Genomic DNA, 114271 nt, shown 5'->3' with positions numbered 1-114271 from the left:
CCGACGACATCGGCGATGTCGTCCGGGCCGACCTCGTCCTTGACCATCGTGTCCTTGGCGGCCTCCTGCTCGGCCTCGTCGGCCTCCGCGAGCTCCCGCTCCAGGCCCGGGATCTCCCCGTACAGCAGCTTGGAGGCGGTGTCGAAGTCGCCGTCGCGCTGGGCGCGCTCGGCCTGTCCGCGCAGATCGTCGAGGCGCTCCTTCAGCTCGCCGACGCGGTTGAGGCTCTGCTTCTCCTTCTCCCAGCGGGCGGTGAGGCCGCGCAGCTCCTCCTCCTTGTCGGCGAGGTCGCGGCGGAGCTTCTCCAGACGCTGGACGGAAGCGGCATCGGTCTCGTTCTTCAGCGCCAGCTCCTCCATCCGCAGGCGGTCGACGGCGCGCTGCAGTTCGTCGATCTCGACGGGCGAGGAGTCGATCTCCATACGCAGCCGGGACGCCGACTCGTCGACCAGGTCGATGGCCTTGTCGGGGAGGAAGCGGGAGGTGATGTAGCGGTCGGACAGGGTCGCGGCGGCGACCAGCGCGGAGTCCGCGATCTGCACCTTGTGGTGCGCCTCGTAACGGCCCTTGAGGCCGCGGAGGATCGCGATGGTGTCCTCCACGGACGGCTCGGCGACCAGGACCTGCTGGAAGCGGCGCTCCAGGGCGGGGTCCTTCTCGATCCGCTCGCGGTACTCGTCGAGCGTCGTCGCACCCACCATCCGCAGCTCGCCGCGGGCCAGCATCGGCTTGAGCATGTTGCCCGCGTCCATGGCGGAGTCCCCACCGGCGCCCGCGCCCACGACGGTGTGGAGCTCGTCGATGAACGTGATGATCTGGCCGTCGCTCTCCTTGATCTCGGAGAGGACGGTCTTCAGGCGCTCCTCGAACTCCCCGCGGTACTTGGCGCCCGCGACCATGGCTCCCAGGTCGAGCGAGACGAGCCGCTTGTTCCGCAGGCTCTCCGGCACATCGCCCTTGACGATGCGCTGGGCGAGCCCCTCGACGACGGCGGTCTTGCCGACGCCGGGCTCGCCGATGAGCACGGGGTTGTTCTTCGTACGCCGCGACAGGACCTGCACGACGCGCCGGATCTCCTGGTCACGTCCGATGACGGGGTCGAGCTTGCCCTCGCGCGCGGCGGCCGTGAAGTCGGTGCCGAACTTCTCCAGGGCCTTGTACTGGCCCTCCGGGTCGGGTGTGGTCACCCGGCGCCCTCCCCTGCTCTTCTCGAATGCGTCCAGCAGCTTCTTCGCGCCGGCGCCCTGCCCGGTGAGGATCTCACCGGCGCGGCCGCCCTCGGCCGCGATACCGATCAGCAGATGCTCGGTCGAGAGGTAGTCGTCGCCGAGCTCCTTCGCGCGCTGGGCGGCGTCGGAGATGACGGCGAGCAGCTCACGGTTGGGCTGCGGCGGAGCGACGGTCGACCCGGTGACGCTGGGCAGCGACGCGAGCAGCCGCTCGGTCTCGCTGCGCACGGCGGCCTGGTCGGCCTCGACGGCGGCCAGCAGGTCGATGATGTTCTCGTTGTCCTCGCCCTGGAGCAGGGCGAGCAGCAGATGCCCAGGGGTCAGATCGGGGTGTCCGTCCTTCACGGCCCTGCTGGTGGCCGCATTGATGGCATCCCGGCTCTTGTTGGTCAGCTCGGCGTCCACGTGTGCTCTCTCCTCCTTGCGGTGACTGGCCTGTCCATAACTCTGACCAGATCAACGTCCACAAAGTTGAGTCTATTCCACTCAAGGCACAAATGTCGGTCCCACGCCACTTGGCCCAGGGCCGGAACCCGGAGGGGGAACAGGGCTCCCGGCCGAGTGAACCGGCCGGACCGCTCCTCCGCCACCGCACCGCATCGGGGCACGGGTCCGCGGATGCCTACCCTTTCCCCATGGCCGTAGACGTACGCAACCCCAGCCCCGAGTACCTCGCCTTCTGGCGCGAGTACCACGTGTGCACCCTGACCACCCACCGCCCCGACGGCAGCCCGCACGTGGTGCCGGTCGGCGTGACGTACGACCCCGAGGCCGGGCTCGCCCGCATCATCACCAACAAGAGCAGCAGAAAGGTCGCCAACGTCCTGGCCGCCGGTCCGGACGGGGCACGGGTGGCGGTCTGCCAGGTGGACCGGGGGCGCTGGGCGACGCTGGAGGGCCGCGCGACGGTCCGTACGGAGCAGGACGTGGTCGACGACGCGGTACTCCGCTACGCGGAACGCTACGGGCGCACGCCGGCACCCAATCCGAACCGGGTCGTCATCGAGATCGCCCTCGAACGGGCGCTGGGCCGGGGCGCACCGGTCCGCACGGCCTGACCACCGGGGGCCGTGAGCCCCGGCAGTTCCCCACCGTCCGCCCCCGGGCAGCACAGCGGCGCCACCGTGTTCAGGTCACGATGGCGCCGCTGTGTGGGGGAGTGTCCGAGCGACATGGAACGACGGGGGATCGCTCAGGCACTGCGGGGGGTGGCGGAGATGGTTTCTGGTTCGATCAGCTGGTGGTCACGCTGATCAAGATTGACGAAGATCATTCCGTACCGGATCGCACACCGGACAGGCTGCGGCGCCCCGCGGGGGCGACGGAGGCACCTGTAGGCGCGGACCTCGTCGTCGTCCTCGAGGACGACGACGACAGGCTCTCCGAGCAGGGTGACCATCAACGAATCGCCATGGCGGGGGAGTGCCGTGAGCAGATCGATGAAGTGCCACCCTGAGCGGTAGGCCGAGGCCATCTCCCGCCGGAAGACCCGGTCGTCCGGCGGGATGGTCACGCGCCCGCCAGATTCACCGGAGAGCTGCCCCAGCCGACATCGTCCTGGTGGAGGTCGACGGCGGCACCTGTCGGCGCACTGCCCCAGCCGACATCGGCTTGGCGGAGGTCGACGACAGCGCCTGCCTGCACACTGCCCCATCCGACGTCCGGGGGAGAGACATTCGCCACGAGCAGCAGCGCAGCAGCGCCAAACACAGTGACAAGCACTGAGCGAAGCATTCGCTTGTACATAGTCGGCTTCGTCCTCACTTGATGGTTTCCTCTCCCCCGCCCAACAAGACGATGGCTCATTCAGGCACGTCAATGCCACAGGAGCGATGCATCATGTTCCTGCATGTTCAGGACCCTGGGGGGTGGAGATTTGCCTACAAACAACACCGAACCGACACATACTCACGCGGTCACGGACCTGTGCACGGAGGGGGCACGGCTGTACGCCAGCGCACTGAGTGTCGGACGCATCGCTCGCGCCGAAATGGAACCCGCACCCTGCCTCATCGAGTTCGGGCTCCTGCTTCCCGACCCGGACGACGCCTCGTGGCTCCGCCCGGTTCCACCCTCGGCCGCCCTGGCGCAGCGGCTCCACCCGCTGGAACGTGAGATCCAGGACCGCAGACGGACGTCCGTGGAACTGACCGACGCCTTTGAACCGTTCATGGCCATCAGCGCCCAGAGTCCGGCACCCACGCATGCGATCACAGTGCTGGAAGGCATCGGCCGGATCAACGCGGCGCTCGACCTGGCCATCGCCGAGAGCCGGACCGAGGTACTGACCATCCAGCCCGGAGGCGGACGCAGCGAGGAAGTCCTCAGCGAAGCCCTGACCCGCAGCAAGCCTCTAATAGATTCCGGCATCAGCGTCCGCACCCTCTACCAGCACACGGTCAGGCACAGCCAACGCACTTTCGCCTACGTGGAACTGATGGCCGGCGCCAGAATGGAGATCCGTACGCTCGAAGAGCTCATCGAGCGTCTCATCATCTGCGACGACACCGTCGCCTTCATTCCGGCCCGGGACAACCCCCCCATCGCCCTCGAACTGCGGCACCCCGGGCTGGTCGCGTACCTGACGAAGGTGTTCGAGCAACTCTGGCGCCGGGCGGTTCCGCTGAACGAAGCGGCCCCGTACGACCCGGCACGCGACGGCATCACCGGCGTCCAGCGGGCCATAGCCACGCTGTTGGTCGAGGGGTACGTCGACGAGGCCATAGCCCGCCGTCTCGGTATGAATGTCCGTACCTGCCGTGCGCATGTCGCCAAGCTCTCCTCCACCCTCGGCAGCAACAGCCGCGCCCAACTCGGCTACCTGATAGCCCAGTCGGGGATACTGGACGAGGACAACTGACCACAACTCAAGCCGCCCTCTCCGGGTATGGAGGGCAACCATGGCCCCAATACGGGGGAGCGCACAACGGAGGCCCGCCACCCGTTCCCGGGTGGCGGGCCTCCGCCGTCGTCCACGCGCCGTAACCCACTTATTCCTTGGGCCTCTTCGGCCGCCAGACCACCAACGCGCTGGCGTGCTGCACATCCTGATACGGCACCAGATCACGCCGGTACGACGCATGCACCTGCGCCTCGCGCTGCTGCATCGCCGCCGCAGCGCCGTCCACCGCCGCGGAGAGTTCGGCGACGCGCTGCTGGAGCGCGGCCACCTGGTTCTCCAGTTCGATGATGCGCTTGATGCCCGCCAGGTTGATGCCCTCGTCCTGCGACAGTTGCTGCACCGTGCGCAGCAGCTCGATGTCGCGGGCCGAGTAACGCCTGCCGCGGCCGGCCGTGCGGTCGGGGGAGACCAGGCCGAGGCGGTCGTACTGGCGCAGTGTCTGCGGATGCAGGCCCGAGAGCTGAGCCGCGATCGAGATCACGTACACCGGGGAGTCATCGGTCAGTTCGTACGGATTACGTCGTCGGCCGTCCACCTCAAGCTCCCTTCGCCGCCTGGAACAGCTCCGCCCGCGGGTCCTCCCCCGCGGTCGCCTTCCGGTAGGCCTCCAGCGCGTCCTGGGCGTCGGGGGTGAGGTCCGTGGGGACCGCCACCTCGACGGTGACCAGGAGGTCGCCCCGGGTGCCGTCCTTGCGTACGGCACCCTTGCCGCGGGCGCGCATCGTGCGCCCGTTGGGGGTGCCGGCCGGAAGTTTCAGGGTGACGGGCGGTCCGCCGAGCGTCGGGACCTTCACCTCGCCGCCGAGCGCCGCCTCCGCGAAGGTGACGGGCACGGTGACCGTGAGGTTGTCGCCCTTGCGGCCGAAGACCGGGTGGGCGTCGACATGCACGACGACGTACAGGTCGCCGGCCGGTCCGCCGCGCTCGCCCGGTGCGCCCTTGCCGCGCAGCCGGATCCGCTGGCTGTCGGAGACGCCCGCCGGGATCCTGACCTGCATGGTGCGCGACGAACGCGCCCGCCCGCTGCCCTTGCACACATCGCACGGGTCCTGGGCGATGAGGCCCCGGCCCTTGCAGTCCACGCAGGGATCGGTGAGCGAGAATCCGCCGCCGCTGCCGCGCGACACCTGTCCGGTGCCGACACAGGTCGGGCAGACCCTCGGGGTGCCGTTCTTGTCGCCGGTGCCCGAGCACGCCTTGCAGGGCGCCTGGCTGGACATCCGCAGCGGGACCGTGGCCCCGTCGACCGCCTCGGTGAAGCTGAGCGTCACCTCGGACTCGATGTCCTGCCCGCGGCGCGGCTGCACGCGTGTCCCCGTACCGCCGCCCCGGTTGAACAGCCCGCCGAAGACATCGCCCAGACCGCCACCGCCGCCGAAGCCGCCGGGGCCGCCGGGACCTCCGCCCTGCGTGCCTCCGAAGAGGTCGCCCAGGTCGAAGTTGAAGTTGCCTCCCGCGCCTCCGGGACCGGCCCGGAAGCCGCCGTTGCCGAAGAGGGCGCGTGCCTCGTCGTACTCCTTGCGCTTCTTGGCGTCGCCGAGGATGTCATTGGCCTCGGAGATCTCCTTGAAGCGCTCCTCCGCCTTGTTGTCGCCCTTGTTCGCGTCCGGGTGGAACTCGCGGGCGAGCTTCCGGTACGACTTCTTGATCTCGGCTTCGGTGGCGTCCTTGGGGACGCCGAGGACCTTGTAGTAGTCCTTCTCGACGAAGTCCTTCGTGCTCATCGACGTCCCTCCTTCCGGACGATCGGCCGGGCGACCGGCCCGCAGGCCGGTCGCCGAACCGGGCGGTGGGCCCCGCGGTGGTCGGACGAAATGTCAGACCTCCTCGGTGCCACCGCTCTCCTCGTCGTCTGTCTTCTCCTCTTTGGCCGCCGCGGGGCTCGCGCCCGGCTGCGGCTCGGCCACTGCCACCCGCGCGGGGCGGATGGTGCGCTCGCCGATGCGATACCCCGGCTGCAGGATCGCCACGCAGGTCGTCTCGGTGACGTCCGGCGCGTACGAGTGCATCAGGGCTTCGTGGATCGTCGGGTCGAAGGGCTCGCCCTCCTTGCCGAACTGCTGCAGGCCCAGCTTGGCGACGACCGTCTCCAGCGATTCGGCCACCGACTTGAACCCGCCCACGAGCTCGCCGTGTTCCCTGGCGCGGCCGACGTCGTCGAGCACGGGCAGGAGCTCGCTCAGGAGACCCGCAACGGCGATCTCCTTGACCGTGACCCGGTCCCGCTCCACGCGGCGGCGGTAGTTCTGGTACTCGGCCTGGAGCCGCTGGAGGTCGCCGGTGCGCTCGGTGAGCGCGCTGCGTGCCTGGTCCAGTTGTGCCGTCAGACCGGCGGTCTGGTTCACGTCCCCGGCCGGGGCCTCCCCCTCCTCCGTGGAGGGGGCGGCAGCCTTCGGATCGGCGTCGTCAGGGGTGGCGCCGGAGGGAACGTCGGGCTTCTCCTCGAAGCCCGGAGTCTCCTCGGTCACGCCGCACCGCCCTTGGCGTCCTTCTCGTCGTCCACGATCTCGGCGTCGACGACGTCGTCATCGGCCCTGGCCTGCTCGGCGCCCGGCTGGCCGTCGGCCTGCGGGCCACCCTCGGCCTGCGCGTTGGCGTACATCGCCTGGCCCAGCTTCTGGGAGACGGCCGCGACCTTCTCGGTGGCGGTACGGATCTCGGCGGTGTCCTCGCCCTTGAGCTTCTCCTTCAGCTCGGTGAGCGCGGCCTCCACCTCCGTCTTCACGTCGCCGGGAACCTTGTCCTCGTTGTCCTTGAGGAACTTCTCCGTCTGGTAGACGAGCTGCTCGCCCTGGTTGCGGGACTCGGCGGCCTCGCGGCGGCGGTGGTCCTCCTCCGCGTACTGCTCGGCCTCCTCACGCATCCGGTTGACCTCGTCCTTCGGCAGCGAGGAGCCGCCGGTGACGGTCATCTTCTGCTCCTTGCCGGTGCCGAGGTCCTTGGCGGCGACGTGCATGATGCCGTTGGCGTCGATGTCGAACGCGACCTCGATCTGCGGGACACCACGCGGGGCCGGCGGCAGACCGGTCAGCTCGAACATGCCGAGCTTCTTGTTGTACGCCGCGATCTCGCGCTCGCCCTGGTAGACCTGGATCTGGACGGACGGCTGGTTGTCCTCGGCCGTCGTGAAGATCTCGGACCGCTTGGTCGGGATCGTCGTGTTGCGCTCGATGAGCTTCGTCATGATGCCGCCCTTGGTCTCGATACCGAGAGACAGCGGGGTGACATCGAGCAGCAGGACGTCCTTGACCTCGCCCTTGAGGACACCGGCCTGGAGCGAGGCGCCGATGGCGACGACCTCGTCCGGGTTCACGCCCTTGTTGGCCTCCTGGCCACCGGTGAGCTCCTTGACGAGCTCGGCGACGGCCGGCATACGGGTCGAGCCACCGACGAGAACGACGTGGTCGATCTCGGAGAGCTGGATGCCCGCGTCCTTGATGACGTTGTGGAACGGGTTCTTGCAGCGGTCCAGGAGGTCCGCGGTGAGCTGCTGGAACTGGGCGCGCGTGAGCTTCTCGTCCAGGTGCAGCGGGCCCTCGGCGGACGCCGTGATGTACGGCAGGTTGATCGTGGTCTCCGTCGAGGAGGACAGCTCGATCTTCGCCTTCTCCGCGGCTTCGCGGAGACGCTGGAGAGCCATCTTGTCCTTGGACAGGTCCACACCGTGACCGTTGGCGAACTGCTTCACCAGGTAGTCGACGACGCGCTGGTCCCAGTCGTCACCACCGAGGTGGTTGTCACCGTTGGTGGCCTTCACCTCGACGACGCCGTCGCCGATCTCCAGGAGGGACACGTCGAAGGTGCCGCCACCGAGGTCGAAGACGAGGATCGTCTGGTCGTCCTTGTCGAGCCCGTACGCCAGCGCGGCGGCGGTCGGCTCGTTGACGATACGCAGGACGTTCAGGCCCGCGATCTCGCCGGCCTCCTTCGTCGCCTGGCGCTCGGAGTCGTTGAAGTACGCGGGAACGGTGATCACCGCGTCGGTGACCTTCTCGCCCAGGTACGCCTCGGCGTCGCGCTTCAGCTTCTGCAGGATGAAGGCGCTCATCTGCTGCGGGTTGAAGCTCTTGCCGTCGAGGTCGATCTTCCAGTCGGTGCCCATGTGGCGCTTGACCGACCGGATGGTCCTGTCGACGTTGGTCACCGCCTGGCGCTTGGCGACCTCGCCCACCAGGACCTCGCCGTTCTTCGCGAAGGCGACGACGGACGGCGTGGTCCTGGCGCCTTCGGCGTTGGTGATGACGGTGGGCTCGCCGCCTTCGAGAACGCTGACGACGGAGTTAGTCGTGCCCAGGTCGATGCCGACCGCACGTGCCATTTCAATTCCTCCAACTGACTACTTGAGTGGATCTGACTCAAGGATGCATGACAGCCGCCCCAGAGTCAACAGAGCTGAGTCGAGTCGACTCAACTATCGTGCACACACCCCGCGCCACCTGCGCACCAACGGACGACACCCGACCGCCCGGCGGGCCACACACCCGGTCCATCATCGTCGCGTGGGATCGTTCTGTCACAAAATGGCGAGAGCCGCACAAAACTGGCACTCGACCCGTCCGAACCAGGCAGGTGTGAACGATGCGGATGCGCATGCGGATGCGGATGCAGACACACGCGTGGACCAGACCGAGGTCGCACATGACAGCCAAGCGCGCACTGGATCTCGTCCTCGGCTCGGCCCTGCTGACCCTGGCCGCCCCCCTGCTCGCCGCCGGAGCTCTCACCCTCGCCGCGCAACGCCCCCCGGGCTGCGTACTGACCCGCTCCACCCGGATCGGACTGGCCGGCCACCCCTTCATGCTGCGTTCCCTGGGCACCCGCCGGCTGCGCCTGGACGTACTGTCCCGGCTGCCCCACGTCCTGCGGGGAGATCTCTCGCTCGTCGGACCGGAACCGCTCACCCCTGACCACGAGAGGGCGGGCACCCTGAACGAGGCCGGTGCGCGACACTGGCGGCAGGAACTGAGACCCGGCCTCACAGGCCTGGCCCAGGTCCGCTCCCGCTCCGGAATGCCGTGGGACGAACCCGGCCTGCTCGACCAGCACTACGCCGAGCAGCACTGGCTGGGACTCGACCTGGCCATCCTCGCGGAAGCCGTACACGCCCCACTCCGCGCCACCCTCCGCGGGCTCATCCACCGCGGGAAGGCACCCCTGAGCGACACAGATCACCGGCTGCGCGGCTACAGCGCGGCGGAATAAGTGGATAGTGTCAGCACAGACTGATTAAGTTACTGCTTAGTAAGTGCTGGATCCCACCCTCGCAGGCCCGAGGAGCCCCCAAATGCAACTCGCCGCGATCATCGTGTCGCTGGTGCTGACTGTGGTCGGCGTTGCGCTCATCGCCCGAGCCGTCGCGCAGATCTACCGGTTCGTCAAGCTCGGACAGCCGGTCCCGGCAGGCAGCCGCACCGACAACCCGAAACAGCGCACGATCACCCTGGTCAAGGAGTTCCTCGGCCACACCCGGATGAACCGGTGGGGGATCGTCGGCTTCGCGCACTGGTTCGTCGCCATCGGCTTCCTGACACTGCCGCCGACGCTGCTCCAGGCATACGGGCAGCTCTTCAAGGCCGACTGGGTCCTGCCGATCATCGGCAACTGGCCGCCGTTCGAGATGTACACCGAGTTCATCGGTCTGATGACGACGGTCGGCATCCTCGTGCTGATCGCCATCCGGCTGCTGAACCTCCCCTCCCGGGCCGGCCGCAAGTCCCGGTTCGCGGGCTCCAAGGCGTGGCAGGCGTACTTCGTCGAGTACGTCATCCTCGGCATCGGTCTGGCGATCCTGACCCTGCGCGGCCTTGAGGGCGCGATCCACCACGTGGAGGGTTACGAAGCCTCGTACTTCATCTCGTACCCCCTGGTCCTCGCCTTCAAGGGCCTCGCGCTCGGCACGCTGCAGAACCTCATCTACTTCACCGCGATGGTCAAGATCGGCATCTCGCTGATCTGGATGATCACGGTCTCGCTGAACACCAACATGGGTGTCGCCTGGCACCGCTTCCTCGGCTTCCCGAACATCTGGTTCAAGCGGAACGCTGACGGTGCGGTCGCGCTCGGTGCGCTCCAGCCCATGACGTCCGGCGGCAAGGAGATCGACTTCGAGGACCCGGGCGAGGACGACGTCTTCGGTGTCTCCCAGGTCGAGCAGTTCTCCTGGAAGGGCATCCTCGACTTCTCCACGTGCACCGAGTGCGGTCGCTGCCAGTCGCAGTGCCCCGCCTGGAACACGGGCAAGCCGCTCTCCCCGAAGCTCCTGATCATGTCGCTGCGCGACCATGCGCACGCCAAGGCCCCGTACCTGCTCGCCGGTGGCGGCAAGGACATGGAGGGCAACGAGAAGGCGACCGAGGAGCAGCTGAAGGACGTACCGGCGGCCGCTCTCGCGGAGGCCGAGCGCCCGCTGATCGGCACCGTCGAGGAGAACGGCGTCATCGACCCGGACGTGCTCTGGTCCTGCACCACCTGCGGTGCGTGCGTGGAGCAGTGCCCGGTCGACATCGAGCACATCGACCACATCGTCGACATGCGCCGCTACCAGGTGATGATCGAGTCCGCGTTCCCGTCCGAGGCGGGCACGATGCTCAAGAACCTGGAGAAGAAGGGCAACCCCTGGGGGCTCGCCAAGAAGCAGCGCGTCGAGTGGACGAAGGAGGTCGACTTCGAGGTCCCGATCGTCGGCAAGGACGTCGAGGACCTGTCGGAGATCGACTACCTCTACTGGGTCGGCTGCGCGGGCGCTCTCGAGGACCGCGCCAAGAAGACCACCAAGGCCTTCGCCGAGCTGCTCCACATCGCGGGCGTGAAGTTCGCGATCATGGGCGGCGACGAGAAGTGCACCGGTGACTCGGCCCGCCGCCTCGGCAACGAGCCGCTGTTCCAGCAGCTCGGCCAGGAGAACGTCGCGATGCTGAACATGGCGTTCGGCGAGGACGACGACGAGCCGGAGACGAAGAAGCCGAAGTCGTCGAAGAAGATCGTCGCGACCTGCCCGCACTGCTTCAACACCATCGCGAACGAGTACCCGCAGCTCGGCGGCGAGTACGAGGTCATCCACCACACGCAGCTGCTCCAGCACCTCATCGACGAGGGCAAGCTGATCCCGGTGACGCCGGTCGAGGGCCTGATCACGTACCACGACCCCTGCTACCTGGGCCGTCACAACAAGATCTACACGCCTCCGCGCGAGATCATCGCGAAGGTGCCGGGTCTGCGGAACGAGGAGATGCACCGCCACAAGGAGCGCGGCTTCTGCTGCGGCGCCGGTGGTGCCCGGATGTGGATGGAGGAGCGGATCGGCAAGCGCATCAACAACGAGCGCGTCGACGAAGCCCTCTCCCTCAACCCGGACATCGTCTCCACCGCCTGCCCGTTCTGCCTCGTCATGCTGACCGACTCGGTCAACGGCAAGAAGAACGACGGCCAGGCCAAGGAGTCGATCCAGGTGGTCGACGTCTCCCAGCTGCTGCTGGACTCGGTGAAGACCCCGGCGGACCCGGCGGGCGAGCCGGAGACGGAGGACGCTCCGGAGCCCGAGCCGGTGAAGTAGCCGGTATCAGCGGTACAGAAGCGGTCGGACCTGCCTCGGGGGCAGGATCGGCCGCTTCTGCTGTTGGGCGGGCGCGAGGGACCACGTGCCGGCGGCCGCGAACCACGGAGCCGTACGCGACGGATGGTGTGCCCCGTGCGGAGAGGCAGCGCACCGACGAGGACGGCGACGACAGCGGCCGGCGCGCCCACGCTCCTGCTGACGGCGGCGGCCTGCGCAGGCTCTCCGCGGGCGTCCCCTCCCCCTCGTTCTCCTCCGCCAAGAACGGCGACACGCCCCCGACGCCCTCGCCGACGAGCATGGCTCGCACGCGCCGACCCGGGCCTGTTCCCCGTACAACAGGCCCGGGTTTCGCGCCCACCGGCCGGCCCCCCAGGGTCCCCCTAGGGGATGTCACAGCTCGGCCGCAAAGGGGGCCCGGTTCCCCGGCTCTCCCACCACACCCACGCGGACCAGGTACGTTCGATTACGTGGCTGGATTCAGGATCGGACGCGGCCGGGACAACCGCACCCCTCAACAAGGGCGACAACAACCGCAGCAGCAGCCGTACGGCACGCAGGCACCACCGCCGCCGTACGGACAGCAGCCATGGCCCCCGGCGGGAGGCAACGGCGCCCCGCACGGAGCCCGGCAACCCGGCGGCGGGCACCAGGGCTACAGCGGCGCACAGGGCGAACCCGAATACTTCGGCGACCCGTACCACCAGCCGCACCAGCCCCACCAGGGCGACCCGTACGCCAACAACCCGGGTCACACCCAGGCGTTCAGCATCAACGAGGATCCGTACGGCGACGGCAACACCTACCGCGCCGGCCAGGCACCCGCCCAGCCCGCAGGCCCCCGACTGCACTGGAAGCAGCTGCTGAGCGGCATCGTGCTGCGCCCCGGACCGACGTTCTGGCAGATGCGCGACTACCCCGTCTGGGGCCCGGCGCTCATCGTCACGTTCCTCTACGGCCTGCTGGCGCTCTTCGGCTTCGACCAGGCCCGCGACGACGCCATCCACGCGACGATCTCCACCGCCGTGCCGTACGTCCTGCTCACAGGCCTCGGCTTCGTCATCGGCGGTCTGGTCCTCGGCGCGGTCACCCACACCCTCGCCCGCCAGCTCGGCGGCGACGGCGCCTGGCAGCCGACCGTGGGCCTCTCCATGCTCATCATGTCGATCACGGACGCCCCACGACTGATCTTCGCGCTCTTCCTCAGCGGCGAGAACTCCCTGGTCCAGGTCCTCGGCTGGATGACGTGGCTGGCGTCGGCCGCACTGTTCACATCCATGGTGAGCAAGTCGCACGACCTGCCGTGGCCGAAGGCGCTGGGTGCGTCCGCGATCCAGCTCATCGCACTGCTGTCGATCATCAAGCTGGGCACGATCTGACGACCGCATCCCACGACCATGAAGAAACCCCCGGCGCAAGGCACCGGGGGTTCTTTGCTGTCACGGACGGGACGGGACCTGACTCAGGCCTCGAGGACCTGCCCGCTGCGCCGCACGACAGGCTTGTCCACGCTCCACGGAAAATTGATCCACCGATCGGTCTTCTTCCACACGTACTCACACTTGACGAGCGAGTGCGGCTTCTCGTAGATGACCGCGCTGCGCACCTCGGCAACGTGCCCGACACAGAAATCGCGCACCAGCTTCAGCGTCTTCCCGGTGTCCGCCACGTCATCGGCGATCAGGACCTTCTTGTCCGAGAAATCAATGGCGTTGGGAACGGGCGCCAGCATCACCGGCATTTCCAAAGTGGTGCCCACGCCGGTATAGAACTCGACATTCACCAGATGAATGTTCTTGCAGTCCAGTGCGTACGCCAGCCCGCCGGCGACAAAGACCCCGCCCCGCGCGATGCTCAGCACCACATCCGGCTCGTAGCCGTCGTCGGCCACAGCCTGCGCCAGCTCACGCACGGCATGACCGAATCCGTCGTACGTCAGATTCTCTCGTACGTCAGTCATGGTCCGGCATCACACCTGGGTCCGGTGGAAATTCATGAACGAACGCGAAGCCGTCGGCCCGCGCTGCCCCTGGTAGCGCGACCCGTACCGCTCGGAGCCGTACGGGAACTCCGACGGCGAACTCAGCCGGAACATGCACAGCTGGCCGATCTTCATGCCCGGCCACAGCTTTATCGGCAGCGTCGCAAGATTCGACAGCTCCAGCGTCACATGCCCGGAGAACCCGGGATCGATGAACCCGGCCGTCGAATGCGTCACAAGCCCGAGCCGCCCGAGCGAACTCTTGCCCTCCAGTCGCGACGCAAGATCGTCGGGCAGCGAAATGACCTCGTACGTCGAGGCAAGCACGAACTCGCCGGGGTGGAGGATGAACGCCTCATCCCCGTCCGGCTCGACCGTGCGCGTCAGATCCGCCTGCTCGACGGCTGGGTCAATATGCGGATAACGGTGGTTCTCGAACACCCGGAAGTAGCGGTCGAGCCGCACGTCGATGCTCGATGGCTGCACCATCGACGGGTCGTACGGATCAATGCGGACCCGCCCGGCGTCGATCTCGGCCCGGATGTCCTTATCTGAGAGAAGCACGCCCCGAGGATACGCAGAACGCGCGGGCCCGCCCCAACCGGACCGCCCCGCGCGTTCTGCGACGACCGTCCGCCGCCGCTCCTGCCCCCCGCTTCTACCGCCGCTCGAACTCCACCGGAACGGCCTGCCGCAACCGGGCACATCGCGGACAGCGGATAAGCCGCCCGGGCCCGATCCGACCGGCCCCGAGCTGCTGCATCGGGAACGAAGCGGTAGCGAAAATGTGCCCTTCGGCACAGCGGACGACGGTGCGCTCCATGGAGTCCATCAAGTCCCTTCCCCAACAAACCTTGGACGAGAAAGCCACATTAGGGGATGAACGGGACGCCACTCCAGGCGGCACTCCGACTATGTACGCTACGCCCCCAACTCCCGCCCGCAGCAACCGTATCCACCCTTGACGCACGGCACACAGGCCCCCGGTTCGTACACCGGGGGCCTGCCATGGGGTAGAGTGTGCGACGATGCAGCTGATCATTCAGTGCGCTTCGCGGGTGTAGTTTAATGGTAGAACATGAGCTTCCCAAGCTCAGAGCGCGAGTTCGATTCTCGTCACCCGCTCCATGCAAAAGCCCCAGGCCATCGGCCCGGGGCTTCTTTGTTGCCTGGACCAGTTCAAGCGTCCCGTGCCATATCCGTGCCAGATGCCTGGTCATCCAACGCTTCGCGCCGAGCCCGCACGAGCTGGTCGAGTCCGGCCGCCACCTCACGCTGCCGCTCCAGGTCGGAGTGCTGATAGATGAGCGCGGCGCGTTCGGTCGACTGCCCAGCGCGCACCATCGTGTCCTTCAGCGTCGCCCCGGAACGGGTCGTGAGGGTATGCCCGGTGTGACGAAGGTCGTAGAAGCGAAAGCCGTCAGAAAGGCCAGCCTTCGTACGCGCAGCACGCCACTTCCGCCCGAAGGTGGACCGGCGAAACGGCTTACCCTTCTCCCCCACGAACAGCAGTCCGTCCGGACCATTCTCGGCGTACCAGTCGAGATGCCGACGGAGGTCGGCCCGCAGAAAGGCCGGCAGAACCACAAGCCGCTTGCCCGCCTCGGACTTGGTCGGCCCCTCTGCCCGCTTGCCGGTGGTCAGCTCCGGGGCAGCCTGCCGGACCCGGACGGTCAGGTTGTCGAGGTCGACGTCCTTCCGACGCAGCTCGGCTTGTTCCTCCGGCCGGAGCGGTCCGTGGGCACCGAGGAAGACCATCAGCCGCCAGCGAGGCCCGAGGGCGTCGGCAAGCGCGTCGACCTGGTCGATGGTGGCGACAGGCCGTTCGGCCGCGGTCTCCTTTCCGGCACCTCGGATGCGGCACGGGTTCCGTCGGGTCAGCTCATCCTCGACAGCCGTCTCCAGGATCGCCTTGAGAAGCCGGTAGCTCTTGGCGACCGTGGTCTCGGCCCCGGTGGCGTCGAGTCGTTCCGAGCGCCAGGACCCGCGGGGCGCGGGGATCTGGTCGAGGTCCAGGCCCTCGAAGGCCGGCAGGATGTGCAGCCGCAGGAGCCGCCGATACAGGGGAGCTGCCGGGCGGAGTGCTGGAGCTGGACGAGTCCCCGGAGCAAGGGGTCAGCCGCGAGGTCTGGGAAGAGACCGGCATCCATGTCGAGGTAGACGAGCTCACAGGCGTCTACAAGAACACGGCCAGAGGCATCGTCGCCATGGTCTTCCGGTGCAAGCCCTCCGGGGGCACCGAGCGCACGTCAGCCGAATCAACCGCGGTCGACTGGCTCACCCCGGAGCAGATCACCGAGCGCATGTCCGAGGTCTACGCGATCCGCGTGCTCGATGCCCTGGACGAGGCCGGCCCCCACGTACGGAGCCACGACGGCCGCCGACTGGCCAAGACACCGTGACGACGACAGGGCCTCACCAGAGGATGAGCCGCGAGGAGGCCTTGCCCCTTGTGCAACGCCTCTTGACCGGTGACCTTGCCAGCGAGGCAGAGGGTAACGAGATCCTTGACGCCTTGGAGCGCGGACTCGCATGTCCTCACATCAGCGACTACATCTACTGGGACGCCGATCCCGATCTGAGCGCTGAGCCGATCGTCGATCGAGCGTTGGCCTACAAGCCGATCGCACTCTGACTCAAGCAGCGCGGTAAGAGTTTCTCTACTTCATCAAGGCGGCTCGCTCCGCTCGCCGCGCGCGCTATCGGCTCCAGCGCCGGGCCTGACGCTCCGCGCCTTCGGCGCCCGCTCTGGCCCGGCTCCGCCGGCGCGCGGCTGATCGAGCACACCAGATGCGAGACGGTAGCCCGCGGGGACCGGGCCGGATCGGCTCCACGACTTTTGCCGCGCCATCTGTGCCGGGTATCGGATCGAGCGAGCCTTGACGGGGCTGCCCAGCCCTAGGCTCAGCCTGCCCGGCCCGCTCCTTTGGCAGCCCTACGCCCTGCCTAGCGTTATGGCCGGTCAGAACGATGCCTCCGGCGGGGGCGCTCCGGCTCCGGGATGACGGGGCCAGTCGAGCGGGTGCAGGTTGGTTTGTGGTGGGGGTGGGGTGGGGTGCTGTGGCTGAGGCAGTCGGTACCGTGCAGCTCTCGAAGCGAACAACGACAAGGGGCAGCATGGGCGAGAATGCACCGCATCAAGACTTCCGGGTCGGCGACGTTCTACGAGTGAGCTGTCCGCCGGCCCAAGGTCGAGTGGCCGACGTGTCCCGCTTCCACGCTTCGGTCGAGTGGCCATGGGCCGAAATCGATCCACAGTCTGAGTTCAGGTGGAACGGCCAGAGGGCCTTCGCGATGTCGCCCGACTCCCCAGACTGGACCATGAGCCTGTTCAAAACCGACCCTGAGCCATGGAACCTGCACGTCGGTGACAGCTGCCTCGTAGGCATACCTGAGACGCTGGTGCGGATCATCGATATCGGCCGCTACGACCCTCCACAAGATGTGGGCTGGCTTCCCCGCCCTCACACGATGCTGGTCGTAGTGCCTGCCGACTACCCCGACGAGGCTCTTTCCGAGGACGACGGAGACACGATCGACCTCGACTCAGCGGCACCGGTGACGATCGAGCTGGTGTCTCGGAGCTGATCTGAACGTGCCCCTCACGTGCCCGATCACGCGGGATCTCACGGGGAACCACGGAGCAGACCACCCAGAAGACGCGACCGGCCCCTGACCATGTCTCCCGGTCAGGGGCCGTTCAACTGCGGTGGGTGTGGGATTTGAACCCACGGTGACATCGCTGCCACGACGGTTTTCAAGACCGCTACGCATGCGGCAAGCGCTGCGCGTTGACCTGCGCTCAAGCCCGCTTCGGGCTCCCGCAAGCGCACCTTGGCCCACACACGGCCCATGCCGAGAGCTCAGCTGGACTGAATACCGCTTTAGAGGCCGCGCACATGGGTGGGGCGGCGTCGCGTGCCGATGGGCGGCGCCTGGCGGCGTTGTCGTCGGTCGACGACTCCCCCACAGCTTTAAGTGCGTGGGAGATGCCCCCTCCGCGTCGCCTCCCTCCTCCGCCTTGCCGGGCTTGCCCCTCGCCCCGCTCCTTCCTCCACCCCACCTAGCCGCTCACCACCGCTCGAAGGCTGTGAAGGTATGGCCGCCGCCCCACCCGGCGACGATGATCCGCCCCTCGTGCTCGTAGAAGACGGACATGGGGTCGGGCACGTCGTCGCGGAAATGGCGTTCGTCGAGTTCCTCGCCGTTGTCGGCGTCGTACTCGAACAGGTTGCTGATGCGGCTGCTCTTGGTAGACCGCTCGCCCAGGACGGTGATCCGGTCGCCTCGCGCGGACAGCGCGGCGGCGAGTTCGTCCAGGGTCTCCTTCCACACTTCTTCGCCGGTCGTCAGGTCGAAGGCGACCAACCGGTGCTGCTGCCACTTCCTGTGCCGGAACTCCGCCAGCGCGTACATCCGCTCGCCGACGATCGCCGTCTGCGATGCCTTAGTCGCGGCGATCTTGCCGTAGTCGCCGTCGAACTCGATGGCAGGGCGCGGCCGTCCGTCCTTGCCGAAGGAGAAGTACGTGCCCGTGTCGAGGTTCGTGGACCGTCCGACGGTGAGCACCAGCGGGTCGGTCGATTCGATGGCTACCGTGGCGCTCAGGTTCAGGGGGCGGCGGGCGTCCATGGGGACATTCCAGTTCAGGGCGCCGCTTTCGCGGTCGAAGGCGGCCATCATCAGCTCGGCGCCGTCGGTGTTGCCGAAGCCCCAGTCATTGGTGTCCCGGCCGCCACATTCCAGGACGGCGAAGACCTGCTCCTTGCCGACGGAGACCTTGTGCGTGCCGCACTCGTCGGGCATGTCCGCCGTCCAGCGGGGCTTGCCGGTGCGCAGGTCGAGGGCGCGCAGGGAGGTGTGATCGTCCTTGGTCCGTGCCAGCCGCGCGTCGCGGTGGTCATGGGCGACAACGGCGATGTCGTCGCCCGCGTCCAGGAACTGGGAGCCCTGGCCAAATCGACCGGTCGCGACCTTGCGCTGGGCGGTCCACAGCTCCCGCCCATCCTTCACGTCGAGAGCGAGGACGGTCGCACAGCCCTTTCCCTGCGGGGCGGGTTCGCTCGTCTCGCCGCCCTCCTCCCCGTACGCAACGAGCAGGACCGACGCATCTGCGTGCCGCGCGCTCCCGCAGATCTGGGCGCGGCCGGGCGGCACGTACTCCCAGAGCTCCTTGCCATTCTGCCCGCCGGCGAGGCCGAACCCGGTCACCGCGTCGAACCGGCTGCGGACGGCGACGTCACCGACGACCCACGTACCGTTGGCATGGTCGTCGGTGGGTCGGTCCTTCGCGGCCGACCAGGCCCGCACCATGGCGTCGCCCGGCAGATAGCCGTTGTCAGACAGGAGCGAGGCCGTGATAGACCCGATCACCGCCAGAGCGACGACGGTCGTCGTCAGCGCCTTCGCGAGCGTTCTCCCCGACATCACGCGGCCCCCCTCGTGCTGTACATGTCCCCAACCCCCTTGCGGGCGGCTCCTCTTTGCTTCCAGCCGCCGTTCTTCGATCTTCGAACGATGGTCAGGGTAAGCCAGGGCTGCCCGGCTCAGAAGGGCAGGATCACAGCCTGCCCGAGTTGCCAGCGAGCGTACGGCCCCCTGATCATGCTCGACGCCGCGCACCTAGGCAGCGTCTCCAGCCGCAACGGGTTTCCCCACCTTCTGCCCGCAGCACGTAGCGCGCCGCCGGGCGCGGCCAGCCGGGGCGAAGACAGAGGCAGGCCGCGCCGCTGAGGCGGCGCGCGCCCGCGCCGTGCGCGGGCACTTGACGGGGTGGGGAAACTTCTATCGCTGTCCGCTCTCTGGCTGGACGACAAGGTGAGTGTGAGTACCTCACGGACCCGTGGAACCGCTGTACAGCAGCCCAGTACCGCAACCCCAGCAACCGCCCCCGTCCGCTAACGTCTCTCCGGGGCCTCGTAGCGGCCGGTATGGCCGTAGCTGACCGATCCGGCTAGAGCTACGGATCAGAAGGTGCCTGTGCCCCTGTCGTGCCCGCTTGGACGTGAACTGACGGGGAGCCACGGTGATTGACGGACAGCACGCATGAGAACGGCCCCCGACCGATTCACCTGGTCGGGGGCCGTTCAACTGCGGTGGGTGTGGGATTTGAACCCACGGTGACATCGCTGCCACGACGGTTTTCAAGATGGCTGAGGACTTGACTCAACTCGAGCGCTGATAGCTTCGGGAGCGTGATCGTGTACCAGCTTTGGCATGTTGGCCACCAGAACGAGGCCGGCAACAACGACTCGACCGTTCATGTCGACGAGTGCGGCGTCTTCATCGACGAGCAGGACGGCGACGACGTGAAACTGCTCGGCATCTACTCGACACGGGAGCGGGCAGAGGAGCGCATGAAGCGAGCCCAGCTGCTGCCGGGCTTCCGGGACGAGCCGGAGTGCTTCATCATCGACGGTTACGAACTCGATGAAGACGACTGGACCGAGGGCTTCGTACGGATCCCACCAGGCGAATAGCGGCAGCGACTACCGCGAGCAGTACAGCAGCAAAGTACAGCAACCCCACCAACCGCAGCCGACCGTCACCAGCCCCAGATGATCAACTGACCAAACGGGCAGACCCCAGCGACCGTCCTGCCTGTAGGTCGCATCGAGGGGCAGCTGACATCAACGACGGCGCGCAACGGCAGCATCGGACGGCCACCTGCAGCACCGAAGACGTCGGTGCGAGTAGGGGTGGCAGTTGTCCGGCCGAACTCCTAAAGCGGTGCTCGCGCCTCAGGCTGGCCCGTCTCTGGGCCGTCCAAGGGCACCCAGTAGCGGCCAAGGATGACCAATTACGGCCACTCTGCGGGACGCCAAAACCGTCCGGACCTGCAAAAACGCTGGCCATCGAAAGCGGCAGCAAAACCCAGGGCTAGAAGAAGCCGGGGCCAAGACAGCAATCGACTGGCCATTACGTCTCGCGGCCTCCACGATGGCCGCATGGACCGGTTGCAGGACAGCGCTTGGCAGTACGTGGCGGTGGTACTCCACGCCGAGGATCTTCCGATGGTCGCTGCGCACGCGCTCGTTGATGGCCATGACTCTCCCGCCCTGCGTGAGCTGGCTGGCCTGTCGCGCCGGAGCGATGCCGCTGAGGTCCGCGAGCTGTACGTCCAAGCTCTGGATGAGCTTGACGTGCACCTTCCTGACGAGGAGACGGCTGGCCGACGTCTCCTCGTGAGCCTCGCGTTCGGTCTGGCGCAAGGCGAGTTGAGCCCCAAAGGTGTGGCCGACCGGCTTTCGATGACGGTCGCAGCTCACACCCAGGAGGAGACGCAGTTTCTTTCCATCGCCGCCGACTACAGCGAATGGATCGGACCGGACGACCTCACGGGATGGGAACACGATCTACAAACCGCAGCCCACACTTTGGCATCCTCCACCGACCTTTCCCCAGCATCGTCGTACCAAGTTTGCGGCGTGACTGACTAACCCACCTGAGTCGCGCCCTCGTGCCAGACCCGTGCCAGTTAGAGCGGGCAACCACGGTCAATCAAGACGTGAAGCTGGCGGCCTGGGCGACCCCCGTGCGCGTATCATCGCAGGTCAGCGACATGCCGTGTCGCTGATGCTCGGTGATTCCCAAGCTCAGAGCGCGAGTTCGATTCTCGTCACCCGCTCCATGCAAAAGCCCCAGGCCAGCGGCCCGGGGCTTTCTTGTTGTCTAGACCGGTCTAAGCGTCGCGCACCACCTCGGCCAAACCAAGCCTGGATCCCTGCCGTCGTAAGCCGCGTCGCGCAACAGCAGATGGGCCGAGCCCTCGGAGACAGCTCGGGGGCTCACGCGTGTCCCGACTGTCCGGACGCCCCGCAGAGCCACCCCTGCGCAATTGTCCGTTTTTTGCGGTGTAGGAACTGCACGCTCCGGGCGACATCGCTCAACAGTCTTGCGAGCAGTGCTCAGACTGCGCGTAGAGGCGTCGGGCGAACGGTCCTAGGGCTGTTCCGTAACTGAAGGTGTCGTCGCTACTGACGTTCACCGCGACGACACTGCCGGCCTCGGCCGCGTCGAGGTCGACGACGTAGGGGCCCCCGCTCGACCCGACGCCCATGACGCAGGGGATCCGCAGCAGGGCACTACCGCGGTATTCGCGCGAATTGCCGCCTTCGCAGTGCAGGAGCCGGTTCGTGTACGGGTAGCCGAAGAAGTGGGTGCGGGTACCCGATTCAGCCATGAACAAGATGCGCTGGACGCCGGTCACCTCGGAAATACTCCGCCCGTCGTGGCCGGAGTTCATCTCCAGCATGGCGACGTCCAGGCCCTCGTCCTGCCACTCCTCGGCCATCCGCACCCGGCGCACCGTGAAGCCGCCGTAGGGGCTCTTGCCATCGCGGTAGCCAGGCACGAAGTAGAGCTGCTGGTCCCAACTCGCCGACCGGGAGGGCTTCCTGGCACCCGCCGTTCTGACACAGTGCGCGGCGGTTATCACCGTGTTCGTGCCGACCACAGTCGCCGTACAGGCACCCAAGCCGCCCCCTGCGCCCTGGGAGTACAGGCGGCCGACAGTACGGGCGATGAGACCGCCCTCCGCCCATTCAGGCTGCACGGGGTCGCCAATGGCGTCCCCGTGGGCCACGTTCGCGATGCCCGTGCCGGTCCAGTACGTCTCCACCCGACTGCGATCCTGTTTCGTGATCGCTGCGTCACGAACAACGATCTTCGGCTCGGCCGTCGACACACCAACACCCCTGTGGCTGTTGTGGCCGACCGTTCCCAGCGTGATCAGCACAGCCGCGACCGCACCAGCCCACGCGAGTCTGTTCCTCATGCCCATGCCCATGCCCAGCAGGTTCATCGGTCTGTCCGCACCAGCCACAACAACCCCACAGGTCAATCCCCCTGATCTTCGTGACCTGGCGGCTGACGGATCTTGCACCACCAGCCCGCCCCCAAGCAAGGAATTCACACGTTCACCCACCTTCGCCCCACCACGAGAAGACGGCGTCAATGAACAGCACGAGTACGGGTGTCCCAACTGTCCGACTGTCCGGTTAGGGCTGTAACCAGCAAGAACCGGCAGGGCAGTCGATGCTGGAGCTGTCCGGGGTGTCCGGTTACAGACGGCTGCAACACCCCGGGATGTTGCCGCCCGGTGGCGAAGCCACCCCTCGAAAACCGCGGGCGCCGAAGGCGCCTTTCCTCTCTCAAGAACGCGCACCACGTCGCACCACCTCCGCACCATCTGCAGCGGAGAACCACGGTCAGCAGCGGTAAACACCACCATGGCTCGGAGCGATGATCGGACGATATCCGTGCAGGCCAGAGCGCCCACAGCGGGACGTCTTCTCAGGATTCCCAAGTTCAGAGCGCGAGTTCGATTCTCGTCACCCGCTCCAGCAGGAAGCTCCCGGCCAGCGGCCCGGGGCTTCCTGCTGTCTAAAGGTCGTCCCGCAATGATGGCGGAACTACTAGCTCACCAGCGCCAGCGCTGACTGGTCTTCGCGGACCGCTGGGTCGGGGACGACAATCGCGGTCTCGGACTCGGTCGGGGCTTCCTTCTGGGCCTCTTCGACGATCGCCACGTCCTCGCTGGGGATCGCATCACTGGCCGAGGAGCCGCTGTTCTCCGCAGCGTCCACGCCGGTATCCACGATCTCGCCGATGGCGGTCTGAGACACGCCCTGTGGGCTGTCCACGACGACCGGCTCCGAGGCGACAATCACTTCGTCCGTAGCCGGGTCCGTGAGCGTTACGGCGACCACGCTCGGGGGACTACGTCGACGTGCAGTAACTCGACGTTCATCAAGTCGACGTGCAGTATTCCGTAACCCATAATCTGTAATTCTCGATTCGTTACCCATAGTCGGTTAATGGCTATGAGTAACGGACTCCGTAATAACCCGCATAAACGCGTACTCGAAAAAATTTCGCGGACTCGCACAACCATTCACTGGTGCCCCATGTCTGATCAGTGGAGTCAGCAGACTCCAGAGACTGACTGGATCGGGCGCCAGGGGCGTTTCAAAGTCCCGATGATCAGGTGAGTCTGCAGGTCATGGTGCTGCAGGGTGTCGAGGGTGACCCGTCACGGAAGCAACGAAACTCCGGTTGAACGGGGTGACCTTCCCAAGTCGCCCTGCTTCGCCGGAGTTTCGATGTGTCGTCAGTCTGCCACCGTCTGTCTGGTCAAGCCGCCCACCCTGGCGGGTGTCGCAGTGCTTCCGCTGGTGGAGCGGTTGCGGTTGCTGCCTGATCCCCGGCGCCGGCGCGGTGTGCGTCACCCGTTCGTGGCGGTGCTGCTGGTCGCTGCCTCGGCGGTGGTGGCAGGCGCCCGGTCGTACGCGGCGATCGGGCAGTGGTCCACCAGCGCCCCGCAGCACACGCTGGCCCGGTTGGGCGCCCGGACCGTAGGCGCGCTGGGCGTGCGCGTTCCGCCGAGCGCTGCCACGATCCGACGGGTCCTCGGCCGTGTCTGCCCGGGCGGCCTGGCCGACCTGACCGGCGCCGATCCCGCAGGCGCACAGTCGGTGGCCGTGGACGGCAAGGCCGCCCGCGGGTCGCGTCACGACCAGAGCCCGGCCGCCCATCTCCTGGCCGCGATGACCGACCAGGGGCGGACCGTCACCCAGCTGCGGGTGCCCGACAAGACCAACGAGATCACCTGCTTCGCCGCCCTGCTGGAGCCCTACGACCTGACCGGGGTCACCGTCACGGCCGATGCTCTGCACACCCAGCGCGCCCACGCGCGCTTCCTGGTCGAGGAGAAGAACGCGCACTACCTGCTGGTGGTCAAGGCCAACCAGCCCGGTCTGCACCGACAGGTGCGGTCACTGCCGTGGAAGGACGTCACCGCACGCCGCTACGACCGCGAGAGGGGCCACGGACGCAAGGAGACCCGCGTCACCAGGGTCCTCACGGTCACCGACCTCGGACTCGACTTCCCCCACGCCGTCCAGGCCGTGCGGATCCTGCGCCACCGCACCGACCTCAAGACCGGCGCGTGCACCCGCCAGACCGTCTACGCGATCACCGACCTGACCTCGCATCAAGCCTCGCCCCAACGCCTGGGCCAACTCGCCAGGTCGCAGTGGACCATCGAGAACCGGCTGCACTTCGTCCGCGACACCACCTTCCGCGAGGACGCCTCGAAGGTTCGGACCGGCCACGGGCCCGACAACATGGCGAGCCTGCGGAACTTGGCGATCAACACGCTCCGCGACGCCGGGCACAGCAACATCGCCGCCGGTCTCCGCCACGCTTCCTACGAACCGTTCACCCGCCCACTCGACCTCTTGGGCATCGCCTGACCGGCGCACTCACAAGATCAAGAGACTTTGCAGCGCCCCTGGATCGGGCGCCGCGGAAGCATGTAACAGAGCTGTCCCGTGCGCCCCTTTTTCAGACGTGGGGAAACACATGCGCATTCGTGCCTCTGTCGCCGCAGTGACAGGCGCCCTGGCCCTCTCCGCCCTCGCCGTCCCGGCGGCGCAGGCGGATGACAGCAACACCGTCTCCTCGTTCACGCAGAGCGTCGAGACCAACGCGGCGGTCAACCCGGCCGACGACGTCAGCGGAGACACCACGATCTCGAACGTGGTCGTAAACGGCGGCAAGGCCGTCGTCATGGGTGCGACCACGAAGAAGACCTTCACGGTCAGCTTCACCGCCACGGACGACTCGGGCATCGAGTGGGCGACCGCGGTGCTGTGGCACGGTTCGACCTTCGACAACCTCGACGGCGGCGTGGTGCCCAACGAGGACGAGGCCGTCTGCACCAAGGTCAACGACACGACCTCCACCTGCAAGCACACCTTCACTGTCGACGCCAACTACGACCTGCTGAACAAGATGGCCGGCGGCTGGAAGGTCTGGGCGATCGCTCAGGGCACGGACGCTGACTACGTCCAGAAGGACAACGCCAAGGGCTTCAGCCTGCAGCGCATGTCGAAGCTGACGGTCAACGCGTCCCCGGAGCCGGTGGTGAAGGGCAAGACCATCACGGTCACCGGCGCGCTGACCCGTGCCGACTGGGAGTCGAACAAGTACGTGGGCCTCAGCGGCCAGTCGGTGGTGCTGCAGTTCCGCAAGGCGGGCACCACCAACTACACCAACGTCAAGGGCATCAAGTCGACCACGGGCGGCGCGCTGAAGACCACGGTCACGGCGTCCACCGACGGCTATTACCGCTTCACCTACGTGGGTATCGCGTCCACCGCGACGGTCAGCGCCGCGGGTGACTACGTCGACGTGAAGTAAGTCGGCGTGAAGTAAGCCGGCGTGAGGTAAGCCGACGTGAGGTAGTCCATAGCCCCGTAGACGCGGGGCCCATAACGGATTAACGGATTTACGCGGGAAAGCGGCGGTCGACCCACCTCCACACGAGCTCCAGGGTGGCCGCCGCCACCACGGCGATACCCACCGCGACCCACGGCATCGTCACCCCGACCAGCTTCAACGCGAAGAAGTCCTGGAGCCAGGGCGCGGCGAGCACCAGCAGGAACGCCACGCCCATCGCGGCGACGAGGCAGATTCGCCACCAGGTGTACGGCCGGGCGATGATCACGAGCACTGCGCGTCCGGGGACTCCTCGGTTGGTGTCACGACCTCGGCCGTGACCGTCATCGACTCGGACACCTGGGCGGTTGCCGTCAGATAGATGGCATCCGTGCCAGCGTCGCTGTCCATGCCGAAGGTGGAGAGCAGGTACTCGGGCTCGGTGCCCGGCCCGGCAGCTCGACGCCAGCGGCCGCGCAGGCGCCAAAGGAAACATCGTGGTTCGGAGGCTCTCACTGCCGCCGTCAAGCTACCCGCGCGCTCCCTTCGGGCACTCGGATTGAGGAAGGACAGTGCGCCACTCGTCGAAAGGGCGGTCGCCGCGCGGGCGCCGGAGGCGCCTTACTTCTCTCAGGAACGCGCACCACGTCGCACCACCTCCGCACCATCTGCGGCGGAAAATCACGGTCAACAGCAGTCAACGCCACCGTGGCGCGAAGCGATCACTGGACGGTATCCGTGCAGGCCAGCGCGCCCACAGCGGGACGTCTTCTCAGGATTCCCAAGCTCAGAGCGCGAGTTCGATTCTCGTCACCCGCTCCATGAAAAAGCCCCAGGCCAGCGGCCGGGGGCTTCTTTGTTGTCTAGAACCTTTATGGACGCCGTGTCATAAGTGTCCTCACAGCGCGTCAGATTGAGACTCCAGTCGCCACTTCCCGCGACAGAGCAGCCGATAATCCCGAATGCCGAGACGCACGTCCTGGTGGCCTGCGCCACACACTTCAGGGTGCGGCCCGCTTGCGCTCAGGCTCGGCCGACGGCCGCCAAGCGGATCCGACCAGGACGCCGCCGACTCAACGGGTGGGTTCTGCTGGTGCAGGGGGCCAGGTCTGGATGTCGGTGCGGGCGATCCTCCCTCACCGCACGGGGAAGCCGAAGGAGTACCCCTGCTGCTTCAGCCAGGGCAGGACCTCGCGCAGAGCGGCCAAGGTCTGGGAGCGATCCCCTCCCGCGTCGTGGAAGAGGATGGTCGGTCCGTCGGAGATCTCGCTCTTGGCGGTGGCGACCATGGTGTCCACGCCGGGACGCTCGAAGTCTTTGGTGTCGACGTTCCAGCCCAACGGTCGCATCCCCCGGGACGCGGCGAGCTGCCGACTGTACGGGGTGAAGGCACCGCCCGGGGCCCGGTAATACTGTGGCCGGACGCCCCCGGACGCCTTGGTGATCATGCGTTCGGCATCCAGGATCTGCTGGGACTGGTAGGCCTCGGACCGGGTGTCCATGGTGGTGTCGTGCGAGACAGTGTGGTTGCACAGCCGGTGCCCCGCCGCCACGACCTCCTTGACCAGGTCCGGGTGTGCCTGGGCCTGCGTGCCCACCATGCAGAACGTAGCCTTCACACCGTTGTCCTTCAGCAATTGCAGCACCTGCGGCGTCCAGACCGGGTCCGGTCCGTCGTCGATAGTGATGTTGACGCCCCGGGCGCCGCGGTCCGAGGCGTGCGCGATGTCCGCCGCCACCTTGGCCACCTGGCCCTGGGCGTCCGGTGCTGAGACACGCGCTTGCGGCTGCCGCCCTCCGGCGGTGTCGGCCTGTGCGGTCCACACCGAGGTGGCAGCGGCCACCGCCGTCACCCCGAGCGCCGCCGCGAGAAGCCGGCCGTGCCATCCCCTTCCCTTGTGCCTTGCCATGTCCGCCCGCCCCTTTGCTGTCTCCGCCGAATGCCGTGCACCCATGAAGACACACGAACGCCCCTACAAGATCGCTCGGTTACCGATCACGGACAGATCTGCAGGGAGCCGGCGACAAACGCAGGAGTTCCGCGACAGGTGAGGGGGCGCAACGGCCTCGACAAGGTACCGGCGAGGGCGGCGGACACGGGTCCGCACGGATTCCGGCGGAGGCACACACGCATTGAACTCTGTGGCAGCCGAGTCCGACGTCGATCCCGTCGGCCACCGCTGACGCTCCAGGTTCGAGTGCTGACAGATCAGCCGGCACGCTCGGAGGACTGCTCTGCGCGGACCATCGTGTCCATGAGCGTGGCGCCCGACTGCGTCGAGAGCGTGCGTCCGGTACGAAGGTCGTAGAAGCGGAAGTTCTCCGGCATCCCGGCCTCACTCGGGCAGCGCTCAGCCCACGGCCTGGTGCAACTCGGTTCAAACCAGTCCGGGTTGCGGTTTCGGTTGCCGCGCCGATGCGGTCCTCGGTTTCCACAGTGCGATGGTCCTTACGTAGCCGTAGACCACCGAGGTCATCGCCAGCATGAGAAGTGGTCCGGACACCCACGGATGCTTCGCCATCTCCAGCGGTAGATAGCGATAAGACACCAAGAGCGCAGCGAAGACGGTTGCGCCGCAAGCGACCAGCTGGATACCTGATCGATCCCAGCCGCGGTCGAGCGAGCGCAGAGCTGCCTCGATCGTGAGCGTAAACACCACGCCGGCAATGAGATCCGCGCCGTAGTGGTAGCCAAATCCCAGCGTCGCGCAGAGCGTAGCTACCAGCCAGAACGTGCCTGCGAATCGCAGAAGCCGTGGGCCCGTCCGGGAATGAATGAAGATCGCGGTGGCCCACGCTGTGTGCAGGCTGGGCATGCAGTTCCGTGGTGTGATCTCGTCGAATGGCATGTGGTGCGGGGTATTGATCGGCGGCGGCGTTTCCGGCCACAGGTCGGCCACCGCCCATTGCTCGCTGGGCGGCGTTTCCGACCACAGGCTGACCGTCGCCCAGTGCTCGGCGCCGGTGCCGTAGGCGAAGATCGGTCCGACCACGGGGAAGATCATGTAGATGGTGGGCCCGAGGAGGCCGATCACCAGAAAGGTGCGCACCAGATGATGGCCCGGGAAGCGGCGCTCGACCGCCACGTTACGCAGTTGATACAGCGCGACGATGACCGCGGCCACCGCGAGCTGACCGTAGACGATGTCGAGAAAATTGAAACCGATCGGGCCGGTGGCCGTGACAATCCGGCCCATCAGCCACGACGGGTTGCCCAGCGCGTGATCGGCGGTTGCCACGTACGGGTCGAGCACCGCTTGGCGGGTCTTGGAGGTGATGAGTAGCCAGGTGTCGCCGGTCTTGCGGCCGGTCACCAGCAGCAGGCCCAGCCCGACGCCCTTCAGCAGCAGAACACGTTCCCGGCCGGTACGGCGAGTGACAGCGATGACCGCATAGCCCAGAAGAACCCACAACGCACCGTTGCCGAAAGGGTGACCGCCGGCCAGCTTGGCGTCGACCGCCCACCGGACCACCAAGAAGGCGACGTCGATACCGATCGCGGCAGCAGCCGCGATGAACCGTTGCCGCCGGGTGAGCACCACCATCATCAACGCCATACCGGCGTACAACAGGAAGCCTGATTTGGGGGCGAATATCACCTCTCGCGCCTGGCTGGTGATCGGCCCCGGCAGGCCGTAGCGGCGTGCGGCGATCTCCAGCGCGATGAGGAATCCGAGGGCCGCGACACCCGCCACGACCCAGAGTCTTATTCGTGGTTGACGCCACACGGAGAACATGGTTCTCCTGTTTATTCGCGAAAAAACCTGCGATGGCATATATCTCAATTGTCAGCCGATTTTCTATATTTTGATTGAAAGTCAGGGTGGGTTCGCTCGCCACCTTCCGGTCGGGGCTGCTTTCTCCCTCACCAAAAGCAGCCCGCCCGACGGGGGAAGACGGAAAGATCACACTCCGGGAAACGTGCGGGTGAGGTCCCTGCAGGGATGCGGACGTCGCGCAAGATGGGCTGCCGGAGAGCGCCCTGCCGAGTAGGTCAAATGTGGCTCCGCCCTTGACATCAGTGACTGACACCAACGGAAGCGGACCACGGCGATCGATACCGAACCGCAGTGGACTACCGATCGAGGCCAGGACCGAGTTATTCGAGACGGACGATCCCCCGTGACCGACCTGATAAGGATGAGGCCACAGGTTCAAAGGATCACCGTCATACCAGTAGGGGCGCCATCCCGGTGAAGACGGCGCCCCTACTGGACATCCGCTGAGACTCGACCAGGCGTGGTGTGACGGTCGCCTGTGGTCGAACCGGCGTTCTCCCGCATCAGGTCTCAGAAACGCTCTCAGCACGTGGCTATTGGACGTCCACGAAGTCGCCGGCCGCGTTGACCGCCGGAGTCGTCGTCGTGCCCGCGAAGCTGTAGCGGAAGTAGCCGTCGGTGGAGGCGGTGACGGTCGTCCTGAGGTCGCCCGTCGAGTTGGACTTGATCGTCTTCACCGTGGTGTAGGTGTTGCTGCCCTTCTTGCGGAACTGCAGCTTCACCGACTGGTTCGTGTAACCGTGGTACTTGTTGTCCTCCCAGTTGGCCCGGGAGAGCTTGCCGGTGACCGTGATGGTCTTGCCCTTCTTCACCGGCTCCGGCGAGGCGTTGACCGTCAGCTTCGAGTAGCGCTGCACCTTGAACGTGGTGGCCGCGTCCCGGTGGATGTAGTCGTAATCATTGGCGGAGACCAGCGTGCCGAGCTTCCAGGTGGCCGCCGCGCTGTTGCCGACGAAGCCGGTCGACGCCTGCGGGTCGAACGTCAGCGTGCCCGTGCAGGTCGACGTGGTGGCGCTCGCCTTGACGCACGTGATCTCGTCGTCCCAGATCTGTGCGTAATTCGGCTTCGGACCGAAGGCGCTGATGTACGTGGTCTCGGCGATGCCCGAATCGTCCGACGCGGTCACGGAGACCTTGGCGGACACCACCTTGGTGGTACCAACCACGACCGGTTTGCCGCCGTTGACGACGACCTTGTCGATCGTGATGTTGCCCTCGCCGCCGTCCTCCGCCTGGGCGGCAGTGGCGCCGATTGCGGTGGCGACCAGCGCGACGCTGGTGCCGAGCAGGGCAAGGCGCGCGGTTGTGCGCATGAATGTCCCCCCACGAAGTCTTTGATTGACCACAGGGAGCGTACGACGTTGGTCAACGGTTCACCACGTTGTTGTTTCAACGCCTCCATCACGCACGAATGCCTTCGCCTTCATCAGGATCCGCGAGTGTCGACGACGCTCATGCTCAAAACACCTAGCCGCTTGGGAGCGCCCCCGGACGCGTGATCCAGGGGGCGGATCGAACTCCTCGAGCGGGTGTCGCATCGGAGACGAGAGCGCAGGGCGGCCAAGTTGCTGCCATCCGTTCAGTAACTACCGTGTCCGCGTGGATGAAGAACCGGTGGTCATCAAGCTCACGCACGATCAGGCGTTCATCCTGTCCGACTGGCTCTACCAGGTGATGTTCAAGTCCGACGACCTCAGCGTCATAGTGAGGGACCGGTCGGTCTGGTCCGCCGTCCATGCCATCTCCGGGACGCTCGACAAGATGCTGACCGAGATCTTCATGCCCGACTACAGCGAACGTCTCGCCGCGGCGAAGCAGCGCCTCCGCGAAGCTATTGGCGGCGGCCAAGAGGCAACGCCTGACCGAGCCGTGTAATCGGGAAACCTCTGTCCCGCTTCATCAGAGTTTGATGGTTGTCACTGAGGATCGGTGACCACCAGGTTCGTGCCACCGAACGTTGAGTGACCGGGCGAACGCTGCCAAGCACTACGCCGAGGAGCAGCTGGCCGCACTGGTGTGCGGGATCGCCCTCATCAACGCCTTCAACCGGGCGAACGTCATCATCCAGCAGCCCACCGGCGACTACCAGCCCGGCCAGTTCGCATAACCAGGAGCGCCTGGCCACGGACTGCCGGTCAGCCGTGGGCGGCCGGGGCCGGGAGGGCCACGATCCAGTCGAGGACCGGTGAGTCGAGCTCGGCCACGATCACCCGGCTCGACGCCATGAACGGGTCGATCCGGGCGGCCGGTCACCGGAGTCGCATGTGCCGCCGTGAATCAGGATTACGGTCCCACCGCCTTCGCCGTCGGTGATCGGAACAGCCGACTTCCCTTGATGGTGGGGCGCGACACCGACGCCTGCTCATCAGCTCCTGCCCCGTCGCCCGGGGCCCGCTCAGCGGCCTGGGGCTACCTCGCTCCCCCGCAGCAGGGGCGGAAGCGGGGCCACAAACCTACGATGGCTCGAGAAGGCGCCATCAAGTCGAACCGGCATTCCAGAGGAGGCCGCGATGGTGGAGCACTTTGTCTGGGTGACGACACGCCGCATCAAGCCGGGCGCGTTGGAGGAGTTCGAGAGGGCCTGGCGCCCGGACCAGTACCCGCAGGCGCTGCGCCGCGCCTACGCGTACTGGTCCGAGGACGGGCAGGAGATCACCGGGGTGTCGTTCTGGGATACCAAGGAAGCGTGCGACTCCTGGCGGGCCTCCGCGGCGGAGACACAGCGCCGTGAGGCCATGGCCCCTTACATCGTCGAGGAGCGGGAAGGCTTCTACCGCGGTCGCGAACTCGGAGTCGGGCACGCCTGAAGCCGCCGCGGTCCCTGTGCCCGCGTTCCGGAACGCCGAGCGAGGACGGACAGCACCGGCCCGCGGGCACCGACGCCGGCCCCCATCGATCCTTCGGGGGCGACAATGGAGTCATGGCCCCATAAACGGTGAACCGAGTTTTGAGGTGGCCCATGAGCACTCTCGAAGAACAGATCGACGTTGATGTTCCGATCGCTGTGGCCTGGGAAAGCCTCCACCAGGTGGAGACCTATCCGAGATTCGTCGAAGGAGTACGCGAGGCTCGTTCGCAGGACGGGCACCGGGCGCGCCTGGACATCGACGCGGGCGGCCGAGCTCAGGAGTTCGAAGCCGAGATCACCGACCGCGGCAAGGAACACACGATGGAGTGGCAGACCACGAGCGGTCCCGACCTGGCGGGAACCTTCTCACTGCTGCCCATAGACCGCGAGCACACCCGAGTCCAGGCCCGGATCGAGTACGACCCGGGCACCCTCAAGGAGGCGTTCGGCGGGCCGAAGGGATTCGCCCAGGCGACCGCGATCGAACGGCTTGTACGGGACGACCTCGAGCACTTCAAGGAGTTGGTGGAACAGGAACGGTGAGGCGCCCCCACCGATAGGGATTGGCCTCACGCTTCGCGAGGGCGTACGACGGCAGTGCGGTCCACGGCCCTCGTGCCCCATCCGTGCGCTCAGCGCGGCAAACAGTGGTCAACAACGGCCCCGTGCACCCGCGTACGGGCGCTCCGTCGGCGACTGGCCTGGTCAACCCCATGTCGTCCGCAGGCGGCGGCGTTGATTCCCGAGCACAGAGCGCGAGTTCGATTCTCGTCACCCGCTCGTGGACGACGCCCCCCTCGGCACGGCGCCCAACTCCCCGAGTTGGGAAGAAGAAGCTCCGGCCGCTGCGCGCGCCGGAGGGTACTGTTGCGCGCGCGGAACGATACCGAGGGGCGTGGCGCTCGCGGCGCCGGTCAGTGGACCGGCTCGGCCGGGTGCCAGGGGGCGCCGGGCCGAGTGGGGCGCGGGTCCGCGGCGAGCCTGAGCGCGTACGTCGCCGGGTCGGCGCCGGACAGGGGGCCGAGGTAGTCGTGCCCGACCATGTGGCACCAGGCCGGCAGGTCGAGCGGGGCGGCCGGGTCGGTGGCGATGACGTGGACGACCGTGCCCGGCTCTGCGTCGGCGATGCGGGAGCGCAGGCGGAGCAGGAGGGTCACGCACAGCAGACCGGTGCCGTCGACGGTGATGTCGGCGGCCGGTACCGGGGAGGCGCTCATCGGGGCAGGGTCTGGGTGACGCGCCACAACCGGCGGGGCAGGCCGCCCTCCTCGAAGGGGTGGACCTCCTGCGACTGCCAGCCGTCGGCGAGGGCATCGACCAGGTCGCGGGGGAAGAAGTGCACCGCGAAGCCGCCGTGCTCCCAGATGTCATCGCCGTGCCCGGTACCGGCCCCGTAGTGGGCATCCCCGGTATGGCGGACGGTGTAGACGAAGACGCCGCCCGGCCGCAGCACGCGGCGCACCTCGCCGACCAGGGCGTGGATCTCCTTCGTGGACAGGGCCATGCACAGCAGCATGTGCGCGAACACCGCGTCCACCGAGCCGTCCGCCAGCGGCAGCGGCTCGCGTACGTCGTGCACCGCGGTGGCAATCCGGTCGGCCACGCCCTGGGCGCCGGCCGCCTCGTGCAACTGCTCCAGGCCGACCGGGCTGAAGTCGGTCGCCTGGACGGTGAAGCCCTCACGGGCGAAGTAGACGGCGTCGCGGCCGTGCCCGGCCCCCAGCTCCAGCACCTGGCGCGCCCCGGCCGCCCGGAACACCCGGGCGGCGTGGACGGCCGGCTCGGACGGCTCCTCGCCGTACATGCCGGGGTGCTCGCCGTATGTCCGCTGCCAGTGCTCCCGCTGAGCCCCGGCGAGCTCCCGCTCGTGCTCCGACATGCTGACGCCCTTCTCCACCGCCCGTTCCCGGGTGGGCCAGCCTAGTGCCGTGACCGGCAGTGTTTGCCCCGTGAGCAGCGTCGTCCGGTGCGTGCGATCGCAAGGCGGCCGGACGTCCTTGGACGGGGTCTCCCCTGCTCGAGCGGGGTTGAGAGCTCGGGGAAGGAGCTACCAGGGCCTTTGGCCGACGCGGAAGGGGGTCCCCCTGGCCCTCAAGGCCTTGGGGGAGGGCGTGCCGGACGGTGCGACGGGGCAGAGCTTGCCGGGAGGGGCACCAGATCTACGCCGCGTCGCCGCAGCCAGCGGTCGTCGGGGGCGTAGGTGAGGCCCTCGCGCCGGGGAGCTCGACCTGGCCCTGGCCCCTACGGCCGTTCTCCGGTACGTCGGTACGTCGCTCAGGACGCAGGCGGCCGAGGAGCCGGCGAGGACAATCCATGGGGCAGTGCCCGCGCTGCCCGGCTCGCGACGGCGGGGGGTGTGCCGATATCGAGTGCCTGCCGGGCGAACCGGAGGGCGTACGGCAGTGCGGCCCGGGTGAGCGGGCCGGCGCCGACGGCGATGGCTGTGGCTGCGACTACGGGCTCCGCGTATGCGACGGCGCGCAGAAGGACGGCAGGAGTCCACAGTCGGCTCGCGTGCCGCAGGGCGGGCAGGTCGGGAAGCGCAAGGGTCAGGGTCCGGTCGTCGGCGTCGGGGCGCGGCCAGGTGAGTTCGATGCGCATGAAGCGGCCTCCACAGGAGGTTGGGCCCGTTGACTGCGGTGGGCGTTCGGGATGACGGCTCGGGACCGAGCCGGGCACTCATGCCGTCGCCTCCTCACGGCCCGGGACTCGCGCGCGGTGTCGGTCAGCGATCCGCAGCGGACTTCACCGCCGGCTACGCCGAACGGCGCAGTTGAATATGTCCAGAGTTGCCGAAGTAGCCCGATCTGGTCAAGGTTGCCGGAAAGGTGAGAAGCGCCACGGCCTCGACGTGCATGCCTCACCTTCGCTACGGAGGGAGAGCGACCATGACTGACAGTTCCCATGCGCATGGCTCAGGGGACACGAAGGTGCAGCATCCCGTCCAGGAGACGCTGGCGCACCCCATGCAGACGGTGACGACGGCCATGGAGAAGGTCCCTGGCGCCGAGAGGGTCAAGGGGTTCGTCGACGGTGTTCTGGACTCCGTCGGGATCGTCTCGCCCCATACACGGCGTCTCGCGGCTTACACCGGTGCCGGGCTGCTCGGCGTGGCCGGTGTGGTCGAGTGGCCAGTGGTCGCGGCGGGCGCCGCCGTGGTGTGGCTCACGCAGCCGCGTCCCAAGGATGTCGCGGCGGCCCAGACAGCCGGCGAGGCCCGCGCCGAAGCATTGCAGGCGAAGCACGCCGCCGGGTCGGCCAAGGCGTCGACCGCCACCGGGAAGGCGAAGTCCCGTCCGGGCAAGGCCACGTCGGGGACGGCGAAGGCCCGCGCGCCCAAGTCGACGAGCACCTCGGGCACGGCGAAGGCCCGCTCGTCCAAGCGCGCCGCCACGAACACCTCACGCACCAAGGCAGGTGGGCGGAAGAAGCCTTGACGCCTGCCTTCCACCCGCTCCGACGACCGTTCCGCCGCCGACCTGTGCGGCAAGCCCGCGAAGGTGAGACATGCTGCTCCGCTTGCTGACCGGGCTGCCCGCCGTGGTCCTCCAGAACGCCTTGGCCGCCCCCCTCGAGGCCACGCGCCGGATCGCCCCGCCGGCCACCGACACGGCCCGGATGGTCGCTGAGCTGGTGAGCACCGGTGCGCGTGGCGCTGTGAGCGGTGCGGCGGCGGTGTCGGCGACCGCACTGCGGGTCGGCAGGGTCGCCCGCAACGCCGTGACCCCTCGCGTCGGTTACTGGCGCGCCGGCTCCCGCATGCACCTCGCACTACGGCACCATCCGGACTCGCAGGAACCCACTGCGGAGCGGCTCGAGGCAGCCGCCGAGAAAGTGGCCGTCGAGCTGGCCGAGCACCCTGACGTGCTGATCGCTTACTGGGACGGCGGCCTGGGGCGGCTGGTCATGCAGACCACCGAGGATGCGATCGGCGAGGACGTGGTGGACTGGGTGTCCGAACTGGCCGCCGAACACGGGCTGGTGCACGTCTGTGACCAGACGCTGGAACACGCGCACCCGGGTGCAGCCGGGGGCGTGCGCGCCAATGCTGTCGCCGTGGCGTGCGACGCGGCGGGCATCGCCACCTCCCTCGTGGCACGGACAGTCTTTCTGAAGCCGGTGCCGGAGGTCTTCGTGGCCGCGGTCGTCGTGATGCGTGAGGACTCCCGGGTACGGACGGTGCTGAGCCGCGCGCTGGGCCCGGACATGGCCGATCTGGTGCTCGCCGCGGCCCATGCGGCTGTCTGTGGGGTCGGGCAGTCGCCGAGTCCGCTGCTGCTCGACGCGGCATTGCGGACCGCACAGTTGGTGGAGTCCGTTGCCCAGCTCGCGACGTTCGACGCCCTGCACGACACGCTGTGTGCTCCGGACAGGCTGACCGTGGCCGGAGACGACGTCGTACGTCCACCGCTGCGTTCGTGCCCCGGTGACAAGTATGCCGACGCCGCGATCAACGGGATGCTGGGCGGCGCCCTCACCACGCTCCTGTTCACCCGCAACCTCGATGAGGCGGCCGAGACCGTACTGGCCGGTTCGCCCAAGGCTGCGCGCTACGGCCCGGCGGCCTTCACCGCGGCGCTCGGCAGTGCCCTGGCGCGCGAGGACGTGCTGGTCCGCAGCCCCGATCGGCTGCGCCGACTGGAACTTGTGGACACCGTGGTCCTTCATCCTGAAGCGCTGCGCGGCACTCGGCGCGCGGTGCTCGAGGTCCACCCCAGCACGGCCGGCTGGGATCACCGTCGGCTGTGGCGGGAGTCCACCGCAGCCCTGAGTGCGCCCGGGGACGGGGCAGTGCCGTCCGGGGAGGCGGGACTCGGCCTGCGACCGGTGCCCGACGAGTTGGCGTCGCACACGGGACGGTCGGACACGGGACTGATGATCGCGTCGGTGCGCGGCGAAGACGTCGGTACCGTCCTGGTCGGCTGGGAGGTCGACCCGATGGCCGAGGCCGCGTTGGACGCGGCGCGCCGGGCCGGCCTGCACGTTGTTGTGCTGGACGACCACTCGCTCGGCGAGTTCGGGACGCTGGCCGACCAACTCGTCCCTGCCGGGACGCCGTTGGCCGAGGTGGTGGCCGGCCTGCGGAGCGACGGGCGGACGGTCCTCACGGTGGCGCGCGTGCCGGACGACCGAGCTGCAGCGGAACAGGCGTCGACCGCGGCCGCCCGCGACGTCCTCGACGGGCTGCTCCGCAGTGACATCGCCGTCGCCGTCGCCGACGAGCGCAGCGCTGTCGTCTGGGGCGCGGACATTCTGCCGCTGCGCGGGCTGGAGGGCACGTGGCGGTTGCTGTCCGCCGTGCCCGCTGCACGGGCGGCGGCCCGACGGGCCAAGTTCCTTGCCGAGGCGGGCGCCACGCTCTCCGAGCTCCTGGTACTCACCCGCGGAGCCCGGACGCAACGGGTCCCCTTCCCCCTCGAACTGCGGATCAGTCCTGTCAACATCGCCACCGCCGCGGCTCTGGTGTCGGGCTGGTTCACCGCGCTCGGTGTCGCCGCCCGTACGACCCCGCACCCCGGGCCGCGGGTGCCCTGGCACGCTCTGCATCCGGAGGAGGTCATGGCCCGGCTGGCGAGGGCGCCGCGGGCCGCGCCCACCGCATGGGCGGTGGTGCGGACCCGGGCCGGCCGCGTCGTGGGCGCCGCAGCCGCTCACCCGGCCTTCGCGCCGACGCGAGCCGGCGCACATCTGGCAGGCGCCGTGTGGGCCGAACTCGACGACCCCTTCACCCCGATCCTGCTGGTCGGTGCCACCGCGTCGGCGCTGCTGGGGTCCGCTGTGGACGCATTCCTCGTCATCGGCGCCGTCGCGGGGAACGCCTTGGTCGGCGGAGTGCAGAGGCTGCGCGCGGAGCAGGCACTGTCCGAGCTCGTCACCGGGCAACGGCGAACAGCCCGGCGCCTCCCCGACGTGTCAGCAGATGAGGCATCCCTCGTGGAGGCCGAACGACTGGCGCCCGGCGAGGTGATCGAGCTGCGCACCAATGACGTCGTGCCGGCCGACGCGCGCCTGCTGGAAGTCAGCGGCTTCGAGGTCGACGAGTCCTCGTTGACCGGCGAGTCACTGCCCACCCGCAAACAGGTGGACGCCGTACCACAGGCGCCCGTCGCCGACCGCAGTTGCATGGTGTTCGAGGGCACCACGGTGGTGGCCGGCCACGCCCGCGCCGTGGTGGTGGGCACCGGCGACCAGACCGAAGCCGGCCGCGCGGCGTCCCTCGCCGCCCGGGTCCCCACCTCGGCAGGGGTCCAGGCACGACTGCACCGGCTGACCCGCCGGGTCCTGCCCCTCACCCTCGCCGGCGGCGCCGCGGTGGCCGGTCTGTCCCTGCTGCGCGGCAGCCCGGTGCGCACCGCGCTCCAGGGCGGGCTGGCTGTCGCGGTGGCCGCCGTCCCCGAAGGCATGCCTTTGGTGGCGACGGTGGCACAGATGTCCGCGGCGCGGCGGCTCAGCAGGCTGGGTGTCCTGGTCCGCACACCGCGCAGCCTGGAGGCCCTGGGACGCGTGGACACCATGTGCTTCGACAAGACCGGGACCCTCACCGAGAACCGGTTGCGCGTCGTCCACCTCGTCACTGCCGCCGGCGCCGAGCACCCGGCGTCGGACCCCGAAGCGGAACTGATCCTTCGCATCGCCGCCCGGGCCTGCCCGCGCGTCGCCGAGCAGCCGGGTGTCCACGCCCACGCCACCGACGAGGCCGTCCTGGCAGCCGCCCCGCGCGAGACCGGGTGGACCACCGTGCGGGCCCAGCCCTTCGAGGCGAGCCGGGGCTACGCGGCCGCCGTCGGAAGGAACGACGACGGCGAGGACATGCTGGTCGTCAAGGGGGCGCCCGAAGTCATGTTGCCCTGCTGCCCCGATGCGGATCCGACAGCCGTCGACACGGTGCATGCCCTTGCCGCCCAGGGCCTGCGGCTGCTGGCCGTCGCCCAGCGCCGCCTCGCGGCGGAAGATGCGGCGGAGGCACTGGACAAGCCCCTTGAACTGCTGGAACTCATCGGATTCGTGGCACTGGCCGACACCCCTCGCGCCAGTTCGGCTCCGCTCGTGTCCGGTCTCGGCGAGATCGGCGTACGACCCGTCATGCTCACCGGCGACCACCCTCAGACCGCCCGTTCCGTGGCGGTCGCTCTGGGCTGGCCTTCGGATGTCACGGTCGTCACCGGTGACGAGCTGGCCGCGCTCGACCGGGCGGGGCGGGCGCGCCTGCTCCGGGACTGCGGCGTGGTGGCTCGCGTCGCACCCGAGCAGAAGCTGCAGGTGGTCGAGGCGCTCCGGGAGGCGGGACGCGTCGTGGGCATGGTCGGGGACGGCGCCAACGACGCCGCCGCCATCCGCGCCGCCGATGTCGGGGTCGGCATCGCGGCGCGCGGATCGGCCGCCGCACGCAACGCCGCGGACCTTGTGATCACCAACGACGAACTGTCGGTTCTTATCGACGCCATCGGCGAGGGCCGTGCCCTGTGGCGCAGCGTGGCCGACGCGATCAGCATTCTGCTCGGAGGGAACGCCGGCGAGGTCGGCTTCTCCGTACTGGGCACCTTGCTGTCCGGTACGTCGCCGCTGACGACGCGTCAACTGCTGTTGGTCAACCTGCTCACCGACATGTTCCCGGCGATGGCGGTCGCGGTCACCCCCCACGATCCGGAATCCGTCGGTGAGCACACCGCGGTCGACGACGCGCCCGTGGGCCTCGCCGTCCTCGGCCGGCCGCTGACCCGCCAGATCCGCCATCGTGGCCTGATCACCGGAATCGGCGCGGCCATCGCATGGCTGATCGGCAGCCTCACTCCGGGCTCGGCGCGGCGCACCAGCACGATGGCCCTGTGCGGTGTGGTCGGCGCCCAGCTCACCCAGACCGTCGTCGGACGCCGCCACAGCCCACTGGTCCTGGCCACCGTCCTCGGCACCGCTGCCGTGCTCATCGCCCTCGTCCAGACGCCCGTCGTCAGCCACTTCTTCGGGTGCACGCCGCTGGGCCCACTGGCGTGGGCCGGCGTGGCCGTGGCCGTCGGCGCCGCCGCCCTCGGACCCCGCGTACTGCCGCAGGCCGACCGGCTGCTGGCCGACCTCACCTCGCGAGTGCGTCCCGTGGTGCGGCTCGCCCACTGACGACCTGAAGGTGATTCAGCGCGGCGGCGGGAGTCAGCAGCGGCAGTCAGGAGCCACCTGGCGACCCTCGCGGCCGAGCTCCAGGTCCGCAACCGGGTCGAGACCGCCGCCCGGGCCCGGGAGAGCCGGCTCGGGGACTCCGACCGGTCACCCTGACCAGGAGACCGCTGCCCGGCCGTCGTTGCGGTACTGACAGCGTTCAGCCCTGTCCGAGGCTGTCCGGGCCTCGGATCACGGGCAGCTGCGCCGCAGGTCAGGAGGACTGCGTCCGCCCCGGTCGGCCGGGGGGTCCCGGAGGCTGAGCCCTCACCTCTTCGGTGTTAGCGTCGCGTCCATGTCCAAGACGGAGATCGACGCACTGACCGCCGAGTTCTTCGGCGCCTTTGACAACCGGGGCGGCAAGGCTGCCGACGTGGACCGGATCCGGCGGCTGGTCCTTCCAAGCGGCGTGATCGTCACGACGGCCCCAAAGTTCACGGTCTACACCGTGGACGAGTTCATCGAGCCCCGCCGGCGGTTGCTGTCCGACGGCCGACTGGTCGAGTTCTCCGAGTGGGAGACCTCCGAACGGACCGAGATCGCGGGCGATATCGCGTCGCGGTTCGGCGAATACCGCAAGTCCGGAGTCCTGGACGGTGAGCCGTTCGAGGGTGTCGGGACCAAGACCATCCAGTTCGTCCGCACCGCGGACGGCTGGCGGATCACGGCATTCGCCTGGCACGACCGACCCTGATTCGTCGGGCACCCCGTCGGGGCGGGACGTCCGGCAGAGGGCTGCCCTGGAACTCCCCTCGCCCAAGGCGCCGAAAACCGAAGGTCTCACGCGCCGTTCCCCTGCCCGGATTACGGGGTCATCGTGTCCGGTAGGCGTCGATGACGGTTTGGGTGAGGGTGTTCCCGCCGGTGTCGGTCAGCTCCGCGCGCAAGGAGACGCCGGTCTCCGCGCGCGGGTTGTGGATCGTGACGGCGCCGCCCTCGACGGGAACCGGGGCCCACGAGGCGCCGCTGTCCACGGACACCGAGACGGCAAGCGAGCGCACACGTCCGTCCGCGGCGGCGCCCAGCACCGTGACGGGGATACGGAGTGTCGCGTTCGCCGCCGCGGTGCCGGTCGGGCTGAGCGCGGGCGAGAACCGCACGACGCTCACCGGCACCGGGGTCGGGCCGGTCGTTGTGAGCGAGGTGAAGGTCCACGACGCGGTCACACTCATGGCGGTGCCGCGCGCACCCTTGCGATTCACCGTGCTGGTGAGCCGGTACTCCGCGCTCCCCGGCGGCACGGTGAACACGGCTCGTCCGGGTGCGCCGGCCTGGGTCCCGACGCGCACGCCGTTGCGGTGAAGAGTGGTCGAGGCCTTGTCGTACTGCGGTGACGACGGCACGTGGCCATCGCCGTCGGCGAGCAGCGGGACATCGACGGCGACGCGGTCGCCGTCGCGTACGACGCCGGGGCGGCCGGTGAGGTCGGGGCCGAAGACGGCGTTGTCGAAGGTGTGCGTGGTCGTGCCCCCGGCCCGCACGACGACGCCATTGGCGCTGTAGCGGTTCGAAGCCGCGCCGGGCGTACCGGGTGCTGTGTAGGTGATGTCCCAGGTGCCGCGTTCAGGCGTCACGAGGTAGGTCGCGGTGCCGGGGGTCGCCAGCATCTGGGCGACGCCGACGGTCGGTCCGGCACTCGGTTGCAGGTCGACGGACGCGGTCCCTGCGGTGCCCGGCCGGGCCGCGCCGCGGATCTGCACGGTGGCCAGGTCCTCCGGGGAGGGGTGCCGGGTGAGCCCTGTCAGGGCGCGGGGGCCGGTGAAGGTGTAGCCGAGCGCGTAGCCGACGGACTCGGTCGTCCAGTACGCGTCGAACCACTGCTTCACCGATCCGGGTTCGCTGTCGGGGCCCAGGTGCGCGACGCGCAGGTTCGGGCCGGAGTTGATCAGGTTGGCGTCCCGGGTGGCGCCGTCGTGCGTGACCTGGACGAACATCGCGCTGTGCAGGAAGCCTGCGGAGCGGTCGGGCGGCCGTACGTCGACGGCGGCGGTGGTCCGCGCGTCGACGGTGATGGTGGTGTCGCGGTCGAGGTCGAGGCGCGGTTGGACGATCCAGTCCGTCCCGTCCGCTTCGTTACCGGTGGTCAGGGAACTGTCCAGGAGGTACCGGCCCCGGGGCAGGCGCACGGTGGTCGTGCCGGAGGCGTCGTACGGATGGACGGCCTCGTCGGCACCCGGGCCGGAGATTCCGGTGACGTTGGTGGCGTAGTCCCCCGTCCTGTGGCCGGTGCGGTCGAGGTGAGTGATCGTGAGGGCGTATGTCGCCGGCTCCGCGGCGAAGGCGGTGGTGTCCCATGCGGGCGTAGCGCTGCCGACCAGGGCCACGGCGAGAGCCAGAGTGCGGAGGACACTCCGGCGGGGTACGGAAGAACTGTTCATGATCTGCTCTGCGCTTCCGGGCGTCGGCGTTCCCGTGAGCTGTGTCACGCCGGGTGCAACGGCGCGGCCCAGGGCGGCACGTGTGGCGCACGTCACCGGAACCGACGCAACGGACGTGGCAGAGCAGAGTGTGGAATCACTCATGAGGAATCGCTTCCGCCGCGGAGACCGCGACGCCTTGGGAGAGCTGTACGACGAGCACGCCCAGGTGCTGTACCGCTATGCCCTGCGGGTGACGGGCGACTGGGCGGAGGCCGAAGACGTCGTCTCGGCGACCTTCCTGGAAGCATGGCGCAGCCGGGAGAAGCTGCGCCCCGACGGGGACGGTCTGCGCCCGTGGCTGCTGGGAATCGCCACCAACATCATGCGCCGCAACGCACGCGCACGCCGACGCCGCGAGATCGCGCTCGCCCGCGTGCCGGAGCGCGGTTCGATTCCGGACTTCGTCGACGATCTCGTCACGCACCTCGCGGATGCCGAGCAACTGCGCGCCGCGCACACCGCACTCGCCCGCCTGCGGCGCCGCGACCGAGAGGTCTTCACCCTCGTGGTGTGGGCCGGTCTGGACTACGCGGCCGCGGCCGACGCACTCGGTGTGCCGGTCGGCACCGTCCGGTCACGACTGTCCCGCGCCCGTACCCGACTGCGCGAGCTCGCCGGCGCCGAAGCCCGCGCCGCGCGTTCGCAGGCCACGCCGGCCGGTGCCGATCGGCCGGCCGCGGCGGAAAGCAGGGAACACTCCGCCAGCCCCGCCAAGCCAGTACCGGGCCGCATCCCCGTGGCCCGACCGTTGACCCAGGAGAACCACGGATGAACACCTCCCCGCGGCGCCGCACGCATCACCGGTCCGAGGAGACCGAACGCCTCGGACTCACCGGCCTGCTGCCCCCGCCGCCGGTCCCCGGCCTGGATCCCGACCGTGAACTGCTGCTGAAGGAAGCACTGCTGCGCAAGGCTGCCCTCGCCGAACCGCCCGGCGTCCTCACCACCCGGGCCTCGCGCCCGCGCCGGCGCCTGGTCCGGGTCCTGGCGCCGGCCGTCGCCTGCACCGTGGCGGTCTGCGGCGTCGTGGCCGTGAACCTCGCGGACAAGCCCGGGCGTGACACCACCGCGGTCACGCGTGGCGGCGCCCCCCACGCACCCGAAGTGACACAACTCCTCGACCGCATCGCACTCGCCGCCGCCGGAAGGAAGCAACCGACGGTCCGTGCCGACCAGTTCGTGTACATCGAGAGCAAGGTCGCCTACGCCGCGCAGAGCGCCGGAGGAGGCCCCGTGAGCATGGCTCCCGTGCACACGCGGCAGGTGTGGTCGTCCGCCGACGGCAGCCGCCCCGGCCTGCTGCGCGAGGGGGGCGGGCCTGACACTCCGCTCGACGTCGACGCACCGGTCCACACCCTCGACGGCCCAGGAGCGACACCCCGGCCGAGCACCGCGGGCAAGAGGGGCCCGTCGATCGGCAACCCGACCCACCAGTACGTCGCGTCGCTGCCCACCGACCCTGACGCCCTGCTGAAACTGATCCGGGACGAGACCCGCGGACAGGGCCAGGACCCGGACCAGCGAGCATTCAACGCGATCGGCGAACTGCTGGCCGAGACCTGGGCACCACCACAGGTCAGCGCCGCGCTCTACAAGGCCGCCGCGCGGATCCCCGGGGTCACGGTGCTCCATGCGGCCACCGACGCCACGGGACGCGAGGGCGTTGCCGTCGCCCGTACGGCGCACGGGCAGCAGACGCAGTGGGTCTTCGACCGGACCACGTACGCATTCCTCGGCGAACGCACGGTCCTCACCGAAGCCGGCGACGCCGGCCCGGCCGGGACCGTTGTCGGCACCTCCGCGGTCCTCACCAAGGCCGCAGTCGACCGTGCCGGCGAAACTCCCGCGCCGATGACCGCATAGAGGGTCAGCCATGCACATGGGCCGCCCCAAATCGCGGTTCCACCGAGGCCGGCAGCTACCGGCTCCCATCCGTTCAGGAAGCCGAGAAGGGCGCAATGGGCGATGGAGGCGGCCGATGGCAGCGGTGCGGGACGGGGAGCCGGTCCCGGCCAGGACACGACCGTGGAAGGAGGTGGCACCGGCCCGTGTGCATGCACGGACTGCGCCGTTCGGCGACCTCGTCCCCCGGCGGGTCCGGTCCCGGCCGCCGTCGGCCCCGGGACAACAACGCCCTGTGAGCAAACGCCTCCGAGCCGGGCGGGGCAAAGCTGCTCCGGTCGGCATCTGTGCCAGTGTGAGGTCATGCGTCGTGCGCTGGCCGCCCCTTTCGTGGTCGCGGCCCTGGCCGGTGTCATGCTCGTCCGTTCGTGTGGGGCCGGCAGCGGAGCCGAGGACCCCGGCCGCCCCGGCATGCAGGGGCGGGCGGCGGCAGGGGTCGAGCAATTGACCGTCAAGGTGGCGGAGATCCTGCCCCACGACCCGAAGGCCTTCACCCAGGGCCTGGAGATGACCGGCGGCATGCTCTACGAGAGCACAGGCCTGACCGGACAGTCCTCGGCCCGGATGGGACCGCCGGGCAAGTCCCCTGCGGTCCGCGCCGAGTTGCCCCCGCCGCTCTTCGGTGAAGGAATCACCGTCATGGGGCCGACGCTGTTGCAGCTCACCTGGCAGAACGGCATCGCGGTCGAACGGGACGCAAGAACGCTGGCCGAGTTGCGCCGGGTCCCCTACCGGGACGAAGGCTGGGGGGTCTGCTACCAGCGGCAGCGCGGGCGACTGGTGACGAGCAACGGCTCCGCCCGGCTCGCCTTCCGGGACCCCAGAACACTCCTCAAGACAGGGGAGATCACCGTCACCGCCGATGCGCGGCCTGTGGGGCAGCTGAACGAGCTGGAATGCGTCGGCGACATCGTGTACGCCAACGTCTGGCCTGAGGACCGGATCGTACGTATCGACGCCACCACCGGCAGGGTGACCGGGGACATCCAGGTTCCGTCCCTGCTCAGCGCTGCCGAGAGGCGGCACGCAAACGTCCTGAACGGTATTGCGGCTGTTCCCGGAACCGATCAGTTCCTGCTCACCGGCAAGTGGTGGCCCAGGATGTTCCGGGTCGCCTTCGTTCCCAGGTGAACCGCCGCCCGTCATTGCGGCATCACGACGACCGCCACGGTGAAACCCACACCGGGTACGACTCGGAGCGCGCCCGGGCTCGGCACACACGGCGCGAGCCGCGTGCTGATGGGGGTGCGGGCCTCCGCGGAGGAGGAGCTCACGGGCCTGGAGCAGACGGTGCACGCGGAGAGCGCCTACGATCACGGCGTCCTGGGTCATGCCGCCTCGTAGTCTCCCGGACGCGCGCCCGGCGCCGCGGCCGGAACGGGGACAGAACCGCGCTCGGCAGCGGTCACGGCAGCGCGTCTCTCCGCCGCCCGGCTCCTGAACGGGTGTCAGCTCAGCTGACCCGACTCGAACGGGCCTGTGCTGCGGATCCGCGGCTGCCTGCGTACGCAGGCCGAGTGAGCTCAGGTCGGCGTCGCCCGCTCCCGCACCGTGGTTCTGTGCACGGATGCTGCACCAGAAGGCCCCTGAGCCGCTTCGGGCGAGCAGCCCGTACGAGGTCCCCACAGCCCACGCGCGAGACGCCGGGCCGGCTGCCGGGGTGGACGGGGCGGGGGGCTGATGCACGATGATGTTGCCCAGTTCAGTGGGTAGTTGGCCAGAAGAGCCGGTTGGGGGTCCTGCTTGTGAATGATGCGGTCGAGTTGGCGGACATGATCGCGCAGCTGCGCCAGGAGCTGAGCCGGGCGATGTCAGCCGGTGAGGACGCCGACCTGCGGTTCAAGGCGGAGCGGGTGGAGCTGGAGCTGACTGTGGGGGTGGAACGGACCCATGAGCCGGGGGTGAAGGTGAGGTTCTGGGTGTTCGACGCGAGTGCGACGGCGAAGCGGTCGGCCACGGTCACGCAGAAGCTCACGTTGACGTTGCAGCCGGTGCGGACGGACACGCCGGACCAGATGGCGTTGATCTCCGGGGACGAACTGCTCGGTGAGGACTGAGGGCGCGGCCGTGAGCGGCGGACTGGACCCGCACCGCATCGCGGAGGTCATCGTCACCACCACCGGCGGCGGCGGGCGGCGCGGGTCGGGGTACCGGGTCGGCGACACGGCGGTGCTGACCGCGTTCCATGTGGTGGCCGAGGCCGCAGACGTGCAAGTGCGTTTCGACGCCGACCGACCGGGGCAGTGGGTCGCAGCCGCCGTGGTGGCCTGGTCGGACGTTGGCACCGATGTGGCTGTGCTGACCTTCGCGCCCCAGCCGGGTGCCACTCCCGTCACGCCCGCACGGTTCGGGCGTATCGGCGACGACCGTCATGCCGTCATCGGTGTGCATGCGGCGGGATTCCCGCTGTGGAAGCGGCGACGCAGCCCCGATGGGAGGCAGTTCCGGGAACTGCACCAGGCGGACGGGACCGTGGCGGCACTGTCCAACCTGAGGACCGGCACCTTGGAGATCACCGTTCCGGTGGCGGCTGCCGACCCCGACCCCAAGGTGTCGCCATGGTCGGGGATGTCCGGCGCCGCCGTATGGGTCGGGAGCCGCATAGTCGGGGTGGTCGCCGAACACCACCGGCGGGAAGGGCTGGGCCGGCTGGCAGCAGCCCGGATCGACCACACTCTGCGCCGGGTCGGTGAGCCACGTCGGAGTGAGCTGGCCGAGCTGTTGGTGATCACCGACCCGCAGGCGCTGCCTGACGTGGGTGCCGAGCCGCCCGTCTCGGATTCTCCGCCGCCGCAGGCGGGCGCGAAGGTCATCGGGCTGCCCGTCACGCATGGGCTCGAGTTGTTCAAGGACCGCGCCGAGACACGCGCGATGATCGGCCGTCACCTCGCGGATCCAGCCATCCGCATGGTGACCGTCACGGGCCGACGGGGCATGGGCAAGAGTGCGGTCGCCGCCAAGGTCATGGCGATGCTGGAGCAGGGCGAGTGGCCGGGCCACGCCCAGGCGCCGATTCCGTCGGGACTCGTCAATCTGAGCACCCGCACCTCCGGTGTCTCCCTGGAACGCCTCTACCTCGACTGCGCCCGCGCGCTCGGCTCCGATCGCGAGACGCGTCTGCTGGACATCTGGGCCACGAACCGCCCTGTACAGGACAAGATCGGTGAGTTGTTCGCTGCGATGGGGGACCAGCTCTTCATCATCCTCATGGACAATCTCGAGGACCGGCTTCAGGACGACGGCCGACTCGACGACGACGAACTCGCGATCTTCCTCGACTGCCTCTTCCGGGCACGATCCACGCCACGGCTGCTGGTCACGTCGCAGCTGCCGTTGCGGCTCGCACCCGAGTTGCGCCGTTTCGCCGCGGAAGTCGAGCTGTCCGACGGGTTGCCGCCCACCGAGTCCGTCGCGCTGCTGCGCGAACTCGACCAGGACGGCAGCCTCGGCGTGGCGCAGCTGTCCGACGATCAGCTGCTGCAGGCGGCGGTCCATGTCCACGGAGTTCCGCGCGCACTGGAGCTGTTGGTGGGCGCCGTGGCCGACGACACGCTGACGCTGCCGACGCTGCAGGACGTACTGGCGGACTTCACCCTGCGCGGCGACGTGGTCGCCGGCCTCGCCGAGGACCGGTACCAGCGGCTCGGCCCTGAAGGCCGCACGGTGTTGAACGTCCTCGCGGTGCTGCGCACGCCCGTGCCGCGGGAGGCGATCGAGTGGATCGTGCGCGGCCTCGATCCCGGCCTCGACGTCATGCCGGTCCTGTCCCACCTGCTCCGGATGCGCATGCTGTCGGTGGACCGGGCCAGCCGCACCTTCGCGCTGCACCCGATGGACGCCGACCTCGCGCACGGCGCCATGCCACGGGACGGCGCGCTGGGACGGCAGTCCATGGAGCGGCGGGCGGCCGACTGGTACGCGAGTATCGCCCCGCCCCGCCCGGACTGGCGTGGTCTGGACGACATACAGCCGTACCGACGCGAATTCGACCACCGGGTGCGCGCCGGGGACATGAACGAGGCCGCACTGGTCCTCGCCACGATCAGCGAATGGATGGTCTGGCACGGCTCGGTGCTTGCGGCGAACTCGATGCACCTGACACTGGAGGAACAGTTGACCGACGACCGGGCGCGTCTCGCTCATCTCATCAGCTTCGGGCACGTCCGGTTGGGCGGCGGCCCGTTGGCACACGCGACGGAACTCTTCACCGAGGCGGCCGACCTGGCCGAGCGCCTCGATGACCGCCATGCGCTGCAGAACGCCATGTTCGGCCTGGGCGATGCCTACCGTCAGCTGGGCCGCCTCGACGCCGCCATCGGCCCGCTGGCCCGGGCCGGCGATCTGGCGCATGAGAACAACGACGCCGAAGCCGAGGTGCATGCCATCCTGAGCCTCAGCCTCGTCCACAGCACCCTGGGCGACGGGGCGGCGGCCCTTGCCGGCGCCGACCGGCTGCGCGAACTCGCACATACATCAGGGGACCTGCTTACCGAGGCCCGTTCATGGAACGCCCGCTTCACCGCCCTGCTGACCATGGGCCGCTGGGAGGAGACCATCGCAGCGGGCGACAGGGCCGTGCACGCCTACCAGGACGCGGGCATCCAGGAAGCCACGGACTACGCGCTGAACGCCAAGGGCGTGGCCATGCTCGCGACGGGGCGGGTGGCGGAAGCTCTGGCATCGCTGGAGGCGGCGCTCCAAGCGGCGTCGACGATGGAGAATCCGCGCACCGAGGGTGTCTGCCTCTACAACATGGCGTGGGCCCACTGGACCGACGGCGGGTACGGACAGGCCGCCGAGACAGCCGAGCGGGCAGCCGCCTCCCTGCAGCTCGCCGGGGCCACGGAAGCCGCCGCGGCGAAGGCGCTCGCCGAGGCGGCCCGCGCCCGGGCGGTGCCCGATCCGCAGGCGGCCGCCGACGCATTGGTCCGGGCCGCCGACGGCGCCGGAGGCAATGTCGAGATGGTCCGTCGGGCCTGGCTCATCGAGGAGGCAGGGCGGTTGCGCGGCGAAGCCTGACGCTCGGCGACCCGGATGCCCTGGTGGCGGCGGGTGCCCTGAGCGCCGCGCTCAGGTTCTCGCTCCCGATCGCTGCGGGTGTCATTGATTCCCGAGCTCGGAGCGGGTGACGCGTTCGCCTCTCGTCGCCCGCTCCGCAACAGCCCGCTCGCCACTACTCGCCGATCCGTACCATCGCGAGCGTGATGTTGTCGGGGCCGCCCGCCTCGATAGCGGCCTTCCACAGCTCGAAAGCGGCCCTGCAGTCGTTGTGCACGCGCAGCAGACTGTCGAGTGCGTCCTCCGTCACCGGGTCGGTCAGCCCGTCGGTGCAGACCAGGTAGCGATCACCTGCGGACAGTGGCGCCGTCGTCACGTGGGGCGTGATGGCGCTGAACCGGCGGGCGCCGCCGAGCGCCTGTGTGACAAGTGATGTGGTGCGCCGGCCCGGTGCCAATGGCGGGCTGTCGTCCACGCTCACCTGGCGGAGTCCGTCCCCGGTCGCGTCGAGCACCCTGCTGTCGCCGACGTTGAAGGCGAGCAGCGACTCCGCCAGCACGACGGCGCCCGCGACCGTGGTGCCCATGGCGACCAGTTCCGGATTGCCGTCGGCGGCTGCGTACACCGCGTCATTGCAGACGTTCAGAGCGTCACGAACGGCTTCCTCGCTGTCCAATGAGGGCCCGAACGACGCGAGTTGACGGACGACCAGTGCACTGGCCACTTCGCCGGCGGGCTGCCCGCCGATCCCGTCGGCGACCGCGACGACGAGCGGGGTGCCGAGAGGGAACAACAGTGTCTGCGGATTCTCGGTCACGGTGCCGCACAGCGTCCACGGTCCGACAACGAGGCTGTCCTCGTTGTGATCGCGAATGAGCCCGGTGTGACTCAATGCAGTGACGGCTATGTACGGCATCGAAGGCCCCGCTCTCCGCAACGGCAGGCGCGTCCCGCATCTCCATTGTGGCGCCGTGGGCACGCGGACGCCCTCATGGCTGCCCGGATCTCGCCGGCCAGGGGACGGGCGAGGACACGGGGGTACGGGGCGCGGCCGGACGCGGCCCCGATCGTCCGTCGACGTCGGCCCCGAGCCGTCCGTACGAACCCGACGCAGCCCCGCCGGGCAGGCTGTCGCGCATTCGACCGGGCCGCACCGGCCATCGGCGGCTACTGGACGCGCAGCAACGACGTCGAGATCGACCTGGTGGGTGCCGACCGGCAGCCCGTCGCCAAACGGCTGCTGTTCCTCGGCTCGATCAAATGGCTGGAGACCTCGCCGTTCGACGGGCACGATCTCGCCGCACTGCACAGACACCGGGCAGCCGTAACCGATGCTCCTGTCCCGCTCGTCGCGGTCTCGCGCTGCGGAGTCAGCTGTTCGGGGCTGCAGGCCGTCTACGGCCCGGAAGAACTGCTCGCCGCGTGGCGCCGATGAGCGACGGCGTGCGACCCGCACCCTTCGCGACGCCCATGCCCCTACGTGCCACTCAGGACGGTGCACAGCTGTCACCAGGAGTGTCCTCGGACCGTCCGGAGCGGCGCGCGACGAGATCGCCCCGCAGAACCGGCGACGCGCTGCCGGATACGCCGCGCCGCTGACGCCGGCCCTGCCCGTCCGTGCCTCCACCACGGCGCACTCGCCGGGTGAGGCGTTACGGCCCTCGGTCTCAGGGGCAGGGATCGGACCATGCCCATGCTCGTCGGAACCTCAGGGTGGCAGTACAAGGACTGGCGCGGCGTTCTCTATCCCCCCGGGCACCCGCAGCGGCTGTGGCTGGAGGAGTACGCCCGGCACTTCGCCACCGTGGAGAACAACAACGCCTTCTACCGGCTTCCCACGGCGGAGATCTTCGCCTCCTGGCGGGAGCGGACGCCGGAGGGGTTCGTCATGGCGGTCAAGGCCAGCCGCTACCTGACCCATCTGAAGCGGCTGCACGATCCCGAGGAACCGGTGCTCCGGCTGATGGATCACGCAGAGGGTCTCGGCGACCGCCTGGGACCCGTACTGCTCCAGTTGCCTTCGAACTTCCGTGAGGACATCGGGGCTCTGGACGCCTGCCTGAGCTGCTTTCCCGACCGGGTTCGGGTGGCCGTCGAACTGCGGCACACCTCGTGGTGGGAGGCGGAGCGGAAGCTCAGGGCGGTGCTGGAGCGGCATGGCAGCGCGCTGTGCTGGGCAGATCGTTGGTCCCGCCCGGTGACGCCGCTGTGGCGTACCGCGCCATGGGGGTACGTACGGTTTCACGGCGGCATCGCGGAGCCGCCGCCGCGCTACGGTCGCCAGGCGTTGGCGTCCTGGGCCCGTCGCATCGTCGACGCCTGGCCCGACGAGGACGATGTGTATGTGTACTTCAACAACGACCTGGGTGGTGCGGCCGTCGTGGACGCCGTGAAATTCGCCCGCGCAGCGGCCGCGTTGGGCCGGACGGTGAGCCGTACGCCTCCCGGAGCCCTGCCGGAGCAGTCCACGTCCTGAGGGTTTTCCCGCCGGGCTGCGGTGGTTCCGGGTGCGGGTCGCGAATTCCTTTATGCGGGGCGTTGCTTGAAGCGGCATGCACCTCGCCCGTCACGATGAGGCGACCCGCACCGGTGGGCTCTTCGCCCGGCGCCCCGGTGCGACCGCATGCCGTTGATTGGCGAGCGTGCGGGACCTGGCTGATGATGGAAGTTCAAGGAGCTACGTCCGAAGGCTGGGCCATGGCGGTGTGGCATGTGCGGGACTTCACGCCGGACGATCTCGAATCGGTGGTGCGGCTCGACGCTGAGAGCGCCACGACCGACCAGCCCGCGGTGTTCCGCCTGTCCGAGGTCGTCGCCGCGGTGCAGGCGCAGAATCCCGGTGTCGTCGCGGTGGCCGACGGGCATCTCGTGGGCGCGGCGGTGGGGCGGGTGGACGGCGACCGGGCCTGGGTGCTGCGTATCGCCCTGCACCCGGCCTGGCGGAACCTGGGGCTGGGCACGGCGCTGCTCTCCGCACTGGAGCAGCGCCTGCAGAGTGCCGGAGCCAAGATCGTCGCCGCGGTTCTGCCCGAGGAGGAGACGGGCGCCGCCGCGCTGGGCCATTCCGGGTTCCGACAGCATCGGGGGCTGACGTACTTCGAGAAGGTGCAGTCGGTGACCGCCCAGGACTCCGCGATCCTGTCCTCGCTCGGGGCGAAGGTGCCCGCTGCCGGGCTCTGGGAGAAGCTCTCGGGTATGGCGGACGAGAAACGGCTCGTCGAACGTCGACTGGTGCTTCCCCTGGCCAACCCCGAACTTGCTGACGCGCACGGCGTCGAACCACCCCAGGCCGTCGTGCTGTTCGGGCCCCCGGGTACGGGCAAGAGCACGTTCGCCAAGGCTGTGGCAAGTCGGCTCGGCTGGCCGTTCGTCGAGCTCTTCCCCTCCCGGCTCGCGCTGGAGGACGGGCTCGCGAACGGGCTCAGCCGCCGCTTCGAGGAGATCGCACAACTCGACCACGCGCTGGTCTTCATCGACGAGGTGGAGGAAGTCGCCGGCACCCGCAACCTCGCCGACCCCACGTCCGTCGGCGTGGTCAATGAGCTCCTCAAATCGATCGTGCGGTTCCGCGACCGTGACGGCAGACTCCTCATCTGCGCCACCAATACGGTCGCCGCCCTGGATCCGGCCTTCCTGCGCCATGGCCGCTTCGATTACGTCCTGCCCGTCGGGCCGCCCGACCACGAGGCCCGTAAGGCCCTGTGGACCAGCTATATCGCCAAGACCGGAGCCGAAGCCGACACGGCCGTGCTGGCCGAGGCCAGCGAGGGATTCACCCCCGCCGACATCAAGCAGGCCGCCCGCACGGTCGCCCAGGCCGCCTTCGAACGCACCCTCGACACCGGAGAGAGGGCCCAGCCCACCACCGAGGACTTTCTCCACACGATCAGACGCACCCGGCCCACCGTCACCACCGACATGGCCCTGGAGTTCGCCGACCACACCATCCGCTACGGCCGCACCTGAAGGCCCGCGTCGGCATTGATCCTCCTGGCGGGCCCACGTCTTGGCGCACTCTCCGAACGGCTCGGGCGGGGGTTTCCGGATGATCGCGGGAGGCGTTCGAAACCGGGCGCCGCAGGAGAACTCCCCGTGCTCGGTGAGCCCGGCCGCGGGAGGGGTGCGCCTCGGTGTCCGCGGAGGTGCGCCTCGCCGCAGCCGAGGTGATCCCTTTCTGCCCGCCGACCCAGGTGATCTTCTTTATTGCCTTTCTGTCACCTTTCCATTCCGTGTGCCCTCATGAACGGCAAAGTTGCGCAGCGTTGAATGCAAAGAGACGGCGCATTCATTCGCCGGTGACATCTGCCACATCGATGTGTGGCAATAGGGTCTCCGAATAGTAGCGATCACGGCGCCGACTTAATGAGATATGTCCGACTTGGCGTCACATGCCCTCCACGGGATGGGCCGAAATCCGAACGACCGGGTGGTCCCGCCCGCTCGTTCGGCGTGCAGGGAACCCTGACGACGCAACAGGACTTCTTGCGGCCCCGGAAGCCGGACAAGCACGGCCGGGCGGCCGTGGCAAGGGCCGGCCATCGCTACGAAGCTCGATAGTACTCAGGCGTGTTGCCCCGCCTCGCGGCAGTTCCAAGAATGACGGCCGCACAGCATCTCCACAGCTCAAGCCCAGGACTGCGCTGAGCCCGCCCTACCGGGGGCACTCCGCGATTACCGAGCGAGGTCACGCATGAGGAAGCACCGCAGGAAGACGTACTACCGGCCGATAGCCATCGCTGTCGTCGCAGCGGGAGCCGTGGGTATCCCCTCTGCGGCCATGGCCTGTCTGGGCTCTCCGGAGGACGCGGGCAGCCGGCCCTCCGCCCACTGGACGACCGTGAGCTCCGCGCACCACTGGAAGACCCCGAGCTCCGTGCACCACTGGACGCCTGGCCCCCGGGGGCAGAAGCCGACTACGAGTGCGCCCACGAGCCCTGCGGCGTCTGCGAGCACACCGGCGGCACCTGCCCCGACCGCCACTCCCGCATCCGCGGACACGGCCCGCGTGCTGGCGCTCGTCAACAGTGAGCGCGGCAAGGTCGGATGCTCTCCCCTCACCGTCAATGCCAAGCTGACCAAGGCCGCGCAGGACCACAGCAAGGACATGGCCGACCACCGGAACATGTCCCACACGGGCTCCGACGGATCGTCGCCCGGCGACCGGATCACGCGAGCCGGTTACAACTGGAGTGCCTACGGCGAGAACGTCGCCTACGGCTACTCCACACCCGAGTCGGTGATGCAGGCCTGGATGACCAGCCCGGGCCACAAGCGCAACATCCTCGACTGCACGTACAAGGAAATCGGCATCGGACTCGCGCAGCCCGGCCACTACTGGACGCAGGATTTCGGAACGGCCCGATAGCGGACCAGGAAATCCGGCCACTCCGCGCCCCGGATCTCACGTCCGCGGAGGCGGTGCGCACCCGCGGGTGAGGCGGAGCGGCCAAGGGAACAGCAGCCTGGCCCGGCGTGCGGACTCTCCCGCACGCCGGGCCAAGCTGCTGTTCCTGCTGGACGGGGTGTCCGCGCGTCGTTCCCCCGGGCATCCACGCCGGCTGACGCCGCTGGAGCAGCCCGTTGTCCATCGCCACGACCACCGCGCGCGTGCGGTCGCTGACGTCGAGTTTCGCGAATATGCGCAGGAGATGGGTCTTCACCGTGGCCTCTCCGATGAACAGCCGTCGGCCGATCTCCGCGTTGGACAGTCCGTCGGCGACTGCGTTGAGCACCTCGGACTCGCGTGCAGTGAGTGCTACGGGCACGGGCTGCCGCATCCTGGCCACGAGGCGTTGCGCGACGCGCGGGGCGAGTACGGTCTCGCCCCGGGATGCCGCGTGGATGGCTTCGACGAGTTGTTCGCGCGTGGCGTCCTTGAGCAGATAGCCGGTCGCCCCCGCCTCGACGCCACGCTCGATGTCCGCATCGGTGTCGTACGTGGTCAGGATGAGTACCCGGGTCCGCGCGGAGCCGCCGACGATCTCGGCGGTGGCGCCCACCCCGTCGAGGACGGGCATCCGCAGGTCGAGCAGTGCCACGTCCGGGCCGAGCCTCTCGACGAGCCGCACGGCCTCGCAGCCGTCTCCGGCCTCGCCGACGATGTCGATGGTGGGCTCGGAGGCCAGCAGCGCGGCGAGTCCGTGGCCGGTCGAGGAGCGCTCTCGGCCCAGAGGCCCCTCGGCGACCCGGTTCGCCCGACAACCCGACGCGTCCCGGCCACCCGGGCGGGGGCTGCGGCGGGATGCAGCAGGAGCGGGAGGGCGGCGTCGGGGTGGCGGGCGGTGGAGTGGTCGGCCGTCCATGGCCCCTGCGTTGCCCGCCATGTCGTCCAGGCCGTCGCCGTCGGGGCGGCACTGCGTGCGCGGCTCAGGAACTGCCGCTCGCGTTCTCCTGAAGGATCGCGGCGATGTCGGCCACGTCGTTCGCGATGGTCAGCACCCCGCTGATGTCGGGTGTCGAGGCGCCGTTCACCCCGATGAAGAACACGTCGTAGTGCCCCTTGCTCGTCTCCAGATACCCGGCCGTCGTCTCCGCGCCCACCGCCAGCCGGTCGTTGAGGAGGTCGCCGCCGGCGACGGTGCCCGTCTTCGCGGAGACCTTGCCCCGGGCCGGGCAGTGGCGGCAGTTGCCCGCGAGGCTGCCGTCGACGCCCAGGGTCGGCAGGGCCTCCCGGAAACGGTCCGCATCGGGGGTGCCCTGCCAGTACGTCAGGATCCGGGCGACGGCGCGGGGCGTGGTGCGGTCGGCCGGGTTGCCGCCACGGCCGTCGGCCAGTTGCACCGCCTTGCGGTCCACCTTCGCCTCGTCCAGGAACTTCGCCAATGCGGGGAACCCGTCCGGGCACTGATGACTTCCCGAACTGACGGCCATCAGGCAGATACCGAGGTTCGCCCCGAGGTTGTGGCTCACCTTGAAGATGAGGCGGGCGTACTGCTCGAACGGCGGGGACGTGAACCGGGCCACCTCGGGCGCGCCCCGGTAGGAATCGGGCAGCTTACCGGCCGGATTGGCTCCGACCGCGGCCGCGGTGACCTCGACCCCGGCCCGCTTCAGTGCCTCGATCAAGGCGGTGCGGCCGAAGGCGTTCGGGTCCCGGATGTCCGACACCCGCAGGACCGGGGCGGAACCGGCGGCGATCGTGCCGGAGAGCCGGATGCGGGTGCCGTCGGCGGAGGGCGTCACCGTGATGTCGGCGGGCTTGCCCGCCTCGACGGTTCGGACGGAGGACGTGACGCGGTACGGCGCCACCTTCGGGCGCCAGTCCAGCTTGGCCGCCGCACCCGGCCCTTCGCCGGGGATGGTGAGCAGGTCGATGAGGTTGTCGTTGATGATCAACGGCGTCGGCGTCGGTGCAAGTTCCGGGTCGGGACGGAACAGCCGGGCGTCCACGACCACGTCGCCGTCCACCTTGGTGATCCCCGACGCGCGTACCTGCCGGGCCAGTTGGTCGATGCCGGCCAGCGGGTTCTGCGGGGTGAGGGTCGCTCCGGGGATGTCGTCGGCGTAGGTGTGGTCGATGGCGGTGAAGGCGACGGTGCCGTCCGCACGCGTACGGCCGCCGAGGGTCAGGTCGCCCTGCGCGACGAGATCCAGGTCCCCGGTGAGGGTCGCGCCCCGGCGCTTTCCCACGGCATGGACCGGCGTGACGAAGCGGTGATCGCTGCCGAGGGCGTGCCAGGCGCCGCTGACACCGAACAGTTTGGCCACGGAACCGGGGATGAAGAACTGGTCCGCGTAGCGTGACTGCACCACCTTGCCGGTCTCCGGGTTCTGCTCGAACAGACCCCACTGGGCGTGCGGGTAGTCGGGCTTGCGCATGATCGAGGAGATGCGCGGGTCGAGCTCGTCCGGGTCCTTCGACGGCATCACCCAGTCCATGCCGAACGCGGCGACAGTGGCGACCAGCAGGAGGCCGAGAAGTGTGAAGACGCGACGATGCCTCTGGTTCCGGCGTCGGTTTCCGGTGACGGCTGATGACATGCGGACTCCACCGGTGTGTGTGGTGCACGGGACCGGGAAAGGGGCGTTCCGAGGTTATGACTCGCGGGCGGCGCAGGCGGGTGGAGAGGCGCGGCACGGCGGGCACATCCCTCGGACGGTGGCGGGAGGCGGTGGAGCGGGTGCGTCCGGACGGCCGTGGCACGGGGCGTGTCCGTACCGTCACGGCGAGGATGATGGGCGCATGACCAACCATCCGGTGGAGTTCCTGCGCGCCCGCCTCGAGGAGGAGGCGGACCTGGACCGCCGCTGCGACGGTGACGGCTGCGGCGAGTGGACCGCGCTCGGCGGCACCGTCGACTTCCGCCAGATGGATCTCTCCGGGTTCCCGCCCGTCAACGATCGCACATCGCCGTGCACGACCCGGCGCACGTCCTGCGGGAGATCGAGGCCGAGCGGGGCGTCCTCGCCCGCCATGCGTTCAGTCCTGCCGGCGGCGGCCCCGAGCTGCCGTGGGACGACCGAAACGCCTGCCAGCACGACGGCGAGCTCTGGCCCTGCGACGACCTGCTGGACCTGACGCTGCCCTACGCCCACCACGCCGACCACCGGCGGAAGTGGCTGCCGCATCGCATGCGTGACAGCGACTGAGGGCTGCCACGGGGCTCATGGGTCCAGGAGGGCCGGGAGATCGGCGATGGAGTCGAGGACGTGGTCCGGGGTACCACTGGCGGAGCGGTGTGTCTCGGGCAGGTATTTGCCTGTTCTGACGAGGACGCCCGTGATGCCGCACCGCTGGGCCGCGAGTACGTCGGTCTCGATGTCGTCGCCCACCATCAGCGCGGCGGACGCGGTGGCGCCGAGGTGGGCCAGAGCGGTGGCGTAGAACGCCTCGGCGGGTTTGCCGGTGATCTCCGCCTCGATCCGGGCGGCCCGTTCCAGCCCCGGGAGGAAGGCCCCGGTGTCGAGGGCGAGACCTTCCGCCGTACGCCAGTACAGGTTGCGGTGCATGGCGATCAGCCGGGCGCCGTGCTGGAGGTGGCGGAACGCGGCGTTGAGCGACGCGTAGTCGAACGCGTCGCCCGCGCCTCCCAGGACGACCACGTCCGCGGGGGCGCCCTCCCCCACGTCGACGAGGGTCACGCCCGTCAGGTCCTCGCTCACGTCGCCGCTGTTGACCAGTGCGCACCGGGCACCCGGGCAGCGGGCACGCAGGTACGCGGCGGTGACGGCGGGCGCGGTGAGGATGTCCTCCTCGCCGACGGGGAAGCCCGCTGCGGCCAGCTGCGCGGCGATCCGGGAGCGGGTGCGTGAGGTGGTATTGGTGACCAGGGCAAACGGGAGTCCGGCGGTACGCAGCCGCTCCAGCGCCGCCACCGCGCCGGGCAGCGGTTCCCAGTCGACGGTGAGCACACCGTCGATGTCGATCAGTACCGCTCCGATCCGTTCCATGGATCGACCGTCGCCGACTTGCGCAGGCGCCGCAAATGGGGTTGCTTCGAAGTAGGTGCGTACGTGCCTCTGTCTCCCCTGGGTCGGAGGTGAACCACCGTGTTGTTCACCGATCGCACGGATGCGGGCAAGCAGCTCGCCGAAGCGCTCCGGCATCTGCAGGGGGAGGAAGCGGGGGAGAAGCCCGTCGTTCTGGGGCTGCCCCGGGGCGGGGTGCCGGTCGCCGCAGCGGTGGCGACGGCGCTCGGCGCACCCCTCGATGTGATCGTGGTCCGCAAGCTCGGTGTTCCGTACCACCGTGAGCTGGCCTTCGGTGCCATCGGGGAGGGCGGGGTGCGGGTGATCAATGACGACGTCGTACGCCGCGGAGGGATCAGTCGCGGGGACATCGCGTCCGTGGAGCGGGCCGAGAAGGCGGAGCTCACCCGGCAGGCACGGCAGTTCCGGGGCGACCGGCCACGGTTGGAGCTGGCCGGCCGTACCGCGATCGTGGTCGACGACGGGGTGGCGACCGGCGCCACGGCCTCGGCCGCCTGCGAGGTCGTACGGGCGCAGGGGGCGGCCCGGGTGGTGCTCGCGGTCCCGGTGGCGCCCGCGGACACGGTCGCCTGGCTGCGTACGCAGGTGGACGAGGTGGTCTGTCTCTCCACGCCTGCACTCTTCTCGGCCGTCGGCGAGTGGTACCGGGACTTCTCCCAGACGCCCGACGAGGAAGTTCTCGCTCTGTTGAAGGATTAGCGCGCGTCCGTCGGACCGGACGGGGCCCCGGTCCTGGTCCGCCGGACCCCTCTCAGGGGTGCCCGCACCGCCGCTCACCGCGACCCTGTTGCGGGCGTTCCCGGGCCCGGGCGCCGGTGCCCCCTCGGGGTCCCGGGCCCGGGTCCGGTGTGCGGACCCTGGGCACTGCCGCAGTTGCTCAGCCCTGCTTGCCGAACCGGAGCTTCCACGGCGCCACCGCCGACTCGATCTGCACGCGCAGCCCGAGCTTCGATTCGCCGTTCACCCGCTCCTCGAACCGGATCGGGACCTCGACCATCCGCAATCCGCGCCTGACCGTGCGGTAGTTCATCTCCACCTGAAAGGAATATCCATTGCTGCGGACGGTCGGCAGATCGATCGATTTCAGGGTGTCCGCCCGCCATGCCTTGAACCCGGCGGTGGCATCCTTCACGTGCAGCCGCAGAATCGCATTGACATAGAAATTGGCCCAGGCGGAGAGCGCCTTGCGGTGCCATGGCCACTCGGTGGCGAGCGAACCGCCTTCCACATAGCGGGACCCAATGACGACGGCGGCATTCTCGGCGAACAGTTTGTCGACCATGACCGGAACCACCGATGCCGGATGGGAGAGGTCCGCATCCATCTGAATGACAACTTCCGCTTTCTCTGCGAGCGCACGCGTCATCCCGGCCACGTAGGCGCGCCCGAGCCCGTTCTTTTCGGTGCGGTGCAATACCCCGACCAGGCCCGAGGTCTCGGCCGCGAGCCGGTCCGCAACATCCCCCGTGCCGTCGGGCGAATTGTCGTCGACCACCAGAATGTTCAGGTTCGGCAGGTGCAGATCCATGAGCAGATCGACGAGGATCGGCAGATTCGTCCGTTCGTTGTAGGTGGGGACGACCACCACGATCCTCGGGGAAGTCTTCTCCACGGCCATTCCCTTGCGCTCTCTCGTGTTCTCGGGGGTTCCCGGACGTTCTCAGACGTTCTCGGGGGTTCTCCGGTGTTCCGCGCCCGATTCGCGCGAGCCTAGCACCCGCCCCGAGCCCCTCCGAATGGGCGAAACGGCATTCTCCGGATTTCCCTCACTCCTTCGCGGCACCTTGGGTACGCTGACGAGCGGAGCCCCGGAGCTCTATGGACCTCTTCCGTCACCGAATCGGAGTCGCGCCATCAACCACCCGCAGAATCCGGTCACTTTGAGCGCGGCGGCAGATCCCGGGGACCGTTCCGCACCGGATCCGGAAGGCGGCGCCGGACAACGCATCCCATACCGCTACGGATTATGGCCCGCACTGCTGGCACTGGCGATGGGTCTCTGGGGGATTCGTCGCGAGAACACCATGTGGCGCGACGAGTCGGTGACGTACCAGGTCTCGCACCGGAGCCTCTCCGAGATCTGGCACCTGCTCGGCACCGCCGACGCCGTGCACGGCCTCTACTACTTCTTCATGCATGGGCTGTTCGCCCTGGGCGGCGACGGACTGCTGCTGCTCCGGCTGCCCTCGGTGGTCGCGACGTCCCTGGCCGCCCTGCTCGTGGCCTCGACCGGGACCCGACTTGCGGGCCCGCGTGCCGGACTTCTCGCCGGTCTCTCCTTCGCCCTGATCCCCGTCGTCCAGATGTATGCGCAGGAGGGCCGCTCGTACGCCATGGTGTGCGCGCTGGTCGCCCTCGCCACCTGGTTGCTCGTCGACGCCGTCGACGATCCCTCGCGTCGGCGCCTGAGTGCGTACGGGGTCACCCTCGCCCTCGCCGGATGGCTCCACGAGTTCGCGATCCTCGCCCTGGCGGCGCACGGCCTGACGCTGTATCTCTGGCGTCCGCCCCGCCGGGTGCTGCGGTCCTGGGCGGTGGCGGCCGTGCTTCCCGTGGCCGCGGTGGCGCCCCTGACCCTGTTCTCCCTGAGACAGTCGGGACAGGTGTCCTGGATCGGGTGGCCGCATCCTGAGGAGTGGCTCGTCATCGCGGCCGTCACCCTCCTCGGTCTGCTCTGCGCGGTGTACGGGACGCGGCAGGCGGGCGTGGCCGGCCGGCCGCGCGCTGTCCGACTGGTGCGGCTGGCCCTCCCGTTGCTGATCCTGCCCACGGCCGCGCTGCTCCTCGCGTCCCTCCACGAGCCCATGTACGTGGACCGCTACGTCCTCTACTCCCAGCTCGCCCTGGGCCTGCTCATCGGATTCGCCGTGGACCGGCTGTGGGCCGCCGCCGGACGGACCGCCCGGCTGGCCGCGCCCCGGCCGCGTGCCGTGGTGTTCGGCATCGCGGCCGCCGGTGTGGCCGTCGCCCTCCTCCCCGTGACGCTTCAGATGCGCACCCCCGACAGCCGCAAGGACAACGTCACCGCCCTCGCCGCCCATGCAAGGGCCCTGGCGCCGGACGGCGCCGGCGTGCTCTTCATGCCGTCCCGGCGAAGGGAATGGGCCCTCTCCTACCCGGACGACTTCCGGGGCCTGACCGATCTGGCACTTCTGCGGAGCCCCGGCGCCGACAACACCCTCGAGGGCACCGAGGATTCGGCCGGCCGGATCCGGGCTCGCCTGCGCGGCTTCGACCGGGTCGTGGCCCTCAGCGATCCACCGGGGCAGCCGGAGGACGCAGTGCCGGAGGAGGCGGTCAAGCGGGACGTGCTGCGGACGGAGTTCGTCGTATGCCGCCGGATGCAGGACAAGGGGGGCCAGGTCACGCTGTATGCGCGGCCCGGCAGCTGCTGATCCGCGGCGGGCGAAGCGTTCGGCCGGACGATAGTCTGGTGCGAGCAGGGACTGGTGACGGTTGCTGCGCGGCGGTGGGGCCCGCCGTACCCGAACCGCGGCAGCAGTGCCGCCAACGGTCCCTACTTGCGGTGGAACGTGCTCGTGTCCGGGCACCCAGCAGGTAGGAGACATGTGCACATGGGAGCCCAGCAGCCCCGAGCGACACCCGTGACGAAGGGTCCGGACGGCACCGGGCGCGTCGCGCCCGTACCCGGACAGCGCACCCGGCAGTCGAAGGGGCAGTGGCCCGTCCTCGGCGTCATCGCCCTCGGCGGCGCCGCCGGAGCGACCGCCCGATACTGGGCATCGCTGATCTGGGTCACCCCGCCGGGCGGATTCCCCTGGACGACGCTGGTCGTGAACGTCCTCGGGTGCGCGGTGATCGGCGTGTTCATGGTCCTGATCAGCGACGTATGGGCGGCGCACCGGCTGGTGCGCCCGTTCTTCGGTACGGGGGTGCTGGGCGGGTTCACCACGTTCTCCACGTACGCCGCGGACATCGAACGGCTGGTGGACAGCGGCCGGGCCCGTACCGGCATCGCGTATCTCGGGCTGACGCTGCTGGCGGCCCTCGCCGCGGTGTGGAGTGCGGTGTGGGTGACCCGCCGCGTGCTGGCGTGGAGGCAGCCATGACGAGGGAGACGGAGCCGGCCGGGGCGGCCGAGCGGGGGCTGCGGCTGACGATTCTGGTCGGGGAGTCCGACATCTGGCACCACCGCCCCGTCTATGCGGAGATCGTGCACCGGGCGCACCGTGCCGGGCTGGCGGGTGCGAGTGCGTTCCGTGGCATCGAGGGGTTCGGCGCCTCGTCGCGGATCCACACCCAGCGACTGCTTTCGCTGAGCGAGGACCTGCCGGTGGCGGTCGTGATCGTGGACACCGAGGACCGGATCCGCGCGTTCCTGCCGCTCATCGACGAACTGACCGGGGACGGCGTCGTCGTCCTCGACGCGTGCGAAATCGTCCGCCGCGGCGACCGGGAGGAGGGCCGGTGACCTGGCTGCTCGTGATCGTAGGCGCTGCGATCGGCGCCCCGCTCCGCTATCTGACCGACCGTGCGGTCCAGGTCCGGCACGACACGGTCTTCCCGTGGGGGACGTTCGTGGTGAACGTGGCGGGATCCCTGCTGCTGGGGCTGCTGACCGGCGCGGTGGCGGCGGATGCCGCCTCGTCGCAGGTGCAGCTGTTCGTCGGTACGGGGCTGTGCGGGGCGCTGACGACGTATTCGACGTTCGGTTACGAGACGCTGCGGCTGGCCGAGGACGGGGCGAAGTTCTACGCGGCGGCCAACGTCGTGGCAAGCGTGGTGGCGGCACTGGGCGCGGTGTTCGCCGGGGTCGCGGTCGCGGAGGCACTCTGGCAGTGACACACAATCACTCTTCCCGTGCACGCCAACGGGGGTGGCGTCGCCCGCGACTGCGCCACCCGCACCGCCGAGCGGCCACGGCAGAGCTGCCGTGGCCGCTGGGCGGATACGCGTACGGGTGGTCGGCGCGATCCGCCGACGCACGACGGGACCGGGGACACGCGGATCAGCGAACGAGCGCTGCGGGTGGGGACTTCGTATTCCTTCGCCCCGGCCCGCCCGGCTCCGGTCAGGCGGTGCGGCGCGCCGGCGCCGGGCGGCGGTTGCGGCGGCCGCGGGACGACGAGCCGCCGCTCCTGGGACGCTCCGTCGCCGGCGCCGTGATGGTGACGGGCACACCCGAGGGCGCCTGCGCGCCGGTGATCCGGCTCAGCTCGGCCTCGCCCGAGCGGACCTGGGCGATCTTCGGGATGATGCCGGCGTCGGCCATCAGACGCGTCATCTCGCGGCGCTGGCCCGGCAGCACCAGCGTGACGACGGAGCCGGACTCACCGGCGCGGGCGGTGCGGCCGCCGCGGTGCAGGTAGTCCTTGTGGTCGCTCGGCGGGTCGACGTTGACGACGAGGTCGAGGTTGTCGACGTGGATGCCGCGCGCCGCCACGTTCGTGGCGACCAGCACCGTGACATGTCCGGTCTTGAACCGGCTGAGGGTGCGGGTGCGCTGCGGCTGCGACTTGCCGCCGTGCAGGGCGGCGGCCCGTACGCCGCTGTTCAGGAGGTGGTCGGTGAGCTTGTCCACGGCATGCTTGGTGTCCAGGAACATGATCACCCGGCCGTCGCGGGCCGCGATCTCCGTCGTGGTGGCGTACTTGTCCGCGCCGTGGACGTACAGCACATGGTGTTCCATCGTCGTCACCGCACCGGCCGCCGGGTCGACGGAGTGGACCACCGGGTCGTGCAGATAGCGGCGCACCAGCAGGTCAACGTTGCGGTCGAGGGTGGCCGAGAACAGCATCCGCTGCCCCTCCGGCTGCACCTGGTCGAGCAGCTCGGTGACCTGCGGCATGAACCCCATGTCGGCCATCTGGTCGGCCTCGTCGAGGACGGTGATGGAGACCTGGTCCAGTCGGCAGTCGCCGCGCTCGATGAGGTCCTTGAGCCGGCCCGGCGTGGCGACGACGACTTCGGCGCCGCCGCGCAGCGCACTGGCCTGCCGGCCGATCGACATGCCGCCGACGACGGTCGCGAGGCGCAGCCTCAGCGACTTGGCGTACGGGGTGAGCGCGTCGGTGACCTGCTGGGCCAGCTCCCGGGTCGGGACGAGGACCAGGGCCAGCGGCTGCCGGGCCTCGGCGCGCCGGCCTGCGGTACGGGCCAGCAGGGCGAGGCCGAAGGCGAGCGTCTTGCCGGAGCCGGTGCGGCCGCGGCCGAGCACGTCGCGCCCGGCGAGCGAGTTCGGCAGGGTGGCGGCCTGGATCGGGAACGGCTCGGTCACGCCCTCGGCGGCGAGCGCCGCCAGCAGGGGCGCGGGCAGGTCCAGGTCGGCGAAGGCCTCGACGGCGGGCAGCGCCGGAGTGATGGTCTTCGGCAGGGCGAACTCGCCCTGCTTGGCGGCGGGCCGGCGGCCGTAGCCACCGGAACCGGAGCGATACCCGGAACCGGAACCGGAACGGTAGCCGGAACCGGAACGGCTCGGGGCTCCGCGGCGGTTGCCGGAGTAGCGGTCGTTCGTGCGAGTTGAGCGGTTCAAGGAGAACCCTTCCTCGATATGGCGCGTATCGAGGAATTCCGCGCGGCAGCGAAGCGGCGCAGGAATCGCAAGAACGGGCCGATGAAATGCGTGGACGAAGCCCGGCTGCGAAAAGAGAGCCGTGTCCGACACGGTGGATGGTGAACCGTGTCCGTCACAGGGACGGGGCCGGCGCACGGATGCGGGCCCGGACAAGCAACGAGCTGGGGGCCGACGCAACGGGTGCGGGCCCGGAAAAAAGCAACGAGCTGGGGCCCGCACCCGAAGGTGCGGGCCCCAGCTGCGCAAGTGCGTCTCAGCGCGTCAGGCGCCGGAGCATCTGCAGGATCACGCGGGGGTGATGTTCTCCGCCTGCGGGCCCTTCTGGCCCTGCGTGACGTCGAAGTTCACCTTCTGGCCCTCCTGCAGCTCACGGAAGCCACTCGCGGCGATGTTCGAGTAGTGGGCGAAGACGTCAGCGCCGCCACCGTCCTGCTCGATGAAGCCGAAGCCCTTTTCCGCGTTGAACCACTTGACGGTGCCAGTAGCCATGTTTTATCTCCTTCTGGGGCAGTGCCCGGGGACCCGCACTGTGCTGGTCCCGCGTCGCCGCAATGATTACCCCGTCCGGAATGATGATGCCGGAAATACATAAGCGCGCCCATCAGCCAATTGTGGTGACAAGAGCACTTGGAGTTTTGGGAACCACAACTGCAACTGAATCCACCGTAGCACGGTGCAAGCGACCGCGCGCGGCACGTAATTACACTCCGCCCGGCACGCCATAAACCCTCATCGCGCATTGCATCAAATTCTGTGCTTGCGACAACAGATATGCACCCCGGCACGGAGCCCCGGCACCGCGGTCCGGCCTCAGGACCCCGGACCCGCCACCGGCCGGCGCAGCTCCGCGTTGAGGCGCAGGGCCTCTTCGAGCTGGTCCTCCAGGATGACGATGCGACAGGCGGCCTCGATCGGCGTGCCACCGTCGACGAGTTCGCGGGCACGGGCGGCAATGCGCAACTGGTAGCGGGAGTAGCGGCGGTGGCCGCCCTCGGACCGCAGGGGTGTGATCAGGCGCGCTTCGCCGATCGCCCGGAGGAAACCGGGCGTGGCGCCGATCATCTCCGCAGCTCGGCCCATGGTGTAGGCGGGGTAGTCGTCGTCATCGAGCCGGTCGGCAGCATGCGGAGGGGTTCCTGGGGGCATTTGCACCTCTTCCGGGCCCGCGGCGAGAAGCGACTGGAGGTTTCTCTGACGTCGTTGACCGAAAAAGAAACTCTCATGATGCGAGCCATCATCTCTATGGTAGCCGCGAGAGATTTCCCGGACCGGACAGGGGAGATTACGCGTCGCACCCGAACATGAGTGCGATCCTGGCGCGCGTGGTGGACACACTGACCAGCCGGTCAGTTGATGACGGCGTGATCAATGGTCATAATGTACGAGTAGCCCTTCACGCATCCCCCGTCGTGAAGGGCTACGACTCGTTGCGGCCCCCAACGGGCGGGCGGACGCGCGGGCGCACGACGACTTCACGGGCAAGGGACTCCCCTCGTGGTCCCTTGCCCATGTTTTTTCGAGTTAACAGTGACGTAGAGTGTTTACGCAAGCCCACTCCTGACAGCGGAGCAGGATGTTCCGCTAAGTCTCGGCCCGCCTCCCCACGCTGCGGCCCCCTCATCCGGGTTGGTTACAGTACGAGCCCGTTGACCGGATCCAGGCAGGCGCAGCGTCTCAGGGGCGCGCGTGCCGGCGGACGTGAACGTGGGGGCCCCGATGGGCAACGGAGAAGAGAGCGCGCCGGAGCTGCGGACGCTGCAGCAGAAGGTCGAATACATGGTGGAGGAGACCTTCCCCGGCCAGAAGATCTCCGGGCGGGTCTTCGCGGACCTGGTCAGGGAACGCGGCGGCTCGCTGTCACACAGCTACTTTTCCAACATCCTCGCCGGGAAGGTCACCCAGCCGTCCGAGGACATCCTCAAGGCCCTCGGACTGGGCTTCGGTGTCGACTGGCGCTTCTTCAAGGAGGAGTCCGAGGTCGTCGACGACGTCGTCGCCGGACTGCGGTTCCTCGCCAAGCGGCGTACCGGGGAGATCAGCGGGCTCGCCGGACGCGGCCTGGCCGACGACGGTCTGCCGCCGGAACTGCTGCAGTTCGCGCTCTCGCTCCTGGAGGACGCGAAGAACCGGCCCGGCGCCCCCGCCGACGGCGAGGGCAGCGGTTCCGCCGCCGACGGCCCTTCGGCGCAGTAGGCCGCCGTGTCCCTGCGCAAGCTGCGGAAGGAGTGCGAGGCCGGACTCGCCGACCTCCCCATCCCCGCTCCGTTCTCGATCGCCGGCCTGGTGGCCAACATGGAGGCGGCCCGCGGCCGCACCATCGTGCTGCACGAAATGCCCGACCGGCTGGCGCGCGTCGATGCCGCCTGCGGTCTGCGCCTCGCCTCCGGCTCGACCAGCTTCGTGCTCTACCGGCGGCGCCCGACCGCGTACCAGACCCAGCACGTCATCCTGCACGAGCTGTGCCACGAGTGGTTCGACCACGGCACCTCGCTCGACGCCGACCAGCTCCAGCGGCTGCTGCCCGTCTTCGACACGTCCCTGATCTCCCGGGTCGTGGACTCCGGCGTCGCCGACGCACTGCGCGCGGGCGACTCCACCGTCCAGGCCCGCGCCCAGTACGACACGCACGACGAGCGGATCGCCGAGTTCGGCGCCTCGCTCATCCCCCGCATGGCCAGGGACGTGACCAGCGACGACATGGTGGGACGCCTCGCCAATTCGCTGTCGCGCCCGGTCGCGCACCGCCGCCGCGGGCTGTTCCGCCGTACGTGACCCCGCCCCCATTCCCCCGTCCAGAGGAATCCCGCCGTGACCCCGCTCGACCTCGCCGGCTATCTCATAGCCGTCCTGATGACGGCTGTCGCCGTGTGGCGCATGCCGGCCGCCCTGTGGGGCGACGAGGAGGACAAGCGTCGCCGCGCCCTGTGGGGCTGCTACGCCGGATTCGCCGCCGCCCTGTGGACCAAGACCCAGGTGGTGCGGATCGGGCTCAACGACAGCCCGGTCACCGACCTCTCGGTTCTGATCAAGCACTACACGGCGACGATCGCGATCCTGGCGATCCTCAGCTACATCGTCGCCATCTACGGCCAGTACCCCGACGCCGGTGACGTCCCGCGGCACGTCCGGTTCGCCCGGGCGGTCCAGCAGGTGGCAACCAAGGCGTCCGTCGCCACGCTGATCCTGCTGACGGTGCTCTTCTTCACCGTCGTCGACCGTTCCGTGCCGTCGGACCGCTTCGTCGCCGACCATGCGGGCCAGTGGGGCGCCACGCTGTACATGAGCGTGTTCTACCTCTACCTCGGCGCCGCGTCCGCGGTCTGCGCCTACCAGTGGGCGCTGGCCACCGCCGGCGCCGGGCTGCGCCATCTGCGGGTGGGGCTCGCGATGATGACGTTCGCGATGTTCATCGGGGTCGCCTACACGGTCAGCCGAACCCTGTTCCTGTGGGTCAGCGTCGTCGACCAGCCGAGCGCCGCCTTCGCGCTGGAGTTCGACGAGGTCACCGAGGCCGCGCAGGTCGTGCTGTTCGCGTTCTTCGCGGTCGGCGCTTCCGTCCCCGCCCTCAGCAAGGGGCGGCGCCGGGCGAAGCTGTGGCGGGCCCAGACCCGACTGCACGCGCTCTGGTACGAGTTGATGACGGCATTCCCCGACCAGCCGTTCGAGCCCCCGGCCTCGCTGCGCCGCGAACTGACCCGGTTCGACACCCCCGCGGATCTCCGGATCGACCGGTGGGCCGCCGATATCGCGGACGCGGTCGAGAAGTTGCGCCACTACGTACCGGACAGCCTGCTCCCGGCCGCCGCGGCAGCTGCCGCGGCCGACAGCCCTGCCCCCGAGAAGGCCGGTCCGCTCGCCGACGCGTACTGGATCAAGGCCGCCCTCACCGCGATGAACACCGGCGCTCCCGCCGGAAGCGCCGCGGCGGTCGGCACCCAGCACGCCACCGACCAGGACGGCGAGGTGGCGTGGCTGGTGCAGGTGGCGACGGCCTACCGGACCGTCACCGAGGACCGGGCCCGGGACATACTGGCGGCTTCGGCGGCCGTGGAGAGGACGGCATGACGACCACCGGTTCGGCCGCCGGCTCCGACACGACGACGACCTCGACCGCCCGTGCGGTCACGGACGCGCTGCAGCCCCGCAACCTCCTGCTGGCCGGCATGCTCGCCATCGGGCTGGCCGCCGCCGGCCACTGGACCGGTCTGCTGTGGGGCCTGCTCGGCGCCCTGTGCGCCGGGATCGTCCCGGCCGGATACATCGAATGGGAGCGGGGGCGCGGCACCTGGGGCGACCGGCATGTCGTCGACCGTACGAAGCGCGCACCGATCTTCCTCGTCATCCTCGGCTCGATCGGCGCGGGCTCGGTCGTCATGGTCCTCGGGCACGCGCCCACCGGGATCCTGGTGGCGATGCTGGCACTGTGGGTGATGACGGTCGTGCTGCTGGCCGTCAACACCGTCTGGAAGATCTCGGTGGACGCGTCGGTCGCCTCGGCGGTCGTCGCGCTGCTGGCCGCGGTCCACTCGCCGTGGTGGCTGCTCGCGTATGCGATGACAGCCGCCGTGTGCTGGTCACGGGTGGCGCTCGGCTACCACAGCGTCGCCCAGACGGTGGCGGGCTCGGCGCTGGGTGCGGGGACGGCGGCCGCGTTCCTGCTCGTCTGACGGCCACTCGGTTCCGCCGCCGCGTACTGCGCCCGCACGACGCCGTCTCGCGTTCCGGACCCCGGCGCCGGTCCTGGACACCGGCGCCCCGCGCTTCGCCACCGTGATGTCCCGGCCCGCCGAAGCCCGTTCGGTCTGACGATTCCGTGACGTGCCCGCACGGCGCCGGGCCCGAGCCGGTGCCGCGCCCTAGCGTGACGGACATGCGTGTACTGCTCACCGGCGGAGCCGGTTTCATCGGGGGACACATCGCCGGGGCACTGGCGGCGCGGAGGCACGAGGTGGTGGTGTTCGACGCGCTGCTGCAGTCGGCGCACGGCGTGGGCGCCGCAGGCGGCCGGGACGGGCTGATCCTTGCCGATGTCCGGGACCGGGCGGCGGTGGCCGATGCGCTGCGGGGCGTCGACGCGGTCTGCCATCAGGCCGCGATGGTCGGTCTGGGCAAGGACTTCGCGGACGCCCCGGAGTACGTCGGCTGCAACGACCTCGGGACCGCCGTCCTGCTGGCGGAGATGGCCACGGCCGGTGTGCGGAATCTGGTGCTCGCCGGGTCGATGGTCGTCTACGGCGAGGGGCGGTACGACTGCCCCCGGCACGGGCGGATCCGGCCCGGGCCGCGGGCCGTGGACGATCTCGCGGCGGGCCGGTTCGAGCCGCGCTGCCCGGACTGCGGGGCGGAGCTGACGCCGGGGCTGGTGGGCGAGGACGCGCCCACCGACCCGCGCAATGTGTACGCGGCGACGAAGCTCGCCCAGGAACACCTGGCCGCCGCGTGGGCGCGGGCGACGGGCGGCCAGGCGGTGGCCCTGCGCTACCACAACGTGTACGGGCCGGGGATGCCGCGCGACACCCCGTACGCGGGGGTCGCCTCCTTCTTCCGCTCCTCGCTGGAGCGGGGCGAGGCGCCGCAGGTCTTCGAGGACGGCGGTCAGCGGCGGGACTTCGTCCATGTACGGGATGTGGCGGCCGCGAACGCGGTGGCGCTGGAGGCCGTGGGGGGACGCGGGGCAGGGAGTTTCGCCGCGTACAACACGGGGAGCGGGGATCCGCACACGATCGGCGAGATGGCGGCGGCGCTGGCGTCCGCGCACGGTGGTCCGGCACCGGAGATCACCGGCGGGTACCGGCTCGGAGACGTACGCCATGTGACGGCGGACTCGCGACGGCTGAGGGAGGAACTGGGCTGGCGCCCGGAGGTGGGGTTCGCGGAGGGGATGGAGGAGTTCGCCGGGGCGGCGTTGAGAGGGACGGTCGCTACCGGTTGACCGGCGGCCGCTCCGGCTCCGGACGGCCCGGCCGGCGTGCCACCGGAAGCGTGACCTCGAAGCAGCAGCCGCCCCTCACATTACGGACCTCCGCCCGGCCCTCGTGCGCCTCCACGATCCCCCGCACGATGGCCAGCCCCAGCCCCGCCCCCGCCGGAGGCGTACGCGCGTGGCTGCCGCGCCAGCCGGTGTCGAAGACCCGCGGCAGATCCTCCTCGGGGATGCCCCCGCAGCCGTCCGTCACCGACAGCACCACCGCGCCGTCGGCGCGCTGCGCGGCCACCGCGACCGTGCCGTCGGCCGGGGTGCGGCGGATCGCGTTGATCAGGAGGTTGCCCAGGACCCGGCTCATCTCCTTGCTGTCGACCTCCACGGGCACCGGGTCGATCCGGTCGCCGACCAGCCGGACCCCGTGCTCCCGCGCCAGCGGGTCCGCCCCCGCGAGGGCGTCGCCGACCAGGTCGTACACGGAGATGCGGGCGGGGGTCAGGGTGAGCGATCCGGCGTGGATCCGGGAGAGTTCGAAGAGGTCGCCGACCATGTCGTTCATCCGCTCCACCTCGGTCCGTATCTGCCGCAGGTAGCGGCCGGAGTCCTCGGCCATGCCGTCCTCCAGCGCCTCGGACATGGCCCGCAGCCCGGCGAGCGGTGTCCGCAGATCGTGCGAGATCCAGGCGACGAGTTCGCGACGCGAGGTCTCCAGTGCGCGTTCGCGCTCCCGGGAGCTGTCGAGCTTGGCGCTGGTGGCCGCCAGTTCCCTGGCCAGGGAGGCGAGTTCGGCGGTCGCCCGTTCCTCGGGGGCGGCGAACGTACCGCCGTCGCCGAACGAACGGGCCGCGAGCGCCAGATCCCTGCTTCTGGCCGCCACCCAGCGTCCCAGCAGCGTCGCGGTGCCGAGGGACACCACGGCGGCCATCGCGACGACGGTCGTGACGACGGCCAGGTCGTGCGGCGACAGGAACATCGCCCAGGCGACCGCGAGGGTCCCGGCGAGCATCGCGGTCACTGCGACGGCGGCGACGACGGTCAGCGAGACCACGAGCGAACGGTGCCGGAACAGGCGCAGGACCAGCGCGCCGAGCAGTCCGGCTGCCGCGGCGCCCAGGAAGGCGAAGAGGGCGATGAGGAGGAGGTCACTCATGAGCCGTCCGCCGCGCCCCGGGCCGTCGTCCCCTCGGCCGCCGTCCCCCCAGTCAGGTCCAGGCGGTAGCCCACACCCCACACCGTCTGGATGAGCCTCGGACGGCCCGGATCCGTCTCGGCCTTGCCCCGCAGCCGCCGCACATGGACCGTCACCGTCGACAGGTCACCGAAGTCCCAGCCCCAGACCTCCCGCATCAGCTCCTCCCGGGTGAACACCTGCCCGGGGTGGCGCAGAAAGAATGCGAGAAGGTCGAACTCCCGCAAGGTCAGGGACAGTTCACGACCGTCACGGGTCGCGCGGCGGGCCGCCGGGTCGAGACGGAGTCCGGCGCCCTCCAGCGGGGACCGGGCGGAGCCCGCGGCGGGCGGCGCGGACCGTCGCAGCACGGAGTCGACGCGCAGCACGAGCTCACGCGGACTGAACGGCTTGGTGACGTAGTCGTCCGCGCCCGTCTCCAGGCCCAGAATGCGGTCCTCCTCGTCCCCGCGCGCCGTCAGCATGATGACCGGCACGGGCCCGTGCGCCCGCATCCGGCGGCAGACCTCGAAGCCGTCCATGCCGGGCAGCATCAGATCGAGGACGACCAGGTCGGGCCGGCGCCCGGCGAAGCACTCCAGCGCCGACGGACCGTCACCGGCCCGCCGGACGTCGTAACCCGCCCGGTCCAGATAGCCGACGACCACCTCGGCGACCGTCGGATCGTCGTCGACGACGAGGACATGGCCGCGCGGCCCGCCGGGGGCGGGTCCGGGACCCGAGGGGTCCGGGATGTTCTCCATACGGTCACCTTGGCATCCCGGCCACCGGGTCGGGCACTCGGCGGTCCGCCGAAGGGTCGACGTCCGTCTTCCGTAAGAACCTGAAGCCCGAAATGCCGGTTTTCGCTCCGTAGTGTGAGCGGGGTGACCGACTCCTACTCCGTCCTCTCCCCCCACGCCGACGTGGTCCTCCCCTGTCTGGACGAGGCCGCCGCGCTGCCCCGGGTGCTGGGCCGAATCCCGGACGGCTGGCGCGCCGTCGTCGTCGACAACGGCTCCACCGACGGATCGGCGGAGCTCGCCCGCTCGCTCGGGGCGACCGTCGTACATGAGCCGCGACGCGGCTTCGGCGCCGCGTGCCAAGCCGGACTGCTCGCCGCCGAGGCGGAGTTCGTCTGCTTCTGCGACTGCGACGGTTCCCTCGACCCGGGTCTGCTGCCCGGCTTCGTACGCCGGATCGCCGACGGCGAGACCGATCTGCTGCTGGGGCGCCGCCGCCCCGAGGGCCGTGGCGCGTGGCCGCTGCACGCCCGCGCCGGGAATCTGGCGCTGGCCCGGATGGTGCGCCGCCGGACGGGACTGCGCCTGCACGACCTCGGCCCGATGCGGGCGGGGCGCCGGGCGGACCTGCTGGCTCTGGAACTCACCGACCGGCGCAGCGGCTACCCGCTGGAGATGGTGGTGCGTGCGTCGGACGCCGGGCTGCGGGTCTCCGAGACCGATGTCCCGTACCTGCCGCGTACGGGCAGGTCCAAGGTGACCGGCACCTGGCGGGGGACCTGGCATGCGGTGAAGGACATGCGCGCGGTCCTGCACAGGCCGCCGGAACGAACGACCGCGGGGACGGCCCGGCGGGAGGCGTCCCGATGAGCGTGCCCGGACCGACCGCCCTCCTCGTCATCGCCAAGGAACCGCTGCCGGGACTCGTCAAAACCCGGCTCACCCCGCCGTTCACCCCCGCCGAGGCGGCGCAGCTCGCCGAGGCGGCGCTCCGGGACACGCTGCGCACGATGCTCTCGCTGCCCGCCCGACGGCGCGTAATCGTGCTCGACGGGCGGCCGGGACCCTGGCTGCCGGCGGGCGTCGACGTGGTCGCGCAGAGCTCCGGCGGACTCGACGAGCGACTCGCGGCGGCGTTCGCCGGCTGTACCGGTCCGGCCCTGCTCATCGGCATGGACACCCCGCAGATCACCGCCGCCCATCTGGCACCCGCGCTCTCCCCGGACGCCTGGGACGACTGCGACGCCTGGTTCGGCCCCGCCGACGACGGCGGCTTCTGGGCACTCGGCCTGGCCGCCCCCGACCCGGCCCTGGTGCGCGGCGTGCCCATGTCCGTCCCGCAGACCGGTGCGGTCCAGCGGCGGCGTCTCGTCGACGCCGGACTGGCCGTGCGCGATCTGCCGCGGCTGCGGGACGTGGACACCGCGGCGGACGCCGCGCACGTCGCCGCCGCCGCACCGCAGGGGGAGTTCGCCGCTGCGCTGGCCCGGCTGACCGCGGCGGCGGCCCGATGAGCGGTACGGCTGCGGACCGCGGCGCCACGAGCAGGGCAGGTTCCGAACAGGAGGACCTCGCCCCGTGGTCCACCGACCCCTACGCCGATGCGCTGCGCAACGGCCACGGTCCGCTCTTCCTCCGCCGTACGGACGGCTGGCTGCTGCCCCTGGACGTCGAGCGCTGGTGTGCGGAGGCCGACGCCGCCGACCTGTCGGCGCTGCGCCGCTGCGAAGGGCCGGTCCTCGACATCGGGTGCGGTCCCGGCCGCCTCGTCGCGGAGCTGGCCTCCCGCGGCCACCGCGCACTCGGCATCGACGTCAGCGCCGCCGCCGTCGCCCACACGCTCCGGATCGGCGGCTCGGCGCTGCACCGTTCCGTCTTCGACCCGCTTCCCGGCGAGGGCCGTTGGGGCACCGTGCTGCTGATCGACGGCAACATCGGCATCGGCGGCGACCCGCACGGTCTCCTGCTGCGCGCCGCGGATCTCCTCGCCCCCGGCGGGCTCCTCATCGCGGAGACGTCGCCGCTGGACATCGACGAACGGGTCCAGGTCCGGTTGTACGACGGTCGCCTCGCTCCGGAAGGGACCGGTGACGAGGACCGGGCCGCCACCGGGGGCGCGCTGTTTCCCTGGGCCCGGCTCGGTACCCCGGCCCTGCTCCGGTACGCGCAGCCGAACGCCTGGCGGGCCGTCGATCAGTGGGTGTCGGACGGCCGCCCCTTCATCGCCCTGCGCCGCACCCGGAGAGTCCGGACGCCCAGCCAGAACGCCGACACCGCGAACAACACCGCCGTGATCAGCAGCCAGTTCCCGAGGAACACATCGGGGGAGAGCCCGCTCGCCGGCTTGTAATGGGTCGCCTTCCTGCTGATCAGCGGGAACCACATCAGCAGGAGCAGCCCGGAGAGAAAGGCGGGCACACGGACGAAGTTGACCAGCCCGGAGCGCGGTCCCAGAACCGCGCGTACGCCCCGGTCCGCCGTCGCGTACACCGGCAGCAGCACGAGGTCGTGCACCAGCGCGGAGCCGACGAACCACACCGCGACACCGAACGTGTCCCCCTCCAGCAGCCGCACACCCGCGTAGCCCGCGAGGGCGAAGGTGGCGGCCAGGAGCAGGAGATGCAGCGGCCCTTCTCCGTACCAGCGCCTGAGGAACGCCGCGTACCGCGGGCCGTTCGTCCTCCGCATCACAGCTCTCCGAACGTCAGCCGGGTCACCCATTTGGTGTTGAGCACGCCGGGCGCGGCCGGGACGATGATCCGCGCCGGGTACCCGTGGTCCGGCGACAGCGTCTCGCCGTTGACCTCCAGCGCCAGCAGCGAGCGCGGGTCTCGCACCTGGTTGTCGCGGAGCGCGGCCTTCCGGAACGGCCCGCTGCGCTGCACGGACTCCACGAACACCCCCGGCGGCCGGTCCGGATACCCGGCGAGCGCCGCCAGATCCCGCAGCCGCACCCCGCGCCACCACTGGTCCGCGGTCGACCAGCCCTCCACGCACGCGATCGGCAACGCGGCACTGTACTGGTCCATGGCCAGAAGCTGTTCCCGGGTGAACGCGAGATCTCCGGCGGGTCCGCTGACGGTCAGCCGCCACCGCTCACCCGTGTCGGCCGGAGTGATCCGGACGGACGCGGCCGTCTTGTTGATCTGGAAGCCGTTGGGCCCCGTCCCGGGGTCGGCGACCCCGCGCGGGGTGAGGAGTGCGGTGCCGCGCAGCACGTCGAAGCTCCGGCCCACAGAGGTGACCAGCAGGAGAAGCGACCCGGCGCCCACTATGGCGAAGACGCCGCGCCGGGAGATGGTCGGCGCATCGGGGGCGGGGGCCGCCAGCTCATCGTTCTCACCGCGCAGTTCACCGCTGCGCAGCACCCGTACGGCCCGTGGGAGCTTCAGCCCGACATGGGCGACGAACCCGGCGAAGAACACCCACGCCCCGTAGAAGTGGAGCGTGTAGAACGACCCCGGGAACACGTAGAACACCTGGATGTTGAGCAGCCCGGTGATGAACTCGAACAGCGCCCCGCCGACGAGCAGCAGCAACGACACCCGTTCCAGGGCGTGCCCCACCGACCGGGCCGGCGGCAGCGCGAAAAGCTTCGGGATCACCGACCACAGCTTCGCCAGCAGCACCGGTACGAGCACGATGCCGCCCGTGACGTGCAGCCCCTGTGTCAGCCGGTACAGCCAGTGCGGTCCGGTCGGCCAGGCGAACAGGTAGAACCCCAGCACCCCCTTGCCCGGCGTCTTGTCGTTGACCGGCGCAAGATCCGGGTTGTACGCGGCGTACGACAGCAGCCCCGTCACGAACACCAGCGTCAGCCCGACGAGGAGGACGAGCCCGAGCACCGCCGTGAACCGGACGCCGCGCACGGGGCTGCGCCAGAACCCGGGGGAGGAGGGCAGCCGGTCCGTGGTCCGGAGCCGTTCGAGAACGGCCGGAACCCGCCCCGTGGACGGTCCGTCATCCGATGGCCCGGCACGGCCCGCCCCACCGAAGCGGAACGGGAACCGGAACGCTCTGTTGTGACGCCTGTCGTCCATGTCCCGACGCTAAGCCCGGGGCCTCGAGCCGGAGCGCGTACGACTCCTGACGAAACTCTGACGTCACTCCCGATGACCGCCAACCGGGCCAAGATCTGACAGTTCGATGACGCGCCCCGGTGGCACTGCCCGTCACCGCCCCGCCTTGCATAGCGTGCCTGTGTGAAGACCGAGGAGCACGTGAAACGCGAGCAGCGCACCGCCGGCCGGCGCGCCACCGGCCGACGCCTCGACCTGATCGCCGCCGCCGCCGGTGTCCTGCTGGTCACCGCCGCCGTGCTGATCGGCCGGGCCATCCAGAACGCCGACGGCAGCCTCTTCGTCCACTGGCCGCCCCTGCTGGCGTCCTGGTACCCGCACACCGGCCCCGGCACCCCGGCCGCCGTGGTCGTCGCCGCGGCCGTCGTCGCGTACGGGCCGGTCCTCGCCGACCGGCTGCCCTGGCGCGGTCTGCTCGCAACCGCGTGGGTCGCCTCCCTCGGCTGGATCTTCTCCCTGGCGATGATCGACGGGTGGGAGCGGGGCATCGCCGAGCGGCTCACCACGAAGCATGAATACCTGCGGGTCATCGGTCGCTTCGACGATATCGGCGCTGCGCTGCGCGGATTCGACACGCACATCCTGATCGGTCCCCCGGGCAACTGGCCCGCCCATGTCGCCGGTCATCCGCCGGGCGCCACGCTCACCTTCGTGCTGCTGGACCGGATCGGACTGGGCGGCGGCGGCTGGGCCGGTGTCTGGTGCATCGTGTTCGGCGGCTCCGCGGTCGTCGCCGCCCTGATCACGGTGCGCGCCCTCGCCGACGAACACCTCGCCCGCCGCGCCGCCCCGTTCCTCGTCCTCGCACCGATGGCGGTCTGGACCGGCGCCTCGGCGGACGCCTGGTTCGCCGCGGTCGCCGCGTGGTCGGTCGCCCTCCTCGCCCTGGCGGCAACCCGCCGGACCACCCGGCCGGGCCGTGCCGTCGCGGCCGCCCTCGCCTCCGGCCTCCTCTACGGCCTGACCTGCTATCTCTCGTACGGCCTGACGCTCATCGCGCTCCTGCTCCTCGCCGTCCTTCTCCTCGCCCGTACCGCGCGCCCCCTTCCGCTTCTCCTGCTCGGGGCTCTCGTCGTCCCGGTCGCGTTCACCCTGGCGGGCTTCAACTGGTGGGAGGCGTACCGGCTGCTGGTCCAGCGCTACTACCAGGGCGCGGGCGGGATCCGTCCGTACGCCTACTGGGTCTGGGGGAACCTCGCGGCCACCACGATCGCCGCCGGGCTCGCCACCGTCGCCGGTCTCCGCCGGGCCGCGGCCGGTGCCCCCTCCGCCGTCCGCGCCGTCCGCACCGGCGCCACCTCCGCACCGCAGCGCCTGAGCCTCCTCGCCGTGGCCGCGCTCCTCGCCCTCCTCGTCGCGGATCTGTCCGGAATGAGCAAGGCCGAGACGGAACGCATCTGGCAGCCGTTCGTCCTCTGGCTGCTGCCCGCCGCCGCCCTGCTTCCCCCGTCCGCCCGGCGCGGCTGGCTGACCGCGCAGGCGGTCGTGGCCCTGCTCGTCAACCACCTGCTCTGGACCGGGTGGTGAAGTCGGGAGGGACGTTGAACCGATCACGCACAGGGGTACAGGTTGCCCCGTGCCGACATTCGAGATCACCACCGCAAGCGCCGCCGACATCGACATGCTGGGTGAGTGGGCCCACGCCGAGGGCTGGAATCCGGGCCGCACCGACAGCCACGCCTTCTTCGCCACCGACCCGCGCGGCTTTCTGATCGGCAGACTCGACGGCGAGCCCGTCTCCTCCGTCTCCGTGATCCGTTACGGCTCCGGCTTCGGCTTCCTGGGTTTCTATCTCACCCGCCCGGAACTGCGCGGCCAGGGTTACGGGACCCAGGTCTGGCACGCCGGAATGAACCGGCTCGCCGGGCGCAACGTCGGACTCGACGGCGTCGTCGCCCAGCAGTCCAACTACCGTAAATCCGGCTTCCGTCCGGCGTGGACGAACATGCGCCGGGTCGGGCTGCCGCCGACGGACATCACCGCACCGCCCGGTGTCTCCCTCGTCGACGCCCGGTCGCTCCCCTTCGACCGGCTGGCCGCCTTCGACCGCCGCTACTTCCCCGCCGAGCGCGACAGTTTTCTGGCCCCGTGGATCGCCGCCCCCATGCGCACCGCTCTCGCCGCCGTGGCCGACGGGGAGGTGCAGGGCTTCGCGGTGCTGCGACCGTGCCGTACGTCGTCACGCATCGGCCCGTTGCACGCCACGTCGCCCGAGGTGGCCGCCGCCCTGGTGAGCGCCCTCTCGGCCACTGACCCGGAGACGGAGATCGCCATCGATGTACCCGACATCAATCCGGCGGCGGTCCGACTCGCCGAGCAGCTGGGTCTCACCCCGTCGTTCGAGACAGCCCGCATGTACACCGGTCCGACGCCGGACGTCGACCACACCGGGCTGTTCGGCATCACCAGCCTGGAACTCGGCTGACCGACGGACGCCCTGACCGCCGCCCATGGCCCCTGTCCGCCCCCTACCGCCCGAGCCGGTCCAGCACCCGGCCGCGGAGCAGCTCGTACTCCTCGCGCAGCCGTACGATCTCCGCCGGCCGGGGTATCACCGTGCCACCGGTGACGATCTCCTCCGGCCCGAACTGCTCCCGCGTGAGGTCGATCTCCACGCCCATGCCCAGCCGGTTCCACCAGTGGAAGTCGGTGCGCTCACCGTCGATCCGGACCTCGCCGCGGATCAGCTCGCCGCCCAGCAGATCGCCCGGCACCAGGGCGGTGACCCCGCACTGGTCCCGGGCCGGGTTGTCCGGCCTCCAGTGCGGCCGGTGGCCGGGCGTGGTCGTGTCGGCCCCCCAACCGGCGCGGACTGCCGCTTCGATATCGGCGAGCAGCAACGGCTCCGAGGTCTCCATGACACCGATCCCCGCAGGGCCCACCGACAACGCTTCTGCTACCCGCTCTCCTTCCCGATCCGGTTCCGGGTCCGTCTCCGCGAGGCAAGCACCGCGATGTCGTCCTCCGCGCCCGGACCGAACCTCTCCAGCACCTCGTCCAGCAGATCGTCGAGGCTTCCGCCCACCGGCAGGGTCAGTTGCTCCAGCCGGCGCACCGATACGTCGATGTCCTCGTCCCGCCGCTCCACGAGACCGTCGGTGTACATGAACAGCGCCGTGTCCGGACCGACCTCCACGGCCGTCGTCGCATACCCGCCGAACCCGGTGCCGAGCGGCGGCCCCGCCGGCACGTCGCCCACCCAGGTCCCCGCCGCGCCCGGGTCGATGAACACCGGCGGCAGATGCCCCGCGCTCGCCACCTCGCACATCCCGCCGAACCGGTCGACGACCGCCAGCAGACATGTCGCCGCCCGGTCCGGGCCCGACCGCTCCACCATCCGGTCGAGCTGTTCCAGGATGCGGTGCGGCGGGAGTTCGTCGTCGGCGAGCAGCCGCAGCAGGGAGCGGTAGTGGCTCATCGCGACCGCCGCCTCCACCCCGTGCCCCATCACATCGCCGATCGCCTTCAGATGGCGCCCGTCCCGCAGCGGGATGACGTCGAACCAGTCACCGCCGACCATCACGCTCCGGTCGGCCGGCAGATAGCGGGTGGCGACCTCGATGTGCGGGTGCGGCGGGCGCGGCTCGGACAGCAGGGATCGCTGGAGCTCCAGGGCGATGGTGTGCTCGTGAGCGTACCGGCGGGCATGGTCCAGACCGACCGCGGCCCGTCCGGCGAGTTCCCTGGCGACGACGACGTCCTCGTCCGAGAACGCCGGCGAGTCCCCCGCCCGGACCAGACCGAGGACGCCGAGCGGCCGGCTGCGTACGGCGACCGGCACGATGACCGACGAGTGCATGCCGAGGGCGCGGTAGGCGGCGACCCGCCCCGGACTGGCTGCCGAGCGGCCGAGCAGGTCGTCGCCGGTGAGGTTCTGGACGACGGGCTGGTTGGTCGCCAGGCAGCGCTGTACGGCCGCGCCGTCCTGGTAGTCGATGTACTCGCCGGTCAGCCCGAACTCCGCCATCCCCTCCCGCAGCCCGGGGACCGCCGCCAGTGCGGCCCGGCGCAGCCGCAGCATGCCGGGGGGCGCGGGGCGTACGGGAGGTGCCACGTCGGGCGGGAAGACCTCGGCCGTCGCGATGTCGGCCAGCGCGGGGACGACGAGGTCGACGAGCTCCGCACAGGTGGTGTCCATGTCGAGCGTGGTACCGATCCGGGTGACCGCGGAGTCGAGAAGATTGAGGTGGCGTCGCGCCCGTTCCAGTGCGCGCTGCTCCCTGTCCGACGCCATCACCTCCAGCACGATCCCGGCGACGCCGACCACCTGCCCTTCGACCTCCAGCCGGTGGTATGCGCCGTGCCAGTACCGCCGGACCGTACCGGACGCCGCGGGCGTGAAGCCGCTGGACGTGATCTCGCGGGGTTTCCCGTCGGCGAGGACCGCCCGCATCATGTCCTCCCGGGCGTCGACGTAGGGCAGGACGTCGGAGACGGTGCGGCCGAGGTGTTCGGCGGCGGGAATGCCGTTGAGCCGTTCGAGGGCCGGGTTCACGTACAGGTAGCGCAGCCGGGTGTCGAGGACGCCCACCCCTGCCGTGGTGCCGTCGAGCAGCGCCGCCAGGACTGCGAGGTCGAGCGGTGGCGGGCTGTCGGCGTGCGCATCGGCCTGCAAGAGACCCTCCTGGGGCGGGGCCCGGACCACCCGACCACCCGGTTTTCATCGTCGTCCGCCGCGCCCCGCCCCGCATCCGCACAGCAGGCTTCAGTGCACGTGCGGCCCGCCCGCCGTCTCCGGCTTCCCCCGCGGCACCAGTCCCACCACGACGACCGCGCCGGCACCGGCCGCCGCCGCGCAGACCGTGAAAGCGTCGGCGAACCCGCCCACCGCACCCGTACGGCATCGTGCAGGGCGTCCCCCGGGACCCGTTCCACCCGAGGTGTCCGTACCGCACGTCCCGTACCGCCACATCGACGGGCCCGTCCCGGGGCGCCCGGATCACGGCCCGTGCGAACGGCCGCATGCGCAGGGCCGGGAGGTTCAACGGCCCGGGCGGGGGCGGCCCCGGACCCGTCTCGCGCCCGCCGTGCAGGAGGAGTACCGCAGCCGCCACAGGTGGTCGCCGATCCGCCATACCCACCTCCTGGTCGCGGAAGCCACCACCGCACCGAGCATGCTGTACCGGAACACCGCCGAACGCCGCACACCCGTCGCACGCAAAGGGACCGCCATGGGATCGTCACCACAAGTCGGCCAGCCCGTCCAGGACTTCACACTGCCGGGCGGAACGCTCGCCGGAGACACGTTCGAACGCCGCGACTACACGCTCTCGGACGCCCGGGGCCGTACCGTCGTCCTCGCCTTCTACCCCGGCGACAACACGGCGGTCTGCACCAAGCAGCTCTGCTCGTACTCCTCCGGCATGGAGACCTTCACCGGTCTCGACGCGGAGGTCTGGGGAATCAGTCCACAGGGTGTGGACAGTCACGAGTCGTTCGCGCGCACCTACGGTCTGCGGATGCCGCTGCTCGCGGACACCGGGCGGGAGATCGCCCGGGCATACGGGATCACGGCGCCCGGGATCGGGGTGCGCCGAGCCGTGTTCCTGATCGGGCCGGACGGCGTGCTGCGGTGGAAGCACGTCGCGGTCCTCGGGGCCACCTTCCAGTCGCTGGACACGCTCGCCGACCACATCTCCGGCATCAAGAACGAGTAAAAGATTGCCGGACCCCGGCAATGTCACGGACCGAGCGTGTATGGGATCATCCAGCCAGCTCGACGGACATATCCGGGGGATTTCCCAGATCGGGAAAGGGGATCACATGACCTTGTTTCTCGGTCTGGGCATTGCGGGGGTCGTACTCCTCGCCCTCTCCCTGATCTTCGACGGAATCCTCGAAGGGCTCTTCGGGGGCGTACTCGACGGGCTCTTCGACGGCCTCCTGTCCCTCCCCGTCATTGCCGGATTCCTCTCGATGCTCGGCTTCGGCGGCGCGATCGTGCTCGGCACCACGGGTGCCGGTACGGTCGCGGCGACCGCGGCCGGACTGGTCGCCGGACTGGTCGCGGCATGGCTGACCTGGAAGTTCAGCCGCGCCCTGATGCGCGACCAGACCGCCGCAACACCACGGGGCGACGATCTCGTCGGCACGTCCGGGTCCGTCGTCACGGCCATCCCCGCCGACGGGTACGGCGAGGTCCTGCTGCGGCTCGCGGGCCAGCCCGTGAAACTCGCGGCGAAGAGCCCAGTGCCGGTCGAGCGCGGCACCGAGATCTGGGTGGAGGCCACCCTCTCGACCACCTCGGTCGCGGTCCGCCCCGTCGAGCGATGACCACCCACTGAACCAAGCCGCCGTCCCCGATCGGGAGGCAGAGGGGACCCCTTATGAGTCCAGTTGTGACCGCCGTCGTCGGAGTCGTCGTACTCCTCGTACTCCTCGGCCTCGTGGTGATCACCCGCTACAAGGTCGCCGGGCCCAGCGAGGCCTTCATCATCACGGGACGGCGCGGCAAGAAGTCGACCGACCCGGTGACCGGACGCACCAGCATCGACAACAGCGGGCAGAAGGTCGTCGTCGGCGGCGGCGTCTTCGTCGTCCCGTTCGTGCAGCAGAAGTTCACCCTGGACCTCTCCAGCCGGCACATCCCGGTCGCCGTGCGCGGGGCCGTCACCCTGCGCGGTGTGAAGTCCCACCTCGAAGGCGTCGCGATCGTCAAGGTCGGGGGCAACGAGGACGCGATCCGGGCCGCCGCCCAGCGGTTCCTGCAGCAGCAGGACGGCATCGTCGGCTTCACCCAGGAGGTGCTCTCGGGCGCCCTGCGCGCCATCGTCGGCCGGATGTCGGTCGAGGACATCATCCGCGACCGCGCCGCGTTCGCCGGCCAGGTCGCGGAGGAGGCCGAGGCCAGCCTCTCCGGCCAGGGTCTGATCCTGGACGCCTTCCAGATCCAGGACATCACCACCGAGGGCTCCTACCTCGAAGACCTCGGCCGCCCCGAAGCCGCCCGCGCCAAGCAGGAGGCGGACATCGCCGAGGCGATCGCCAAGCGCGCGTCCGAACAGGCCCGCCTGAAGGCCGCCGAGGAAATCGCCATCGCCGAGCGGACGTTCTACCTCAAGCAGGCCGAGATCAAGGCCGAGACGGAAGCGGCGGCGGCCAAGGCCAACGCCGCCGGCCCGCTCGCCGAGGCCGCCCGCCAGCAGGAAGTCCTGGAGGAGCAGGAGAAGGTCGCCCAGCGCCAGGCAGCCCTGACCGACCGCGAACTCGACACCAAGGTCCGCAAGCCCGCCGACGCCGCCCGCTACCAGGCCGAGCAGGAGGCCGAGGCCCGCCGCATCGCCCAGGTCAAGGAAGCCGAGGCGGACGCGGAGCGCTCCCGCCTCACCGGTCAGGGCGAGAAGCTCCACCGCTCGGCGCTCGCCGACGCCGTCCGCATCGAGGGCGAGGCGGAAGCCGCCGCCATCGCCGCGAAGGGCGCGGCCGAGGCCGAGGCCATGCGGAAGAAGGCGGACGCGTTCGCCCAGTACGGCGACGCGGCGGTACTCCAGATGCTGGTCGAGGTGCTCCCACACGTCGTCGCCAAGGCCGCCGAACCGCTCAGCGCCATCGACAAGATGACGGTCATCTCGACGGACGGTGCGAGCCAGTTGTCACGCACGGTCGCGGACAACGTCGCGCAGGGCATGGAACTCCTCACCGCCACGACGGGCGTCGACCTGGCAGCACTGCTGAAGAACCTGAAGGGCGGGTCGGCTTCGGACACCGCAGCGGAGATCCCGGCGCAGGCACCGGCCACGACATCGGCATCGGCCAACGGCAAGATCGAGATCACCGACTGACGCCGTTCCCGACCCCCACGTGCCCGGCGGTGAGCAGCGGACCGCCGGGCACGGCTGCGTCCGGACCTCGGCCGCGTCCCGGCGGCCGCGCACCGACCACGCCGTATCCGCAGGTGAGCAGCGTCTCCGTGCGCGCGAACGCCAGGCGGCGGAAGCCTCCGGTTAAGGTAATGGAAGGTTAAAGAGATCACCAAGTGCGTCGTCATGTCGCCGCGCGCCTCAGGAGGAAGCCATGGGAACCCACCGGACCACGCTGCCCGGAGTCGGTGTGCAGTACGACTACATCACCGAGTCGGGACAGCACATCTCCGTCGTCGTCCACCACGACGGGCGCCGGTTCATCGGGTTCTACGAGCGCGACGATCCCGATTCATGTCAGCTCTCCGTGGCCCTGACTCCACACGAGGCGACCGGACTTGCCCACCTCATCGACTCCGCGCCCATCGATGCCGTGCGGACCGAGGGCATCGACCTCGTCACCGAGCACATACCGCTCGGGTCGCGCTCCCCGTACGGGGGCCGGCTGCTCGGGGACACCCGGGCCCGGACGCGGACCGGGGCGTCGATCGTGGCCGTGCTTCGGACGCACAGTGCGCATCCGTCGCCCGGGCCGGACTTCCGGCTGGCCATCGGGGACACGCTGGTCGTCGTCGGTACGCGTGAGGGCGTCGATGCGCTCTCCGAGATCATTGCGGAGGGCTGACCGTGCACGACACGACCGCACTGCTGGTGGAGCTCGGCTCCGTCATATTGGGGCTCGGGATCATCGGGCGGTTCGCCGGGCGGATAGGGCTTTCGCCGATTCCGCTCTACCTGCTGGCCGGGCTGGCGTTCGGGGACGGGGGGCTGCTGCCCCTCGGTGCCAGTGAGGAGTTCACCGCCGTCGGCGCCGAGATCGGCGTCATTCTGCTGCTGCTCCTGCTGGGGCTGGAGTACAGCGCGTCCGAGCTGGTGACCAGTCTGAAGACGCAGTACCCGTCCGGGGCCGTCGACTTCGTACTCAATGCGACGCCCGGCGCGGTGGCCGCGCTGCTGCTCGGGTGGGGGCCCGTGGGGGCCGTCGCGCTGGCCGGGGTCACCTGGATCTCCTCGTCGGGGGTCATCGCGAAGGTGCTCACCGATCTGGGGCGGCTCGGGAACCGGGAGACGCCTGTCGTTCTCGGGGTTCTCGTCATCGAGGATCTGTCGATGGCCGTCTATCTGCCGCTGCTCACCGCGATGGTCGCCGGTGCCGGTCTGGCCGGGGGCAGCATCGCCCTGCTGGTCGCCCTCGGTACCGTCGGCCTGGTTCTGTACGTGGCGCTGCGGCACGGCCGGCTCATCAGCCGGGCCGTGTCCTCCGACAATCCGGAGATGCTGCTCCTCGTCGTGCTCGGGCTGACCGTCCTGGTGGCCGGTGTGGCACAGCAGTTGCAGGTGTCCGCGGCGGTGGGGGCGTTTCTCGTCGGGATCGCCCTCTCGGGGGAGGTCGCGGAGGGGGCCCGTAAGCTCCTGACGCCGTTGCGCGATCTGTTCGCCGCCGTCTTCTTCGTCTTCTTCGGTCTCTCCACCGATCCGTCCGACATTCCGCCCGTGCTGCTGCCCGCGCTGCTGCTGGCCGTCGTCACCGTCTTCACCAAGATCGGCACCGGGTGGTACGCCGCCCGGCGCGCCGGGATCGGCTCACGTGGACGGTGGCGGGCGGGTGGGACGCTGGTCGCGCGCGGCGAATTCTCCATCGTCATCGCCGGTCTGGCCGTGGCGACCGAGCCCCGTATCGGGCCCATCGCCACCGCGTACGTCCTGATTCTGGTCATCATCGGTCCGCTCACCGCCCGTTGGACGCAGCCCGTCGTGGCCAGGATCCAGACGTGGCGGGACGGCGGGGGCGGCGCCTCCGGCGGCAGTGTGCCTGTCGCCCGCGAGGAGATGCCTGTCGTCGAGCGCGCCTCGGTCGCCGACTGAGAGCTCCTCCGAACCGCTCTCAGAGCGGGGTCGCCTCGTGCAGGATCCGCACCAGCGTCACCGTCGCGTTCAGCGACGACAGCGCGGACACCGTGGTTCCGACCGTGGCCACCAGTCCCGCGAAGGCGACATGCGCGGACGAGGGGGGCCACAGCCGGGTCGGCGGGACCGGCTCCAGGAGCGCTGCGACCCGGCGCGGGATCGGGCCCACCGCCGCGAACGCGGCGAACGCGGGCTCGACGGTCGGCGAACGGTGCGCGAAGAGCGCCGCCTTGCCGACCGCGCCCGCCACCGCCCGCCGGTCACCGATCGCCTGCGCCGCCTCCTCGTCCGCCCACCGTTCCGTGCTGTACGCCACCGCCGTACGCAGTGGCAGCAGGAACGGGTTGGCCCGCGCGGCAAGTTGGGTGGCCAGGAGGTAGCGGTGGTGGCGGCCGGTCAGGTGGGCCTGCTCGTGGGCGACGAGCGCCCGACGTTCACGCGCGGTCAGGCACTCCATCATCGCCGTCGACACGACCACCCGGCCGGGGACTCCGGGCAGTGCGTACGCGTACGGCTCCGGGTCCGGGAGCACGGCGACCGAGGACGGCTGCGACGGGAGGGACTGCAGGGCCCGGGTCACCCGGATGCGTTGGCGTACATGGCGGTGGACCGTCGCCCCGCATGCCACGAAGACCGCGACCAGCACCCCGATGGCGACGACCCCCGCCCGTTCCTCGTACGGCACCGCCGCCCGCACCTCCGGGTCCGACCAGCCGTCCGGCAGCGGATTGCCAGGCAGTTGGGCCGTACCCACCACCATCAGCAGCGCCAGGCACACCGTGCTGCACAGGGCGAGCGTCGTGCCGACGGCCGCGAGCAGGCGGGTGGCGCTGCGTGGATGCAGATGCTGTTCGGCGAGGCGCACGATCGGCAGCGCGGTCAGCGGCAGTACGAGGGGCAGGTAGACAAAGACGCCCATCGGTCAGTCCTCGTCCTTCTCCGTCGTCTGCGCCAGCAGCGCGCGCAGGCGTTCCTCGTCGCCCGGGGACAGCGCCGAGACGAACCGGGCGAGTACGGCCTCGCGGTCCCGTTCGCCGTCCAGGACCCGACGCATCCGCAGCGCGGCGAGACCGGCCTCGTCGGAGGCGGACGTCCAGGTGTAGGAGCGGCCCTGGCGGGCACGGGTCACGTACTTCTTCGCGTACAGACGGGACAGGATCGTGATGACGGTGGTGTACGCGAGGTCGCCGTCGAGGTGTTCCTGCACCCAGCCCGCCGTCGCGGGGCCGTTCGCCGAGCGCAGAATGGCCAGGATCTGGGCCTCCAGCTCGCCCTGTCCGCGCTTGCGGGGGCGTCGGCCGTCGCAGGCGGGGCCCGCCGGGGGCACGTTGTCGTCGGGCAGTTCGTTGTGCGGGTGGTGGCTGGCCCCGGCCGTGTCCATCGTGGTGACTGCCCTTCGTGCGATGCCGCGTCGGCCACGGCGTCGCAGCATCGTACTGAAGGCCGGTTCCCGGATACAGCGGGCGATCATCCTGCTAACTTCTACACGTCTGTAGAGTTGGATCTCGTTCCGGCAAAGCAACGCAACGTATGGAGACGTCATGGCACTGTGGGATCGGATCAAGGAATCCGCGACGACGATGCAGTCGCAGCTCGAGGCGAAGAAGAACGACCTGAAGAGCGGTGCGTTCCGCGACGCGAGCATGGCCATGTGCGCCCTGGTCGCCGCCGCCGACGGTTCCATCGACCCGTCCGAGCGCCAGCGCGTCGCCTCGCTCATCGCTACCAACGAAGTGCTGCAGAACTTCCCGGCGGACGACCTGCAGCGGCGCTTCAACGAGTATGTGAACAAGCTCACCGCCGACTTCGCCTTCGGCAAGGTCAGCGTGCTCCAGGAGATCGGCAAGGCGAAGAAGAAGCCGGCCGAGGCGCGTGCCGTCATCCAGATCGGCATCGTCATCGGCGGCGCCGACGGCGACTTCGACAAGTCGGAGCAGGCCGTCGTCCGGGAGGCGTGCTTCGCGCTCGACCTCCCGCCGCACGAGTTCGACCTCTAATGCCGTGACCGGCGATGTTTGCCCCATGAGGAGCATCGTCCGGTGCGATCGCAAGGCGGCCGGACGTCCTTGGACGGGGTCTCCCCTGCTCGAACGGAGTGGAGAGCTTGGGGAATGAGCCACCAGGGCTTTTGACCGACGCGGAAGGGGGTCCCCCTGGCCCTCAAGGCCTTGGGGGAGGGCGTGCCGGACGGTGCGACGGGGCACAGCCTGCCACGAGGGGCACCAGTACCCCTCCCCACCAGCTTCGGACGCCCTCTCGGGCCGGCCGGACGGCCCCCCAACCGCCGGGAACACACCGCTGTCCGACTGACCATCGGACAGCGCCCGGCCAGGCCGGGGACTCGCGACTCCCCCGAGCGAATCCCCGGCCGCCCACCCCCAGGACCCCGCCTCCATGCCGCGTATGCATCGCGTCACGGAGGCGGGGTCCTGCGTCAGGTCGGCGTCAGGGGCGTATCCGTTCCCCTCAACTACGGGCATAACGTCATCAGTGCCACAGCACGCAGGCACATCGAGGAGGAACAACCATGTCCGACTGCGCCGAAACGGACGACCTCGAACCTCTTGAACCCGTCCCGGCCGGACTGCTCTTCGTCCCCGTCCGGCCGGGTCCCACCGGCGTTGCCGCCCGATGTACAGCACGGTTCTTCCGTACGCCCCTCGGCGGCCGCACCGCCGTCGGCTTCACCTCCGTGCGACAGCTCACCGCCACTCTCGGCGCCGGTCAGTCCTGGATCAGGCTCTCCGAACCGGCCCTGCGCGCCCTCGGGGCTCCGCTCGGCATCTCCGCCCTCACCATCGATCCACAGCTGACCGCCCAGCCATCCCTGCCCGGTTCCCGTGAGCTGTGCCGGCACGACGCGGATCCACAGACCGGTCCAACTGTTGCGCTCGCGCTCCCGTGTTGACGAGCACGGGCAGGAAAGGCGTTGTGCCGCGAGGTCCGGGGGAGCCGGCCCGGTTGTCAGGCGCGGACCGGCGCCGACTCCTCCACCACCTGGGGCCGGGGTGCGCCCCTGGGGTAGAGGACCGCCGTCACCACCAGCCCGATGAGAAAGAAGCCCGCCGACCACCAGTACGCGGTGGAGTAGCTATGCAGTTGGGCCCGGGCGACATTGGCGGGGGTCACCATGCGGTCGGACAGATAGTTCATGGCGGCGCTGGTGGCGAGGGTGTTCAGCAGCGCCGTGCCGATCGAACCGCCGATCTGCTGGCTGGTGCTGACCATCGCCGAGGCCACACCCGCGTCGCGGGCGGCCACCCCGTACGTGGCCAGGTTCATCACCGTGGCGAAGATCGCGCCGAGGCCCAGGCCGAGGACGAGCAGGGCGGGCAGCACATGGGTGGGGTAGCTGCTCGTCAGGTCCAGGCTGGTCATCCACACCATGGCGACCGCGGCGATGCCCATGCCGAGCGGCACGATCGGTTTCGCGCCGAAGCGCGGCACCAGCACATTGGTCGTCGTCATCGACGTCACGATCATCAAGCAGACCATCGGGATGAAGGCGAGACCGGTGGTCACCGGCGAGTAGTGCAGAGTCCTCTGCAGGTAGTACGTGAGGAACAGGAAGACGCCGAACATGCCGCCGCCGGCGATGAACATCGCCAGGTACGACGCCCCGCGGTTCCTGTTCAGCACCACCCGCAGCGGTAGCAGTGGATGCGCGGCCCGCGTCAGCCACCAGGCGAACGCCGCCAGGAGCACACCGCCCGCCAGCAGGAAGCCCCAGGTCTGCGGTGAACCCCAGGGGTGCGACTCGGCGTTGGAGAAGCCGTACACGATGCAGAAGAGCCCCGCCGAGACCAGGACGGTGCCCGGGACGTCGAGCTTGCGGCGGTCGGCGGGGGCACCGGCGGCGAGCAGCCGGATGCCGCCGAGGAAGGCGACCAGGGCGAACAGCAGATTCACGTACAGGCACCAGCGCCAGTTCAGGTACTGGGTGAGGATCCCTCCGAGCAGCAGCCCCACCGCGCCGCCCGTCCCCGCGATCGCGCCGTAGATCCCGAACGCCTTGGCGCGCTCCTTCGGGACGGTGAACGTCGTGGTGAGGAGGGAGAGCGCGGCCGGGGCGAGGAGGGCGCCGAACATGCCCTGGAGTGCCCGGGCGAAGACCAGGACCTCGAAACTCGGGGCGGCGCCGCCGATTGCCGACGCGACCGCGAAGCCGACCAGACCGGTCAGGAAGGCGATCTTGCGGCCCACCAGGTCGGCCATCCGGCCGCCGAGCAGCAGCAGTGAGCCGAAGGCCAGGGCATACGCGGTCACGATCCACTGGCGGTTGCCGTCGGAGAAGCCGAGGTCCTGCTGGGCGGACGGCAGGGCGATGTTCACGATGGTGGCGTCCAGCACCACCATCAGCTGGGCCAGACCGATCACCGCCAGCACCCACCACCGGCGCGACGGACCGCGCTCACGGTCGAATGCGGGGCGGGACGGCGGGGAGGTGGCGGTCTCTCTCGTACCACTCACGGAGGGCTCCCCCTCGACAGGCTCCCGCGCATGACGTGAGTGACGAGCCATGGTCCGGGTCTCCCTCGATGCGCACCCCCCGAATCCCCCGGACCCACGCTAAAGGCAGGTCCGCATCCCCGCATGCGGGAGGGTTGCCGGGGCCAGGGGCTGTCCCGTCATCCCTGCTGGATCAGGGCGCGGCGCCGAATGCGGTGCATCGCAAGGCGGAGAGGCGTCCTCAAATGGGGCGTATCCGAGCGCTCCGACAACGCGGCGAGGTGCCGCAGCTGTCGTCGTGCGCCCGCCAGGGACGGCAGGAACAGCCCTGAGAGCCGCCTGGTCCCGACTGGGCCGTCAGAGTTCCTTGGCGGGCCAGTCCAGGAGCCGGGCACCGATCACCGCGGTCTGCAGCGTGTACCGGTGCATCGGGTCGGACGGGTCGGAGCCGGTCAGCTGATGGATGCGCTCCAGCCGGTAGGTGAGCGCCCGCACGCTCAACGCCAGCCGGCGGGCCGTCTCTGCGGCGACACAGCCCGCGTCGAAGTAGGCGGCGAGCGTCTTCAGCAAGGGCTCCGCGCCCCCTCGCGCCTCCTGGAGCGGGCCGAGCTCACTGCGGACCAGATCGGCCATCGCCTGCCGGTCCCGGGTCAGCACCGGATAGACCAGCAGGTCGGCGGCGTACAGCACCGGATCCTCCAGGTCCATCCGGGCCGCCAGGTCGAGCGCGTCGAGCGCCTCGTCGTACGACTGGACGACGCCGCCCGGGCCCCGGTGCGGGCGGCCGACCGCGACCGTGCCGCCCTCCGTCGCCGCATGCGCCTGCTTGGCGAAATAGCGCAGGACGTCCGGCTGGGCGCTCGGGGCAATGCAGACCAGGCGCCCGTCCTTGGTCGTGAGGAGGATCTTCCGGCCGTCGAAGCGGGCGAGCAGCGCCGCCTCCACCATGCGGGGCACCGCATCCGTCTCGGTGTACGCCGCCGGGCCCGTCGCCACCGCGACCGCGTGGGCGCGCGACAGCCGCAGCCCGAAGCGGGTGGCCCGCTCGGCAAGCCGGCCCAAATCGCTCCGCCCGTACAGCAGATCGTCGATGAACTCGCGGCGCGCCGCCTCTTCCCGCCGCACGGTGAGCCGCTGGGCACGCTCGAACCCCTCGGCCATCGCGTCGATGGCCTGTTCGACCGCGGCCAGCACGCAGTCGGTGGACGCGGGGTACGCGGCCGTGGCGCGCGGCCAGGCGGTGCGGGTCGCCGCCAGATGGAGACCGACCAGGGCGCGCAGCTGAAATCCCGCCTCGGCCGCCCGGCGGCCCAGGGCGCGGCGGGCGTCCAGCTCATCACGGGTCAGTCGGCGGCCGGTCTCCGCGACCTCCTCCAGGATGTGGGCGTACTCCCCCAGATACTCGTCGGGAATCTCCGGCTCCGGCACGCCCATGCCTCCAGTTTTGATGCGTCACTGACACCCACTCAACGCATATGAGCAGGTGTCGGTGCCCGGCATCAAAAACGTACAAAGATTGCCGGATTCCGGCAGTGCGAGACGACGACGTCGGCTGTCATGATCAGGCCCAGCACCAACCGGGGGAACACGGGGGATACGGGGACGGGGGACGACCCGGCAGCCGCGACGCCGCATATCGGCGGCGCCGCGGCCACCGGAGTCACCGCCGGACGCCCCATCCACCGCACCCCCACCGACAGGCAGGGGGAGTGGACCGATGCAGGAATTCCTGAGAGCCGCATCCTCCTTCCCCGCCGTCCTCTTCGGCGCGGCGCTGATCGTCGTCATCTGCTTCTGGCTGCTGGTCCTGGCGGGCGCGGCCGACCATCACTCCTTCGACACCGACCTCGACACCGACCTGGCCGGGATGGGCGGTGTGCCGGTCGCCGTCTCGGTGTCCGTGATGGTCGTCGTCGCCTGGTTCACCAGCCTGGCCGGGTCCGTCCTGCTGCACCGCAGCGCGGTCACCGGCACCCCCCGGGCCGCACTCGCCTGCGCCGTGCTCGCCGGGGCGCTGCTGATCTCCTGGGCCGTGGTCCGGGTCCTCGTCCACCTCTACCGGCGCCACTTCCCGGCCGACTTCCCGCCGTCCCGGCAGGACTTCCTCGGCCGGGTCTGCACCGTCCGTACCGGCTCCGTCAGTTCCGACTTCGGCCAGGCCGAGGTCGCGGCAGCCGACGGTTCGACCGCGATCGTGCAGGTCAGGCTCTTGCGGCAGACCGATGAGGCGGCGTTCACCGCGGGCAGTGCGGGGCTCCTGTACGCGTACGACGACGAGGGTGAGTTCTTCTGGGTCTCGCCGTACGACGTGACGCTCGACCCGGGCCCGCCCAAGCCCCCACGGCCGCTGCCGCGCTCCCGACGCCGTACCCGCTGAGCCGCCCGCCCCGCCTGCCGGGCGCACGGCACACGACCGCCCGCTCCGCCGGGCGCCCCGCACTTCTCACCTTCCTCACCAGCCGCCAAGGACTGTCATGGATGCCATCTCCCTGGGCTTCGGTGTGCTCGTCGCCGTGGTCCTGCTCATCGCGATCGCCCTGCTCCTCGTCATCGGCCGGCTCTTCCGCAAGGTCGAACAGGGCAAGGCCCTGATCATCTCCAAGACCAAGAAGGTCGACGTGACCTTCACCGGAGCCGTCGTCCTGCCGGTCCTGCACAAGGCCGAGTACATGGACATCTCGGTGAAGACGATCGAGCTGCGCCGCACCGGGCGCGAAGGCCTGATCTGCCAGGACAACATCCGCGCCGACATCCACATCAACTTCTTCGTACGGGTGAACAAGACCGTCGAGGACGTCATCAAGGTCGCCCAGTCCATCGGCACCGAGCGGGCCAGCGACAAGGCCGCCATCCAGGAGTTCTTCGCCGCGAAGTTCGCCGAGGCACTCAAGACGGTCGGCAAGCAGCTGGACTTCGTCGATCTCTACACCAAGCGCGAGGAGTTCCGGGACCGCATCATCCGGGTCATCGGCACCGACCTGAACGGCTACCACCTCGACGACGCGGCGATCGACCACCTGGAGCAGACGCCGATGGCGCAGCTCGACGGCGCCAACATCCTCGACGCGCAAGGCATTCGTAAGATCACCGAGCTGACGGCGATCGAGCACGTGCGCACCAACGAGTACCAGCGCACCGAGCAAAAGGAGATCACCCGGCAGAACGTCGATGCCCGCGAGACCATCCTGGAGCTGGAGCGCCGGCAGGCCGAGGCCGAGATCAAGCAGCGGCGCGAGGTCGAGACGCTGCGGGCCCGCGAGGAGGCGGCGACAGCCCGGGTCCAGGAGGAGGAACGGCTCGGCGCGCAGGCCGCGTTCATCCGTACCGAGGAGCAGCTCGGCATCCAGCGCGAGAACCAGGCGCGGGAGATCGCCGTTGCGCAGAAGAACCGCGAGCGGGTCATCGCGGTGGAGAACGAGCGCATCGAGAAGGACCGGCTGATCGAGGTCATCGGACGCGAACGGCAGACCGAGCTGAACCGGATCGCCGCGACGAAGGAGGTCGAGGCCGAGCGCCGCGAGGTCGCCGATGTGATCCGGGAGCGGATCGCGGTGGACCGTACGGTCGCCGAGCAGGAGGAGTCCATCAAGACGCTGCGGGCGGTCGAGGAGTCGGAGCGCACCCGCAAGTCGGTGATCATCGCGGCCGAGGCGGAGGCCCAGGAGAAGCTGGTCAAGGACATCAAGGCGGCGGAGGCGGCCGAGGCGGCGGCCACGCACCGGGCGGCGGAGCAGTTGACACTCGCCGAGGCCCGCCTGAAGAGCGCGGACCTCGACGCCCGGGCCAAGCTGCGGCTCGCCGAAGGCGTCCAGGCGGAGTCCGCGGCGCCCGGACTTGCCGAGGTGCAGGTACGGGAGGCGGCGGCCGATGTCATCGAGAAGACCGGTCTCGCCGAGGCCGGGGCCACGTCCGCCCGGCTCAAGGCCGAGGCCGAGGGTGCGCGGCTGAAGGCTCTCGCCACAGCCGAGGGCACGCAGGCGCAGGCCACGGCGGACGCGGCGATGATCGGCGAGAAGCTGAAGGCGGAGGCGGCCGGGCTCACGGAGAAGGCGGCCGCGATGGCGGCGCTGGACGACGCGTCGCGCGGGCACGAGGAGTACCGGCTGCGGCTCGCCGCCGAGAAGGAGATCCGGCTGGCCGGACTCGATGTGCAGCGACAGGTCGCCCAGGCGCAGGCGACGGTCCTGGCCACCGGTCTGGAGAACGCGGACATCGACATCGTCGGCGGGGATTCGGTCTTCTTCGACCGGCTCGTCTCGTCGATCTCGCTCGGCAAGAGCGTGGACGGGTTCGTGGAGAACTCGGACACCGCGAAGGCACTCGCAGGCCCGTGGCTGAACGGGTCGTCGTCGTTCACGGACGACCTGACGCGGGTGCTCGGGTCGGTCTCGACGGGCGATGTACAGAACCTGACGGTGTCGGCGCTGCTGATGCGGATGCTGGCGGCTCCGGGAGTGGGTGCGGATGCCGGACAGGTCCGCCAACTCCTGGACTCGGCGCGAAAGCTCGGTCTGGCGGACCTGCCGGTCGGGGCTCTGGCGGATGCCCCTGATGTACCCGTGTCGCGCAACGGGACGCCGGTGGCGTAGGCACGTCGCGCCCGGGCGCGGGGGTGGCCGCTCCGTCCTCGGAGGCCGGACGGGCTCGATGGGACGGCCACCTCCCGGGAGCCCACCCGGGCCTCGGGCCCCACCGGTCCGGTTCCGCCCTCAATCACCGGACGGGCCCGAATGGGTAGCCACTTCGAGCCCGTCCGGCGTTCGAGGACAAACCGCGGCCGGCGGCCGCGCCACCCGACCCACATCTCGCAGGGAGCCGTACGCATGGACACCGACCCCACCTCCACCGTGGACGCCGGCACCTACGACGTACTGCGGCGCCGCCTCACCGCACAGGCCACCGAGCTCACCCACCGCGCCGAAGCACTCAACACCCGTCGCACCGAGGAGTTCGGTTCGACGCGCCTCCGTCTCCTGGCCACCGAGCGGATCCATACCGAGCGCGCCTCCGTGCCCCGCGATCTCGTCGCCGTGGGCGGGCAGTTGCTGTTCGGTTTCGAGCGAGGACCGGGCGCACGCGGCGACGCCGAGGTCGGGGACGTACTCACCCTCCACGGACCCGATCTGTCACCGGGCCGGGACGCTCTCCTCGCCGACGAAGCCTTCGTACGCGAATTCACCACCCTGCACCGCTACTACCGTGACGCCCGCCTGCTCCGTCTCCGCCGCGTCGACGGGCGACTCCTCGCCGTGTTCCGTACCGGCGAGACCGCCGACGGCATCCGCGTACTGCGCTGGGCACTCGCCCCGGACGGTTCCCCCGGCGCGTTCCTCGACGCGCGCGGCGACCGCGACCACGTCTTCCCGCCCTCGCACGACTTCACCTGGACCGTGGCGGGCCGCGAGTCGCACATCCCCGGGCGCCACCCGCACATCGCGATCGGCGGCAGCGGCGCGCTCTTCGTAGACACCCTCGGCGGCACCCTGACCGTCAAGACGGCCGACGACACCGACACACCGGACGGGATCTACGAGGAGCCGGTCACCGAACCCCTCCAGTCCCTCGCCGACGCCGACGTCGAGTACGCCGAGGTCGGCCCCCTGACCCTGCTGCGGATCCGCCCGTACAACGAGGATGCCTGGCGCCACCTGGTCTTCAACACGCTGCTCTCCACCGTGCAGCGCCTCGACGCCATCGGGCCCGCCTGCCACCGGCTGCCGGAGGACCAGGGGATCATCTTCCCCGGCGGCACGTACCTCACCACCGGCGCCGCCAAGACCTTCGACCTCGCCGAGCCGCTCGCCGACCCGGTGTTCGAGGGGGCCGTCCGCTCTCCCAACGGCGAGGACGTCCTCTACGTCTTCCGCTCCCGGGACGGCGGCCGCGGCCTGCTCCTCCCCTACAACCTGATCCGCCAGGAGGTCGCCACCCCGCTGCTCTGCCGCGGCCACGCGCTGCTCGACGACGGCACCCTCGTCCTCCTCAAGGACACCGCGTCGGCCGAGCCGGCCCGTGTGCACGCGGTGCAGCGCTGGCAGACCCCGTACGTCTCCGACACCCATGCCGCCTCCCGCCCGGCCGGGACGGGGCCGCTCGCCCGGGTCGGCAACGCCGATCTGGTACACGGCATCTCCGACTGTCTCGCGCTGGCGACCAGCGCGACGCGGACCACGCCGACGACGGCCGTGTACGCCCGGCTGGTCGCCGACTGCATCCGTACCACCGACCGCTACCACTGGCTCACCGACCCCGACCTCGGCTCGCTCAGTGGCCCGTTGACCGCTCTCCACGACACCGCGCAGCAGGTCCTCGCCGAGTTCGAGACGGTGCAGGAGCTGACCCGGCAGGCCGCCGAGGCACTCACCGACGCGGCGGACAACCTCACCGCGCTCGTCCGCCGCATCCGCGGTGAAGCCCCGCGCTCGGCCGCCGCCTGGGTCTCCCAGCTCACCGAACTGCGCCGCGCGCACGGCCGCTTGGCGACGCTCGGCGAGATGCGGTACGCGGACACCGACCGGATCACCGAGCTGACGGCGGCCACCGCCGCCGATCTCACCTCCGCCGCCCAGCGCGCGGTCACGTTCCTGAGCCGGGACGACGCGTTCACGGGCTACCACCACGACATCGAGCAGCTCACCGCCGACGCGTCCGCGCTCGCCACCGTCGCCGACGCGACCGCGCTCGGCGACCGGCTGACCGAGATGACGGACGGGCTCGCGACGGTCACCGATGTCGTCGCCGGGCTCGACATCGGGGACGCGACCGTCCGCACATCGATCCTGGAACGGATCGCCGAGGTCCTCGGCGGTGTGAACCGGGCCCGGGCCACGCTCGACGCGCGCCGTCGCGAGCTCCTCGATCACGAGGGGCGGGCGGAGTTCGCCGCCGAGTTCGCCCTGCTCGGGCAGGCGGTCACGGGTGCGCTGGCCGTCACGGACTCCCCCGACGCGTGCGACGAACAACTGGCCCGGCTCCTGCTTCAGCTGGAGAACCTGGAGTCCCGGTTCGCCGAGTACGACGGATTCCTCGCCGAGCTGGCCGAGCGGCGGACCGAGGTGTACGAGGCGTTCTCGGCCCGTAAGCAGACGCTGCAGGATGACCGCGCCCGCCGCGCCGAACGGCTGGCGGACTCGGCGGCCCGGGTCCTGGAGACCGTCTCGCGGCGGCTGTCCGCCCTCCCGGACCTGGACGCCGTCCACACGTACTTCGCCTCCGACCCGATGGTCGCCAAGGTCCGGCGCACGGCGGAAGAACTGCGCGGGCTCGGCGACCCGGTGCGGGCCGAGGAGCTCGACGGACGGCTGAAGGCGGCCCGCCAGGAGGCGGGGCGGGCCCTGCGTGACCGCAGCGAGCTGTACGCGGACGGCGGGGCGACGATCCGGCTCGGCCGGCACCGGTTCGCCGTGAACACCCAGCCGTTCGACCTGACGCTCGTGCCCTCCGGGGACCGGCTCGCGTTCGCCGTCACCGGAACCGACTACCGGGCTCCGGTCACCGACCCGGCGTTCGAGGCGACCCGCCCGTACTGGGACCAGCTGCTGCCCTCGGAGTCCCCGTCCGTCTACCGCGCCGAACACCTCGCAGCCCGCCTCCTGGACGAGCACGGCGCGGATGCGCTGGCCGCCCGCGAACCGGCCGAACTCACCCTTCTCGTCAGGGAGTCGGCTGCGGCCGCGTACGACGAGGGATATCAGCGCGGCGTCCACGACGAGGACGCCGCGGCCATCCTGACCACACTGCTGCGGCTGCACGCCGGCGCCGGTCTGCTGCGTGTCCCGCCCTCGGTACGAGCGGCGGCGCAGCTCTTCTGGACGCACGACACGGACGACGCCCTCCGCGCCTCCTGGACGCGCCGGGCCGCCTCTCTCGCCCGGGCCCGCGAGACCTTCGGTCCGGCGCCCGCGATCACCACACTCCAGGAGGAATGGGCAGCCAGGATCGGGACCGATGACGCGCATGCCGTCGCCGCGTACCTCTTCGAGGAGCTGACCTCGGGCCCCGCCGGGTTCGTCACGAGCGCGACCGCCCGCACCTTCCTGGACAAGTTCCGCCGCACAACCGGAACGTCGGCGTACGACGAGGATCTGGACGCCCTCCGCGACGACCTCCCCGCCCGCCGCCAGCTCGTCGAGGGCTGGCTGACCTCGTACGCCTCCGCGAGCGGAACGGACCTCCCGAGCGGTGATCTCGCCGAGGCGGTCGCCGTCGAACTCTGTCCGGAGCGGGAGCTCACCCGCTACGACTGCGAGGCACCGCTCACGGCGACCGTGGACGGTCTGCTGGGCACCCATCCACGCATCGACCGTGGCCACCTGACCGTCCGTCTCGATGACCTCCTCGACCGCACGCAGCAGTTCCGTGCGCATACCGTCCCGGGCTTCCGTGCCTACCAGCGAACCCGCACCGCCCTCGTCACCGCCGAACGCGCCCGGCTGCGGATCGACGACCACCGACCGCGCGTGATGTCCGCATTCGTCCGCAATCAGCTCCTCGACGAGGTGTACCTGCCGCTGATCGGCGACAGCCTCGCCAAGCAGCTCGGCACGGCCGACGCCGACCGGCGCACCGACTCGCAGGGCCTCCTGCTGCTCGTCTCGCCGCCCGGCTACGGCAAGACGACACTCTTGGAGTACGTCGCCGACCGGCTCGGCCTGGTACTCGTCAAGATCAGCGGCCCGTCGCTCGGCCGCGACGTGACCTCCTTCGACCCCGCGCAGGCACGCAGCGCGACCGCCCGCCGGGAGATCGAAAAGATCAACTTCGCACTGGAGGCGGGCAACAACACACTCCTCTACCTGGACGACATTCAGCACACGTCACCCGAACTGCTCCAGAAGTTCATCCCCCTCTGTGACGCCACCCGCCGTATCGAGGGCGTCCGGGACGGCGAACCGCGCAGCTACGACCTGCGGGGCAAGCGGTTCGCGGTGTGCATGGCGGGCAACCCGTACACCGAGTCCGGCGAACAGTTCCGGATCCCGGACATGCTCGCGAACCGCGCCGACGTGTGGAACCTGGGCGAGGTGCTGAGTGGCCGCGACGACGTCTTCGCGCTGAGCTTCATCGAGAACGCGTTGACCGCCAACCCGGTGCTGGCCCCCCTCGCCGGCCGCTCCCGCGAGGACCTCGCGCTGCTCGTCCGCCTGGCCTCCGCAACGGACCCTTCCGCCAGCTCTCGCATGCTTCCGAGCGGGGGAGAACCCCTCGCCCATGCGGACCATTTCGACCACCCGTACACCCCCGCCGAGCTGGACAGGATCACCGCGGTCCTGCGCCACCTCGTGGCCGCCCGCGACACCGTTCTCGCCGTGAACGCCGCGTACATCGCCTCGGCCGCGCAGACCGACGCGACGCGCACCGAGCCGCCCTTCCGGCTGCAGGGCTCGTACCGCAACATGAACAAGATCGCCGAGCGGATCGTGCCCGTGATGAACGACGCCGAACTGGCCGCCGTCATCGACGACCACTACGCGGGCGAGGCCCAGACACTCACCACGGGCGCCGAGTCCAACCTGCTGAAACTGGCCGCCCTGCGCGGCACCCTCACCGCCGAACAGGCGGACCGATGGGCGGCGATCACCGCCTCGTACGTACGCACCCAGGCACTCGGCGGCCCGGACGGCACCCCTTCCCAGAACCCTCGACCCCATCCGAGCAGCACAGACACCGCCTCGCGTGCGGTCGCAGCACTGGGCCTGCTCTCCGACCGGATCGCAGCGGTCGAGGCCGCCATCGTCCGCGCATCGGACCCACGTCACCTGCTCGCGGGCCCGGAGCGGTCCGCCCGGCACGCGGCTCCACGCACCCCGACGACACACGAAGATCACTGACCGGCCGGAATGAGTCGAACACCGGGAGGTGTACAAGGCATGCTGGGATTCGTGTCCACACTTCCCCAGCAGCCCCAACGCTCCCCCCTCAGCGCCCACATGATCATCTGTGGCGACGACGCACTGGCCCGGCGGCTGGCGGTGGAGCTGCGGTACGTCTACGGGGAGCGGGTCACACTCCTTCTCCCGCCGGGGCGCGATCCGCGCAGGCCTGAGCTGCCCCTGACTCAACGCGGCCGAGCGGCAACGCTGTTCGGCCGGATGTCGGCGGCGATGAACCGCAACCTGGGCAACGGCGGCAACGGGACCACCGGAAGCTCCGGAAACTCCGGAAACTCCGACAACGACACCAACGGCGGCGTCGAGGCGGTTCGCATCCTGGAGGCTGCGGAGCCGTCCGACGAGGCCTTCGAGGAAGCGGGTGTGGACACCGCCGCCGCACTCGCACTCGTCTACGACGACGACGAGCGCAACATCCGCGCCGCGCTGACCGCCCGTCGCCTCAACCCCCGCGTCCGGCTGGTCATCCGGCTCTACAACCGCAAGCTCGGGCAGTACCTGGAGACCCTTCTCGACCAGGCCGCCGCGGTCGCCGTCCCCGGACTCGACCCGACGGCGCTGGACGCGTCCACCACCGTCCTCTCCGACGCCGACACCGCCGCCCCGGCACTCGCCGCGACCGCGCTCACCGGTTCCAGCAAGGTCGTCCAGGCGGAGGGCCTGCTCCTGCGGGCCGTCGAACGCACCCCGCCCCGGCAGGGCGAGGTCGCCGACCCCGGACTCTGCACGCTCGCCCTGCTCTCCTCCACCACCCACGACCCGGCGGGCGCCGAAGGATCCGACAGCAGCGGCGCCGAAGGACCCCAACTCCTGCCCGACCAGGAGCAGGTGGCTGCGGCGACCGGGCGCGGCACGGTGGTCCTGGAAGCCATCCGCGAGGCCGCACCGGATGGTCCGAAGCTGCGCATGGGGGGCCGCAGCGCCCCACTGAGCCAGATCTTCTCGCGCCGTCTGCGCTGGTCGGCGCTGGGGGTCGGCTCGGCGGTCCTGGCCCTCGCCGTCGCCTCCACCCTCACCACAGGCGACCACCCCCTGCACGCCGCGTACCTGACCCTGCTCGACCTCTTCGGGATGGGTGACCCGGCGATCGGCGACCCCACCGCGCGGCAAATCATCCAACTGCTGTCCGGAATAGCCGGCCTGATGCTGCTGCCGCTGCTGGTGGCGGGCGTCCTCGAAGCGTTCGGCTCCCTGCGTACGGCGTCGTCCCTGCGCCGCCCGCCGCGCGGACTCTCCGGCCATGTGGTGCTGCTGGGGCTCGGCAAGATCGGCACGAGGGTGCTGGTCCGGCTCCGCGAGCTCGACATCCCCGTGGTGTGCGTGGAGGACGACCCGGATGCACGCGGGATCCCGGTGGCCCGGCGGCTGCACGTACCTGTCGTCCTCGGGGATGTCACCCAGGAGGGCGTCCTGGAAGCCGCGAAGATCCAGCGGTCCCGCGCCCTTCTCGCTCTGACCAGCATCGACACCACCAATCTGGAGGCGGCGCTCTACGCCCGCTCGGTCAAGCCCGATCTGCGGGTGGCGCTGCGCCTCTTCGACGACGAGTTCGCCACCGCCGTCTACCGCACCCTGCGCACCGCCCACCCGCAGGCCCTGACCCGCTCCCGGTCCGTCTCCCATCTGGCTGCCCCGTCCTTCGCCGTCGCGATGATGGGACGGCAGATCCTGGGCGCGATCCCGGTCGAGCGGAAGGTGATGCTGTTCGCCGCGATCGAGGTGGCGGGCCACCCGCAGTTGGAGGGTCGGACGGTCGAGCAGGCGTTCCGGGCGGGGGCATGGAGAGTGCTGGCCCTGGACACGACCCCGCACGAGGACCGCCACCCCGGCCTGACGACCGTCGCACCCGCCTCCCCGGACCGCCCGTCGGGCCTGATCTGGAACCTGCACCCGGGGTACGTGCTGCGCGCCGAGGACCGCGTGGTGATCGCGGCGACCCGGCGCGGACTCGCGGAACTCCTTCGTAGACGACGGGCAGTGACACCGCGTTAGAGGCTGGCGGGCTACCTTCGATCGGGAAGCGGGCGGGGCCCGGTGTACCCCGCACTTTCACGAGGTGCGTTGTCCGAGGCGTGACCGGACGAGAGAGGAGTGCGCCTGATCTGCTTCGCCACCAGGAGAAGGCGTCGGGTGAACCCGCCAGACGCGGGCCGGGGGGACATTGGCCCAGACGGTGCGTCCGACCGCCCTGCCGCGCTGCCGGTACCCGGCGAGCACGGTCTCGACGGCTCGGTGACGGGCCGCTTCGCCCGCAGAGGCGACGAGCCTGCGGGCCGGGGCGGTACCCACGTACGCGAAGTACGTCAACGATCCGCCAGGACGCAGCAGTTCGATGTATCTGTCCATGAGTGAAGTCACCGTGTCCGGGACGAAATTGGTGAAGGGCAGGCCGGAGACGATGACGTCGTAGGACTGCCCTGTGTTCAGGTACTCGATCCTCGTTTCGTGGATCCTGACCCGGACACCGCCCTCGCTCCGCACTGCCGCGAACGCCTCGCCGGGGTGGTCGTCCGGAACCTTCGTATGCGTCGTGCGGCAGTCCCGCGTCCGCGCGTGCCCCGCGTGTTCCTCCCGGCCCGGTCGGTATTCACGGACGACATTCCGCAGGACGGCGGCGAAGCGCGGGTTCGCCTCGACCACGTCCAGAGTGCTTCCCGGGACGAGCAGCGACAGCAGACAGCGGGTGACGGGGCCGGTTCCTGCGCCCACCTCCAGTACATCCAGGGGTTGTCCGGCCCGCTCGGTGACCGGTGCGGCGAGGGCGGCGGCGAGTCGGCGGCTGCTGGGTGCGACCGCGCCGGTGATACGGAAGCCACGCGCGGCCTCGGTGACGAAGAGCCGGGTGTCGGTGAAACGGGGCCATGAAGTCATGCCAGTGACGCTAGGTAGCGGGCGCCCTTCGGGAATCGGCCGTTGTGTTCGGGTGAACCGGTACGGACGTCGTCACCGAGGCGTACGCGACCCCGACGAAAGTAGGGGGTGGCAGCGACCCAAGACCGATGGGCCCCGACCCCCACAACTACCTACAATCGGTCGGTGGAACACAAATACCCCCACAGGGGTCCGGTGTGGACGGAGTGGTTGCTGGCCGGCGGGGTGCTGCTACTCGTCGCGCAGGGGCTGGCCAAAGCCCGCTTCGAGATGCAACTGCTCTCCGTAGGACCGATTTTGGCTGTCGTCGCCGCGCTCGCGCTGCCGCTTCGCTGGCGCAGTCCGCTCGCTGTGGTCCTTCTCGCCGGGGCGGCGCTGGGTGCGCAGGGCGCGTACGAACCCATGACGGTGATGGTTTTCCACCTGGCGGCACAGGGCCGGGTGCGGGTGGCGGTGGCAGCGGGTGTGATCACCGGTGCGCTTCCCTGGGTGTGTGCGCCGCCGCTCAGCGGAGGCATGACGCCGGCGTACGGCGCCGGGCTGCTGTTCGCTTTGGCGTTGACGGCCGGGTTGTGGTGGCACAGCCGTCGGCGGCTCATCGATTCGCTGAGCGAACAGGTCGAACTCCGTGCCGAGCAGGCCAGGTTGGCGGAGCGGGCCCGGATCGCGGCCGAGATGCACGATGTGCTGGCCCATCGGCTGAGCCTGTTGGCGCTGCACACCGGGGTACTCGCACTGCGCGCGGAATCGCTGCCGCCGCAGATCGGTGAGCGGATCACACTGCTGCGCGCCACCTCGTCACAGGCGTTGGCCGATCTGCGTGACGTGCTGGGCGCCTTGCGTGCGGAGGACGATGCGGCGCGGGAGGACGGGAGGGATCCCGTGCAGAGAAAGGTGCCTGCTCCTGCGTTACGGAACCTGTCCGAACTCCTCGACGAGGTAAGGACCATCGGTCAGGATGTCGTGGCCGAACTGACGGGAGAACCCGGTGCCGCACCCGCGACTCACCTCCTCGCGGTGCACCGGCTCGTTCAGGAAGGTCTCACCAACGCCCGTAAACACGCACCGGGCACGGCGGTGCGACTGCGGGTGCACTACGGCGCACCGGCCACGGAGGTGGAGTTGGTCAACTCGCCGCCGGCAGTGACCGCTTCACGGGCCGATGGAGGCGCCGGCCGGGGCTTCGGCCTGATCGGGCTCGCCGAACGGGTGGCCGGGCTGCACGGCTCTCTCGCCCACGGTCCGGAGCCGGATGGGGGATGGCGGCTCGCGGCCCGCCTCCCCATGAGTGCCCCGGACGGTGAGCCGACCCGAAGAGCCTTCGAGGAAAACGGCGCGACCCGCACGGCCGGACCTGTCGGCAGACGAGCGGGCAGAACCGTCGGCAAAGGCGTGGCCAAGGCCACGTGCAAGGGTGTGGTGAAGAGGATCGGGAAGCGGGCCGTTAATCGGATCGGGCAGACATGAGCGAGGCTCGGATCATCAGCACGATGGTGGTGGACGACGACGCGTTGGTCCGATTGGCCCTGACCGACCTACTGGCGACCGACGCGGGCATCGAGGTCGTCGCCCAGGCGCCGGACGGCCTCCAGGCCGTGGAGGAGGCTGCCGCCCATCGGGTGGACGTCGCCCTGATGGATGTGCGGATGCCGAGGCTGGACGGCATCGCGGCCATCGCGCGACTGCGGACACTGCCGCATGCCCCTCGCATCATCACTCTGACCACCTTCGACCTGGACGAGTATGTGTACGAGGCCTTGGCAGCGGGCGCCGACGGGTTTCTGCTCAAGGACTCGGACCCTGCGGAGATCCTGCGGGCCGTACATGTCGTGGCCGCCGGTTCGGCGATGCTGCATCCGTCCGCCGCACGTCGGCTGATCGACCGCTACCATCGCGGCGCCCGGCCGGGGGCCTCGGCTGTGCGCGGACGGGTGGGCCGGCTGACACCACGCGAGCGCGATGTCCTGGCATTGCTCGCGGAGGGGGCAACCAACTCCGAGATCGCCGGGGGGCTGCGGATGAGCGAGAGTACGGTGAAAGCCCATGTCAGTCGCATCCTGACGACACTGGGAGTCGGAAATCGCGTCCAGGCGGCACTGGCCGCCCGGGACGCCGGTCTGACGCCTGACGCGTGAATCGTGAGGTTCGCCGCGTTGCGTGGCGAAGCGAACCGAGTGACGTGTCGACGGTCGTCAGCTCCTGCAGGCCGTCTCCATGGCGCCGACGCCGCACAACGTCTCGTACATCTCGTACGCCCCCAACCATGTGCGGGTGTTCCGTAACGGCGCGTACGAGCAGGTCGGTGGGTACGATGCCACGCGCACGGTGCTGGACGACCAGGACTTGATGTGCCGTCTCTTCCAGGTGGGTGACTTCCACCTGATCCCGCGCTGCCTGTATCTGCAGCGGCAGCACCCTCACAACACCCAGCGCGACACCGAAGTCAACGCGCACATCCAGCGCGAGACGGTCGCCCTGTACGACAAATACGTTGAGGCCAACGCACTCGCCTGGACCAAGCGGCGCGGACTCCTCGCGCTGGACCTCGGCGCCGCGCACCGCAAGCCGCCCGGCTACCTGGGAGTGGACCAGCGTCCGAGGGACGGCGTCGACATCGTCGCGACGCTGCCCGGGCCGCTGGACTTCCCTGACGACTCGGTCGGCCTGCTCCGGGCTGTGGACTTCCTGGAGCACGTGCCTGCGAAGATTCCGCTGATCAACGAGCTGTACCGCCTGCTGGCACCGGGTGGCATGCTCCTTTCCCGGACTCCCAGCTCGACGGCCGGGGCGCCTACCAGGACCCGACGCACGTCGCCTATTACAACGAGAACTCGTTCTGGTAATACACCGACGACCAGTACCGCGCCTTCGTACCGGAAATCCGGGCCCGCTTCCAGCGTTCACGGTTGGTCACCTACTTCCCGACCGACTGGCACTCCAGGAACAACATCTCTTACGTGCAGGCCAATCTGATCGCGATGAAGGACGGCGCCGAGCGGTGCGGCGGTCTCCTGCTGGTGTGATGCCTTCCACCACCAGGAGCGTGGACGGCCTGCCGTGCGGCGGAGGCCGGCGCAGCCGGCCTCCGCTCGTGGATGACGGGAGTGAGGCGCGGCCGTCGGACGACAGGACCGGCTGGCCCAGGCCGAGGTGGACACGGGCCGGTCCTTCACCGACGCCTGCCGGCCTCGACCCGACCCGGCTGCCCCGACCCGGCTGCCCCGACCTGGCCCGGATCCGCTACAGCACGCCCCCCATCACCCCCCGCACCTCCGCCAGCGTGGCCTCGGCGACGGCATTGGCTCGCTCGTTGCCGGCCCGCAGGACCGACCGTACGTACGCCATGTCCTGCGCGTACTCCGCCCGCCGTGCACGCACCGGCGCCAGCCGCTCGTTGACGGCGTCCGTCACGGTCCGCTTGAGCACGGCGCCACCGCCGTCTCCGATCTCCTCGGCGACCTCGTACGGGTCGCGGTCGAGGCAGAGCGCGGCAAGAAGTACGAGCCCCGACACTTCGGGCCGGGTCTCCGGTTCGTACGTGATGTGCCGGTCGGTGTCCGTCTTCGCCCCGCGGATCAGCCGGGCGGTCTCATCGGCGGTGGCGCCGAGCGCGATCGAGTTGCCCCGGCTCTTGCTCATCTTGCCGCCGTCGGTGCCGAGCAGGAGGGGCGCGGCGGAGAGCAGGGCGTCCGGCTCCGGGAAGACCGTCCCGTACCGCTCGTTGAAGCGGCGGGCGACGCTCCGGGTCACTTCGAGGTGCGGCAGCTGGTCCTGTCCGACAGGGACGAGGTTGCCCTTGCAGAACAGGATGTCGGCGGCCTGATGCACGGGATACGTGAACATCAGCCCGCTGACGGCGGACTGCCGGGAGTGCGCGATCTCGTCCTTGACCGTGGGATTACGGTTCAGCTCGGCAACGGAGACGAGGCTGAGGAACGGCAGCATCAGCTGGTTCAGCGCGGGCACGGCGCTGTGGTTGAAGATCGTGGTGCGGGCCGGGTCGATGCCGATGGCCAGGTAGTCCAGCAGCATCCCCTCCATGTGCTCGGTGAGCCGGTCGGCGACGTCCCGGTCGGTGAGCACCTGATAGTCGGCGATGATCACGAAGACGTCCACGCCGAGGTCCTGGAGCCGGACGCGGTTGTGAAGGGTCCCGAAGTAGTGCCCGAGGTGCAGCGCCCCGGTGGGCCGGTCTCCGGTCATCACCCGGAACCGCCCGGGATCCTGCTGGATCTGCTGCTCCAGCTCGGCACTGCGGCGCTGGGCGGGGGTGGTGACGGGTGCGGCGGCGGCGGCAGTGGCAGCGGTGGTCATGGTCTCTCCTCGCGGGTGCTGGTTGCGTGGAGGACGGCCCGCCCGGAGCGGCATCCTTACCCGTACGAGGGCAGAGAAGAGGGCCGTCCATTTCGAACGGCCCTGGTTCCGTGCAGATGAGGCGGCCGCTCCTAAGTGGAGCGCCACCAGTTTCGGCACGGTACGGAGGTCATGCGCCGAGTGTAACGCGGTCGAACTCCGCCCACCCGGCTTTGGCGGGCCGTACCGCTTCAGTCGCAGCGCGAACCCCTCCCTGTGGGCGCAGGTCAATACACCTGGGCGGCATACGGTTGGTGATCGTGCGGTGCCGCCGGGCGGTGGCCAGTACCCGCTCCGGGACCCGGGGCCCCGCTGGGCATGCCGGGCAACAGGGCTGTCTTCTCCCGGGCTCACCGCCCCGCATGTCGCGAGGGGAACCGTCGAATCCCGAGCCCACGGCGGTGGGGGTTCCTGCCGCAATCACGGCGAGGAGCCTCGCGGCCGTCGGCGTTCCGCCCGGCGGGCGGCTCACTTGTGAGCGTGCTCGCCCACGTAGAACAGCAGGTAGACGAAGCCCGCGAAGAGATGCGTGGCGAAGACGTAGACGAAGACGCGCAGCGCGACACCGCGCTCCTTCCAGCTCTCGCTCTCGCTCACGGGCCCTGCCTCCTTCGTGCCGGCGCGTTCCCGGCCTGTCTCCCCGTCCAGAGTACGCACCGCCGGGATCCCGCTCCGGGCGGCGGAATAGGGAGAAGGGGTGCCCCGTTGTAGGGTGTGAGAAAGTAGTTCAAGGTTCAACCATCACCCCCACGGAGGCGGGCGCCATGGAGTTCGGGATCTTCACCGTCGGAGACGTCACCACCGACCCCACCACCGGCAGGACACCGACCGAGCACGAGCGGATCAAGGCGACCCTCGCGATCGCCCTGAAGGCCGAGGAAGTGGGCCTGGACGTCTTCGCGACCGGCGAGCACCACAACCCGCCGTTCGTCCCGTCCTCGCCGACGACCACGCTCGGCTACATCGCCGCCCGCACCGAGAACCTGATCCTCTCGACGTCCACGACGCTGATCACCACCAATGACCCGGTGAAGATCGCCGAGGACTACGCGACGCTGCAGCACCTCGCGGACGGCCGGGTCGACCTGATGATGGGGCGCGGGAACACCGGGCCGGTCTACCCGTGGTTCGGCAAGGACATCCGCCAGGGCATCCCGCTCGCCATCGAGAACTACGCCCTGCTCCACAAGCTGTGGCGGGAGGACGTCGTCGACTGGGAGGGCAAGTTCCGTACACCCCTGCAGTCCTTCACCGCGACCCCGCGCCCGCTGGACGGCGTCCCGCCGTTCGTCTGGCACGGTTCCATCCGCTCCCCGGAGATCGCGGAGCAGGCCGCGTACTACGGCGACGGGTTCTTCCACAACAACATCTTCTGGCCCATCGAGCACACCAAGAAGATGGTGGACCTCTACCGGCAGCGGTACGCGCACTACGGGCACGGCACCGCCGAGCAGGCCATCGTCGGCCTCGGCGGCCAGGTGTTCATGCGGAAGAACTCGCAGGACGCGGTACGGGAGTTCCGCCCGTACTTCGACAACGCGCCGGTCTACGGGCACGGCCCCTCCCTGGAGGACTTCTCGCAGCAGACGCCGCTGACCGTCGGCTCCCCGCAGGAGGTCATCGAACGGACCCTGTCGTTCCGTGACGCCGTCGGCGACTACCAGCGCCAGCTGTTCCTGATGGACCACGCGGGACTCCCCCTGAAGACGGTCCTGGAGCAGCTCGACATCCTCGGCGAGGAGGTCGTCCCGGTGCTGCGCAAGGAGTTCGCCAACATGCGGCCGGCCGGAGTACCGGAATCCGCCCCCGTCCACCCGGCCGTCGCCGCCCGCACGAAGGAGATCTGACCCACCATGCAGAACGAGGCTCTGAAGATCGTCGCGGTGTCCGCAGGGCTGAGCCAGCCGTCGTCGACCCGGCTGCTGGCCGACCGGCTGGCGGCCGCCGCCCGGGAGCGGCTGGCCGCCGAGCAGGACCGGCCGGTGGAGGTCCGGGTGATCGACCTGCGCGATCTGGCCGTCGACATCGCGAACCACCTGGTGACGGGGTTCCCACCGCGGGCGCTGAGCGAGGCGATCGACGCGGTGACGGCGGCGGACGGCCTGATAGCCGTGTCGCCGGTCTTCACCGCCTCGTACAGCGGGCTGTTCAAGTCGTTCTTCGACCTGATCGACAACACGGCGCTGACCGGCAAGCCCGTCCTCGTCGCGGCGACCGGCGGCACCGGTCGGCACTCGCTCGTCCTGGAGCACGCGATGCGGCCGCTCTTCGCCTACCTGCGAGCCACCGTCGTACCGACGTCCGTGTACGCGGCGTCGGAGGACTGGGGCTCGTCCGGTGACGAGTACACCGAGGGGCTGCCGTCCCGGATCCGGCGCGCGGGCGGCGAACTCGCGGGGATGATCGCGGGCGGCCGGGCGGTCTCCGGGGCGTCCAGGGCACCGGGGCTCGACGACGAGGTGGTGCCGTTCGAGCAGCAACTCGCCGACCTGCGGCTGGACTGACCTGCCGCCGCTCGAGCGGGGTGGACCCACCCGGAGAGCATCTGTCCGGTTTGATTACAGTTACCCGTAAAGGTGCACCGTGAGGTGTATCACGCAGATGTGAGCTGAACCGAGCTGGAGGCAGAGATGGGCAGGATCGTGGTGGGCGTGGACGGCTCCGAGTCGTCGATCAAGGCGCTGCACTGGGCCGTACGCCAGGCCGAGCTGACCGGTGACTCGGTGGAGGCCGTCAACAGCTGGGAGTACCCCGCGACCAGCTGGGCGTCCATGATGCCGGGTATGCCGGAGGACTTCGATCCGCAGGCTCTGGCGATCGTCTCGCTCACCGAGGCGCTGGAGGAGGCCCTCGGCGCCGAGGGCGCGGCCGCGGTCAGCAAGATCGTGGTGATCGGCAACCCGGCGCAGGCCCTGCTGGACCGTGCGAAGGGCGCGAACCTGCTGGTCGTCGGAGCACGCGGATACAGCGGCTTCAAGGCGACCCTGCTCGGGTCGGTCAGCCTCCATGTCACTCAGCACGCGCCGTGCCCGGTGACGGTCGTCCGCGACTGACCGGGTGAACTCGAAGAACGAAGAGGAGGGGCGGTCCCGTTCGGGGCCGCCCCTCCTCGAATCCTTCCTACAGCTCCACCACGTCCGCGACGACACACGTCACGTTGTCCGGGGCGCCCGCCACACCCGCCAGGGCGACCAGCTCCCGTACGGCCGTGTCGGGGCCGTCCGCCGCACCGAGTGCCCCGGCCAGTTCCGCACCGTCGACCACCGCCGACAGACCGTCCGAGCAGAGCAGATAGCGGTCGCCGGACCGGACTTCCCGCAGGTGTACATCCGGGCGCACCGGGGCATGGTCCTGCGCGGCGGCGCCCGTCAGGGCGCCCAGCAGCAGGGCGCGCTGCGGATGCGAGGCGGCTTCCTCCTCTGTGAGCGAACCGTCGTCGATCATCGACTGGACCAGACTGTGGTCGTGCGTGATCCGGAACAGTTCGCCACCGCGCAGCAGATACGCCCGCGAGTCCCCTATGTGCACCAGGCCCAGCTGCGAACCCGTCCAGACCATCGCGGTCAGCGTCGTCCCCGACTCTTCCGGCGCACCGCCCGCTCCGACCGCGTCCCGTACCGCCTGTGCGGCCAGGTCCGCCGCGTCCCTCAAGGCGTTCAGGAGTTCCCCGGCCGACCCAGCATCCCGTGTCGCCCCCTTCAGCGCGTCGATCGCTGCCGTGCTCGCCCCGGCGCCGCGTTCCCCGAACCCGTCGGCGACCGCGAGCAGCCGGGCCCCGGCGAACGCCGCGTCCTGGTTGGTCCCGCGCACCGCACCCCGGTCGGACAGGGCCGCATACCGGATTCCGAGCGTCCCCAGGGCTTCCTGGGCTGTGTACTCCTGCGTCATGGTGACTTCCTCCGCTGACAGCTGGTCGACGAGGAAGGTCACCAGGTCCCGCCGGGCCGCCGTCTCGGCCTCCACCCGTGCCCAGTACGCCCGGATCGCCGCAGCGGCCGCGCCCTCATCGAGCGCGACCACCTCCTTGATCCCGGCCAATGGCATGCCGACCCGGCGAAGCCACGCCACCAGCCTGGCCGTCCGGAGCTGCGAACCGTCGTAGTACCGGTAGCCGTTCGCCGGGTCGACCAGGGCCGGCCTGAGCAGTCCCAGTTCGTCGTAGCGACGCAGAGCCTTCGCGGACAGCCGGGACGACCGGGCGAACTCCCCGATCGTCACCAGACCCGCGGCGTCATTCGTGCGCGCCTCGCGTTCCACCGCAGACCTCCTCGTACCGGACGGTCCCGCCCGGCCCCGCCGATGCTGGGGCTTCCCCCGCGGAGAAGGTCAAGGATGAAGGAGGAGACGGGGCGCGGAGTCAGTCCTCCGTCACGTGGAACGCGTAGAAGGCGCAAACCCACATCGCGGCTCCGGTCACCAGGGCCAGGACGGAGGACGCGAGCACGCTCTTGTCGGACAGGCTGTACAGGAAGCCGACCGTACCGCCGAACAGCACGCCGTAGGCGGTGGCCTTGGTTCCCGTCGGCAGCCGCTTCTGTACCCGGCCGAGGCCGTAGCAGAGCGCCGCCAGCACGGCGCCGGTGATCAGACCGAGCGCGAGCTGCGTGCCGGTGAGCACACCGCCGCCGCGCACGATGGACGTCGCCCACCAGCCCGCGATCACGCCGAGGGCGACGGGCATGGCCCAGCTGAGTGTGCTGGGGCGGTGGGGGCGCGCCCGCGTGCGCCTCCGCGTCGGCATCGAAGCGTGTGTCGTCATGGCCGAAAGCTCCTTCCGTCACCCCGTTCCCTCCAGGGCACACCCCGTCGTGGGGCCCGGCAACTCGAATGGCGCACCGCCCGGAGCGCACCGCTGCCGTCCGGGATTCCCTTGAGGGGTGCGGACCTCTCTCTCGGTGGCGTTGTCGACGGTACTGCTTGTGCTGCTCGCCGTTCTCGTCCCGCTGAGTGCGCTGGCCGCCTGGGTCGATCTGGAGATCGACAACACGGACCGGTACGTCGCCGCGGTGGAACCGCTCGCCTCCGACCCCGATGTACGGGCCATCGTGGCCGGTCTGATCACCGACGAGGCGATGAAGCA

101 protein-coding genes, 2 tRNA genes and 7 pseudogenes (2 of these 110 running past the window's edge) are annotated in these 114271 nt (G+C 69.9%); 64 read left to right on the top strand and 46 right to left on the bottom strand.

Annotated features, from left to right (window positions below; all coding sequences use genetic code 11):
* Positions 1–1634: the 5' portion of an ATP-dependent chaperone ClpB gene (clpB, locus tag OG395_RS29180; RefSeq protein ID WP_327245576.1), read on the bottom strand. 964 nt of this gene lie to the left of the window's left edge; 1634 of the gene's 2598 nt are visible here — the first part of the coding sequence; it begins with the start codon at positions 1632–1634; its stop codon lies beyond the left edge, outside the window.
* Between the two features lie 230 nt (positions 1635–1864).
* Here clpB and OG395_RS29175 point away from each other — a divergent pair, with 230 nt between their 5' ends.
* The gene (locus tag OG395_RS29175; protein ID WP_327245575.1) at positions 1865–2287 is read left to right on the top strand and encodes a pyridoxamine 5'-phosphate oxidase family protein; all 423 of its coding nucleotides are present in this window, start codon (positions 1865–1867) and stop codon (positions 2285–2287) included.
* Positions 2288–2421: 134 nt separating this feature from the next.
* On the opposite strand, the gene OG395_RS29170 is transcribed toward OG395_RS29175, so the two are convergent.
* Positions 2422–2742: a (2Fe-2S)-binding protein gene (locus OG395_RS29170; RefSeq protein WP_266984108.1), complete on the bottom strand. Its 321-nt coding sequence runs from the start codon at positions 2740–2742 to the stop codon at positions 2422–2424.
* On the bottom strand, positions 2739–2951 hold the full coding sequence (locus OG395_RS29165) for a hypothetical protein (RefSeq protein ID WP_327245574.1): 213 nt from the start codon (positions 2949–2951) through the stop codon (positions 2739–2741). The genes OG395_RS29170 and OG395_RS29165 overlap by 4 nt, the downstream gene beginning before the upstream one ends.
* A 127-nt stretch (positions 2952–3078) precedes the next feature.
* On the opposite strand from OG395_RS29165, the gene OG395_RS29160 reads away from it, so the two are divergent.
* Positions 3079–4089: a helix-turn-helix transcriptional regulator gene (locus OG395_RS29160; protein WP_327245573.1), complete on the top strand. Its 1011-nt coding sequence runs from the start codon at positions 3079–3081 to the stop codon at positions 4087–4089.
* 130 nt (positions 4090–4219) lie between these two features.
* Here OG395_RS29160 and OG395_RS29155 read toward each other — a convergent pair whose 3' ends face one another.
* The 4 genes from OG395_RS29155 to dnaK all read right to left on the bottom strand — a co-directional run bounded on the left by OG395_RS29155 (position 4220) and on the right by dnaK (position 8449).
* Positions 4220–4666, bottom strand: a complete 447-nt coding sequence (locus tag OG395_RS29155) for a heat shock protein transcriptional repressor HspR (RefSeq protein ID WP_327245572.1) — start codon at positions 4664–4666, stop codon at positions 4220–4222.
* A 1-nt stretch (position 4667) separates the two neighbouring features.
* Positions 4668–5855, bottom strand: a complete 1188-nt coding sequence (dnaJ, locus tag OG395_RS29150; protein ID WP_266984096.1) for a molecular chaperone DnaJ — start codon at positions 5853–5855, stop codon at positions 4668–4670.
* Between the two features lie 93 nt (positions 5856–5948).
* On the bottom strand, positions 5949–6599 hold the full coding sequence (grpE, locus tag OG395_RS29145) for a nucleotide exchange factor GrpE (RefSeq protein WP_327245571.1): 651 nt from the start codon (positions 6597–6599) through the stop codon (positions 5949–5951).
* Positions 6596–8449 carry a molecular chaperone DnaK gene (gene dnaK, locus OG395_RS29140; protein ID WP_327245570.1) on the bottom strand — a complete coding sequence of 618 codons (1854 nt, stop codon included), beginning with the start codon at positions 8447–8449 and terminating at the stop codon, positions 6596–6598. Before dnaK ends, grpE begins: the two co-directional genes overlap by 4 nt.
* Positions 8450–8769: 320 nt before the next feature.
* Between dnaK and OG395_RS29135 the strand changes: the two genes are divergently transcribed.
* The 3 genes from OG395_RS29135 to OG395_RS29125 all read left to right on the top strand — a co-directional run bounded on the left by OG395_RS29135 (position 8770) and on the right by OG395_RS29125 (position 13062).
* Entirely contained in the window at positions 8770–9333 is a 564-nt protein-coding gene (locus tag OG395_RS29135) for a sugar transferase (RefSeq protein WP_327245569.1), read from the top strand.
* Between the two features lie 82 nt (positions 9334–9415).
* Entirely contained in the window at positions 9416–11683 is a 2268-nt protein-coding gene (locus OG395_RS29130) for a (Fe-S)-binding protein (protein WP_327245568.1), read from the top strand.
* 470 nt (positions 11684–12153) lie between these two features.
* Positions 12154–13062 carry a Yip1 family protein gene (locus tag OG395_RS29125; protein WP_327245567.1) on the top strand — a complete coding sequence of 303 codons (909 nt, stop codon included), beginning with the start codon at positions 12154–12156 and terminating at the stop codon, positions 13060–13062.
* An 83-nt stretch (positions 13063–13145) separates the two neighbouring features.
* Here the strand turns inward: OG395_RS29125 and OG395_RS29120 are convergent, their stop codons facing one another.
* Complete coding sequence (locus OG395_RS29120; RefSeq protein ID WP_327245566.1) at positions 13146–13643, bottom strand: phosphoribosyltransferase; 498 nt, start codon at positions 13641–13643, stop codon at positions 13146–13148.
* Positions 13644–13652: 9 nt separating this feature from the next.
* Positions 13653–14228: a dCTP deaminase gene (dcd, locus tag OG395_RS29115; protein ID WP_037695496.1), complete on the bottom strand. Its 576-nt coding sequence runs from the start codon at positions 14226–14228 to the stop codon at positions 13653–13655.
* A gap of 490 nt (positions 14229–14718) precedes the next feature.
* Between dcd and OG395_RS29110 the strand changes: the two genes are divergently transcribed.
* Positions 14719–14792 (top strand) — tRNA-Gly (locus OG395_RS29110).
* 51 nt (positions 14793–14843) lie between these two features.
* On the opposite strand, the pseudogene OG395_RS29105 reads toward OG395_RS29110, so the two are convergent.
* Positions 14844–15728: pseudogene (locus tag OG395_RS29105) on the bottom strand (tyrosine-type recombinase/integrase); the annotation flags it as partial.
* A gap of 5 nt (positions 15729–15733) precedes the next feature.
* Between OG395_RS29105 and OG395_RS29100 the strand changes: the two are divergent.
* The 3 genes from OG395_RS29100 (at position 15734) to OG395_RS29090 (ending at position 17252) form a co-directional block, all read left to right on the top strand.
* Complete coding sequence (locus OG395_RS29100) at positions 15734–16066, top strand: NUDIX hydrolase (protein WP_327249494.1); 333 nt, start codon at positions 15734–15736, stop codon at positions 16064–16066.
* Positions 16067–16089: 23 nt separating this feature from the next.
* Positions 16090–16299, top strand: coding sequence for an e9imm peptide (locus tag OG395_RS29095; protein WP_327245565.1), 210 nt, complete (start codon positions 16090–16092; stop codon positions 16297–16299).
* A gap of 482 nt (positions 16300–16781) precedes the next feature.
* Positions 16782–17252, top strand: coding sequence for a hypothetical protein (locus tag OG395_RS29090; RefSeq protein ID WP_327245564.1), 471 nt, complete (start codon positions 16782–16784; stop codon positions 17250–17252).
* 122 nt (positions 17253–17374) lie between these two features.
* Here OG395_RS29090 and OG395_RS29085 read toward each other — a convergent pair.
* Both OG395_RS29085 and OG395_RS29080 read right to left on the bottom strand, forming a co-directional pair.
* Positions 17375–17467: transfer RNA gene (locus tag OG395_RS29085), tRNA-Ser, on the bottom strand.
* A gap of 268 nt (positions 17468–17735) precedes the next feature.
* Entirely contained in the window at positions 17736–19091 is a 1356-nt protein-coding gene (locus OG395_RS29080; protein WP_327245563.1) for an outer membrane protein assembly factor BamB family protein, read from the bottom strand.
* 767 nt (positions 19092–19858) lie between these two features.
* Between OG395_RS29080 and OG395_RS29075 the strand changes: the two genes are divergently transcribed.
* Entirely contained in the window at positions 19859–20143 is a 285-nt protein-coding gene (locus tag OG395_RS29075; protein ID WP_327245562.1) for a DUF7336 domain-containing protein, read from the top strand.
* A gap of 468 nt (positions 20144–20611) precedes the next feature.
* Positions 20612–21103, top strand: coding sequence for a hypothetical protein (locus OG395_RS29070; RefSeq protein WP_327245561.1), 492 nt, complete (start codon positions 20612–20614; stop codon positions 21101–21103).
* A gap of 446 nt (positions 21104–21549) precedes the next feature.
* On the opposite strand, the gene OG395_RS29065 is transcribed toward OG395_RS29070, so the two are convergent.
* Positions 21550–22590, bottom strand: a complete 1041-nt coding sequence (locus OG395_RS29065; RefSeq protein WP_327245560.1) for a trypsin-like serine peptidase — start codon at positions 22588–22590, stop codon at positions 21550–21552.
* A gap of 490 nt (positions 22591–23080) precedes the next feature.
* The gene (locus tag OG395_RS29060; RefSeq protein ID WP_327245559.1) at positions 23081–23374 is read right to left on the bottom strand and encodes a hypothetical protein; all 294 of its coding nucleotides are present in this window, start codon (positions 23372–23374) and stop codon (positions 23081–23083) included.
* 393 nt (positions 23375–23767) lie between these two features.
* Here OG395_RS29060 and OG395_RS29055 point away from each other — a divergent pair, with 393 nt between their 5' ends.
* Both OG395_RS29055 and OG395_RS29050 read left to right on the top strand, forming a co-directional pair.
* Entirely contained in the window at positions 23768–24919 is a 1152-nt protein-coding gene (locus OG395_RS29055) for an ISAs1 family transposase (protein WP_327241110.1), read from the top strand.
* Between the two features lie 109 nt (positions 24920–25028).
* Positions 25029–25868: a DUF5707 domain-containing protein gene (locus OG395_RS29050; RefSeq protein ID WP_327245558.1), complete on the top strand. Its 840-nt coding sequence runs from the start codon at positions 25029–25031 to the stop codon at positions 25866–25868.
* An 88-nt stretch (positions 25869–25956) separates the two neighbouring features.
* Here the strand turns inward: OG395_RS29050 and OG395_RS29045 are convergent.
* From OG395_RS29045 to OG395_RS29020, 6 genes and pseudogenes are all read right to left on the bottom strand, one after another.
* A pseudogene (locus OG395_RS29045) lies at positions 25957–26181 on the bottom strand (hypothetical protein); the annotation flags it as partial.
* Positions 26172–26297 (bottom strand): hypothetical protein, encoded by a 126-nt coding sequence (locus OG395_RS29040; protein ID WP_327245557.1) that lies wholly within the window; start codon positions 26295–26297, stop codon positions 26172–26174. The pseudogene OG395_RS29045 and the gene OG395_RS29040, both read right to left, overlap by 10 nt.
* Positions 26298–27022: 725 nt before the next feature.
* A complete protein-coding gene (locus OG395_RS29035; RefSeq protein ID WP_327245556.1) occupies positions 27023–27796 on the bottom strand; it encodes a polysaccharide deacetylase family protein in 774 nt (257 codons plus the stop codon).
* 267 nt (positions 27797–28063) lie between these two features.
* Positions 28064–28218, bottom strand: a pseudogene (locus OG395_RS29030) (tyrosine-type recombinase/integrase); the annotation flags it as partial.
* A gap of 46 nt (positions 28219–28264) precedes the next feature.
* Positions 28265–29623, bottom strand: a complete 1359-nt coding sequence (locus OG395_RS29025; RefSeq protein WP_327245555.1) for a phosphatase PAP2 family protein — start codon at positions 29621–29623, stop codon at positions 28265–28267.
* A gap of 575 nt (positions 29624–30198) precedes the next feature.
* Entirely contained in the window at positions 30199–30978 is a 780-nt protein-coding gene (locus OG395_RS29020) for a calcium-binding protein (protein WP_327245554.1), read from the bottom strand.
* A 286-nt stretch (positions 30979–31264) separates the two neighbouring features.
* On the opposite strand from OG395_RS29020, the gene OG395_RS29015 reads away from it, so the two are divergent.
* The 4 genes and pseudogenes from OG395_RS29015 to OG395_RS29000 all read left to right on the top strand — a co-directional run bounded on the left by OG395_RS29015 (position 31265) and on the right by OG395_RS29000 (position 33056).
* The gene (locus tag OG395_RS29015; RefSeq protein WP_327245553.1) at positions 31265–31540 is read left to right on the top strand and encodes a hypothetical protein; all 276 of its coding nucleotides are present in this window, start codon (positions 31265–31267) and stop codon (positions 31538–31540) included.
* A gap of 94 nt (positions 31541–31634) precedes the next feature.
* Positions 31635–31772 (top strand): annotated as a pseudogene (locus OG395_RS29010) (carboxymuconolactone decarboxylase family protein); the annotation flags it as partial.
* A 403-nt stretch (positions 31773–32175) separates the two neighbouring features.
* The gene (locus OG395_RS29005; RefSeq protein ID WP_327245552.1) at positions 32176–32472 is read left to right on the top strand and encodes a hypothetical protein; all 297 of its coding nucleotides are present in this window, start codon (positions 32176–32178) and stop codon (positions 32470–32472) included.
* A 152-nt stretch (positions 32473–32624) separates the two neighbouring features.
* Entirely contained in the window at positions 32625–33056 is a 432-nt protein-coding gene (locus tag OG395_RS29000) for an SRPBCC family protein (protein WP_327245551.1), read from the top strand.
* Positions 33057–33427: 371 nt separating this feature from the next.
* Here the strand turns inward: OG395_RS29000 and OG395_RS28995 are convergent, their stop codons facing one another.
* The 3 genes from OG395_RS28995 to OG395_RS28985 all read right to left on the bottom strand — a co-directional run bounded on the left by OG395_RS28995 (position 33428) and on the right by OG395_RS28985 (position 35114).
* Positions 33428–33730 (bottom strand): sulfurtransferase TusA family protein, encoded by a 303-nt coding sequence (locus OG395_RS28995; protein ID WP_327245550.1) that lies wholly within the window; start codon positions 33728–33730, stop codon positions 33428–33430.
* On the bottom strand, positions 33727–34392 hold the full coding sequence (locus OG395_RS28990) for a class I SAM-dependent methyltransferase (RefSeq protein ID WP_327245549.1): 666 nt from the start codon (positions 34390–34392) through the stop codon (positions 33727–33729). The genes OG395_RS28995 and OG395_RS28990 overlap by 4 nt, the downstream gene beginning before the upstream one ends.
* A 395-nt stretch (positions 34393–34787) precedes the next feature.
* Entirely contained in the window at positions 34788–35114 is a 327-nt protein-coding gene (locus tag OG395_RS28985; protein ID WP_327245548.1) for a hypothetical protein, read from the bottom strand.
* Positions 35115–35401: 287 nt separating this feature from the next.
* Here OG395_RS28985 and OG395_RS28980 point away from each other — a divergent pair, with 287 nt between their 5' ends.
* The 3 genes from OG395_RS28980 (at position 35402) to OG395_RS28970 (ending at position 41358) form a co-directional block, all read left to right on the top strand.
* The gene (locus tag OG395_RS28980; protein WP_327245547.1) at positions 35402–35950 is read left to right on the top strand and encodes a hypothetical protein; all 549 of its coding nucleotides are present in this window, start codon (positions 35402–35404) and stop codon (positions 35948–35950) included.
* 70 nt (positions 35951–36020) lie between these two features.
* A complete protein-coding gene (locus tag OG395_RS28975) occupies positions 36021–40625 on the top strand; it encodes a cation-translocating P-type ATPase (RefSeq protein ID WP_327245546.1) in 4605 nt (1534 codons plus the stop codon).
* Positions 40626–40959: 334 nt separating this feature from the next.
* The gene (locus OG395_RS28970) at positions 40960–41358 is read left to right on the top strand and encodes a DUF4440 domain-containing protein (RefSeq protein ID WP_327245545.1); all 399 of its coding nucleotides are present in this window, start codon (positions 40960–40962) and stop codon (positions 41356–41358) included.
* Between the two features lie 118 nt (positions 41359–41476).
* On the opposite strand, the gene OG395_RS28965 is transcribed toward OG395_RS28970, so the two are convergent.
* Positions 41477–43042, bottom strand: coding sequence for a serine protease (locus OG395_RS28965; protein ID WP_327245544.1), 1566 nt, complete (start codon positions 43040–43042; stop codon positions 41477–41479).
* A gap of 142 nt (positions 43043–43184) precedes the next feature.
* Here OG395_RS28965 and OG395_RS28960 point away from each other — a divergent pair, with 142 nt between their 5' ends.
* The 6 genes from OG395_RS28960 to OG395_RS28935 all read left to right on the top strand — a co-directional run bounded on the left by OG395_RS28960 (position 43185) and on the right by OG395_RS28935 (position 50005).
* Positions 43185–43856: an RNA polymerase sigma factor gene (locus tag OG395_RS28960; RefSeq protein ID WP_327245543.1), complete on the top strand. Its 672-nt coding sequence runs from the start codon at positions 43185–43187 to the stop codon at positions 43854–43856.
* Positions 43853–44947 carry a CU044_5270 family protein gene (locus OG395_RS28955; RefSeq protein ID WP_327245542.1) on the top strand — a complete coding sequence of 365 codons (1095 nt, stop codon included), beginning with the start codon at positions 43853–43855 and terminating at the stop codon, positions 44945–44947. The genes OG395_RS28960 and OG395_RS28955 overlap by 4 nt, the downstream gene beginning before the upstream one ends.
* Before the next feature lie 342 nt (positions 44948–45289).
* A complete protein-coding gene (locus tag OG395_RS28950; protein ID WP_327245541.1) occupies positions 45290–46117 on the top strand; it encodes a glutaminyl-peptide cyclotransferase in 828 nt (275 codons plus the stop codon).
* Between the two features lie 39 nt (positions 46118–46156).
* A complete protein-coding gene (locus tag OG395_RS28945; protein ID WP_327249766.1) occupies positions 46157–46330 on the top strand; it encodes a hypothetical protein in 174 nt (57 codons plus the stop codon).
* Between the two features lie 401 nt (positions 46331–46731).
* Positions 46732–47043, top strand: a complete 312-nt coding sequence (locus OG395_RS28940; RefSeq protein ID WP_158719168.1) for a trypco2 family protein — start codon at positions 46732–46734, stop codon at positions 47041–47043.
* Between the two features lie 10 nt (positions 47044–47053).
* Positions 47054–50005: a trypsin-like peptidase domain-containing protein gene (locus OG395_RS28935; protein WP_327245540.1), complete on the top strand. Its 2952-nt coding sequence runs from the start codon at positions 47054–47056 to the stop codon at positions 50003–50005.
* A gap of 154 nt (positions 50006–50159) precedes the next feature.
* Here OG395_RS28935 and OG395_RS28930 read toward each other — a convergent pair whose 3' ends face one another.
* Positions 50160–50900 (bottom strand): PP2C family protein-serine/threonine phosphatase, encoded by a 741-nt coding sequence (locus tag OG395_RS28930; RefSeq protein WP_327245539.1) that lies wholly within the window; start codon positions 50898–50900, stop codon positions 50160–50162.
* Between the two features lie 231 nt (positions 50901–51131).
* Between OG395_RS28930 and OG395_RS28925 the strand changes: the two are divergent.
* The 4 genes and pseudogenes from OG395_RS28925 to OG395_RS28910 form a co-directional block, all read left to right on the top strand.
* Positions 51132–51419: pseudogene (locus tag OG395_RS28925) on the top strand (ATP-binding protein); the annotation flags it as partial.
* 252 nt (positions 51420–51671) lie between these two features.
* Positions 51672–52460 (top strand): DUF72 domain-containing protein, encoded by a 789-nt coding sequence (locus OG395_RS28920; protein ID WP_327245538.1) that lies wholly within the window; start codon positions 51672–51674, stop codon positions 52458–52460.
* Positions 52461–52681: 221 nt separating this feature from the next.
* On the top strand, positions 52682–53950 hold the full coding sequence (locus tag OG395_RS28915; RefSeq protein ID WP_327245537.1) for an ATP-binding protein: 1269 nt from the start codon (positions 52682–52684) through the stop codon (positions 53948–53950).
* Positions 53951–54674: 724 nt separating this feature from the next.
* Complete coding sequence (locus OG395_RS28910) at positions 54675–55349, top strand: CAP domain-containing protein (RefSeq protein ID WP_327245536.1); 675 nt, start codon at positions 54675–54677, stop codon at positions 55347–55349.
* A 196-nt stretch (positions 55350–55545) separates the two neighbouring features.
* Here the strand turns inward: OG395_RS28910 and OG395_RS28905 are convergent.
* Together OG395_RS28905 and dacB are read right to left on the bottom strand one after the other, a co-directional pair.
* Positions 55546–56286, bottom strand: a pseudogene (locus tag OG395_RS28905) (response regulator); the annotation flags it as partial.
* Positions 56287–56350: 64 nt separating this feature from the next.
* Positions 56351–57964: a D-alanyl-D-alanine carboxypeptidase/D-alanyl-D-alanine endopeptidase gene (gene dacB / locus OG395_RS28900; protein WP_327245535.1), complete on the bottom strand. Its 1614-nt coding sequence runs from the start codon at positions 57962–57964 to the stop codon at positions 56351–56353.
* A 372-nt stretch (positions 57965–58336) separates the two neighbouring features.
* Here dacB and OG395_RS28895 point away from each other — a divergent pair, with 372 nt between their 5' ends.
* On the top strand, positions 58337–58573 hold the full coding sequence (locus OG395_RS28895) for a DUF6221 family protein (RefSeq protein ID WP_327245534.1): 237 nt from the start codon (positions 58337–58339) through the stop codon (positions 58571–58573).
* A gap of 15 nt (positions 58574–58588) precedes the next feature.
* On the opposite strand, the gene OG395_RS28890 is transcribed toward OG395_RS28895, so the two are convergent.
* Complete coding sequence (locus OG395_RS28890) at positions 58589–59374, bottom strand: HAD-IIA family hydrolase (protein WP_327245533.1); 786 nt, start codon at positions 59372–59374, stop codon at positions 58589–58591.
* Positions 59375–59473: 99 nt separating this feature from the next.
* Between OG395_RS28890 and OG395_RS28885 the strand changes: the two are divergent.
* Positions 59474–60103: pseudogene (locus tag OG395_RS28885) on the top strand (phosphoribosyltransferase); the annotation flags it as partial.
* A 187-nt stretch (positions 60104–60290) separates the two neighbouring features.
* On the opposite strand, the gene OG395_RS28880 reads toward OG395_RS28885, so the two are convergent.
* Positions 60291–61031, bottom strand: a complete 741-nt coding sequence (locus OG395_RS28880) for a polyprenol monophosphomannose synthase (RefSeq protein ID WP_376336667.1) — start codon at positions 61029–61031, stop codon at positions 60291–60293.
* Between the two features lie 373 nt (positions 61032–61404).
* Here OG395_RS28880 and OG395_RS28875 point away from each other — a divergent pair, with 373 nt between their 5' ends.
* From OG395_RS28875 to crcB (OG395_RS28860), 4 genes are all read left to right on the top strand, one after another.
* Entirely contained in the window at positions 61405–62808 is a 1404-nt protein-coding gene (locus OG395_RS28875) for a glycosyltransferase family 39 protein (RefSeq protein ID WP_327245531.1), read from the top strand.
* 180 nt (positions 62809–62988) lie between these two features.
* A complete protein-coding gene (gene crcB, locus OG395_RS28870; RefSeq protein WP_327245530.1) occupies positions 62989–63483 on the top strand; it encodes a fluoride efflux transporter CrcB in 495 nt (164 codons plus the stop codon).
* Positions 63480–63845 (top strand): DUF190 domain-containing protein, encoded by a 366-nt coding sequence (locus OG395_RS28865; RefSeq protein WP_327245529.1) that lies wholly within the window; start codon positions 63480–63482, stop codon positions 63843–63845. The genes crcB (OG395_RS28870) and OG395_RS28865 overlap by 4 nt, the downstream gene beginning before the upstream one ends.
* Complete coding sequence (gene crcB / locus OG395_RS28860) at positions 63842–64216, top strand: fluoride efflux transporter CrcB (RefSeq protein WP_327245528.1); 375 nt, start codon at positions 63842–63844, stop codon at positions 64214–64216. The genes OG395_RS28865 and crcB (OG395_RS28860) overlap by 4 nt, the downstream gene beginning before the upstream one ends.
* A gap of 229 nt (positions 64217–64445) precedes the next feature.
* Here crcB (OG395_RS28860) and OG395_RS28855 read toward each other — a convergent pair whose 3' ends face one another.
* The 3 genes from OG395_RS28855 to OG395_RS28845 all read right to left on the bottom strand — a co-directional run bounded on the left by OG395_RS28855 (position 64446) and on the right by OG395_RS28845 (position 67094).
* Positions 64446–65906, bottom strand: a complete 1461-nt coding sequence (locus OG395_RS28855) for a DEAD/DEAH box helicase (protein ID WP_327245527.1) — start codon at positions 65904–65906, stop codon at positions 64446–64448.
* Positions 65907–66233: 327 nt separating this feature from the next.
* Complete coding sequence (locus OG395_RS28850) at positions 66234–66437, bottom strand: cold-shock protein (RefSeq protein ID WP_015609674.1); 204 nt, start codon at positions 66435–66437, stop codon at positions 66234–66236.
* Between the two features lie 321 nt (positions 66438–66758).
* Entirely contained in the window at positions 66759–67094 is a 336-nt protein-coding gene (locus tag OG395_RS28845) for a MerR family transcriptional regulator (RefSeq protein WP_327245526.1), read from the bottom strand.
* 570 nt (positions 67095–67664) lie between these two features.
* On the opposite strand from OG395_RS28845, the gene OG395_RS28840 reads away from it, so the two are divergent.
* From OG395_RS28840 to OG395_RS28820, 5 genes are all read left to right on the top strand, one after another.
* A complete protein-coding gene (locus tag OG395_RS28840; RefSeq protein ID WP_327245525.1) occupies positions 67665–68141 on the top strand; it encodes a hypothetical protein in 477 nt (158 codons plus the stop codon).
* 6 nt (positions 68142–68147) lie between these two features.
* Positions 68148–68720 (top strand): toxin, encoded by a 573-nt coding sequence (locus OG395_RS28835; protein WP_327245524.1) that lies wholly within the window; start codon positions 68148–68150, stop codon positions 68718–68720.
* A gap of 36 nt (positions 68721–68756) precedes the next feature.
* Positions 68757–70013 (top strand): MAB_1171c family putative transporter, encoded by a 1257-nt coding sequence (locus tag OG395_RS28830; protein WP_327245523.1) that lies wholly within the window; start codon positions 68757–68759, stop codon positions 70011–70013.
* Positions 70010–70615: a hypothetical protein gene (locus OG395_RS28825; RefSeq protein WP_327245522.1), complete on the top strand. Its 606-nt coding sequence runs from the start codon at positions 70010–70012 to the stop codon at positions 70613–70615. Before OG395_RS28830 ends, OG395_RS28825 begins: the two co-directional genes overlap by 4 nt.
* A gap of 203 nt (positions 70616–70818) precedes the next feature.
* Positions 70819–71880 carry an NAD-dependent epimerase/dehydratase family protein gene (locus OG395_RS28820; protein WP_327245521.1) on the top strand — a complete coding sequence of 354 codons (1062 nt, stop codon included), beginning with the start codon at positions 70819–70821 and terminating at the stop codon, positions 71878–71880.
* On the opposite strand, the gene OG395_RS28815 is transcribed toward OG395_RS28820, so the two are convergent.
* Both OG395_RS28815 and OG395_RS28810 read right to left on the bottom strand, forming a co-directional pair.
* Positions 71870–73021 carry a sensor histidine kinase gene (locus tag OG395_RS28815; RefSeq protein WP_327245520.1) on the bottom strand — a complete coding sequence of 384 codons (1152 nt, stop codon included), beginning with the start codon at positions 73019–73021 and terminating at the stop codon, positions 71870–71872. The genes OG395_RS28820 and OG395_RS28815 overlap by 11 nt on opposite strands.
* A complete protein-coding gene (locus OG395_RS28810) occupies positions 73018–73803 on the bottom strand; it encodes a response regulator transcription factor (RefSeq protein ID WP_327245519.1) in 786 nt (261 codons plus the stop codon). The genes OG395_RS28815 and OG395_RS28810 overlap by 4 nt, the downstream gene beginning before the upstream one ends.
* A 114-nt stretch (positions 73804–73917) precedes the next feature.
* Between OG395_RS28810 and OG395_RS28805 the strand changes: the two genes are divergently transcribed.
* The 3 genes from OG395_RS28805 to OG395_RS28795 are packed head-to-tail and all read left to right on the top strand — an operon-like array spanning position 73918 to position 76132.
* Complete coding sequence (locus OG395_RS28805) at positions 73918–74652, top strand: glycosyltransferase family 2 protein (protein ID WP_376336696.1); 735 nt, start codon at positions 73918–73920, stop codon at positions 74650–74652.
* Positions 74649–75296, top strand: a complete 648-nt coding sequence (locus OG395_RS28800) for a TIGR04282 family arsenosugar biosynthesis glycosyltransferase (RefSeq protein WP_327245517.1) — start codon at positions 74649–74651, stop codon at positions 75294–75296. The genes OG395_RS28805 and OG395_RS28800 overlap by 4 nt, the downstream gene beginning before the upstream one ends.
* On the top strand, positions 75293–76132 hold the full coding sequence (locus OG395_RS28795; RefSeq protein WP_327245516.1) for a class I SAM-dependent methyltransferase: 840 nt from the start codon (positions 75293–75295) through the stop codon (positions 76130–76132). The genes OG395_RS28800 and OG395_RS28795 overlap by 4 nt, the downstream gene beginning before the upstream one ends.
* Positions 76133–76469: 337 nt before the next feature.
* On the opposite strand, the gene OG395_RS28790 is transcribed toward OG395_RS28795, so the two are convergent.
* Positions 76470–77822 (bottom strand): molybdopterin-dependent oxidoreductase, encoded by a 1353-nt coding sequence (locus OG395_RS28790; RefSeq protein ID WP_327245515.1) that lies wholly within the window; start codon positions 77820–77822, stop codon positions 76470–76472.
* 162 nt (positions 77823–77984) lie between these two features.
* Here OG395_RS28790 and OG395_RS28785 point away from each other — a divergent pair, with 162 nt between their 5' ends.
* Together OG395_RS28785 and OG395_RS28780 are read left to right on the top strand one after the other, a co-directional pair.
* Positions 77985–79388, top strand: coding sequence for a hypothetical protein (locus OG395_RS28785; protein WP_442818610.1), 1404 nt, complete (start codon positions 77985–77987; stop codon positions 79386–79388).
* Between the two features lie 49 nt (positions 79389–79437).
* The gene (locus OG395_RS28780; RefSeq protein WP_327245514.1) at positions 79438–80286 is read left to right on the top strand and encodes a GNAT family N-acetyltransferase; all 849 of its coding nucleotides are present in this window, start codon (positions 79438–79440) and stop codon (positions 80284–80286) included.
* A gap of 43 nt (positions 80287–80329) precedes the next feature.
* On the opposite strand, the gene OG395_RS28775 is transcribed toward OG395_RS28780, so the two are convergent.
* Positions 80330–80719, bottom strand: coding sequence for a YunG family protein (locus OG395_RS28775; protein WP_327245513.1), 390 nt, complete (start codon positions 80717–80719; stop codon positions 80330–80332).
* Between the two features lie 38 nt (positions 80720–80757).
* Positions 80758–82476, bottom strand: a complete 1719-nt coding sequence (locus OG395_RS28770) for a SpoIIE family protein phosphatase (RefSeq protein ID WP_327245512.1) — start codon at positions 82474–82476, stop codon at positions 80758–80760.
* Between the two features lie 556 nt (positions 82477–83032).
* On the opposite strand from OG395_RS28770, the gene OG395_RS28760 reads away from it, so the two are divergent.
* The 5 genes from OG395_RS28760 to OG395_RS28740 all read left to right on the top strand — a co-directional run bounded on the left by OG395_RS28760 (position 83033) and on the right by OG395_RS28740 (position 87586).
* Positions 83033–83518 carry a peroxiredoxin gene (locus OG395_RS28760; RefSeq protein WP_327249492.1) on the top strand — a complete coding sequence of 162 codons (486 nt, stop codon included), beginning with the start codon at positions 83033–83035 and terminating at the stop codon, positions 83516–83518.
* Positions 83519–83624: 106 nt separating this feature from the next.
* Positions 83625–84134: a hypothetical protein gene (locus OG395_RS28755; protein ID WP_327245511.1), complete on the top strand. Its 510-nt coding sequence runs from the start codon at positions 83625–83627 to the stop codon at positions 84132–84134.
* A gap of 53 nt (positions 84135–84187) precedes the next feature.
* Complete coding sequence (locus OG395_RS28750) at positions 84188–85642, top strand: flotillin family protein (protein ID WP_327245510.1); 1455 nt, start codon at positions 84188–84190, stop codon at positions 85640–85642.
* Positions 85643–85874: 232 nt separating this feature from the next.
* On the top strand, positions 85875–86345 hold the full coding sequence (locus tag OG395_RS28745; RefSeq protein ID WP_327245509.1) for a cation:proton antiporter regulatory subunit: 471 nt from the start codon (positions 85875–85877) through the stop codon (positions 86343–86345).
* 2 nt (positions 86346–86347) lie between these two features.
* Positions 86348–87586, top strand: a complete 1239-nt coding sequence (locus OG395_RS28740; RefSeq protein WP_327245508.1) for a cation:proton antiporter — start codon at positions 86348–86350, stop codon at positions 87584–87586.
* A 19-nt stretch (positions 87587–87605) separates the two neighbouring features.
* Here the strand turns inward: OG395_RS28740 and OG395_RS28735 are convergent, their stop codons facing one another.
* Together OG395_RS28735 and OG395_RS28730 are read right to left on the bottom strand one after the other, a co-directional pair.
* Positions 87606–88547: a M56 family metallopeptidase gene (locus OG395_RS28735; protein ID WP_327245507.1), complete on the bottom strand. Its 942-nt coding sequence runs from the start codon at positions 88545–88547 to the stop codon at positions 87606–87608.
* A gap of 3 nt (positions 88548–88550) precedes the next feature.
* Positions 88551–89009: a BlaI/MecI/CopY family transcriptional regulator gene (locus tag OG395_RS28730; protein ID WP_327245506.1), complete on the bottom strand. Its 459-nt coding sequence runs from the start codon at positions 89007–89009 to the stop codon at positions 88551–88553.
* Between the two features lie 160 nt (positions 89010–89169).
* Between OG395_RS28730 and OG395_RS28725 the strand changes: the two genes are divergently transcribed.
* The gene (locus tag OG395_RS28725; protein ID WP_327245505.1) at positions 89170–89625 is read left to right on the top strand and encodes a tellurite resistance TerB family protein; all 456 of its coding nucleotides are present in this window, start codon (positions 89170–89172) and stop codon (positions 89623–89625) included.
* 530 nt (positions 89626–90155) lie between these two features.
* Positions 90156–90536 carry an SAV_915 family protein gene (locus OG395_RS28720; protein WP_327245504.1) on the top strand — a complete coding sequence of 127 codons (381 nt, stop codon included), beginning with the start codon at positions 90156–90158 and terminating at the stop codon, positions 90534–90536.
* 56 nt (positions 90537–90592) lie between these two features.
* On the opposite strand, the gene OG395_RS28715 is transcribed toward OG395_RS28720, so the two are convergent.
* Positions 90593–92098, bottom strand: coding sequence for an MFS transporter (locus OG395_RS28715; protein ID WP_442818609.1), 1506 nt, complete (start codon positions 92096–92098; stop codon positions 90593–90595).
* 336 nt (positions 92099–92434) lie between these two features.
* On the bottom strand, positions 92435–93505 hold the full coding sequence (locus tag OG395_RS28710) for a PucR family transcriptional regulator (RefSeq protein ID WP_327249491.1): 1071 nt from the start codon (positions 93503–93505) through the stop codon (positions 92435–92437).
* Positions 93506–93794: 289 nt separating this feature from the next.
* On the opposite strand from OG395_RS28710, the gene OG395_RS28705 reads away from it, so the two are divergent.
* The 4 genes from OG395_RS28705 (at position 93795) to OG395_RS28690 (ending at position 103959) form a co-directional block, all read left to right on the top strand.
* Positions 93795–94454: a hypothetical protein gene (locus tag OG395_RS28705; protein ID WP_327245502.1), complete on the top strand. Its 660-nt coding sequence runs from the start codon at positions 93795–93797 to the stop codon at positions 94452–94454.
* 97 nt (positions 94455–94551) lie between these two features.
* Positions 94552–96666: a flotillin family protein gene (locus tag OG395_RS28700; protein WP_327245501.1), complete on the top strand. Its 2115-nt coding sequence runs from the start codon at positions 94552–94554 to the stop codon at positions 96664–96666.
* Positions 96667–96900: 234 nt separating this feature from the next.
* Positions 96901–101907: a DNA repair ATPase gene (locus OG395_RS28695; RefSeq protein WP_327245500.1), complete on the top strand. Its 5007-nt coding sequence runs from the start codon at positions 96901–96903 to the stop codon at positions 101905–101907.
* Between the two features lie 39 nt (positions 101908–101946).
* Positions 101947–103959 carry an NAD-binding protein gene (locus tag OG395_RS28690; protein WP_327245499.1) on the top strand — a complete coding sequence of 671 codons (2013 nt, stop codon included), beginning with the start codon at positions 101947–101949 and terminating at the stop codon, positions 103957–103959.
* A 57-nt stretch (positions 103960–104016) separates the two neighbouring features.
* Here the strand turns inward: OG395_RS28690 and OG395_RS28685 are convergent, their stop codons facing one another.
* Positions 104017–104838 (bottom strand): translation initiation factor IF-2, encoded by an 822-nt coding sequence (locus OG395_RS28685; RefSeq protein ID WP_327245498.1) that lies wholly within the window; start codon positions 104836–104838, stop codon positions 104017–104019.
* Between the two features lie 165 nt (positions 104839–105003).
* On the opposite strand from OG395_RS28685, the gene OG395_RS28680 reads away from it, so the two are divergent.
* The 3 genes from OG395_RS28680 (at position 105004) to OG395_RS28670 (ending at position 107811) form a co-directional block, all read left to right on the top strand.
* On the top strand, positions 105004–106305 hold the full coding sequence (locus OG395_RS28680) for a sensor histidine kinase (protein ID WP_327245497.1): 1302 nt from the start codon (positions 105004–105006) through the stop codon (positions 106303–106305).
* Positions 106306–106316: 11 nt separating this feature from the next.
* Complete coding sequence (locus tag OG395_RS28675) at positions 106317–106973, top strand: response regulator transcription factor (RefSeq protein ID WP_327249490.1); 657 nt, start codon at positions 106317–106319, stop codon at positions 106971–106973.
* Positions 106974–107052: 79 nt separating this feature from the next.
* Positions 107053–107811: a class I SAM-dependent methyltransferase gene (locus OG395_RS28670; protein WP_327245496.1), complete on the top strand. Its 759-nt coding sequence runs from the start codon at positions 107053–107055 to the stop codon at positions 107809–107811.
* A 267-nt stretch (positions 107812–108078) separates the two neighbouring features.
* Here the strand turns inward: OG395_RS28670 and trpS are convergent, their stop codons facing one another.
* Together trpS and OG395_RS28660 are read right to left on the bottom strand one after the other, a co-directional pair.
* Complete coding sequence (trpS, locus tag OG395_RS28665; protein ID WP_327245495.1) at positions 108079–109152, bottom strand: tryptophan--tRNA ligase; 1074 nt, start codon at positions 109150–109152, stop codon at positions 108079–108081.
* Between the two features lie 507 nt (positions 109153–109659).
* Positions 109660–109788 (bottom strand): DUF6126 family protein, encoded by a 129-nt coding sequence (locus tag OG395_RS28660; protein ID WP_234432866.1) that lies wholly within the window; start codon positions 109786–109788, stop codon positions 109660–109662.
* A 167-nt stretch (positions 109789–109955) separates the two neighbouring features.
* On the opposite strand from OG395_RS28660, the gene OG395_RS28655 reads away from it, so the two are divergent.
* From OG395_RS28655 to OG395_RS28645, 3 genes are all read left to right on the top strand, one after another.
* Positions 109956–111038, top strand: a complete 1083-nt coding sequence (locus OG395_RS28655) for an LLM class flavin-dependent oxidoreductase (RefSeq protein ID WP_266983917.1) — start codon at positions 109956–109958, stop codon at positions 111036–111038.
* 6 nt (positions 111039–111044) lie between these two features.
* Positions 111045–111695, top strand: a complete 651-nt coding sequence (locus OG395_RS28650; protein WP_327245494.1) for an FMN reductase — start codon at positions 111045–111047, stop codon at positions 111693–111695.
* Between the two features lie 126 nt (positions 111696–111821).
* Positions 111822–112244 (top strand): universal stress protein, encoded by a 423-nt coding sequence (locus OG395_RS28645; protein WP_327245493.1) that lies wholly within the window; start codon positions 111822–111824, stop codon positions 112242–112244.
* Between the two features lie 67 nt (positions 112245–112311).
* Here the strand turns inward: OG395_RS28645 and OG395_RS28640 are convergent, their stop codons facing one another.
* Both OG395_RS28640 and OG395_RS28635 read right to left on the bottom strand, forming a co-directional pair.
* On the bottom strand, positions 112312–113448 hold the full coding sequence (locus tag OG395_RS28640; protein WP_327245492.1) for a MerR family transcriptional regulator: 1137 nt from the start codon (positions 113446–113448) through the stop codon (positions 112312–112314).
* A 100-nt stretch (positions 113449–113548) separates the two neighbouring features.
* Entirely contained in the window at positions 113549–113950 is a 402-nt protein-coding gene (locus OG395_RS28635; RefSeq protein WP_327245491.1) for a hypothetical protein, read from the bottom strand.
* A gap of 118 nt (positions 113951–114068) precedes the next feature.
* Between OG395_RS28635 and OG395_RS28630 the strand changes: the two genes are divergently transcribed.
* Positions 114069–114271, top strand: partial view of a hypothetical protein gene (locus OG395_RS28630; RefSeq protein ID WP_327245490.1) — the beginning only. 685 nt of this gene lie beyond the right edge of the window; the window shows 203 of its 888 coding nt (coding positions 1–203); it begins with the start codon at positions 114069–114071; the stop codon falls past the right edge of the window.

It is taken from the genome of Streptomyces sp. NBC_01320 (assembly GCF_035974375.1).
GTDB lineage: Bacteria > Actinomycetota > Actinomycetes > Streptomycetales > Streptomycetaceae > Streptomyces > Streptomyces yanii.
This window is presented reverse-complemented; position numbering and strand designations above follow the sequence as displayed.

Bases quoted from the DNA above. Each gene is read 5' to 3' on its own strand.
- OG395_RS29175 (WP_327245575.1), top strand. From the start codon at position 1,865: ATGGCCGTAGACGTACGCAACCCCAGCCCCGAGTACCTCGCCTTCTGG.
- OG395_RS29160 (WP_327245573.1), top strand. From the start codon at position 3,079: ATGTTCAGGACCCTGGGGGGTGGAGATTTGCCTACAAACAACACCGAA.
- dnaJ (WP_266984096.1), bottom strand. From the start codon at position 5,855: ATGAGCACGAAGGACTTCGTCGAGAAGGACTACTACAAGGTCCTCGGC.
- dnaK (WP_327245570.1), bottom strand. From the start codon at position 8,449: ATGGCACGTGCGGTCGGCATCGACCTGGGCACGACTAACTCCGTCGTC.
- OG395_RS29135 (WP_327245569.1), top strand. From the start codon at position 8,770: ATGACAGCCAAGCGCGCACTGGATCTCGTCCTCGGCTCGGCCCTGCTG.
- OG395_RS29130 (WP_327245568.1), top strand. From the start codon at position 9,416: ATGCAACTCGCCGCGATCATCGTGTCGCTGGTGCTGACTGTGGTCGGC.
- OG395_RS29120 (WP_327245566.1), bottom strand. From the start codon at position 13,643: ATGACTGACGTACGAGAGAATCTGACGTACGACGGATTCGGTCATGCC.
- OG395_RS29095 (WP_327245565.1), top strand. From the start codon at position 16,090: ATGAGCCGCGAGGAGGCCTTGCCCCTTGTGCAACGCCTCTTGACCGGT.
- OG395_RS29090 (WP_327245564.1), top strand. From the start codon at position 16,782: ATGGGCGAGAATGCACCGCATCAAGACTTCCGGGTCGGCGACGTTCTA.
- OG395_RS29080 (WP_327245563.1), bottom strand. From the start codon at position 19,091: ATGTCGGGGAGAACGCTCGCGAAGGCGCTGACGACGACCGTCGTCGCT.
- OG395_RS29070 (WP_327245561.1), top strand. From the start codon at position 20,612: ATGGACCGGTTGCAGGACAGCGCTTGGCAGTACGTGGCGGTGGTACTC.
- OG395_RS29055 (WP_327241110.1), top strand. From the start codon at position 23,768: ATGTGTCGTCAGTCTGCCACCGTCTGTCTGGTCAAGCCGCCCACCCTG.
- OG395_RS29050 (WP_327245558.1), top strand. From the start codon at position 25,029: ATGCGCATTCGTGCCTCTGTCGCCGCAGTGACAGGCGCCCTGGCCCTC.
- OG395_RS29040 (WP_327245557.1), bottom strand. From the start codon at position 26,297: ATGGACAGCGACGCTGGCACGGATGCCATCTATCTGACGGCAACCGCC.
- OG395_RS29035 (WP_327245556.1), bottom strand. From the start codon at position 27,796: ATGGCAAGGCACAAGGGAAGGGGATGGCACGGCCGGCTTCTCGCGGCG.
- OG395_RS29025 (WP_327245555.1), bottom strand. From the start codon at position 29,623: ATGTTCTCCGTGTGGCGTCAACCACGAATAAGACTCTGGGTCGTGGCG.
- OG395_RS29020 (WP_327245554.1), bottom strand. From the start codon at position 30,978: ATGCGCACAACCGCGCGCCTTGCCCTGCTCGGCACCAGCGTCGCGCTG.
- OG395_RS29005 (WP_327245552.1), top strand. From the start codon at position 32,176: ATGGTGGAGCACTTTGTCTGGGTGACGACACGCCGCATCAAGCCGGGC.
- OG395_RS29000 (WP_327245551.1), top strand. From the start codon at position 32,625: ATGAGCACTCTCGAAGAACAGATCGACGTTGATGTTCCGATCGCTGTG.
- OG395_RS28995 (WP_327245550.1), bottom strand. From the start codon at position 33,730: ATGAGCGCCTCCCCGGTACCGGCCGCCGACATCACCGTCGACGGCACC.
- OG395_RS28990 (WP_327245549.1), bottom strand. From the start codon at position 34,392: ATGTCGGAGCACGAGCGGGAGCTCGCCGGGGCTCAGCGGGAGCACTGG.
- OG395_RS28985 (WP_327245548.1), bottom strand. From the start codon at position 35,114: ATGCGCATCGAACTCACCTGGCCGCGCCCCGACGCCGACGACCGGACC.
- OG395_RS28980 (WP_327245547.1), top strand. From the start codon at position 35,402: ATGACTGACAGTTCCCATGCGCATGGCTCAGGGGACACGAAGGTGCAG.
- OG395_RS28975 (WP_327245546.1), top strand. From the start codon at position 36,021: ATGCTGCTCCGCTTGCTGACCGGGCTGCCCGCCGTGGTCCTCCAGAAC.
- OG395_RS28970 (WP_327245545.1), top strand. From the start codon at position 40,960: ATGTCCAAGACGGAGATCGACGCACTGACCGCCGAGTTCTTCGGCGCC.
- OG395_RS28965 (WP_327245544.1), bottom strand. From the start codon at position 43,042: ATGAACAGTTCTTCCGTACCCCGCCGGAGTGTCCTCCGCACTCTGGCT.
- OG395_RS28960 (WP_327245543.1), top strand. From the start codon at position 43,185: ATGAGGAATCGCTTCCGCCGCGGAGACCGCGACGCCTTGGGAGAGCTG.
- OG395_RS28955 (WP_327245542.1), top strand. From the start codon at position 43,853: ATGAACACCTCCCCGCGGCGCCGCACGCATCACCGGTCCGAGGAGACC.
- OG395_RS28950 (WP_327245541.1), top strand. From the start codon at position 45,290: ATGCGTCGTGCGCTGGCCGCCCCTTTCGTGGTCGCGGCCCTGGCCGGT.
- OG395_RS28930 (WP_327245539.1), bottom strand. From the start codon at position 50,900: ATGCCGTACATAGCCGTCACTGCATTGAGTCACACCGGGCTCATTCGC.
- OG395_RS28920 (WP_327245538.1), top strand. From the start codon at position 51,672: ATGCCCATGCTCGTCGGAACCTCAGGGTGGCAGTACAAGGACTGGCGC.
- OG395_RS28915 (WP_327245537.1), top strand. From the start codon at position 52,682: ATGGCGGTGTGGCATGTGCGGGACTTCACGCCGGACGATCTCGAATCG.
- OG395_RS28910 (WP_327245536.1), top strand. From the start codon at position 54,675: ATGAGGAAGCACCGCAGGAAGACGTACTACCGGCCGATAGCCATCGCT.
- dacB (WP_327245535.1), bottom strand. From the start codon at position 57,964: ATGTCATCAGCCGTCACCGGAAACCGACGCCGGAACCAGAGGCATCGT.
- OG395_RS28890 (WP_327245533.1), bottom strand. From the start codon at position 59,374: ATGGAACGGATCGGAGCGGTACTGATCGACATCGACGGTGTGCTCACC.
- OG395_RS28880 (WP_376336667.1), bottom strand. From the start codon at position 61,031: ATGGCCGTGGAGAAGACTTCCCCGAGGATCGTGGTGGTCGTCCCCACC.
- OG395_RS28875 (WP_327245531.1), top strand. From the start codon at position 61,405: ATGGGTCTCTGGGGGATTCGTCGCGAGAACACCATGTGGCGCGACGAG.
- crcB (WP_327245530.1), top strand. From the start codon at position 62,989: ATGGGAGCCCAGCAGCCCCGAGCGACACCCGTGACGAAGGGTCCGGAC.
- OG395_RS28865 (WP_327245529.1), top strand. From the start codon at position 63,480: ATGACGAGGGAGACGGAGCCGGCCGGGGCGGCCGAGCGGGGGCTGCGG.
- OG395_RS28850 (WP_015609674.1), bottom strand. From the start codon at position 66,437: ATGGCTACTGGCACCGTCAAGTGGTTCAACGCGGAAAAGGGCTTCGGC.
- OG395_RS28845 (WP_327245526.1), bottom strand. From the start codon at position 67,094: ATGCCCCCAGGAACCCCTCCGCATGCTGCCGACCGGCTCGATGACGAC.
- OG395_RS28840 (WP_327245525.1), top strand. From the start codon at position 67,665: ATGGGCAACGGAGAAGAGAGCGCGCCGGAGCTGCGGACGCTGCAGCAG.
- OG395_RS28825 (WP_327245522.1), top strand. From the start codon at position 70,010: ATGACGACCACCGGTTCGGCCGCCGGCTCCGACACGACGACGACCTCG.
- OG395_RS28820 (WP_327245521.1), top strand. From the start codon at position 70,819: ATGCGTGTACTGCTCACCGGCGGAGCCGGTTTCATCGGGGGACACATC.
- OG395_RS28815 (WP_327245520.1), bottom strand. From the start codon at position 73,021: ATGAGTGACCTCCTCCTCATCGCCCTCTTCGCCTTCCTGGGCGCCGCG.
- OG395_RS28810 (WP_327245519.1), bottom strand. From the start codon at position 73,803: ATGGAGAACATCCCGGACCCCTCGGGTCCCGGACCCGCCCCCGGCGGG.
- OG395_RS28800 (WP_327245517.1), top strand. From the start codon at position 74,649: ATGAGCGTGCCCGGACCGACCGCCCTCCTCGTCATCGCCAAGGAACCG.
- OG395_RS28795 (WP_327245516.1), top strand. From the start codon at position 75,293: ATGAGCGGTACGGCTGCGGACCGCGGCGCCACGAGCAGGGCAGGTTCC.
- OG395_RS28790 (WP_327245515.1), bottom strand. From the start codon at position 77,822: ATGGACGACAGGCGTCACAACAGAGCGTTCCGGTTCCCGTTCCGCTTC.
- OG395_RS28775 (WP_327245513.1), bottom strand. From the start codon at position 80,719: ATGGAGACCTCGGAGCCGTTGCTGCTCGCCGATATCGAAGCGGCAGTC.
- OG395_RS28760 (WP_327249492.1), top strand. From the start codon at position 83,033: ATGGGATCGTCACCACAAGTCGGCCAGCCCGTCCAGGACTTCACACTG.
- OG395_RS28755 (WP_327245511.1), top strand. From the start codon at position 83,625: ATGACCTTGTTTCTCGGTCTGGGCATTGCGGGGGTCGTACTCCTCGCC.
- OG395_RS28750 (WP_327245510.1), top strand. From the start codon at position 84,188: ATGAGTCCAGTTGTGACCGCCGTCGTCGGAGTCGTCGTACTCCTCGTA.
- OG395_RS28745 (WP_327245509.1), top strand. From the start codon at position 85,875: ATGGGAACCCACCGGACCACGCTGCCCGGAGTCGGTGTGCAGTACGAC.
- OG395_RS28735 (WP_327245507.1), bottom strand. From the start codon at position 88,547: ATGGGCGTCTTTGTCTACCTGCCCCTCGTACTGCCGCTGACCGCGCTG.
- OG395_RS28730 (WP_327245506.1), bottom strand. From the start codon at position 89,009: ATGGACACGGCCGGGGCCAGCCACCACCCGCACAACGAACTGCCCGAC.
- OG395_RS28725 (WP_327245505.1), top strand. From the start codon at position 89,170: ATGGCACTGTGGGATCGGATCAAGGAATCCGCGACGACGATGCAGTCG.
- OG395_RS28720 (WP_327245504.1), top strand. From the start codon at position 90,156: ATGTCCGACTGCGCCGAAACGGACGACCTCGAACCTCTTGAACCCGTC.
- OG395_RS28705 (WP_327245502.1), top strand. From the start codon at position 93,795: ATGCAGGAATTCCTGAGAGCCGCATCCTCCTTCCCCGCCGTCCTCTTC.
- OG395_RS28700 (WP_327245501.1), top strand. From the start codon at position 94,552: ATGGATGCCATCTCCCTGGGCTTCGGTGTGCTCGTCGCCGTGGTCCTG.
- OG395_RS28695 (WP_327245500.1), top strand. From the start codon at position 96,901: ATGGACACCGACCCCACCTCCACCGTGGACGCCGGCACCTACGACGTA.
- OG395_RS28690 (WP_327245499.1), top strand. From the start codon at position 101,947: ATGCTGGGATTCGTGTCCACACTTCCCCAGCAGCCCCAACGCTCCCCC.
- OG395_RS28685 (WP_327245498.1), bottom strand. From the start codon at position 104,838: ATGACTTCATGGCCCCGTTTCACCGACACCCGGCTCTTCGTCACCGAG.
- OG395_RS28670 (WP_327245496.1), top strand. From the start codon at position 107,053: ATGGCGCCGACGCCGCACAACGTCTCGTACATCTCGTACGCCCCCAAC.
- trpS (WP_327245495.1), bottom strand. From the start codon at position 109,152: ATGACCACCGCTGCCACTGCCGCCGCCGCCGCACCCGTCACCACCCCC.
- OG395_RS28655 (WP_266983917.1), top strand. From the start codon at position 109,956: ATGGAGTTCGGGATCTTCACCGTCGGAGACGTCACCACCGACCCCACC.
- OG395_RS28650 (WP_327245494.1), top strand. From the start codon at position 111,045: ATGCAGAACGAGGCTCTGAAGATCGTCGCGGTGTCCGCAGGGCTGAGC.
- OG395_RS28645 (WP_327245493.1), top strand. From the start codon at position 111,822: ATGGGCAGGATCGTGGTGGGCGTGGACGGCTCCGAGTCGTCGATCAAG.
- OG395_RS28635 (WP_327245491.1), bottom strand. From the start codon at position 113,950: ATGACGACACACGCTTCGATGCCGACGCGGAGGCGCACGCGGGCGCGC.